General features: G+C 35.5%; 114 protein-coding genes, 3 tRNA genes and 1 riboswitch (2 of these 118 cut by a window edge). Of the genes, 46 read left to right on the forward strand and 71 right to left on the reverse strand.

Annotated elements, in window-relative coordinates; genetic code table 11:
- From M9C83_06765 to M9C83_06840, 16 genes are all read right to left on the reverse strand, one after another.
- Positions 1-300, reverse strand: the 5' end (the start) of a protein-coding gene (locus tag M9C83_06765; GenBank protein ID URQ66343.1) for a DUF3604 domain-containing protein. The gene continues 1,668 nt to the left of window position 1, outside the view; only the first 300 of its 1,968 coding nucleotides appear in the window; the start codon lies at positions 298-300; the stop codon falls past the left edge of the window.
- Positions 301-370: 70 nt separating this feature from the next.
- Positions 371-1,717, reverse strand: a complete 1,347-nt coding sequence (locus M9C83_06770) for a DsbA family protein (GenBank protein ID URQ66344.1) — start codon at positions 1,715-1,717, stop codon at positions 371-373.
- Positions 1,698-2,018: a hypothetical protein gene (locus M9C83_06775; protein URQ66345.1), complete on the reverse strand. Its 321-nt coding sequence runs from the start codon at positions 2,016-2,018 to the stop codon at positions 1,698-1,700. The genes M9C83_06770 and M9C83_06775 overlap by 20 nt, the downstream gene beginning before the upstream one ends.
- A 194-nt stretch (positions 2,019-2,212) precedes the next feature.
- The gene (locus M9C83_06780) at positions 2,213-3,817 is read right to left on the reverse strand and encodes a fibronectin type III domain-containing protein (GenBank protein URQ66346.1); all 1,605 of its coding nucleotides are present in this window, start codon (positions 3,815-3,817) and stop codon (positions 2,213-2,215) included.
- A gap of 77 nt (positions 3,818-3,894) precedes the next feature.
- Complete coding sequence (locus M9C83_06785; GenBank protein URQ66347.1) at positions 3,895-5,436, reverse strand: bifunctional metallophosphatase/5'-nucleotidase; 1,542 nt, start codon at positions 5,434-5,436, stop codon at positions 3,895-3,897.
- 76 nt (positions 5,437-5,512) lie between these two features.
- On the reverse strand, positions 5,513-6,001 hold the full coding sequence (locus M9C83_06790; protein ID URQ66348.1) for a hypothetical protein: 489 nt from the start codon (positions 5,999-6,001) through the stop codon (positions 5,513-5,515).
- 52 nt (positions 6,002-6,053) lie between these two features.
- A tRNA-Ile gene (locus tag M9C83_06795) sits at positions 6,054-6,131 on the reverse strand.
- 105 nt (positions 6,132-6,236) lie between these two features.
- Entirely contained in the window at positions 6,237-6,380 is a 144-nt protein-coding gene (locus M9C83_06800; GenBank protein ID URQ66349.1) for a hypothetical protein, read from the reverse strand.
- A gap of 339 nt (positions 6,381-6,719) precedes the next feature.
- Entirely contained in the window at positions 6,720-7,505 is a 786-nt protein-coding gene (gene pssA, locus M9C83_06805) for a CDP-diacylglycerol--serine O-phosphatidyltransferase (GenBank protein URQ66350.1), read from the reverse strand.
- A gap of 4 nt (positions 7,506-7,509) precedes the next feature.
- Positions 7,510-8,541: a ketol-acid reductoisomerase gene (gene ilvC, locus M9C83_06810; GenBank protein URQ66351.1), complete on the reverse strand. Its 1,032-nt coding sequence runs from the start codon at positions 8,539-8,541 to the stop codon at positions 7,510-7,512.
- 12 nt (positions 8,542-8,553) lie between these two features.
- Positions 8,554-9,033: an acetolactate synthase small subunit gene (ilvN, locus tag M9C83_06815; protein URQ66352.1), complete on the reverse strand. Its 480-nt coding sequence runs from the start codon at positions 9,031-9,033 to the stop codon at positions 8,554-8,556.
- Entirely contained in the window at positions 9,033-10,778 is a 1,746-nt protein-coding gene (locus M9C83_06820) for an acetolactate synthase 3 large subunit (protein ID URQ66353.1), read from the reverse strand. The genes ilvN and M9C83_06820 overlap by 1 nt, the downstream gene beginning before the upstream one ends.
- 93 nt (positions 10,779-10,871) lie before the next feature.
- A complete protein-coding gene (locus M9C83_06825; GenBank protein URQ66354.1) occupies positions 10,872-11,816 on the reverse strand; it encodes a kinase in 945 nt (314 codons plus the stop codon).
- Positions 11,809-12,678, reverse strand: a complete 870-nt coding sequence (locus M9C83_06830; GenBank protein ID URQ66355.1) for an NAD(P)-dependent oxidoreductase — start codon at positions 12,676-12,678, stop codon at positions 11,809-11,811. The genes M9C83_06825 and M9C83_06830 overlap by 8 nt, the downstream gene beginning before the upstream one ends.
- On the reverse strand, positions 12,675-13,367 hold the full coding sequence (gene pgeF / locus M9C83_06835; protein URQ66356.1) for a peptidoglycan editing factor PgeF: 693 nt from the start codon (positions 13,365-13,367) through the stop codon (positions 12,675-12,677). The genes M9C83_06830 and pgeF overlap by 4 nt, the downstream gene beginning before the upstream one ends.
- Entirely contained in the window at positions 13,357-14,313 is a 957-nt protein-coding gene (locus tag M9C83_06840; GenBank protein URQ66357.1) for an RluA family pseudouridine synthase, read from the reverse strand. The genes pgeF and M9C83_06840 overlap by 11 nt, the downstream gene beginning before the upstream one ends.
- A 135-nt stretch (positions 14,314-14,448) precedes the next feature.
- On the opposite strand from M9C83_06840, the gene M9C83_06845 reads away from it, so the two are divergent.
- Positions 14,449-15,261 carry an outer membrane protein assembly factor BamD gene (locus M9C83_06845; protein URQ66358.1) on the forward strand — a complete coding sequence of 271 codons (813 nt, stop codon included), beginning with the start codon at positions 14,449-14,451 and terminating at the stop codon, positions 15,259-15,261.
- A 195-nt stretch (positions 15,262-15,456) separates the two neighbouring features.
- Here the strand turns inward: M9C83_06845 and M9C83_06850 are convergent, their stop codons facing one another.
- The 5 genes from M9C83_06850 to M9C83_06870 all read right to left on the reverse strand — a co-directional run bounded on the left by M9C83_06850 (position 15,457) and on the right by M9C83_06870 (position 23,322).
- Positions 15,457-17,772: a DUF5916 domain-containing protein gene (locus M9C83_06850; GenBank protein URQ66359.1), complete on the reverse strand. Its 2,316-nt coding sequence runs from the start codon at positions 17,770-17,772 to the stop codon at positions 15,457-15,459.
- Positions 17,773-17,818: 46 nt separating this feature from the next.
- Positions 17,819-20,038, reverse strand: a complete 2,220-nt coding sequence (locus M9C83_06855) for a DUF5916 domain-containing protein (GenBank protein ID URQ66360.1) — start codon at positions 20,036-20,038, stop codon at positions 17,819-17,821.
- 139 nt (positions 20,039-20,177) lie between these two features.
- The gene (locus M9C83_06860) at positions 20,178-22,457 is read right to left on the reverse strand and encodes a DUF5916 domain-containing protein (protein URQ66361.1); all 2,280 of its coding nucleotides are present in this window, start codon (positions 22,455-22,457) and stop codon (positions 20,178-20,180) included.
- Positions 22,458-22,847, reverse strand: coding sequence for a DUF4399 domain-containing protein (locus M9C83_06865; protein URQ66362.1), 390 nt, complete (start codon positions 22,845-22,847; stop codon positions 22,458-22,460).
- Positions 22,848-22,851: 4 nt separating this feature from the next.
- Positions 22,852-23,322: a flavin reductase family protein gene (locus M9C83_06870; GenBank protein ID URQ66363.1), complete on the reverse strand. Its 471-nt coding sequence runs from the start codon at positions 23,320-23,322 to the stop codon at positions 22,852-22,854.
- Between the two features lie 61 nt (positions 23,323-23,383).
- Here M9C83_06870 and rsmD point away from each other — a divergent pair, with 61 nt between their 5' ends.
- Positions 23,384-23,947 carry a 16S rRNA (guanine(966)-N(2))-methyltransferase RsmD gene (gene rsmD / locus M9C83_06875; GenBank protein URQ66364.1) on the forward strand — a complete coding sequence of 188 codons (564 nt, stop codon included), beginning with the start codon at positions 23,384-23,386 and terminating at the stop codon, positions 23,945-23,947.
- Positions 23,948-24,184: 237 nt separating this feature from the next.
- On the opposite strand, the gene rho is transcribed toward rsmD, so the two are convergent.
- The 5 genes from rho to M9C83_06900 form a co-directional block, all read right to left on the reverse strand.
- Positions 24,185-25,444 (reverse strand): transcription termination factor Rho, encoded by a 1,260-nt coding sequence (gene rho / locus M9C83_06880; GenBank protein URQ66365.1) that lies wholly within the window; start codon positions 25,442-25,444, stop codon positions 24,185-24,187.
- 92 nt (positions 25,445-25,536) lie between these two features.
- Positions 25,537-25,857: a thioredoxin gene (gene trxA, locus M9C83_06885; protein URQ66366.1), complete on the reverse strand. Its 321-nt coding sequence runs from the start codon at positions 25,855-25,857 to the stop codon at positions 25,537-25,539.
- A 96-nt stretch (positions 25,858-25,953) separates the two neighbouring features.
- Positions 25,954-27,627: a dihydroxy-acid dehydratase gene (ilvD, locus tag M9C83_06890; GenBank protein ID URQ66367.1), complete on the reverse strand. Its 1,674-nt coding sequence runs from the start codon at positions 27,625-27,627 to the stop codon at positions 25,954-25,956.
- Positions 27,628-27,665: 38 nt separating this feature from the next.
- The gene (locus M9C83_06895) at positions 27,666-29,258 is read right to left on the reverse strand and encodes a dipeptide ABC transporter ATP-binding protein (GenBank protein URQ66368.1); all 1,593 of its coding nucleotides are present in this window, start codon (positions 29,256-29,258) and stop codon (positions 27,666-27,668) included.
- Positions 29,251-29,688, reverse strand: a complete 438-nt coding sequence (locus M9C83_06900) for a copper chaperone PCu(A)C (protein ID URQ66369.1) — start codon at positions 29,686-29,688, stop codon at positions 29,251-29,253. The genes M9C83_06895 and M9C83_06900 overlap by 8 nt, the downstream gene beginning before the upstream one ends.
- Here M9C83_06900 and M9C83_06905 point away from each other — a divergent pair.
- The 7 genes from M9C83_06905 to holA all read left to right on the forward strand — a co-directional run bounded on the left by M9C83_06905 (position 29,669) and on the right by holA (position 36,306).
- On the forward strand, positions 29,669-30,109 hold the full coding sequence (locus M9C83_06905; GenBank protein ID URQ66370.1) for a hypothetical protein: 441 nt from the start codon (positions 29,669-29,671) through the stop codon (positions 30,107-30,109). The genes M9C83_06900 and M9C83_06905 overlap by 20 nt on opposite strands.
- Positions 30,110-30,172: 63 nt before the next feature.
- Positions 30,173-30,610 carry a type II 3-dehydroquinate dehydratase gene (gene aroQ / locus M9C83_06910; protein URQ66371.1) on the forward strand — a complete coding sequence of 146 codons (438 nt, stop codon included), beginning with the start codon at positions 30,173-30,175 and terminating at the stop codon, positions 30,608-30,610.
- 16 nt (positions 30,611-30,626) lie between these two features.
- Positions 30,627-31,076: an acetyl-CoA carboxylase biotin carboxyl carrier protein gene (gene accB / locus M9C83_06915; GenBank protein ID URQ66372.1), complete on the forward strand. Its 450-nt coding sequence runs from the start codon at positions 30,627-30,629 to the stop codon at positions 31,074-31,076.
- Entirely contained in the window at positions 31,076-32,410 is a 1,335-nt protein-coding gene (accC, locus tag M9C83_06920) for an acetyl-CoA carboxylase biotin carboxylase subunit (protein URQ66373.1), read from the forward strand. Before accB ends, accC begins: the two co-directional genes overlap by 1 nt.
- The gene (gene leuS, locus M9C83_06925; GenBank protein URQ66374.1) at positions 32,410-34,857 is read left to right on the forward strand and encodes a leucine--tRNA ligase; all 2,448 of its coding nucleotides are present in this window, start codon (positions 32,410-32,412) and stop codon (positions 34,855-34,857) included. Before accC ends, leuS begins: the two co-directional genes overlap by 1 nt.
- The gene (locus M9C83_06930; GenBank protein URQ66375.1) at positions 34,854-35,348 is read left to right on the forward strand and encodes a hypothetical protein; all 495 of its coding nucleotides are present in this window, start codon (positions 34,854-34,856) and stop codon (positions 35,346-35,348) included. The genes leuS and M9C83_06930 overlap by 4 nt, the downstream gene beginning before the upstream one ends.
- Positions 35,335-36,306 (forward strand): DNA polymerase III subunit delta, encoded by a 972-nt coding sequence (gene holA, locus M9C83_06935; GenBank protein ID URQ66376.1) that lies wholly within the window; start codon positions 35,335-35,337, stop codon positions 36,304-36,306. The genes M9C83_06930 and holA overlap by 14 nt, the downstream gene beginning before the upstream one ends.
- On the opposite strand, the gene M9C83_06940 is transcribed toward holA, so the two are convergent.
- The 9 genes from M9C83_06940 to M9C83_06980 all read right to left on the reverse strand — a co-directional run bounded on the left by M9C83_06940 (position 36,303) and on the right by M9C83_06980 (position 44,952).
- On the reverse strand, positions 36,303-37,142 hold the full coding sequence (locus M9C83_06940; GenBank protein URQ66377.1) for an aminotransferase class IV: 840 nt from the start codon (positions 37,140-37,142) through the stop codon (positions 36,303-36,305). The two genes, holA and M9C83_06940, sit on opposite strands and share 4 nt — an antisense overlap.
- 8 nt (positions 37,143-37,150) lie before the next feature.
- Positions 37,151-38,317, reverse strand: a complete 1,167-nt coding sequence (locus tag M9C83_06945; GenBank protein URQ66378.1) for a D-alanyl-D-alanine carboxypeptidase — start codon at positions 38,315-38,317, stop codon at positions 37,151-37,153.
- A complete protein-coding gene (mltB, locus tag M9C83_06950; protein ID URQ66379.1) occupies positions 38,318-39,292 on the reverse strand; it encodes a lytic murein transglycosylase B in 975 nt (324 codons plus the stop codon).
- A complete protein-coding gene (gene rodA / locus M9C83_06955) occupies positions 39,289-40,413 on the reverse strand; it encodes a rod shape-determining protein RodA (protein ID URQ66380.1) in 1,125 nt (374 codons plus the stop codon). Before rodA ends, mltB begins: the two co-directional genes overlap by 4 nt.
- Positions 40,410-42,248 (reverse strand): penicillin-binding protein 2, encoded by a 1,839-nt coding sequence (gene mrdA, locus M9C83_06960; protein URQ66381.1) that lies wholly within the window; start codon positions 42,246-42,248, stop codon positions 40,410-40,412. The genes rodA and mrdA overlap by 4 nt, the downstream gene beginning before the upstream one ends.
- 5 nt (positions 42,249-42,253) lie before the next feature.
- Positions 42,254-42,721: a 23S rRNA (pseudouridine(1915)-N(3))-methyltransferase RlmH gene (gene rlmH, locus M9C83_06965; GenBank protein URQ66382.1), complete on the reverse strand. Its 468-nt coding sequence runs from the start codon at positions 42,719-42,721 to the stop codon at positions 42,254-42,256.
- On the reverse strand, positions 42,721-43,044 hold the full coding sequence (gene rsfS / locus M9C83_06970) for a ribosome silencing factor (protein URQ66383.1): 324 nt from the start codon (positions 43,042-43,044) through the stop codon (positions 42,721-42,723). Before rsfS ends, rlmH begins: the two co-directional genes overlap by 1 nt.
- The gene (gene nadD, locus M9C83_06975) at positions 43,041-43,610 is read right to left on the reverse strand and encodes a nicotinate (nicotinamide) nucleotide adenylyltransferase (protein ID URQ67408.1); all 570 of its coding nucleotides are present in this window, start codon (positions 43,608-43,610) and stop codon (positions 43,041-43,043) included. Before nadD ends, rsfS begins: the two co-directional genes overlap by 4 nt.
- 73 nt (positions 43,611-43,683) lie before the next feature.
- Positions 43,684-44,952 (reverse strand): glutamate-5-semialdehyde dehydrogenase, encoded by a 1,269-nt coding sequence (locus M9C83_06980; protein ID URQ66384.1) that lies wholly within the window; start codon positions 44,950-44,952, stop codon positions 43,684-43,686.
- A 44-nt stretch (positions 44,953-44,996) separates the two neighbouring features.
- Between M9C83_06980 and M9C83_06985 the strand changes: the two genes are divergently transcribed.
- Complete coding sequence (locus M9C83_06985) at positions 44,997-45,596, forward strand: DedA family protein (GenBank protein URQ66385.1); 600 nt, start codon at positions 44,997-44,999, stop codon at positions 45,594-45,596.
- Between the two features lie 2 nt (positions 45,597-45,598).
- The gene (locus M9C83_06990) at positions 45,599-46,999 is read left to right on the forward strand and encodes a carotenoid oxygenase family protein (protein ID URQ66386.1); all 1,401 of its coding nucleotides are present in this window, start codon (positions 45,599-45,601) and stop codon (positions 46,997-46,999) included.
- Here the strand turns inward: M9C83_06990 and M9C83_06995 are convergent.
- Both M9C83_06995 and mpl read right to left on the reverse strand, forming a co-directional pair.
- Complete coding sequence (locus M9C83_06995; protein ID URQ66387.1) at positions 46,996-47,592, reverse strand: LON peptidase substrate-binding domain-containing protein; 597 nt, start codon at positions 47,590-47,592, stop codon at positions 46,996-46,998. The two genes, M9C83_06990 and M9C83_06995, sit on opposite strands and share 4 nt — an antisense overlap.
- Positions 47,592-48,941, reverse strand: a complete 1,350-nt coding sequence (gene mpl, locus M9C83_07000) for a UDP-N-acetylmuramate:L-alanyl-gamma-D-glutamyl-meso-diaminopimelate ligase (GenBank protein URQ66388.1) — start codon at positions 48,939-48,941, stop codon at positions 47,592-47,594. Before mpl ends, M9C83_06995 begins: the two co-directional genes overlap by 1 nt.
- Before the next feature lie 63 nt (positions 48,942-49,004).
- On the opposite strand from mpl, the gene M9C83_07005 reads away from it, so the two are divergent.
- Positions 49,005-50,261 (forward strand): 6-phosphofructokinase, encoded by a 1,257-nt coding sequence (locus tag M9C83_07005; protein URQ66389.1) that lies wholly within the window; start codon positions 49,005-49,007, stop codon positions 50,259-50,261.
- Here M9C83_07005 and M9C83_07010 read toward each other — a convergent pair.
- Both M9C83_07010 and M9C83_07015 read right to left on the reverse strand, forming a co-directional pair.
- Entirely contained in the window at positions 50,258-51,436 is a 1,179-nt protein-coding gene (locus M9C83_07010; GenBank protein ID URQ66390.1) for a saccharopine dehydrogenase NADP-binding domain-containing protein, read from the reverse strand. The genes M9C83_07005 and M9C83_07010 overlap by 4 nt on opposite strands.
- Positions 51,429-51,842, reverse strand: a complete 414-nt coding sequence (locus M9C83_07015) for a PaaI family thioesterase (protein URQ66391.1) — start codon at positions 51,840-51,842, stop codon at positions 51,429-51,431. Before M9C83_07015 ends, M9C83_07010 begins: the two co-directional genes overlap by 8 nt.
- A gap of 66 nt (positions 51,843-51,908) precedes the next feature.
- Here M9C83_07015 and M9C83_07020 point away from each other — a divergent pair, with 66 nt between their 5' ends.
- The gene (locus M9C83_07020; protein URQ66392.1) at positions 51,909-53,093 is read left to right on the forward strand and encodes a CoA transferase; all 1,185 of its coding nucleotides are present in this window, start codon (positions 51,909-51,911) and stop codon (positions 53,091-53,093) included.
- A 9-nt stretch (positions 53,094-53,102) separates the two neighbouring features.
- On the forward strand, positions 53,103-54,266 hold the full coding sequence (locus tag M9C83_07025) for an acyl-CoA/acyl-ACP dehydrogenase (protein ID URQ66393.1): 1,164 nt from the start codon (positions 53,103-53,105) through the stop codon (positions 54,264-54,266).
- On the opposite strand, the gene M9C83_07030 is transcribed toward M9C83_07025, so the two are convergent.
- Complete coding sequence (locus M9C83_07030) at positions 54,267-54,749, reverse strand: DUF2244 domain-containing protein (GenBank protein URQ66394.1); 483 nt, start codon at positions 54,747-54,749, stop codon at positions 54,267-54,269.
- A 50-nt stretch (positions 54,750-54,799) separates the two neighbouring features.
- Between M9C83_07030 and M9C83_07035 the strand changes: the two genes are divergently transcribed.
- Both M9C83_07035 and M9C83_07040 read left to right on the forward strand, forming a co-directional pair.
- Positions 54,800-55,999: an acetylornithine/succinylornithine family transaminase gene (locus M9C83_07035; protein URQ66395.1), complete on the forward strand. Its 1,200-nt coding sequence runs from the start codon at positions 54,800-54,802 to the stop codon at positions 55,997-55,999.
- Between the two features lies 1 nt (position 56,000).
- A complete protein-coding gene (locus M9C83_07040) occupies positions 56,001-56,969 on the forward strand; it encodes an aldo/keto reductase (GenBank protein ID URQ66396.1) in 969 nt (322 codons plus the stop codon).
- On the opposite strand, the gene M9C83_07045 is transcribed toward M9C83_07040, so the two are convergent.
- The 3 genes from M9C83_07045 to parE are packed head-to-tail and all read right to left on the reverse strand — an operon-like array spanning position 56,966 to position 61,591.
- On the reverse strand, positions 56,966-57,427 hold the full coding sequence (locus M9C83_07045) for a hypothetical protein (protein ID URQ66397.1): 462 nt from the start codon (positions 57,425-57,427) through the stop codon (positions 56,966-56,968). The two genes, M9C83_07040 and M9C83_07045, sit on opposite strands and share 4 nt — an antisense overlap.
- 38 nt (positions 57,428-57,465) lie before the next feature.
- Positions 57,466-59,712 (reverse strand): DNA topoisomerase IV subunit A, encoded by a 2,247-nt coding sequence (gene parC, locus M9C83_07050; protein ID URQ66398.1) that lies wholly within the window; start codon positions 59,710-59,712, stop codon positions 57,466-57,468.
- Positions 59,705-61,591, reverse strand: a complete 1,887-nt coding sequence (gene parE / locus M9C83_07055; protein URQ66399.1) for a DNA topoisomerase IV subunit B — start codon at positions 61,589-61,591, stop codon at positions 59,705-59,707. The genes parC and parE overlap by 8 nt, the downstream gene beginning before the upstream one ends.
- Positions 61,592-61,722: 131 nt before the next feature.
- On the opposite strand from parE, the gene M9C83_07060 reads away from it, so the two are divergent.
- On the forward strand, positions 61,723-62,709 hold the full coding sequence (locus tag M9C83_07060; protein ID URQ66400.1) for a hypothetical protein: 987 nt from the start codon (positions 61,723-61,725) through the stop codon (positions 62,707-62,709).
- 190 nt (positions 62,710-62,899) lie between these two features.
- Here M9C83_07060 and M9C83_07065 read toward each other — a convergent pair whose 3' ends face one another.
- The 5 genes from M9C83_07065 to M9C83_07085 are packed head-to-tail and all read right to left on the reverse strand — an operon-like array spanning position 62,900 to position 67,162.
- Positions 62,900-63,343: a hypothetical protein gene (locus M9C83_07065; protein URQ66401.1), complete on the reverse strand. Its 444-nt coding sequence runs from the start codon at positions 63,341-63,343 to the stop codon at positions 62,900-62,902.
- Positions 63,340-64,344, reverse strand: coding sequence for a phosphotransferase family protein (locus M9C83_07070; GenBank protein URQ66402.1), 1,005 nt, complete (start codon positions 64,342-64,344; stop codon positions 63,340-63,342). The genes M9C83_07065 and M9C83_07070 overlap by 4 nt, the downstream gene beginning before the upstream one ends.
- Positions 64,345-64,348: 4 nt before the next feature.
- Entirely contained in the window at positions 64,349-65,437 is a 1,089-nt protein-coding gene (locus M9C83_07075; GenBank protein URQ66403.1) for a hypothetical protein, read from the reverse strand.
- A 2-nt stretch (positions 65,438-65,439) separates the two neighbouring features.
- On the reverse strand, positions 65,440-66,678 hold the full coding sequence (locus M9C83_07080) for a cytochrome P450 (protein URQ66404.1): 1,239 nt from the start codon (positions 66,676-66,678) through the stop codon (positions 65,440-65,442).
- A gap of 1 nt (position 66,679) precedes the next feature.
- Positions 66,680-67,162 carry a peroxiredoxin gene (locus M9C83_07085; GenBank protein URQ66405.1) on the reverse strand — a complete coding sequence of 161 codons (483 nt, stop codon included), beginning with the start codon at positions 67,160-67,162 and terminating at the stop codon, positions 66,680-66,682.
- A gap of 150 nt (positions 67,163-67,312) precedes the next feature.
- Here M9C83_07085 and M9C83_07090 point away from each other — a divergent pair, with 150 nt between their 5' ends.
- Genes M9C83_07090 through mutM form a run of 3 tightly spaced genes read left to right on the forward strand, consistent with a single transcriptional unit; the run spans position 67,313 to position 70,480 of the window.
- Positions 67,313-68,596, forward strand: a complete 1,284-nt coding sequence (locus tag M9C83_07090; protein URQ66406.1) for a TolC family outer membrane protein — start codon at positions 67,313-67,315, stop codon at positions 68,594-68,596.
- Between the two features lie 7 nt (positions 68,597-68,603).
- Positions 68,604-69,650 carry an alpha/beta fold hydrolase gene (locus tag M9C83_07095; protein URQ66407.1) on the forward strand — a complete coding sequence of 349 codons (1,047 nt, stop codon included), beginning with the start codon at positions 68,604-68,606 and terminating at the stop codon, positions 69,648-69,650.
- A gap of 11 nt (positions 69,651-69,661) precedes the next feature.
- Positions 69,662-70,480: a bifunctional DNA-formamidopyrimidine glycosylase/DNA-(apurinic or apyrimidinic site) lyase gene (gene mutM / locus M9C83_07100; protein ID URQ66408.1), complete on the forward strand. Its 819-nt coding sequence runs from the start codon at positions 69,662-69,664 to the stop codon at positions 70,478-70,480.
- On the opposite strand, the gene coaD is transcribed toward mutM, so the two are convergent.
- Together coaD and M9C83_07110 are read right to left on the reverse strand one after the other, a co-directional pair.
- Entirely contained in the window at positions 70,470-70,949 is a 480-nt protein-coding gene (coaD, locus tag M9C83_07105; protein ID URQ66409.1) for a pantetheine-phosphate adenylyltransferase, read from the reverse strand. The two genes, mutM and coaD, sit on opposite strands and share 11 nt — an antisense overlap.
- A 74-nt stretch (positions 70,950-71,023) precedes the next feature.
- Positions 71,024-71,935 carry a hydrogen peroxide-inducible genes activator gene (locus tag M9C83_07110; protein ID URQ66410.1) on the reverse strand — a complete coding sequence of 304 codons (912 nt, stop codon included), beginning with the start codon at positions 71,933-71,935 and terminating at the stop codon, positions 71,024-71,026.
- Positions 71,936-72,041: 106 nt separating this feature from the next.
- Between M9C83_07110 and katG the strand changes: the two genes are divergently transcribed.
- Positions 72,042-74,180, forward strand: a complete 2,139-nt coding sequence (katG, locus tag M9C83_07115) for a catalase/peroxidase HPI (protein URQ66411.1) — start codon at positions 72,042-72,044, stop codon at positions 74,178-74,180.
- Between the two features lie 33 nt (positions 74,181-74,213).
- Here katG and pnuC read toward each other — a convergent pair whose 3' ends face one another.
- Together pnuC and M9C83_07125 are read right to left on the reverse strand one after the other, a co-directional pair.
- Positions 74,214-74,765: a nicotinamide riboside transporter PnuC gene (gene pnuC / locus M9C83_07120; protein ID URQ66412.1), complete on the reverse strand. Its 552-nt coding sequence runs from the start codon at positions 74,763-74,765 to the stop codon at positions 74,214-74,216.
- Positions 74,766-74,774: 9 nt separating this feature from the next.
- Positions 74,775-76,868 carry a TonB-dependent receptor gene (locus tag M9C83_07125; protein ID URQ66413.1) on the reverse strand — a complete coding sequence of 698 codons (2,094 nt, stop codon included), beginning with the start codon at positions 76,866-76,868 and terminating at the stop codon, positions 74,775-74,777.
- A riboswitch (TPP riboswitch) is annotated at positions 76,856-76,949 on the reverse strand. Its footprint overlaps the gene before it by 13 nt.
- 121 nt (positions 76,950-77,070) lie before the next feature.
- Between M9C83_07125 and M9C83_07130 the strand changes: the two genes are divergently transcribed.
- The gene (locus tag M9C83_07130) at positions 77,071-77,475 is read left to right on the forward strand and encodes a DUF3501 family protein (protein ID URQ66414.1); all 405 of its coding nucleotides are present in this window, start codon (positions 77,071-77,073) and stop codon (positions 77,473-77,475) included.
- 35 nt (positions 77,476-77,510) lie between these two features.
- A complete protein-coding gene (locus tag M9C83_07135) occupies positions 77,511-77,792 on the forward strand; it encodes a hypothetical protein (protein URQ66415.1) in 282 nt (93 codons plus the stop codon).
- Positions 77,793-77,794: 2 nt separating this feature from the next.
- Here the strand turns inward: M9C83_07135 and M9C83_07140 are convergent, their stop codons facing one another.
- The gene (locus M9C83_07140) at positions 77,795-79,012 is read right to left on the reverse strand and encodes an acyl-CoA dehydrogenase family protein (GenBank protein ID URQ66416.1); all 1,218 of its coding nucleotides are present in this window, start codon (positions 79,010-79,012) and stop codon (positions 77,795-77,797) included.
- Between the two features lie 64 nt (positions 79,013-79,076).
- Between M9C83_07140 and M9C83_07145 the strand changes: the two genes are divergently transcribed.
- Entirely contained in the window at positions 79,077-80,483 is a 1,407-nt protein-coding gene (locus M9C83_07145) for an amidase (GenBank protein ID URQ66417.1), read from the forward strand.
- A 6-nt stretch (positions 80,484-80,489) separates the two neighbouring features.
- Here the strand turns inward: M9C83_07145 and M9C83_07150 are convergent, their stop codons facing one another.
- Positions 80,490-81,278, reverse strand: coding sequence for an SDR family NAD(P)-dependent oxidoreductase (locus tag M9C83_07150; protein URQ66418.1), 789 nt, complete (start codon positions 81,276-81,278; stop codon positions 80,490-80,492).
- An 18-nt stretch (positions 81,279-81,296) separates the two neighbouring features.
- Complete coding sequence (locus M9C83_07155; protein URQ66419.1) at positions 81,297-81,704, reverse strand: PaaI family thioesterase; 408 nt, start codon at positions 81,702-81,704, stop codon at positions 81,297-81,299.
- A 126-nt stretch (positions 81,705-81,830) separates the two neighbouring features.
- Here M9C83_07155 and M9C83_07160 point away from each other — a divergent pair, with 126 nt between their 5' ends.
- Genes M9C83_07160 through M9C83_07175 form a run of 4 tightly spaced genes read left to right on the forward strand, consistent with a single transcriptional unit; the run spans position 81,831 to position 85,754 of the window.
- Complete coding sequence (locus M9C83_07160; protein URQ66420.1) at positions 81,831-83,003, forward strand: acyl-CoA dehydrogenase family protein; 1,173 nt, start codon at positions 81,831-81,833, stop codon at positions 83,001-83,003.
- Positions 83,000-84,127 carry an acyl-CoA dehydrogenase gene (locus M9C83_07165; protein ID URQ66421.1) on the forward strand — a complete coding sequence of 376 codons (1,128 nt, stop codon included), beginning with the start codon at positions 83,000-83,002 and terminating at the stop codon, positions 84,125-84,127. Before M9C83_07160 ends, M9C83_07165 begins: the two co-directional genes overlap by 4 nt.
- Position 84,128: 1 nt before the next feature.
- Positions 84,129-85,286, forward strand: a complete 1,158-nt coding sequence (locus M9C83_07170) for a beta-lactamase family protein (protein URQ66422.1) — start codon at positions 84,129-84,131, stop codon at positions 85,284-85,286.
- A 6-nt stretch (positions 85,287-85,292) separates the two neighbouring features.
- Positions 85,293-85,754, forward strand: a complete 462-nt coding sequence (locus M9C83_07175) for a glycine zipper 2TM domain-containing protein (GenBank protein ID URQ66423.1) — start codon at positions 85,293-85,295, stop codon at positions 85,752-85,754.
- A gap of 48 nt (positions 85,755-85,802) precedes the next feature.
- Here M9C83_07175 and M9C83_07180 read toward each other — a convergent pair whose 3' ends face one another.
- Positions 85,803-86,528, reverse strand: coding sequence for a hypothetical protein (locus M9C83_07180; protein URQ66424.1), 726 nt, complete (start codon positions 86,526-86,528; stop codon positions 85,803-85,805).
- 118 nt (positions 86,529-86,646) lie between these two features.
- Between M9C83_07180 and M9C83_07185 the strand changes: the two genes are divergently transcribed.
- From M9C83_07185 to M9C83_07195, 3 genes are read left to right on the forward strand one after another with little or no spacing between them, the layout of a single operon-like run.
- The gene (locus M9C83_07185) at positions 86,647-88,743 is read left to right on the forward strand and encodes a penicillin acylase family protein (protein URQ66425.1); all 2,097 of its coding nucleotides are present in this window, start codon (positions 86,647-86,649) and stop codon (positions 88,741-88,743) included.
- 21 nt (positions 88,744-88,764) lie between these two features.
- Positions 88,765-89,157, forward strand: coding sequence for a DUF4149 domain-containing protein (locus tag M9C83_07190; protein ID URQ66426.1), 393 nt, complete (start codon positions 88,765-88,767; stop codon positions 89,155-89,157).
- A 2-nt stretch (positions 89,158-89,159) separates the two neighbouring features.
- The gene (locus M9C83_07195; protein ID URQ66427.1) at positions 89,160-89,588 is read left to right on the forward strand and encodes a phosphate-starvation-inducible PsiE family protein; all 429 of its coding nucleotides are present in this window, start codon (positions 89,160-89,162) and stop codon (positions 89,586-89,588) included.
- Between the two features lies 1 nt (position 89,589).
- Here M9C83_07195 and M9C83_07200 read toward each other — a convergent pair whose 3' ends face one another.
- Complete coding sequence (locus tag M9C83_07200) at positions 89,590-90,018, reverse strand: hypothetical protein (GenBank protein URQ66428.1); 429 nt, start codon at positions 90,016-90,018, stop codon at positions 89,590-89,592.
- 128 nt (positions 90,019-90,146) lie between these two features.
- Here M9C83_07200 and M9C83_07205 point away from each other — a divergent pair, with 128 nt between their 5' ends.
- Positions 90,147-90,614 carry a tetratricopeptide repeat protein gene (locus M9C83_07205; protein ID URQ66429.1) on the forward strand — a complete coding sequence of 156 codons (468 nt, stop codon included), beginning with the start codon at positions 90,147-90,149 and terminating at the stop codon, positions 90,612-90,614.
- A gap of 73 nt (positions 90,615-90,687) precedes the next feature.
- On the opposite strand, the gene M9C83_07210 is transcribed toward M9C83_07205, so the two are convergent.
- From M9C83_07210 to M9C83_07230, 5 genes are all read right to left on the reverse strand, one after another.
- Positions 90,688-91,590, reverse strand: a complete 903-nt coding sequence (locus tag M9C83_07210) for an ABC transporter substrate-binding protein (protein URQ66430.1) — start codon at positions 91,588-91,590, stop codon at positions 90,688-90,690.
- Between the two features lie 24 nt (positions 91,591-91,614).
- Positions 91,615-92,064 (reverse strand): nuclear transport factor 2 family protein, encoded by a 450-nt coding sequence (locus M9C83_07215; GenBank protein URQ66431.1) that lies wholly within the window; start codon positions 92,062-92,064, stop codon positions 91,615-91,617.
- 99 nt (positions 92,065-92,163) lie between these two features.
- A tRNA-Lys gene (locus M9C83_07220) sits at positions 92,164-92,239 on the reverse strand.
- A 13-nt stretch (positions 92,240-92,252) separates the two neighbouring features.
- Positions 92,253-92,681 (reverse strand): DUF3429 domain-containing protein, encoded by a 429-nt coding sequence (locus tag M9C83_07225; protein ID URQ66432.1) that lies wholly within the window; start codon positions 92,679-92,681, stop codon positions 92,253-92,255.
- Positions 92,682-92,683: 2 nt separating this feature from the next.
- Positions 92,684-94,081, reverse strand: coding sequence for a deoxyribodipyrimidine photo-lyase/cryptochrome family protein (locus M9C83_07230; GenBank protein URQ66433.1), 1,398 nt, complete (start codon positions 94,079-94,081; stop codon positions 92,684-92,686).
- A 120-nt stretch (positions 94,082-94,201) separates the two neighbouring features.
- On the opposite strand from M9C83_07230, the gene M9C83_07235 reads away from it, so the two are divergent.
- On the forward strand, positions 94,202-95,416 hold the full coding sequence (locus tag M9C83_07235; GenBank protein URQ66434.1) for an ecdysteroid 22-kinase family protein: 1,215 nt from the start codon (positions 94,202-94,204) through the stop codon (positions 95,414-95,416).
- 40 nt (positions 95,417-95,456) lie between these two features.
- On the forward strand, positions 95,457-96,173 hold the full coding sequence (locus tag M9C83_07240; GenBank protein ID URQ66435.1) for a histidine phosphatase family protein: 717 nt from the start codon (positions 95,457-95,459) through the stop codon (positions 96,171-96,173).
- Here the strand turns inward: M9C83_07240 and M9C83_07245 are convergent.
- Positions 96,154-96,951, reverse strand: coding sequence for an alpha/beta hydrolase (locus tag M9C83_07245; protein ID URQ66436.1), 798 nt, complete (start codon positions 96,949-96,951; stop codon positions 96,154-96,156). The genes M9C83_07240 and M9C83_07245 overlap by 20 nt on opposite strands.
- A 247-nt stretch (positions 96,952-97,198) precedes the next feature.
- On the opposite strand from M9C83_07245, the gene M9C83_07250 reads away from it, so the two are divergent.
- Positions 97,199-98,263, forward strand: coding sequence for a glycoside hydrolase family 5 protein (locus M9C83_07250; GenBank protein ID URQ66437.1), 1,065 nt, complete (start codon positions 97,199-97,201; stop codon positions 98,261-98,263).
- Positions 98,264-98,266: 3 nt separating this feature from the next.
- Here M9C83_07250 and M9C83_07255 read toward each other — a convergent pair whose 3' ends face one another.
- Positions 98,267-98,785, reverse strand: coding sequence for an HNH endonuclease (locus M9C83_07255; protein ID URQ66438.1), 519 nt, complete (start codon positions 98,783-98,785; stop codon positions 98,267-98,269).
- Positions 98,786-98,874: 89 nt separating this feature from the next.
- On the opposite strand from M9C83_07255, the gene M9C83_07260 reads away from it, so the two are divergent.
- A complete protein-coding gene (locus M9C83_07260) occupies positions 98,875-99,471 on the forward strand; it encodes a hypothetical protein (protein URQ66439.1) in 597 nt (198 codons plus the stop codon).
- Here the strand turns inward: M9C83_07260 and M9C83_07265 are convergent, their stop codons facing one another.
- Entirely contained in the window at positions 99,472-100,401 is a 930-nt protein-coding gene (locus M9C83_07265) for a putative sulfate exporter family transporter (GenBank protein ID URQ66440.1), read from the reverse strand.
- A 175-nt stretch (positions 100,402-100,576) separates the two neighbouring features.
- On the opposite strand from M9C83_07265, the gene zigA reads away from it, so the two are divergent.
- The 8 genes from zigA to M9C83_07305 all read left to right on the forward strand — a co-directional run bounded on the left by zigA (position 100,577) and on the right by M9C83_07305 (position 108,094).
- Positions 100,577-101,782 (forward strand): zinc metallochaperone GTPase ZigA, encoded by a 1,206-nt coding sequence (gene zigA / locus M9C83_07270; protein URQ67409.1) that lies wholly within the window; start codon positions 100,577-100,579, stop codon positions 101,780-101,782.
- Positions 101,783-101,801: 19 nt separating this feature from the next.
- The gene (locus M9C83_07275) at positions 101,802-102,419 is read left to right on the forward strand and encodes a DUF1826 domain-containing protein (protein URQ66441.1); all 618 of its coding nucleotides are present in this window, start codon (positions 101,802-101,804) and stop codon (positions 102,417-102,419) included.
- A 68-nt stretch (positions 102,420-102,487) separates the two neighbouring features.
- Positions 102,488-102,958: a DUF411 domain-containing protein gene (locus tag M9C83_07280; protein ID URQ66442.1), complete on the forward strand. Its 471-nt coding sequence runs from the start codon at positions 102,488-102,490 to the stop codon at positions 102,956-102,958.
- Between the two features lie 82 nt (positions 102,959-103,040).
- The gene (locus tag M9C83_07285; protein ID URQ66443.1) at positions 103,041-103,880 is read left to right on the forward strand and encodes a hypothetical protein; all 840 of its coding nucleotides are present in this window, start codon (positions 103,041-103,043) and stop codon (positions 103,878-103,880) included.
- A gap of 124 nt (positions 103,881-104,004) precedes the next feature.
- Positions 104,005-105,198, forward strand: a complete 1,194-nt coding sequence (locus M9C83_07290) for an FAD-dependent oxidoreductase (protein URQ66444.1) — start codon at positions 104,005-104,007, stop codon at positions 105,196-105,198.
- A complete protein-coding gene (locus tag M9C83_07295) occupies positions 105,191-105,931 on the forward strand; it encodes a DUF1365 domain-containing protein (GenBank protein ID URQ66445.1) in 741 nt (246 codons plus the stop codon). The genes M9C83_07290 and M9C83_07295 overlap by 8 nt, the downstream gene beginning before the upstream one ends.
- On the forward strand, positions 105,921-107,084 hold the full coding sequence (locus M9C83_07300; GenBank protein URQ66446.1) for a cyclopropane-fatty-acyl-phospholipid synthase family protein: 1,164 nt from the start codon (positions 105,921-105,923) through the stop codon (positions 107,082-107,084). The genes M9C83_07295 and M9C83_07300 overlap by 11 nt, the downstream gene beginning before the upstream one ends.
- On the forward strand, positions 107,081-108,094 hold the full coding sequence (locus M9C83_07305) for a class I SAM-dependent methyltransferase (protein ID URQ66447.1): 1,014 nt from the start codon (positions 107,081-107,083) through the stop codon (positions 108,092-108,094). Before M9C83_07300 ends, M9C83_07305 begins: the two co-directional genes overlap by 4 nt.
- 67 nt (positions 108,095-108,161) lie before the next feature.
- On the opposite strand, the gene M9C83_07310 is transcribed toward M9C83_07305, so the two are convergent.
- From M9C83_07310 to M9C83_07335, 6 genes are all read right to left on the reverse strand, one after another.
- Positions 108,162-108,238: transfer RNA gene (locus M9C83_07310), tRNA-Ile, on the reverse strand.
- Positions 108,239-110,110, reverse strand: a complete 1,872-nt coding sequence (rpoD, locus tag M9C83_07315) for an RNA polymerase sigma factor RpoD (GenBank protein URQ66448.1) — start codon at positions 110,108-110,110, stop codon at positions 108,239-108,241. It abuts the tRNA gene before it with no gap.
- A gap of 60 nt (positions 110,111-110,170) precedes the next feature.
- Positions 110,171-111,991, reverse strand: coding sequence for a DNA primase (gene dnaG / locus M9C83_07320; GenBank protein ID URQ66449.1), 1,821 nt, complete (start codon positions 111,989-111,991; stop codon positions 110,171-110,173).
- Positions 111,991-112,416 (reverse strand): Holliday junction resolvase RuvX, encoded by a 426-nt coding sequence (ruvX, locus tag M9C83_07325; protein URQ66450.1) that lies wholly within the window; start codon positions 112,414-112,416, stop codon positions 111,991-111,993. The genes dnaG and ruvX overlap by 1 nt, the downstream gene beginning before the upstream one ends.
- Positions 112,413-113,393 carry a glutathione synthase gene (gshB, locus tag M9C83_07330; protein URQ66451.1) on the reverse strand — a complete coding sequence of 327 codons (981 nt, stop codon included), beginning with the start codon at positions 113,391-113,393 and terminating at the stop codon, positions 112,413-112,415. Before gshB ends, ruvX begins: the two co-directional genes overlap by 4 nt.
- On the reverse strand, positions 113,374-114,108 hold the full coding sequence (locus M9C83_07335; GenBank protein ID URQ66452.1) for a 16S rRNA (uracil(1498)-N(3))-methyltransferase: 735 nt from the start codon (positions 114,106-114,108) through the stop codon (positions 113,374-113,376). The genes gshB and M9C83_07335 overlap by 20 nt, the downstream gene beginning before the upstream one ends.
- Positions 114,109-114,253: 145 nt before the next feature.
- On the opposite strand from M9C83_07335, the gene fis reads away from it, so the two are divergent.
- The gene (gene fis / locus M9C83_07340) at positions 114,254-114,517 is read left to right on the forward strand and encodes a DNA-binding transcriptional regulator Fis (protein URQ66453.1); all 264 of its coding nucleotides are present in this window, start codon (positions 114,254-114,256) and stop codon (positions 114,515-114,517) included.
- 7 nt (positions 114,518-114,524) lie between these two features.
- Positions 114,525-115,343, forward strand: partial view of a bifunctional phosphoribosylaminoimidazolecarboxamide formyltransferase/IMP cyclohydrolase gene (gene purH, locus M9C83_07345; GenBank protein URQ66454.1) — the 5' portion only. 750 nt of this gene lie beyond the right edge of the window; only the first 819 of its 1,569 coding nucleotides appear in the window; its start codon is at positions 114,525-114,527; its stop codon lies beyond the right edge, outside the window.

Raw genomic sequence — 115,343 nt, forward strand, 5'->3', positions numbered from 1 at the left:
TAAAGGCTTTTTTAGTTGTATTTTGTATCCTGTGGGATGCGGTATCGCTTCACCTTGAGCAAATCTATATGCATCTGCAGGTGTGCTTATAGTCCCAAATGTATATGCATCAAATGAGTTTGCTGTATGAACATGTAAATCACCAAAATAAGCATTCCTATCTGGATTAGGCTTTGGTCTAGGGTATATATCCTTTTTTATTTGATCTATAAATTGCTCAGAATATGAATTTTGCTCTGATTCTGAACAAGCATTGAGTATAAAAAAAATTATTATCCAGAAAAATTTAAATTTAGACATGCTGTTCCCCAGTTTTTATAGGCGATTTTTAAGAATTACATCCTGATTTCTTAAAATATTAGATAAGTAATTAAGCTAAACGCCTATTTATTTCTTCCTTCAGAAGCCACATCCTATCTTGGCCCCAGACATAAAATGGTTCTTTACCATCTAAATCAGTAATCTTAAAGCTTGGTACTCCCCAACAGTTACCCGCATACATATCTTTAAGATTATCATCCAAAACCTTTTTCCATTTTTTTGTATTTAAGTCTTTTTTGATTATAGACCAATCTAGTCCAAGTCTTTCGACTAAAGACTTTAAATATTCATCTTCGCCTATGTTAATCCCTTCATAAAAAGAAGCTTTTAATAGTTCGTCAATATACTCAAACCCTTTTCCAGCCTCATCGATCACAGGAAATAAAGAATAAGCTTTCCTGGCTGGTTTGCCGATTGGAGAATAAATTTGACCCATTGGATATCCATGTTTTCTTGCCTCACGGGCGGCGTCAGAAATAATGTACTTGGCTTTTAGATCAATAATTTTCATATTGCGCATTAGCATTGGTAAAACGGGCTTCGTAATCAAGTTTACAGGATAGTCATCTCTCATTTCTCCAACTCTTTTTGCACTAGCATAGGTATATGGACTGTTCAAAGAGGGATAGTAATATAAATTAACTTGTTTATCTGATTCCAAAGATGGGGGAGAATTTAAAATAGGAGCACAAATTGGTTCATTGTTTGTATCTTTCTTTAGACCAAGTTCAGATAATCTATCTTCTAAGTGATCAATCCTATCTACACCCCAATAAAGTTCCTTTTCATAATAAAAGGCAGATCCAAAATAATAACCTTTTGCATTTCTTATCGAATTACCTGCAGCTAATTTCTCTGATACTTCTGTCTCAGTGGAGCTATAAACCTTAGATAAAGAACTCAAGGTATCTTCATCCCCTTGCCATAATGCATTGCTTACTTCTTTAGCAACTTCTGAAAACTTATCTTCTTCAACCGAAGTCAAAATAGCATTAGACAAATCAACTAATTCCTTTTTTGGATAAGATGTTGGTTGAAAGTCAATACCATAGTAAGGAGCTATGCGTTTTGAATCTTCCAAACAATAAGCATTATATAAATTAGGTTCATGAATGGTTTCAGGGTTTTCATCTCCAACTAATATAGGTTTTAAAACTACACCATAAGAAGCCTTAATTTTTTCTAGATACTGAATAGTTAAATGTGAGTAAGGATCATCTACCTTATGAAAATATGTTACTTCGTGCGGTCTATTTTCCAAGTCCCTTTTAGCCTCAGCATCTATTCTAATCTTTTTAAACAGATCATAGCTGGAGAAAGTATTCATGCTGTAATTTCTAAGCTTGCTACCTATGGTGCGTTTCGCCAAGAAATTCCTAAGTGCTTTTTTTATCATTTAAATCCTTTGCGATTGGAAGGAGCCATAGCCCTAGCCATGTATTAACAATCAGTTTCACTGTAACCATTATGCTTGCTGGGAGGCTCCAGACAAAATTTAAGAAATTATTCCAGAACCAAGAATACATCCAAACTTTAATAGGTTTAAGGAATGTAAGTTCCAAGAAATCAGAAGTACTAAAAGTCATTAAGCTATACTCTGGAGAAAAAAGGAAAGAGTAAGTCCATAAGCAAAATGCAATCTGTATCGGTGTAGTGAATACCAAAAAGTAAGCAAACCATAGTAATGTTCTACTCACTAGAATTTCTCTTATAAAAGGATTCTTCATTCTTAAGAATCTCTTTGAGTGCTGACTCACTTAGCTCAGATAATTTAGGATTGTCATAACCCCTACTGACCAACAACTTTAGGTATGTTTCTTTTCTTGTCTCCACACTGTGAAATATATCTTAAGTGTTCAATATAGACCAATCGGAGATTCTTTAAGAATTATTATTTCCTATTTTCTTCCGGAAGAGCTTCGAGTAAAAGGTTAGGCAGCCCCTTTCTTTTTTGGAGTGTAAATTGATCATAAAGCTTTCCTGTTGCCTCGTAAGCTTTATAAGTTAGGTTTTTGTCGTCAATATTGATAATCTGATAAAGCTGAGTATTTTCAGCTACTCGCTTAGCATAATTACCTTTAGTAATGCCATACATCTTCGGTCCACTTACAGATACAACATATACTGTTCCAATTTCAGGATCATAGGCTTGTTGATAGCCAGAGGGTACATTTTCCAAATTTTCGGTGTCTACCTGACCGGTACGTGCATAGGTATGATCATGACCACTAAGAACTAAATCTACCTTAAATTCATCTAAGAGAGGCTTCCATAGTTCGCGAAGCTCTTTATTATCTCGATCTGATCCAGGAGAAAAGACCGGATGATGAAAAGCCACAACAGTCCATCGATTAGGATTATCTTCTAGTACTTTTCTAAACCAAGGAATCTGTATTTCTTTTGCCTTATTTGAATCCAATGAAATAAAACGTACACCTTGATAATCAATGTAATAAACAGTCTCTTTAAGAGTTTCATCAGGAACATCTTGAATAGGGAAAGCAAATTGTGGACGCCAATGATTACTTACGGCTGGGGTTCCTCGATCTCTTTGGCGATCATAAAGAGGCTTGGAGTAAAAACTTGAACCAACTAATTCGCTTTTTTTGAATCCTGTAATGGATTCAACTTGATCATCGACAAAAATGATATTACCTCCATCATTAAACTCAAAGGAGGCACTATTGCCTTCTGGTCCAGTAAATGAAACTTTATAGGTCGTTCCTTTATCAGATGGCATAGGTTCAAATGCGGTCATCATGACATCTATAGTCTTTCCATCTTTTGTCTGCCAATAACGCTCAGATTCAGGACCTTGATTAATACGATAATATTCATGGTTTCCAGGAGTTGCTATAACAGGAATCGTACCATTCACCCAGTCAGGGCCTTGATGCCAATCTCCCCACTCAGCGTCCCAATTAGGGTTATCGATTAAATCACCGGCATGTAACGTAAATGCAGCTCGTGGTGCATCTCTAAATGCCTCCCTAAAAACCCTCGACCAATGTGTGCGCACTTCATTTTGAGCGTCACCAAAATAAATGAAGCTAAAAGGTCTAGGCCTATCACTAGCTGTTTTGAAATGGTAATACTCTGTCCAATTTACTCCATCACCCACACGATAAGTATAGAGAGTATCTGGATCAAGATTTTTGAAAGTTACAGTGTGATAATTAGCCTCATTAATATCGCTCTTGAAGAAAGAAGTTTCTGCAATAAACTCCTCTATTTCTAAAGCTCTTCCATTTGCATTTGCTAGTGCCAAATGAGCCATTCCTTTTTTTGTTGAGGCGTCTGTACGCCAAGTAACAGATTGAGTGGTAGCTGGATCAGCTTCCCAAGTTAACACTACTCTATCCGGAAGTGGTGAAGGTGCATGAGCTAACTCCGAAGAATATTTAGCGACCTTACTTTCATCATGAGAGGAAACACCGTAGCTCAAAACAAATAATAAGAGAAAGGTAAATTTGGATAAATATTTTGTAAAGTTCATAAAAACATTATGTTTGAGTAAAGTTACAAATAGAATAACTTTTAGTAAATTTCTTATGTGTTAGCTAAGAGACGATATTAAATTTCTGAATCGATAACAAGGACTCTACCTTCATATTTGGGTTCATAAACCTCCATATCATGAAGAAAATACTCAGCAGCATCAACTATCAAAACCCCTGTATCAATATACTCAATTGAGTTCTGAAATTCCCAATATCCGTCTCCCCCCTGCGTAACAAAATTAGGAGCGGCTACCCAATATTCATCATCATTTTTTAATGGCTTTCCTTTGATCCAAATTTCGTGTGCCTTATTTCTAGGACTAAATGAATATTTGGCATTTTTTGAAACTTGCAATATGCCATTTGTCATACCTGCAGCATGATTAAATATTTTTACAACTTGAGAGCCTTTTAATTTTGTCATGACAACAGTATTAGGAAACGGAAATGCAGAAATTAAATCCCCTTTCGTTACTGTTCCAGGTTTTATGTCCTGTCTAAGAGCACCACTGTTTACAACGGCTAGATCTATTCTAGGATCAAAAGCTTCTATTGCATCAGCGAATAAGTTGCCCATATTGGATTCTTTTCCGTATGCTCTTACAAGTCTTTTTGTGGAGGAAACAATTGGTACTTTTGCAACTTGGTCTACTTCTTTTTGCCAAAAAGTAATTTCACGCAACATATCTGGATCATCTTCTAGCTCATCATCATAAATAGTTATGAGTTCGTTAGAATGGGAGACTATTTTCTTTTTTTCTGTATCAAACATAACTTGCAGTTTTCCGAGCTCAGTTGCAGTTGCATTGGTTGAAACAATAATTGTGCCATTCGAAACCAGAGCCTTTTCTGTTCCCTGGTGGGCATGTCCAGTAACAATAATATCCACACCGGGAACATTCCGGGCGAGGAGGATATCCTTATAAAGATTTCTCTCGACATCAGTTAATCCAATGGTAGATTGTCTCCCAGGCATTCCTTGATGCACCGCAAGAATAATGATGTCTGTTATGGGTTCTAACTCTTTTATATATTGTCTCAGATACTCTTCTTCATCTCTGGCTTCAATACCTTCTGTCATTTTAAAATTGATGGTGTCATAGAAAGCAAACTTGCCATGAAGACCAATAATTCCAATTTTTAATCCTGCTCTTTCTAGAATTAAATAAGGGTTATCCCAAACTAAATCATTAGTCCCTTCAAAAAAAAGATTACCATTAAGAATTGGAAAATTAGCTTTCTTGATTTGTTCCAGCATATTATCCCATCCATGATCAAATTCATGATTGCCTATGCAAGCTGCATCAATTCCCAAAAAGTTCATCGACTTAATCACTGCCTCACCCTTGGTTAAAGTACTTATATAGGGGCCTGAGAAGTAATCTCCAGCGTCAATAAGAATATTATTAGGGTTAGATGCCTTTTCTTGTTTTACTAAGGTAGCTAAATTGGCAAAACCCCCAATCTTTCTAGATTCACTAATCCAAGGTGCGATCCTTGGAAAGAGATGTGCATGCAAGTCATTTGTATGCAAGATAGTCAGTTCTTTGACTTCGCAGAATGCCAGATTAGTAAAAAAAATTACGTAAATAGCAGTTAAAGTTCTTTTGAACATATTAATAATATGAAAGCATAGATAGGAAAACCCGAGAGTTTATAAGAATACAGATCTAACTTTTCTGTTAGAAATTTTATGGAACTTCTGGTAGGTTATTATAATTTAAATCGCTGTATGGATTCTGTTCAGCGATTGAATCAGGATGAATAACGGATATTACAATGTCACTAGCCTGATCTCCTGCTAGAAAAGGCACAAAACCACCTGCCGGTTTCATATCTATAGTAGCTATTCGGTCATTTTTTGTATAAACCAAGAGTACTTCCTCACCAACTTTTGAAGATAGAAGAGACCAACCAGTTGATGGGGTTTCATTGCCATAAAAAATTAAATTTTCAGCAGGGCTATAGCCTGAAGATAGTACAATTCTTCCCGAAATAGCATCACCAGTTCCTAGCAGCACTGAAGGCACTTTTATGATATCAGCATCACTAGGAAGAGGTAAATCTTCGAGCAAATAAGCTATTACCTTCCTTTGATTGACTTGATACTCATCAGTGATTATTGCACAAGAGGATAAAAGGATCATGACAAATGCGAGAGTAAGATATTTTAATTTCATAGAATAATATTACTTTCTTTAGCGTTTAATTAGCAAGTCATTTAATTGAAGATGGTGGGTCTGGGAAGACTTGAACTTCCGACCTCACCCTTATCAGGGGTGCGCTCTAACCAAGCTGAGCTACAGACCCACGTTCGTGGAGCGAGCATATTACATCAAATTTAATATTCTAGTTAATAAAACATACATAAAAAAAGGGCCAGCAGGCCCTTTTTCTAACTTTACGATTTAAAAGTCATATTTCAAACCCACGCTCATATTTCTTCCTGGTTCCACTAGCTAACTGGGCTGAAAAAGTAAATGAAGACTCCGAAGTAGCTATATGGGGTCCAAGAACAACCTTCACTCCTCCGGAAGGAACTGATAACTTTCTATTCATAGCAGACGAAACTGCTCAAGCAGCAGTCCTTGCATCGATAGAAAACTTAGATAATAAATCTAATTATAAGTGTCTTTTTGAAACTCAAAACAAGTCTTCCCAATTTGAATTTCTTGATCCAAATAATTGTATCGAGAGGATCTACAGAAATAATGAACCAGCAGGTAAGAGTTCGAAATTATCAAAAAAAATTGAAGAACTAGAAATAAAAACTGACAATCTCTATGTTTTTGGAGCCGGAGAGGCTAAACAAACTTCACTAATAAGAAAAACACTCAAACAAAAGTTTGGTCTTGAAACAAATCAAATGAGTTTTACCGGTTATTGGAGAAGAACGAGCTAGTTTTTGATTCTTTTCTTAACCCATAACAAAGGGCCGGAAATGATATAAGCAAAAGCAAGGCTTGCCAGTACTATTGGTGGATCTATAGAAATAAGCACAAAAATAAATACTACAAATAACATTGAAAAGAACGGAACTCTCTTTTTAAGTTCTATCTCTTTGAAACTATAGTAAGGAATGTTTACCACCATCAAAAGAGAGACGAATCCAGTCAGAAGAGCAGTAAATATTGCTAAGATTCTTCCAACTTCTTCTCCCTGAATACCAAAAGAACTCATTGCCCATACAAAATAGACGACTGTAGCGCTAGCAACAGGACTGGGCAATCCTTTGAAGTAAGTATCCTCTGAACCTATGAAGGTATTAAATCTAGCTAGCCTTAATGCTGCAGCAGCAACATAGAAAAAAGAGAAGACCCAGCCAGTTTGGCCTAAGGAATCTAAGCCCCAAAGAAAAACAATAATAGCCGGTGCAAGACCAAAAGAAATGACATCGCAAAGACTATCATATTGCGCACCAAATAAACTCTGAGAATTTGTTAATCTCGCAACTCTTCCATCCAGACCATCAAGCATTTGAGCGGCAAATAGGGCCATACCTGAAGCAATGAAATTTCCATTTATGGCAGAAACAATTGAGAAAAATCCTGAAAAAAGTGAAGCGGTTGTTAACAGATTAGGCAGTAAATATATTCCTCTTCGAGTAACCTTCTTACCATCCTCGGATACAACCTCTTCATGATCATCAAAGAGATCTAGACTTTCATGATGGTCATCAGACATAAGCTTAATTTTTGGCTTTATCTACAATTTTGTTTTGAGCTATCCAAGGCATCATAGCTCTAAGTTCAGAGCCTACTTTTTCTATTGAGTGTTCTGAAGTTTGTTGACGATACTCCTTCATCCTTGGTCCGCCCTTTCCATCATTACTCTCTCTGCAATCGCTCATAAATTCTTGAGCAAATTCACCAGATTGAATTCTTTTCAATACTGCTCTCATTTCCTCTTTGGCATCAGAATTAACTACTTTTGGCCCACTCACGTAATCACCAAATTCTGCTGTATTAGAAATACTATATCTCATATTCTCTAATCCACCTTCGTATATAAGATCTACTATAAGTTTCACTTCATGCAAGCATTCGAAATAGGCCATTTCAGGTGGATATCCGTCTTCGACTAAGACTTCGTAACCATTTTGGATTAATTGTGTAAGCCCTCCACAAAGAACTGCTTGTTCTCCAAATAAATCAGTTTCTGTTTCGTCCTTAAAGTTAGTTTCAATAATACCAGCTCTCCCAGAACCTATAGCTGAAGCATATGAAAGACCAATTTCTTTTGCATTCCCAGATATGTCTTTGTGAATCGCAATAAGGCAAGGAACTCCTGCACCTATTTCGTATTGAGACCTAACAGTATGACCAGGCCCTTTTGGAGCAACCATTATCACATCAAGGTCTTCCCTCGGCTCTATCATGTCAAAATGTATGTTAAATCCATGCGCAAAAGCTAAAACAGCTCCTTGTTTAATGTTATTTTCTATCTCACTCTTATAAGTAGCAGATTGCAATTCGTCAGGCATTAAAATCATTACCATATCAGCATCTTTTACGGCCTCTGCAACTTCTTGAACATTCAGCCCAGCAGCTTCAGCTTTTGACCAGGAAGCAGATTCTTTTCTGAGTGCAACGGTTACATTTCCACCCGAATCTTTAAGATTATTTGCATGTGCATGACCTTGTGAACCATAACCAACTATGACTACTTTTTTATTTTTAATAATATCTAGATCAGCATCTTTATCATAATAAACTTGCATAACTCGCTCCTGTTAATTTTCTATAGTTAAGGTTTTTTCATCAGATGATATTCCTAAAGAACCGGACCTGACAATTTCAAGGGGATTATTTGCTTCAATCTCTGAAATCAAGTTATCCAATTCCAATGAAGTACCTACTACCTGTACATTTATAATTTCATTATTCTTAGATACTATATTGGTTTCATCAAAGACATTCTCTGGAAAAGAATTTTTTGTAAACTTTATTAACATCAACTCTCTTTCCACAAATTCAGATTCACTTAGATTAGTAACCATCACAACATCAATTAATTTATCCAGTTGCTTGGTTATTTGTTCTACCACTTTTTCATCGCCCTCAGTAGACATAGTTAATCTAGAAAGAGTTGCATCATTAGTTGGAGCAACAACTAGCGTCTCAATGTTGTAACCTCTTTGAGAAAAAAGGCCAACTACTCTGGAAAGAGCCCCGGGTTGGTTTTCCATTAATAAAGCAATTACTCTTTTCATTACCAAGTCTTTTCGTCTTTACTAAGACGCATGTGATCCATCGCATTGCCAGCCTCAAGCATAGGATAAACATGTTCATTCGGATCAACATCCACATCTAAAAATACCAGTTTATCTTTAAGGGATATGCACTCTTTCATGGCTGATTCTAGCTCATCGAATTTTGAAACTTTAATACCTACATGTCCATATGACTCTGTAAGTGCCACAAAATCTGGTAGTGAATTTTCATATGTACTAGATGAATGCCTACCTCCGTATTGCATGTCTTGCCATTGTTTTACCATTCCCAATGCGGCGTTATTAAGATTAATGATTTTTATAGGCAACCCATATTGAAGACATGTTGAAAGTTCTTGGATACACATCTGTATACTTCCTTCACCAGTAACACATGAGACTATAGAGTCGGGGTATGCCAGCTGAACTCCCATTGCCGAGGGAAGTCCAAAGCCCATGGTGCCAAGACCTCCAGAATTTATCCATTGTCTTGGCTTATCAAAATGATAATACTGAGCAGCAAACATCTGATGTTGACCCACATCTGATGTGACGAAAGCCTCTCCATTTGTTTCTTTATAAAGAGATTGTATGACTTGCTGAGGAAGTATCTTGCCATTCTGTGCTCCCATCTCTAATAAAGAATGATTCAAGCCGTGTGCATCTCGCCAGTTTGCAATCTGTTGATTCCACTCAGAAATATCAGATTCATTAGTCTTTAGATCTCTAGATTTAAGTTCTTCAATAAGTGCAGTTAATGATTCTTTTGCAGAACCAACAATTGGTACATCAGCATGAATAATTTTTGAGACTGACGCAGGATCTACATCGATATGAATTTTCTTAGCACTGAGAGCAAATTGATTAGGATCATTTGTAATTCGATCATCAAACCTAGCACCTACTGCAATGATTAAATCTGCATTATGCATAGCCATATTTGCCTGATAAGTTCCATGCATACCCAACATGCCCATAAATTGTGGATCTGAACCTGGGAAGGCACCTAATCCCATCAAAGTATTGGTAACTGGAAAATTTAAAAGTTTTGCCAGAGCGGTTAATTCTTCAGAAGCATTATTTTGATTTACACCGCCTCCGGAATAAATGACAGGTCTTTTAGCTGTTGCGATTAAATCAGCCGCTTCTTTTATCCTCGAAGTATCTGCACCTTCTGGAGGCTTATACGAACGCATGTTTATTTCTGATGGATAATTGAATTCAAATTTATATTCCGGATCGGTAAAATCTTTAGGGATATCAATAACAACCGGACCTTTTCTGCCTGTTGTGGCGATATGAAAGGCTTTTTTTACGATATCAGGTATATCTTCTGCTCTTTGAACAAGGAAACTATGCTTTACGATAGGTCGCGATACGCCAATCATGTCAGTTTCTTGAAAAGAATCTGTTCCAATTAAATTGGATTTAACTTGTCCTGAAATAACTACGATGGGCGTGGAATCCATGTAAGCAGTTGCTAAGCCTGTAATGGCATTAGTGGCTCCTGGTCCTGAGGTGACTAATGCAACACCTGGCTTTCCAGTTGCTCTTGCATATCCATCAGCAGCATGGACGGCTCCTTGCTCATGTCTCACAAGAATATGGTCTACATAGTTTTGATTAAATATTGCATCATAGATATGCAGTGCTGCTCCTCCTGGGTATCCAAACATAAGATCTACCCCCTCAAGATGAAGAGAATGGATTAATGCTTCAGCACCAGATTTATTACTTTTGTCCATTTAATATTTGTATAAAGTTGCTCCAAATCTAAGGAGGTTGAGCATTGTGACATTTGATATGTCTAAGTCAAGAAAACCTTATATTAACTGCATCTAGGGGGTTTTTGAAATAGAGAATTTAAAATTGCCATCTCTTGCTAAGACAATGTCAGATAATCTGGGTAGTTCTTCTAAAATATAGTGCGTTAAACGCTCATAATGCATGACAAAACGATACACCTCTTCTTTTGTCATTATCTTACCTTTTAGATCTTTATCTTTAACAGTCTTTGCTAAAGTCTGCTCTTGTATCCACCTACTTTCATAAACAAAATCCATATTAGGTACTTTTATCATTAGCAATAAATCAAACAAAGAAAACATAGTCTGATAGTCCTTAGATAGCTCCTGGTTACTCCATTTAGACCAAATTCCTTCTGGATCTTCCTCCTTTTCGAGCTGATTTAAAGGTGGCAGCCAATTCTCTTCAGGCAATGGCTTAGCCCCACCACACCATGCATCAAAAAAAATAAAATCAGGTTTTCCTTTGTATATAGGCCATTCTTCTGAAGGATAATGTCGATCTTCAGGTTTACAAAAGGCAGGAATCTTCGTCTCTGTCTCAGGACTTGCATTGGATAATTCATGAATTAGATCCAAACCCATTTTAATATCATGGGTTCCTGGCACTCCTCTTACATAACAAAGTGGATGGATTTCCTTTGCGAGAGATCTTCTTTCTTCTTGGGACTTATAAATATCGTCAATAGAAAATCCCATAGCAGGTCGTTTTACTGTTTCATTTAGTACTTCTTGTATAAAAAAAGAAAGTGTTGTCTTTCCAGAACCTTGTCCCCCCGTAAAACAAATAAAATATGGTTGGTTTCTTTTGGGAAATGTCTGATCTAGGTATAAAGAGATTGGAGTGACTATTTCAGCTAAAAATTCTTCACTCAAATTCTCTATTTTCATTTGTTCAGCCAAATTAAATAAATTATCTTTGGATCGATCCAATAAGCCTTTAACTGCTTGATCGCTAGCATTTGGGAAGTTAGTCATTATTTTGTAATCTTTTCAATAAGCTGGAAGTATCCCACCTGCTGCCACCCATTTTTTGGATGTCTTTGTAAAATTCATCTATGAGTTTCGTAATTTCAAGGCTAACACCTTGATTTTCTGCTTCTTGCATTGCTATTTTTAGATCTTTACGCATGTGGTCAACAGCGAAACCGTGATCGTAATGATCTTGAGACATAGATTCCCAGCGGTTATCCATTTGCCATGATTGTGCTGCTCCTTTTGATATAACTTCTATTACTTCTTCTGTTACTAAACCAGCTTTTTCTGAAAAATAGATACCTTCAGCAAGTCCTTGAACTAATCCAGCTATACATATTTGATTCACCATTTTGGTCAGCTGACCCGCTCCGGACGACCCCATTAATTTTGTAAATTTTGCATAACAGTTCATAGTGATGTTTGCCTTTTCGAATGCATCTTTATCTCCACCTGCCATAATCGTCAGGGAACCATTCTCGGCGCCAGCTTGCCCACCCGAAACAGGAGCATCTATGTAATGAACTCCCTTTTTTAAGCACATCTCGCTCATCTCACTTGAAAGAATAGAAGATGTTGTGGTGTGATCAACGATTATACCCCCCGGTGATATTGAACTTAAAATACCATTTTCTCCGGATATAACTTCTCTCACATCATCGTCGTTTCCAATACACATATAAATCTCTTCACAGACATTACCGAGTTCTGCTGGACTATTACCAATCTCACCTTTATAGGTTTTAATCCAATTTTCTGCCTTAGCAACAGAGCGATTGAAAACTAGAGTTGGATATTTCATTGATATATATCCAGCCATTGGAAATCCCATTACTCCTAATCCTATAAAACCTCTAGTTTTCATTCATTTCTCCAAATGATAGAAAGTATTCTATTTTCAGTTTGATCTCTTCTGTAAGAAAATAATGATTCCGATTCGAATGTGCACTCCGAAGAAAAATCTACATTAATATCATATTTGCCCAAAATTCTTTTCGCCTCCCCATGCAGACTAAATAGCCATTTATCATGGCCTTTCTCTATAAAGTTGGATTCTGATTCATCATCCTTATTTATAAAAGATTCATATAAATCATTGCCAACTTCATAGTTTTTTGAGGATATTGAGGGTCCTATCCATGCAGATACATCAGAACAGCCTTTAGTGAATGAGGTGAGTGTAGATTCAATTACTCCCGATAAAAGGCCTTTCCAGCCTGCATGCAAAATAGCAAACTCACTTCCATCATTTTTTGATAAGGCGATTGGTAGACAGTCGGCAGTCAAAACACCCAAAGCAAGATTGCTGGTCGAAGAAAATAAAGAATCTGTTCCATCTACAGGAAATGATGAATGAGAGAATATTGTTTCTAATCTGTTTCCGTGAACTTGGTTCATATATTGAATAGGGATATCTTCAAATTTAGTAAAATCCTCTAGTATTCGAGATTTTTCTGGACTTATATTATTTTTGTAAAAATAATCTTTAGTGAATGATAGGCACTGAATTTTATCTCCAAGGGGTGCTCTGGGTTTTAAGAAATCAGTACCCATTTATTTTTAATTGATTTAGCAGAGTTTGCATATCTGAAGGCATAGAAGCTTTAAATGATAACAACTCTCCACTAGAGGGATGTTTTAATTGAAGTTCCTCTGCGTGCAGGGCTTGTCTTTTAAAGTTGGAAATTATTTTTTTTTGCTCTTCACTTGATCCTCGAGAAAATTTATTTCTACTGCCATAAAGAGGGTCACCGATTATGGGGAAGCCTATATGAGATAAATGAACTCTTATCTGATGAGTACGTCCAGTATCCAGATTTACCTTTAATAAAGAATATCCATCTAGGTTTTCGAGAATGCTAAACCTTGTAATTGCTTCCTTTCCATTTTGATTAACAGCTTGCTTTGTCCTTATTTTTGGATGCCTTCCAATGGGTTCATTTATCGTTTTGTTGATAACCGGCACTCCTACGACCATTGCTAAATATGCTCTAGTTACTGATCTTTCCTTGAGTTGCTCCACTAAATTAAGATAAGAGCTTTCTGTTTTAGATATAACCATCAAACCAGATGTGTCTTTATCCAGTCTATGAACTATTCCCGCTCGAGGCAGGAAGCTGAGGTTCTCATCATAAGCTAATAAAGCATTCACCAAGGTGCCCGTTCTATTTCCTGAGCCCGGATGAACAACCAAGCCTGCAGGCTTATTAATTATTAGTATTTCTGTATCTTCAAACATTACATCAATAGCAATATCTTCAGGAAGATCGATTAATTGAGATTCTTCGAAAAAATTTACTGATACAGCATCATCTGTTTGCACAATATATTTGGATTTAACTTCCTTATTATTAACTAGTAAGTCGCCATCTTTGATCCACCTCTGAATATGTGCTCTTGAATAATTAGGGAATTGTTTTGCAGTTATTTGATCAACCCTTTGTCCTTGGTCGGCAGGAAGAGCGATGTAATTCAGTGATATCTTTTTTTTATTTTCCATTAATCACGATTGGAACCCATCAAACCTTTTTCTGTCCAAGAACTAGTCTGATCTGTAGAATTCACAAGTTATATGACAATGCTTCACAATTTTATTAATTCTAGCAAGAGAAATCTCAGTATTTTAGGGATTTTTATGCTTTTGCTTTTAGTTTCCTCATGTTCATCAAATGAGGAAATGCCTGATGAGCGATTAGTAGAAAAAGAACTTTATGATCAAGCCCAAACTCGATTAAAAAATGGAAGCTTTTCAACTGCCATCTTGAGCTTAGAAGCCCTGGAATCGAGATTCCCTTTTGGTAGATATGCTGAGCAAGCGCAAGCAGAACTCATTTACGCTTATTATATGAATTCTCAATTTGAAGCCAGTCAATCAGCTGCTGAAAGATTTATAAATCTTCATCCAAGGCATTCTCATACTGGTTATGCCTTTTATATGAAAGGCCTTGCAGCCTTCACAGATGATTCAGGCTTATTTTCAAGATATTTTCAATCTGACTTAGCGAAAAGAGAGGTCGTAATGGCTCAAACCTCCTTTGGTGAACTATCAGAATTCATTTCCAGATATCCAGAGAGTAAATATGTTCCTCATGCAAAACAAAGAATGATTTATTTAAGAAATCTTTTAGCTGAACACGAGATATATGTTGCTGACTTTTATATGAAAAGAGGCGCCTATCTAGCTGCAATAGGTAGAGCAAAATATGTAATAGAAAATTTACCAAACACCCCGCAGACTCCTTTTGCTCTCTCAATCCTAGTTGAGGCTTATGAAATACTTGAGTATGAAGATTTAAGAAAAACAAGCTTAGAAATACTTAATGCTAATTATCCAAACTTTGATTTTCAAGGAAATGAATCAGTTAAAGAAAGGTCATGGGCTAATATTCTTACCTTAGGCCTAATAGGCAAAGAAGATATAAAAAGACCTACTGCCGATACTCCCTAAAAATGTGGCAATTGATTATCCTGATTGCGGTAATCCTATTGGTTTACATAACATCAAGACTGACAAGTTATAAAAAAATTGAATCAAAACCAAACAAAATGGAGATTGTTAAGTGTTGCGTATGTGATTTAAATACTCCCTCTTCAGAATCCATCAGGAAAGGTAAAGATTGGTTTTGTTCTGAGGAGTGTGTCGTTAAAAACGATATCTCACCTTCACAGTAAAGGTATCTGCCTGAGGATCATTCCAAGGCCTTTTATAAATCTCACTCAAACTATCCTCTTCATCGAACTCAACTATCCTTCCGCCTCGAGAATAGACAACATATAAATAAGCTAAGGGTAATATTTCATATCGATATCGAATTTGAAACGCTAAATCACTTAATGTAAAAGGGTCTATCTGAGTATCTAATGAATTCAGATTACCTTCTATATCGCTTAGATAGGGTTTTGGATCCCGAGCCGTAAACCCCACCATTTGTGCCTTGAGTCTCAATTCATGCTTATCTCCCCCAAACCAATTTATAGAAGCTATAGTTGTCTTTTGCTTCTTTTGGTAAATGCCAAAGAAATTGTCCTGAATCCAATTTAACCAGTCATCCTCTTCAGCATAGTTGTACATTAGAGAGAAATTTAAGTTGTCTCTTGGAGCGAAATCTAATTTTGCTGTATAAATATCAGAAAATCCAAGAGCAGATCCTCCAAATTGCTCGCCCATCTGGCGTTTGTATTCAACATAGTAATTGAAGAAATCTTGAGAGGCACCTTTATACTGAAGTGCACCGCCATAATTCTTGGGCTTATTAACATACCAATATATTGGGTTTCCTCTGGTGATCCAAAAGTCTTTAGTTTTTGTTCTATAAAAGATCGAGCTTTCTAGATATGAAGTATCACGAAAAGTTGTCTTATTGTTAAGGTATAAAAAATCATTTGATTTTATAAGATCCCCATTAGCTTCGTGCCCTATTCCGAATTCAAAAGTATTAGAAAGAAAGATAGAAGACTCATTGAAATCATTCTTTTTATATCCATTTTGAACACCACCAAAGAAATAATCATCAATAATTTGATAACCCATATCGTTTATGTCTGTATCCTCATCAAAAAAGAATAAAAAGGCATCCGTGTATCGTTGAGAACTGGGTGAAGACGTTAGTCTAAACCGAAATGCCTCTCCTGATTTTTCAGAATTATCAATTCCTTGTTCTGTATCTGAAGTAATGTAAATTGCATCTATTCGTGTCTTATCTGAGTACCGATAAACTAAGTCCATAGAATGAACATCAGCTGTTCTGTCTAATACAGGCCGATCAGTATGAGTGCCTAAGTATCCTAATGAAAAATCTTCAAAATTCTTTCTTGCCCTTAAAGAATAAAAGTCTCTACCCTCACTGAAAGTTTCATCTGCCTCAGAAGCACCTAAAAAACCAAAATCTAAAGTCTCGCCCTGCTGAGTGTATCGGACCGCATAGTCAATATCATTTATACCTAGCTGACTCGAGTCACAATAATCTTTTAGAGAACCTTCAAAACTAGAACAATTGTAGTCGGGCGCGGCTCCTATTCTCCTAGTATTAATTAAATAGAAATAGGTAAATCCTTTAACATCAAAAAGAGAGTGATTTTCTGAAAAGAATGGCCTTTTGTCAGAGTAAAAAGTTTCCGAAGAAGAAAAGTTAACGACCAGTTCATCACTCTCAACTTGTCCAAAATCTGGATTAATTGCTACATTCAATTGTTTGCCAGAGTCTATCTTCCAGAAAATTTCAGCTCCTACCTTTTCGTTTGTTTCATTAAGAACCCTATCATCTAAAGCAGTGATGTAAGGAAAGAAGTCAATTTTTGATACGCTATAGTTCTTAAATTTGTAAGGGTGAAATAGAGAAATGAATTTTTCTTGCCTTGGATTACCCTTGATGGTTGTATTAACCCGCCATTCAGCTGCCAGTAACCTCCAGAAGGAAAGTTTTACCTCCCTAAACTCTCCATTTACAGCTTTCATTGGTGCAATAGACCAAGGTATAAACATTTCGGCATACCAATAGTCTTTATCTACAAAAACTCCGGACTTCCAGTCCGCATCCCAATCATAATTAACTTCATTTTCATTTCTGTAGATTCCATCTGCTATAGACCCACCAGCCGATACTGTAAAGGCATATGCAGCCAATCCATCGCCATCAAAATCAATTGCGAGGCCAGCTTTATCTGCATTAGCCATCTCATCATCTCTTTCGTGTCTATTGGCTCGAATGGTTTCTTTATCTTGTTTATTTATAAAACCAAGATAAATTCCTTTTTCATCCTCGAGGATTAAAACCTTTTGAAAATCTTTAGGTTCATTCAATGTGAAAGGAAGAGACTCATAATACTTTGTGTATTCATCTGCACTTGTCCAGGCAGAATCATCCAGCTTTCCGTCAATATTAATTTCATGAGATAAAACTCGTGAAGCAAAAAAACAAATATAAAAAAAGGCTAAATACGCTTTTAGCCTCCAATGCACTGATACTCCCCATTTCAAGATGCGAGTATTCTAGTTGCAGAGCGATTTAAAATCTATATCTAACTTTAACGGTAAAAGTATCTGCTTGAGGATGATTCCAAGGTCTTTTATAAATCTCCTTAATATTATTTTCTTCGTCAAATTCAACGATCCTTCCTCCTCGAGAATATACTACGTATAGATAAGCAAGCGGCAGGATCTCATAACGGTACCTTACTTGAAAAGCCAAGTCACTTAATGTGAAAGGATCGAGTGATAAATCTGTTGAGATTAGATTTCCATCAAAATCGCTCTGGTATGATTGCGGATCTCTCGCAGTGAACCCAACCATTTGTGCTTTCAGTCTAAGTTCGTGTTTATCTCCTCCAAACCAGTTTATAGAAGCAACTGTGGTTTTTTGCTTTTTCTTGTAAACTCCAAAAAAATTATCACTTAGCCAATTCAACCAGTTATTTTCATCCACTAAGTTAAACATCAAACTAAGATTTAAATTATCCCTGGGTGCGAAGTCTAGTCGAGCTGTATAAACATCTGATAAACCTAATGCTGTACCATTGAATCTTTGTCCTTTTTGTCTTTTGTATTCTAAATAATAATTAAAGAAATCACGGGATGGTCCAGAGAATTTTATCTCGGTACCATAGTTTTTAGGTTTTTTAACATACCAATATATGGGATTTCCTCTTGTTATCCAGTAATCCTTTGAGGATTGTCGAAAAAAAACTATATTTTCCAATGAACTAGAATTTTTGAAAGAGGCTTTATTTGTAATGTAGAGAAAATCACTGGCTTTATTAAAGTCTGCGTTTGCTTCACGACCTAGTCCGAATTCCATTTGATTGAATAAGAAAATCGAAGAATCACTGAATTTATTGGTCTTTAGACCTTTTTTTGCGCCCATAAAGAAATAATCATCTGTTCTCTGATAGCCCATATCATTTAGATCTGAAGCTTCATCAAAGAAATTGATGAAAATATCATAATATGTTGTTTGCGATGGAGAATTAACATATTTAAATCTAAAAATTTCTCCCTTTTTATTCAAAACATTATTCTGCGATACATCTGAAAAGGCATAAATTGTGTCTATTCGAGTTTTATCATTTGGAAGATACGTAAAATCGAATGAGTGTACATCTGCTTTTCTATCTAAAACTGGTCTATCAGTTTTAGTTCCCAAGTATCCTAGGGTTAAATCTTTAAAGTTTTTTCTCACTCTAAAAGAATAAAAATCTCGACCTTTACTGAAGTTCTCATCAGCTTCTGAAGCCCCTAGAAATCCAAAATCTAAACTTTCATTTTGTAACGTATACCTTATCGCATGATCAATATCATTGATTCCAACTACAGATTTTTTGCAAGACTCTTCTACGACAGAAGTATATTTTGAACAATCGTAGTCCGGCGCTCCACCTATCCGCCTTGTATTAACTATGTAGAAAAAGCTCATCCCTTTTACATCGAAAAGAGAATGGTTTTCCGAAAAAAAAGGCCTTTTATCTGAATAGAATGTTTCAGACGAAGAGAAATTTACCACGAGCTCATCACTCTCAACTTGTCCAAAATCTGGATTTACTGCTACATTAAGTTGTTGACCTGAATCAATTTTCCAGAAGATTTCAGCGCCAACCTTTTTAGAGTCTTCATTCAGAACTCTATCATCTGAAAGAGTTAGGTAAGGGAATAAATCTATTTTTGAAATACTGTAATTATTAAATTCGTACTCATGAAATAAAGACATGTACTTTTCTTGGCGTGCATTACCTTTGATAGACGAATGTACCTTCCATTCTGATGCTAAAAGTCTCCAAAAATTTAGTTTTACTTCTCTAGATGGACCATCTATAGATTTCATAGGAGCAATGGTCCATGGAATAAAAATTTCTGCAAACCAGTAATCATCATCTATAAATACATCTGATTTCCAGTCTGCATCCCAATCGTAATTTATTTCATTTTCATTTCTGTAAATACCATCACTAATTGATCCTCCTGCAGAAACAGAAAAACTATATGCAACAAGACCATTTCCATCAAAATCAATTGACACGCCAACTTTATCAGCATTTGACATCTCGTCATCTCGCTCATGTTTGTTGGCTCTTATCTGCTCTTTCTTTTGCTGGCTTATAAAGCCAAAGTAAATTCCATCCGAGTCTTCAAGTATCAAAACCTTCTGGAAACTTGAAGGAGGATTAAGGGTAAAAGGAAAGGTCTCGTAAAACTTTGTATATTCTTCAGCCGATTCCCAAGAGGGGTCATCCAATTTTCCATCAATGTTTATCTCATGTGAATAAGCCGTAGTTGATATGCTGCAAAAACAAAAAAAAGATATAAAGAATCTTAGCCTTACCTGGAAAATTTTAGCCCTTATCAAGATTGAGCTATTCTAGATCTGTCCAGCCTTAAAATCTATATCTAAGTTTTACAGTAAAATTTTCTTTTTCGGGGCTATCCCAAGACCTTCTGTAAAGACTAAACAAACCATCTTCATCGTCTTGCATAGAGACTCTGCCACCTTTTGAATAAACTATATAGAGGTATGAAAGAGGCATAATTTCATATCTATATCTCACTTGAAAAGCTAGCTCACTGATCGTGATCGGTGCTATATCAATAATCTTAGGATTAAGATTTCCCGACAAATCACCTAATAACGCTTGCGGATTTCTTCCAGTAAAAGCTACCATCTGAGCTTTGATTCTAAGCTCGTGAACATTATTATGAAACCATTCCATTTCAATAACGCTTGTTCTCTGTTTACGATGGAAAGTAGCAAGTAAATTATCATTCAACCAATTCAGCCACTCATTTTCATCTGCATGTTGATACATTAAGCTTAAGGATATGTTGTCAGCGGGCATGTATTTAAAATAGCCGCGTATTTTGTTACCCCAGCCCAGCTCAGGTGAATGCTCACTTCCTCTTCCCCTTTCAAACCTCAAACCATAAATATAGGTTGGTCTGCGAGGGCCGGTTAAATCAATATATCCTCCAATTCCTTTTGGCATCTTTATAAAAGGTGAATTTTGTGAGCCTCTAGTTATTCTCGTATTTTTTCCTGTACTACGGTAAAAAATTTCAGCTTTTAGCTCCGATAGATTTACAAAAGCATTTTCTAATTTTAGAGCAAAATTTGAAGACTCTCTCTGTGAATCTACGTTGAACTTTGATCCGTAACCAATTTCAAATAATCTTGACCTTAAAATGGAACCCTCATCAAAGGTTGTTCGCTTGAATTGTGTTCTACCATTAAACATAAAACGATCATTCAATATTAAATATCCCATGTCATTTAGATCTATTCGATCGTCATAATAATTAATGCCAATGCCCGAGGAAAAATCTCTGTTTGGATTGTATGCATAGCCGAGTGTCAAGCCAAAGCCATCTTGATTATCTACACTGGAATGCATGAAGTTTCCATTCATCCTATGAATCTCTGAAGGAAGGTATAAGAAGTCAAATGAATTTACCTGAGCATTTTCTCCTGTTACAGGCTTATCAACATATGTGCCTAAATATCCATATTTAAGATTATTAGACTTTGTATTGAGCCTAAATGCATAAAAATCTCTTCCTTGAGAGAATTTTTCATCCCTCTCAGAGGCAGTCATAACACCAAAATCAACATTTCCTTTTTGTGTATACTTTAAGGCGAAATCAATTTCGCTTGTGTTTGCCCTATTCTGCTGGCAATACTCTTCTAAGTCTCCATATTCACTACAATCATAATCCGGTCTTCCTCCAATTCTTCGAGTATTAATGATCCTATGCATGCGATCGCTAACATCAAACATATTATTATTTTCAGCAAAAAAAGGTCTTTTATCAGAATAGAAAGTTTCAAAAGCAGAGAAATTCACAACTACTTCATCGCTTTCAACCTGACCGAAATCAGGATTCAGGGTCAAATTAACCTGGCTACTAGAGTCTATCTTCCAAAAAATCTCCGCACCAGCCTTCGATAACAAATCAGATCCAATAATGTCTTCACTTATTGTCAAATAGGGAAAGAAATCTAATTTAGAACCTGAATAATTTTTTACTTCGTATTCATTAAAAACTGATAAGTATAGGTTCTCAAAAGGACTACCTTTAATCGTTGAGACACCCTTTCCAATGCCCATCATCATTCTATAAAAAGCCATTTTGATTTTTCTAATATCCCCTGATTGAGATTTCATAGATGCCACAGTCCAAGGTATAAAAGATTCTGTATACCACACACCATTATCTACAGTCGCAGCAGACTCCCAGTCTGCATCCCAGTCCCAGTTCCTATCTTTTTCATTTCGAACGGTACCGTCTCCTTTCGAGCCACTTGATGAAACAAAAAAGTTATATCCCTCTACTCCATCTCCATTGAAATCGATAACGATGCCATTTTTATCAGAAATAGATCTTTCTTGATCTCTCATATGATTCATAACTCTCATGGTTTCATTGGGTTGATAATTCTTAAACCCGAAATAAAGACCTTGTTCAGACTCAAGTAACAAAACTTGTGTCATGTAATCATCGACCTCTTTTAAGGAATAAGGATAGACTTCATAAAAGGTATCAATCTTTCTTGCAGTTTCCCATTCTTTCTCGTCTAACACTCCATCGATGATGATCTCTGCTTTTAAATTTATGCAAAAAACTAAACCCAGAAATAGACCTGGTAAAAGGTAACTTTTCATTTACTCAGTTACTGTTATTTCAATTTTTCTCGAGACGAGTGGCGGCTGATGGGGAACGTGATATTTATCACCTAAAATTAATTGAAGTTGGTGCTTGCCTGGAGGCAAATTGAGTTCGGTTTCTGTCTGACCTAAACCAAAATGAATGTGCTGATTTGATGAAGGTATGGGTAAATAGTAATCTATTAAATCTACATTTATTAATAAATGGTGATGACCCGTATTATCTATATCAACACCAGCTGGTGCTATGCCTTTTCCTGTGAGGCCAAATTGAACCAAAAATGGAGACTGCAACTCATCCCCATCTTCAAGATTAATGAAATATACCTTACTTTCAGAAAAAACAATTAAAGGGAAAAATAAAAAGATAGTAGCGATTAATTTCATATTATTAATTTAAGTATCTACCAGATCCATATATTAAAGGACAATCTTCATCACTATTATGAACACTGGTTACATCTCCTATAAATATTGTATGGCTTGAATGTTCAACAAGGTTAGAACATTTGCAAAAGATATTTGATAAAGATTGTTTCGCATAAATAAATTTATCATTCTCTTTCCAAAGTTGACCTTCAAATCTAGCTTCCCCTTCTTCGCTTTTACTGCAAACCTCGGCCAGTTCCTTCTGTCTACTAGATAATATATTTATGCAAAATGAGGACCCGTAATTGATAATGTTATGTATAGAAGCATCTTTGTTTACACAAACTAACATAGCAGGTGGGTCTAACGATAAAGAGGTTACCGATGTTGCAGTCATAGCATGTCTTTCACCGTCATCTTTGGCTGAGATAATACTAACAGTTGAGGTAACACCTCTCATAGCACTAATATAGCTTTTTTTTAAATCTTCCATCTTGGAAAACCACAGATCAAATTTAGTTACTAGTGGTTTGAAAAAGCATAATATTGTCCATATGGGCAAAAGACAAGCAACAACAAGAATTATTGCCGGGAAATATAAAGGAACAAAGCTAACTTTTAAGCCAAATAAAAGTTTGAGACCTACTGAAAGTAAGACAAAAGAAACACTCTTTAATTGGTTATTAAACGATCTTGATAATAAGAATTGTCTCGATATGTTTGCTGGAACAGGATCCTTAGGTTTTGAAGCACTTTCTAGAGGAGCAAATGAGGTTCTCTTTATTGAAAAACAAAAGAGTCTTTGTAACTCAATTGAAGATGTAGCAAAGCAACTTGGAATAAAAAAGAAATGTAGAATTATTAATGCAAACTCAACTTCGATTAATTTTAATACCTTAAATGATAAATTTGATTTAATTTTTTTGGATCCTCCATTTCATGAAAAGCTTATTCAAAGATCATTGGATATAATTGATAAAAATGCCTTATTAGCAAAAAATGGATTGGTTTATATTGAGTGCGAAAAGGACTTTGATATAAATTCACTCAAAACCAAATTAGGTCAAATGAAACAATCAAAAGGTGGACAAACAAAATTTTATCTCTATGAAAGCTAGATTGTTCCTAATTCTAATTTTTTTATGTATAACTTTGGTTATTACTTTCAATGATTCTCTCAATCTTTTTTCTCCTACCAAGATAGAGTATTTAAATAAGGAAATAATACTAAACTCAGAAATGATGATCTCTTTGATAGTTTTTTTTACTTTGATTTTTGTGCTTTGTATCGGGTTAGTTGAGAGGTTATTTTTTTCAAGAAGAGCTAGTAAAAAGTGGGAAAAAGAGGAGTAATATTATTTTCTTTTCATAGACTCAAAGAATTCTGCATTGGTTTTGTAATCTTTGAGTTTGTCCAGTACCCACTCCATTGCGGCTGTATCGTCCATCTCATTAAGAAGTTTTCTAAGAACTGTTATGTTTCTCAGTTCAAGATCAGAAGTAAGTAGATCCTCTCTTCTTGTTCCAGTTTTACGGACATTAATCGCAGGAAAAACTCTTTTTTCTGCAATTTTACGATCAAGATTGATTTCGGAGTTTCCTGTTCCTTTAAATTCTTCGAAGATAACCTCATCCATTCTTGATCCTGTATCAATAAGTGCAGTAGCAATTATTGACAAACTTCCGCCTCCTTCTATATTTCTTGCGGCTCCAAAAAATCTTTTCGGTTTTTGTAATGCATTTGCATCAACTCCACCTGTTAGAATCTTACCAGAAGCTGCTTGGGTAGAATTGTATGCTCTGGCTAGACGAGTTATAGAATCAAGCAAAATAACTACATCATGTTTATGTTCAACTAGCCTTCGAGCCTTATTGATTGCCATTTCTGCGACCTGAACATGTCTAGTTGGAGCTTCATCAAAAGTACTTGCAATAACTTCGCCCTTTACAGAACGTTTCATCTCAGTTACCTCCTCAGGTCTTTCATCAACAAGGAGGACCATAATTTTACATTCTGGATTATTTCTTTCTATAGAGTGAGCTATGCTCTGAAGTAATAGCGTTTTACCAGCTTTTGGTGGAGAAACTATTAGAGACCTCTGACCTTTACCAGTTGGAGCTGTAAGATCAATGACCCTGGAAGATAGATCTTCTGTACTTCCAGTCCCTAATTCAAAAAGCATCCTCTCATCTGGGAAAAGAGGTGTAAGATTCTCAAATGAGGGTTTGTTTTTTGTTTTGTCTGGTTGTTCAAAGTTTATTTCTTCAATTTTAAGAATTGCAAAATATCTTTCTCCATCTTTAGGAGATCTAATTTTACCTTTTATTGTGTCACCAGTTCTTAATCCAAATCTTCTAATTTGACTTGGAGATACATAAATATCATCTGGTCCAGCTAAGTAAGAAGAATCTGGTGATCTTAAAAAACCAAAACCATCTTGAAGGATTTCAAGAACACCTTCACCTTCTATATCCTCGCCATTCTTTGCTTTGCTCTTAAGTATTCCAAATACAATATCTTGTCTTTTAGCTCTCGAAGCATTTTCTAGACCACACTCTTCGCCCAGCTCAATTAGCTGTTCAACCGGCATTTTTTTTAATTCTGTTAATTGCATAAAATAAAGTAATTGCTTGAGAAAAGGGGTTTACCAAAGAAACTTTGATAGTTTTATAGTAACCCTCTTAGTATTGAGAGTCTAGTTTTTTTCTATAGATTTGATTCTATGAATTCTGTTAATTGGGTTTTGCTTAGTGCGCCGACCTGTTGAGCAACTAACTCACCACCTTTAAATATGGCAAGTGTAGGTATGCTCATAACATTTTGTTGAGCAGCAGAAGTTTGATTTGTATCAACATCTAATTTTCCTACTTTAATTTTGTCTGAAAACTCGATAGCTATTTCTTCAACAATTGGACCTACCATCTTGCAAGGACCACACCAGGTTGCCCAGTAATCAACTAGCACAGGTTTATCAGATGCATTAACTTCGGTTTCGAAATTGTCATCCGTCAGTGTGACAACATTCATATTTCCTCCTTAGGATATTTTTGATTGGAATTTAGAAAGAATCATTTAAAAAACATTATTGGACTAAATGGTCAATTTATCAAGATTCTAAAAGAATTATTTTTTTGTAGTCACTGCCCCTTCAGAAGCAGAAGTGACAAGCGACCTGTACTTGTCGAGCACCCCTCCTTCCTCTTCTTGCACAGGACATAGCCATGATTCTTTTCGCATAACTAATTCTTCATCAGACAAATCAACATTTATCTGATTGGTTGTTGCATCGATGGAGATGACATCGCCATCATTGATTAAAGCTATAGGGCCTCCGTCATATGCTTCAGGAGTTATATGTCCTACAACAAAACCATGTGTTCCACCTGAAAACCTACCATCAGTCAAGAAAGCTACTTTGTCACCAAGACCTTTGCCCATGATTGCCGATGTTGGACTTAACATTTCTCTCATGCCCGGAGCTCCTCTCGGTCCTTCATATCTAATAACTAGGACATCGCCTTCTGATATTTGATTAGATAAGATACCTTCCATTGCATCTTCTTCAGAATTATAGACTTTTGCTTTTCCTTGGAAACTTAAACCTTCCTTACCTGAAATTTTGGCAACTGCACCAGATGGAGCTAAATTTCCATACAAAATTCTTAAATGACTATCTGTTTTTATAGGTTTATCTGTTGATGTAATTATTTTTTGATCTTTTGGGTAATGATCATATTCACAAAGATTTTCTTCAAGTGTTTTTCCCGTAACTGTCATTTGATTTCCATCAATTAAGCCTTTTTCGAGCATACTCTTCATCAGAGGTACAATACCGCCAATTTCAATCAACTCGGACATCAGATAATTCCCGCTTGGTCTTAAATCTGCCAAGACGGGTGTTCTTTTACCAATTCTTTCAAAGTCATTTAAAGATAGATTTATTTTTGCTTCATGGGCGATCGCCAATAAATGTAATACTGCATTAGTAGATCCTCCAAGGGCTATTACGACAGCAATTGCGTTTTCAAAAGCCTGCTTAGTCATAATATCGCGTGGCTTTAAATCTAAAGAAATTAAATTCATGATAGATTCGCCCGCATCTGAAGAATCTTTTAGTTTACTTGAAGAAACTGCCTCTTGAGCTGAGCTATTGGGAAGACTCATACCTAAAGCTTCAATAGCTGAAGCCATAGTATTTGCTGTATACATTCCTCCGCAAGAACCAGGACCAGGTATTGCAGTTGACTCAATATCTAATAATTCAATATCAGATATAGCTCCTTCAGAGTGCTTTCCTACAGCCTCAAAAACTGACACAACATCGGTACGGTTAGATCCTGGTTTGATGCTACCTCCGTAAACAAAAATCGATGGTCTATTTAGCCGTGCCATAGCCATAACACATGCTGGCATATTCTTATCACATCCACCGATCGTAATTAATCCATCAAAGCCTTGACCGCCAACTACTGTTTCTATGGAATCTGCAATAACTTCTCTTGAAATAAGTGAGTACCTCATGCCCTTAGTACCCATTGATATGCCATCAGAGACAGTGATTGTATTGAATATAACTGATTTAGATCCTGCTGAGTCAGCTCCACTCGCGGCAGATTCAGCTAGTTGATTTATATGCATATTGCAAGGTGTAACCATACTCCAGGTTGAAGCAATACCAACCTGCGGTTTATTGAAATCTTCAGATTCAAAACCTACTGCTCTTAACATAGCTCTTGAAGGGGCTTGTTCTACGCCATCGACAATCTCCGATGAATATTTTCTTTTATCTTTAGACATGAGGGGAATTATAAATTAGAAACAACAGAACTTATAAATTAAGCTAGTGATGCAGCTAATAGCTCTTTTGTGTAGGCTTGTTTTGGAGATTCAAATAAATCTTCTGAAGTTCCATCCTCAATTATGATGCCGTCTTTCATCACATAAACATAATCAGATAAAAATCTAATGACCTTCAAGTCATGACTAATACAAAGGAAGGCTAATCCAAGTCTTGATTGAAGATCTTTCAAAAGATGTAATATTTGCATCTGAATGGAAACATCTAAAGCGGAAGTGGGCTCATCCAATAATATAAGTTTAGGCTCCAAAATAATTGCCCTTGCAATAGCAACTCTTTGTCTTTGTCCACCGGATAATTCATGTGGAAATCTAGAAAAAGAAAATTTGTCCAATTCGACATCCTCAAGAGCCTTAATGATTTTTTTTTCTCTCTCATCTCTGCTCAAACTAGGTTCATGAACTCTCAGCCCCTCTCCTACTATTTCTCCAATTGTCATTCTTGGAGACAAAGAGCCAAAAGGATCTTGGAATACTATTTGAAAATCTTTTTTAAATCTCCTTGTCTCACTGGAGTTCAACTGATGTATATTTTTTCCATCAAAAATGATATCACCATCTGCTTTTTCAATTCCTAACAATGCTCTTGCCAAGGATGACTTGCCAGATCCAGATTCTCCAACTAAGCCTGTAGTAGAACCGCTGTGTATTGTTATATCGACTTTTTTGACAGCATTCAAAAAATCAACTGTTTTGCCGAATATATTCTTGGCTATTGGATATTTAATGTCCACTTTTTGACCAGTGAGTAACTGCTCATTCTCAAGATTTAGTTCCACTTTCTTGCCAGGTATGGAATTAAGTAACTTGACAGTATATGAGTGCTGAGGATTATCAAAGATATCCTTAACCTTCCCTGATTCAACTATTTTTCCTTCTTTCATGACACAAACTTCATCAGAGAATCTTCTTACAATATTCAGATCATGAGTTATGAATAATATAGACATGCCAAACTCTTTCTGTAAGTCAGATAATAATTCTAATAGTGCTTTCTCAACAGTTACATCAAGAGCAGTTGTTGGTTCGTCAGCAATTAATAGTTCTGGTTCATTTGCTAGAGCCATAGCAATCATTATTCTTTGCCTTTGACCTCCTGATAGCTGATGGGGATAAGAATCAACTTTTGTTTCTGGTTCAGGAATTTTTACTTTTTTTAATAGATCAATCGTCTTTTTTCTTGCTTGTTTTGATGTTAATTTTTTATGTATTATTAGTGTTTCATCTATCTGAAAACCTACTTTCTGATAAGGATTAAGCGAAGTCATTGGTTCCTGAAATATCATAGAGATTTTATTACCTCTCAAACCAGATAAGGTTTTTTTAGGACAAGCAATAATTTCATCATTTTCAAATTTGATTGATGATTCAGAGGAATACTGAACCGTCCCTTCAGGAAGTAACTGAAGGATGGATAGTGCTGTGACAGATTTACCTGATCCAGATTCGCCTACTAAAGATAATGTTTTGCCCTTTTCAATGGTAATGGAAATATCATCTACGGCTCTAAAAATTGAGTCGTTTGATTCAAAATCAATGACTAAATTATTAATTTCTAATATTTTATCCACGCTCTTGTACCGTAAATTTAAAATTTATTGAATCTTCATTGTAGACATTAAACGAGCAGTCTAAGTATTTTTCAGTTGGGTCACTCAATCCCCAAAGCATAATATGTTTACCGCCAGGGACAAAAATGATTTTTTCAAAAGGATTTAAAACAAATGTATCCTTTTTTTCCATTGTCATAATTCCTGAAGCACTTACTTTTGTTTCATGAATCTCAGCTCTGGAAGACAAACACGATATTCCTATTATCTCGAAAGATTTATTGGCAGTATTTTCCATACTTAAGTATCCGCTAGTCATCATCGAACCTTTTAAGGGAGCATAAAGATGGGCATCCTTTATAATGACTTCTTGATGATTTTGTTTAGAGCAACTAATGAGAATAAAAGTTAAAAAACATATAAAAATAACTTTGAAAAAATATTTTGTCATTGTTTCTATCCTTGCGTTCGGTTCTTACTCTTTACCTACAGAATCTTTACTAGAAAAAATTACAAACAATAAAGTTCTTTCTGGAGATGAAGCTTTTACCTTGAACGCTCATATTCAAGATGATGAAAGCATCATACTTACATGGACTATTAAAGAAAACTGCTTTTTGTATAAAGATAAATTTAAAACTTATTTAAATACCGATCTTGTCGAAAACCAAAAAATAGAGGGTGAGGCTATAAGGATCAATGATATTTACTTTGGAAATGTCGATGTTTTCTACAACAAAGTTAAACAGACTGTAGATAGGACTGAAGATCTTGAGACTTTAAAGGTAGTTTACCAGGGGTGTAATGAGAAAGGGTTCTGTTACCCTCCAATACACAGAGAGATTCAGGTTGACAATTTAGAAAATTTCTAAAACCCTGATACCTTTTTCTTATAAATTCATTTAAAATCGTCGAAAATACCTTATAAAGCCCTAATGACAAACTACATGCTTCTAAATGGTCCCAATTTAAATTTATTGGGAACCAGAGAACCTGATTTATATGGATCTGAAACATTGGAAGATATAGAAGCACATCTTGTTGAAATCTCTAAAGATAAAGAATGTAATTTAATATGCCATCAAAGCAATGCCGAGCATGAGTTAGTAGATCTGATTCATTCCGCGAAAGATAATCAAGTGAAATGCATCATAATTAATCCAGGCGCTTTAACTCATAGCAGTATAGCCTTAAGAGATGCATTGACAGGCGTCAACATTCCTTTTATCGAAGTTCATATTTCAAATATTTACGCACGAGAAGATTTTAGACAGAAATCTTACCTATCAGACATAGCTGAGGGAGTGATTTCAGGTTTAGGTGTAGAAGGTTACGAACTAGCTTTAGTTAAAGCTATGAAAAAATTTAATTGATAATTTAGGAGACAGAATGGACATAAGAAAAGTAAAAAAATTAATCGAAATGCTGGAGAATTCAAACCTTGAAGAAATAGAAATACAAGAAGGAGAAGAGTCAGTTAGATTGGTTAAGAGTCATGGTAATCTCCGAAATATTGCACCTCAATCTATAGTGGTACCCCAAGAGAATAAACAGGAAATTATCACAGAGGAAACTCAATCTGATGAAGTGACTAAAGATGATAGTAATTCAATCAATTCACCGATGGTAGGCACATTTTATGCCTCAGCTTCGCCTGGCGCCAAACCCTTTGTATCAGTTGGAGATATCGTTGCAGAAGGAGATGTAGTTTGTATAGTCGAAGCTATGAAAATGATGAATGAAATTAAGTCTGATTTCTCTGGAAAAGTTTTATCTATAAATGTTGAGAATGCCGAGCCGGTTGAATATGGTCAATTACTTTTTGAACTTTCAAAATAATGCTTAGTAAACTTTTAATCGCCAATAGAGGCGAAATAGCACTTCGTATCCTTAGAGCAGCAAAAGAGTTAAAAATTCCAACTGTTGCAGCCTATTCAGAAGCGGATAAAGATCTGATGCATGTGAAAATGGCTGATGAATCAATCTGTATAGGACCTGCAGATTCATCTCAAAGTTATCTAAACATACCAGCAATAATAAGTGCTATGGAGCTGTCAGGATCGGATGGAGTTCATCCAGGTTATGGCTTTCTCTCAGAAAATCCTGATTTTGCAGAAAAAGTGGAAAAAAGTGGTTTTGATTTTGTAGGCCCCTCAGCTTCAGTCATCAGAATGATGGGGAATAAAGTTTCTGCAAAGGAGTTTGCCTTAAAATCTGGTCTGCCCATTGTTCCAGGTTCTTCCGGAGCAGTAGATGAGAATGTCCACGAGGAAGCAGAAAAACTTGGTTATCCAGTAATAATTAAAGCTGCTTCAGGCGGTGGCGGTAGAGGAATGAAGATAGTTTACTCACCAGAAGAATTAGATGGTGCAATTGAATTAACTCAACAGGAGTCTGAAGTAGCTTTTGGGGATTCAACAGTTTATCTGGAGAAGTTTTTAGAAAATCCCAGGCATATTGAAGTTCAAGTTTTGGCTGACAGACATGGAAATATAATTCACCTTGGAGATAGAGATTGCTCTTTGCAAAGAAGGCATCAAAAAGTGATTGAAGAAGCTCCTGCCCCTGGAATTAAAGAGAACAAAAGGCAAGAAATATATGAGCAGTGTATAGAAGCATGTCGTCAATTAGATTATGTGAGTGCGGGTACTTTTGAGTTTCTCTATGAAAATGATAATTTTTATTTTATTGAGATGAATACAAGAATCCAAGTAGAGCATCCAGTTACAGAAAGTGTCACGGGAATTGACCTAGTTAAACTTCAGCTAAGGATAGCAAGAGATGAAGAAATTAAAATCAAACAAGAAGATATTGTCTTAAAAGGTCATGCCATAGAGTGTAGAATTAACGCAGAAAACTCTGAAACATTTTTGCCCTCCCCCGGTAAAATTCTTGAATATCACGCACCTGGAGGTATCGGAGTTAGAATGGATTCTCATTTGTACAAAGATTATGTAGTGCCCCCATATTATGACTCCCTTATTGCTAAAGTAATCTGTCGTGCCAATGACCGTGAAGACGCAAGGGCCAGATTAGAAAGAGCTCTAGATGAAATGTATGTTCTAGGAATAGATACAAATTTAGAAATGCATAGAAAATTAATAAATGACCCTAATTTTATTAATGGTACTTTCAATATAAATTATCTAGAAAATCTCAATAAGGAAAAATAATGCCTGATAAAGATCTTCCTTATGAACCGGGAGACATAGAGCATCAGGTTCAAGAGTATTGGAAAGAAAATGAATCGTTTTCTGTAACCGAAGACCATAGTAAAGAGAAGTACTTTTGCCTGAGCATGTTTCCTTATCCCAGTGGATCAATTCATATGGGCCATGTCAGAAACTATACCATTGGAGATGCAATAAGTAGATTTCAAAGAATGCTTGGAAAAAATGTACTACAGCCAATGGGTTGGGATGCATTTGGTCTACCTGCTGAAAATGCTGCAATAGATAATAAGGTCCAACCGTCAGATTGGACTTCAGAAAATATAGAAAGTATGAAAAAACAGCTTACAAGGCTGGGCTTTGCATATGACTGGAAAAGAGAATTTGCAACATCAGAATCAGATTACTATAAATGGGAACAATGGTTCTTCCTGCAAATGCTTGAAAAAGGCCTAGCTTATCAAGAAGAAGCTGAAGTTAATTGGGACCCTGTAGATCAGACTGTACTCGCAAATGAACAAGTAATAGATGGAAAGGGCTGGAGATCAGGAGCAGAAGTAGAAAAAAGGATTTTGAAGCAATGGTTTCTAAAAATCACAGACTACGCAGAAGAACTCCTGCAAGGAACAGATAAATTAGACGGTTGGCCAGATCAAGTAAAAACCCAACAAAAAAATTGGATAGGGAAATCTGAAGGTATGAATTTCAGTTTTGGTATTGAAGACAGAGAAACAGTGATCGATGTGTTCACAACAAGACCTGACACAATAATGGGTGTCTCCTTCATAGCTATATCATCATCTCATTTTCTAATTTCAGATCTTGCAGAAAAAAGAGATGATATAAGGGAATTTGTCGAAAAGCAGAACAAAATAAAAGTATCAGAAGCTGAATTTGCCAAACAAGAAAAAGAAGGCATTTTTACAAATTTATTTGCAATTCATCCTTTCACAAAAGAAAAAATACCCATTTGGATTGCTAACTTTGTTCTGAGTGACTATGGCTCTGGTGCTTTGATGGCAGTTCCAGCTCACGATCAAAGGGATTTTGAATTTGCCACTAAGTACAAGTTACCCATCTTGCCAGTTATAAAAAATAATCATGATGAAGTTAAAATCCAAGAGGCAACTACTGAAAAAAATATTCTCATTAATTCAGGAGAGTTTGATGGATTGAACTTTGATGATGCATTCAAGGCGATAGAAAAAAAGGCAACAGCACTTAGCTGTGGTTACAAAGAGACTAACTTTCGTTTGAGGGATTGGGGAGTGTCAAGACAAAGGTATTGGGGCGCACCGATCCCAATTTTGAGTGATGGTGAAGAAAATTTCCATGCCAAAGATTTACCAGTTGAGTTACCTTCCAAGGTTGAATTCAAGGGTGTCAGTTCTCCTTTGAAGGATATGTCTGAATTCTTAAACGTCGATCAAGAAGGTAAATCTCTTATTAGAGAAACTGATACTTTTGATACATTCTTTGAATCATCCTGGTATTACGCAAGGTTTGCTAGTTTTGATAGTCATGATTCTATGCTTGATGATAGAGCTAACTACTGGCTTCCGGTAGACCAGTATATAGGTGGCATAGAACATGCAGTATTACATCTTCTATATTCACGTTTTTTCTTTAGATGCATGAGAGACTTGGGTCTAGTTGAAGGAGACGAACCTTTCACAAACTTACTTTGCCAAGGTATGGTTTTGAAAGATGGTGCCAAAATGTCTAAATCAAAAGGAAATACGGTTGATCCACAGGGTTTAATTGAAAAATATGGAGCAGATACTGTCAGACTTTTTGTATTATTTGCTGCTCCCCCTGAGCAATCTCTCGAATGGTCTGATCAAGGAGTACAAGGTGCTCATAGATTTATTAACAGAATATGGAAACTGGTTAATAAGCATATACATGCAGGCCTATCAGAAGATTTTGATGTAAATCATTCAAATAAAGATTTGAAATTAATGCGATCAAAGATTCATAAGACTTTATTTAAGGTAAAAGATGATTATTTAAGAAGGCATAGTTTCAATACTGCTATAGCAGCTGTAATGGAGCTCTCTAATGATATTCCTCAAGAATGGTTTGACTCAAGTGCGAGTCCAGAAATGAGAAAAGTTGCCAATGAAGCTATTGAATCAATTCTATTAATGTTAAATCCTATTACGCCTCATTTATGTCAGCATCTATGGTGGCAACTTTATCCTCAAGAGTCGATTATTGATAAGCCTTGGCCGGAAATTGAAGAATCCTTACTGATAGATGACAAATTAAAAATTGCTATTCAAGTAAATGGAAAGCTGCGATCTGAGATCGAAATAGATAAAGGAACTGATGAAGATTCTGTTAAATCTATAGCTCTAAATGACGAAAAAATAATAAAGCATTTAGATGGTGCAGAAGTTAAAAAAATAATTTATGTTCCAGGAAAAATACTGAATATAGTTATATGAAAATAACTCTGGCATTGGATATTAAACTACTGTTAACTTTAGTTTTAATAGTTAATTCTTGTGGCTATGAACTCAGAAATCACTCAAAAAGTTTGTCTAATGAAGTCCTAAATTATGATGCCAAGAAGTCTGAACTGAATCTAGAATTAGAAAATCAGCTTAGTTCAAAGAATTATGTCCTATCTAGAAATGCAGATTCTGACACACGGCTTAAAATAATTAGTCATTCAATAGAAAAATTTGTTGGGTCTGCTGGACAAGGTGCAAGAACAACACAAGTAAGATTAGATTATAAATTGAAATATCAAATAGGAAATGAAGGTGGTAATTTGATAATGCATATTTTCGAAGACTCTTCTTTTATTGATTTTAACCAGTCAAATCTTCTGGCATTTGAAGAAGAGATTCAATCAGTAACCAAAACTTTTATTGCAAGAGCGATAAGGAATATAGAATTTATTGCATCTACTCAATTCAATGAAATTAAGTAAAGCTCAGTTTATAAAAGACTTAGGAACAAAATTAGGTTCTGTTTATTCTTTCTTCGCAGAAGAATCAATTCAAATTTCTGAGTTAACTGATGAGGTTATAAAGAAAGCAAAAACAGCTGGTTTTGAGGATAAGCAGACTTATATAGTTACTAAAGACACAGATTGGAGCTTCCTCAGTTCAGAAAATGAAAATTTTGATTTATTTGGTTCAAAGAAAATAGTTGAAATTAAGCTTATTGGAACTGGTCCAGGAAACAAAGGTTCAAAAGCTATCAAGGATTATTGTCTTGATGTGGATGAAAATAAACTACTTATCATTTCAGCTGAAAGGCTTGAAAGAAAGCAACAATCCAGTGCCTGGGCTAAAGCCTTAGATGAATGTGGCATTTTTATAGTTGAACCACCTGTTAATAAAAGCTCTATGCCTAGCTGGATTAAAACTAAGGCTTCAAGCTTAAACCTTGATTTAGATGATCAGGCCATTCAACTTTTATCGGAGAAAACAGAGGGTAATCTACTGGCAGCGTCCCATGAATTAATGAAACTATCTCTTTTATTTTCTGAACAAAAAATTACATTAGCGAATATGGAAAAATCTATTTCTAATTCTTCAAAATTTGGAATATTCGATCTCTCTAATTCCTTTCTTGAAGGAAATAGAAAAAGAACAGTTAGAATCATTGAGACTTTAAGAGCAGAAGGAACACAACCTCCCCTAGTATTGTGGGCACTTTCTAAAGAAATAAATAATCTATATAAAGTCCTGGAACAAGGGACTACAAAAAATATTTGGGGTCCTAGATATTACTTAGATTTACTTTCTAAACGTTCTAGTAGTCTTTCTTATTCTAAAATAAAAGATTCACTTAAAGATATTGCAGAAATAGATGCCGCTATAAAAGGTTTATCAGATAAGAATCCTTGGCAGTCTATTAGAGATCTAGCATTGGACTTTTAATATGGATTGAAAAGCTTCAGAGCTTTATTCCAAATTAATTGATCAGTTTTTTTTGTAGGAATTTTATAGTCATCAATAAAAGCAACGGGTTGAATTTCTTTAGTTGAACTTGTCAACCAAAGTTCGTCACATTCATATATTGAATCTACAGAAATTTCCTCTTCAAAGACCTCAATATTATTTTTTTTAAGAAGATCGATTATAAAATTTCTCGTTACGCCAGGTAGAATATTCTGATTCAAAGATGGGGTGTAAACCTTATCTTGTTTTACCAAGAAGACATTAGACTTAGAACCTTCGTTTAGTATTCCATCTTTATGTAAAAGGATTTCATCTACTGTTTCCAAAGAGGGATCATGCATAGACAATATATTGCCAATGAGGGCGGTAGTTTTGATATCGCACCTTTGCCATCTAATATCGTCTTCTAAACGCACTCTCAAACCTTCTTTATTGGCATTACCTCTATAGGGATTAATATCTAAATTTTGCGAATTAATGAATAAAGTTGGGACTATATTTCCACTTGCCGTGTGTGATCTTGACTCTTGGACTCCTCGAGAGATTTGTATGTAGAAAGACTGGTTATTATATTCATTCTTTACATGTAAGTTCTTCAAAATACCCTCTAGATTATCAAGTTCAGATGGAGCAGGTATAAAGGTTTTAGCTAGGGATATCTTGAATCTTTGTAAATGTTCTTCAAACAAGAATAATTCTTGGTTATATGAAGGAATAACCTCATAAACGCCATCGCCAAAAGTGAAACTTCTGTCAAGAGGAGAAATCCTTGCTTCATCAGCAGGAATTATTTCTCCATTTAAATAAACCCACATCAATCTAGTTACTCTTCCATAAGAAATTGATATGTAAGTAACTTAATATTTGACCACGCTCTGCCAAAGAAACCTAGAGCAGGAACATCTTTCATAGCTATAAGATCAACAGATGCGAGAGAGTCTCCATCAAGAATTAGATCAACCTTACCAACCACCTGACCTCTTTGAATTGGTGCCTGAAGATAGTCATTTAACTTAATTTGAGGTTCGACTCTTGGGAAGTCCCTGGGTGAAAGGGTTAGATACAATTCTTCGGCGGAGGATAAATTTACCGAATCCGCTTCACCGCCCCACACTTGCTCATTGACAAGAGATAAATCAGCTTCAAGGATGCGTTTTGTTCTGTAATATCTGAAACCATAATCTAACAAACGTCTACTATCAGTTAATCTAGATTTTTCTGAGGAACTTTTCATCGTAACCGCAATTAACCTTGTGTCATTTCTAACACCTGAGGAAACTAAACAATATCCGGCACTTTCGGTATGACCTGTTTTTACGCCATCAATAGATTCATCCTGCCATAGAAGGCTATTTCTATTTCTTTGTTTGATTTCGTTGAAGGTAAAGTACTTCTCTTTATAAAGAGCATAGTGATCAGGAAATTTCTCTATAAGATTTTTTGTTAAAATTGCTAAGTCTTTCGCTGAAGAATAATGTTCGGGGTCTGGCCAACCACTAACATTTTTAAACTGGGTATTCTCCATGCCCATCTCTTCAATATAGAGCTGCATAAGCTCGACAAAACCTTCTTCAGATATAGCCACATGCTCTGCAATAGCACAACTAGCGTCGTTACCAGACTGTATGACCATTCCTTTGATTAAATCTGAAAAAAGAACTCTTGTTCCTTCTCTTATAAACATCTTAGAACCGCCTTTCTTCCAGCAATTCTCGCTAATAAATACTTCATCTTCTAAACTTACAAATCCTTTAGCTATTTGATCTGCAGCAACATAACCCGTCATTATTTTGGTAATACTTGCAGGCTCAATCCTTTCATCAGAATCATTTTCAGCAAGTATTCTTCCTGATACTGAATCCATCAAAATATAATTTGAGGCATTTAAGGAGGGGGGCTTTGGAATGAAACTCTCCTCAGAAAAAAGCGAAAGTGTTGAGATAGCGCTCAGTAAAACTATAAAAAAAGGTAATTTCTTTAATTTTTTCATTTATAAAAACTTGGATAGTGAGTTGCTAAATTCAAAGACCGCCATCACATATAATTTACTTCTATTGTATCTGGAAATAGATTGATAGTTATCAAAGCCAAGCCAGTATTCGTAACCATCTTCAAGATTAAGTGAGATAGGCACAAATTTGAGATTGCTAGGAATAATTTTGGTAGCTTCTAGCCCAAATTTTTCTAGCTCAATTTCTGTCATATAGGGTTTGAATGAGGATGTAATTTCTTTTACTTCGCTTATGGCTTTAGCTCTCATGGCTATAGGCACATTTGGTTTCCATTTACCTTTCTTGTTAAGGAAATTAGCGACACTGCCTATAGCATCTACAGGATTATTTAAAATATCTCTCACTCCATCATTATCGAAATCTACTGCGTAGTCCCTATAGCTATCAGGCATAAATTGACCATATCCCATAGCACCAGCTATTGAACCTTCTATTTCTTCTAGATTAAAGTTCTCTTCTCTGCTTAATAAAAGGAATTCTTCTAGCTGGACTTTAAAGAATTTAGATCTTCGAGGATAATCAAAAGCTAAGGTGGATAGCGAATCTATAACTCTTATATTTCCTTTAATTCTCCCATATCTAGTTTCGATTCCAATAATAGATGCAATAATTTCAGCTGGAACACCATATATTTTTTCAGCTCTTTTTAAATCCTGTTTATGCGAATTAATAAATTCTTTACCAGCGGAAATTCTTGATTCATTTACCATAATGCCTCTATACCTTTCCCATGTCATAGTGCCTTCAGGTTGTCTATTCATTATCCTAACAACCCTTTCTTGATATTTTGCGCGTTGAAAAATGGCTTCTAGATAAGATTTTTCATATCCGTGTTTTTGCGCCATATAGTCTATGAATTCAATAGTTTCATCGTTTTCAGAATAATCGGAATATAAGCTTTGCGAAGCAAATAAGGTAATTATTAGGATTTTGTAATATTTTTTTATATTCATAACTGAGGTCTCTTAGCAGAAAGAATAACCCCAAAAGCCAATAAATGCACAACTATTGAAGTTCCCCCTTGGCTAATCAAGGGTAAAGGCACTCCAACAACAGGAATTATACCGATAACCATTGATACATTAATTAGAATAAATAAAAGGAAGATGAATCCCAAAGAACAGCAGGCAAGTCTTTCGAAAGGAGATTGTGCTGATAAACCAATCTTAAAAATTCGCCATATGATTATTCCATAGACAATAAATAGGCAAGTTATTCCCAATAGGCCAAACTCCTCTCCGATAACAGAAAAAATAAAATCAGAATGACTTTCGGGAATAAAATTAAGCTGGCTTTGGGTGCCCTCTAAGTAGCCCTTACCAAAAAAACCTCCAGAACCTATGGCAGTTTGTGACTGAGCGATATTCCAACCATCTCCGAGAGGATCAACATTACTATCAAAGTAAGTGAGGACCCTTTGTTTTTGGTAATCTAATAAGCTAGACCAAATAAAAGGAGAAACAATTGCCAACATACCTAAATAAGCAGCTATAACCCTGTAAGGCAAACCAGCTAAATATATTGGAATAATTCCAGACGTAAAAACTATTATAGAGGTTCCTAAATCAGGCTGTTCAAAAACCAAGTATGAACACATAAGGGCAGCTAAAGTTGTATAAAGCCAATCTTCTAATCTTATTTTTGATTCCTTCCTATGTAAATAAGCAACAATTGATAGCGGCAAGATCAATCTTATGATTTCAGACGGTTGAAACTGAAAAAACCCCATATCTATCCACCTACTAGTTGTATAGCCTTCAGCTGGATTAAATAGAACATAAATAAGAAGTAAAAGACCAATCCAGTAAGAATGCATCAAAATATTTTTATAGGAGTCAGGTTTTAAATGAGAAATGAAAATCATCATTATTAAACCTGCAAAAACATAAATCGACTGACGCATGATCATCGAAAAGGATTGACCACTTGAGCTGTACAACATTGCCAAGCCAAAGATAAGGACGGCGATAAGGGCTAGCACCAATGTTATGTCCTTAAACACATATCTAAAAGGGTTAAAACTTGTAACCAATGGTTTATTTAGGGAATAATCAAGAGGATTTCTGTTGCTCATGATTCATTGATGTTTATTTGATATTGTTCAATAAGACGCTTAGCAATGGGTGCAGCTACGGCACTTCCAGATTCACCATTTTCTACTATAACAACTACAACTAAATTAGGATCAGGAATAGGGCCATAACTTGCAAAAAGAGCATGATCTCTGTTTTTTATATCTTTTCTTATTCCCTCATATTCTTCTCTTACGGTAAGATCTTGATCAGTAAGGCTTTTAATTTGAGCGGTTCCAGTTTTACCAGCTATAGTTATTCCTCCTTCTTCATATAAATTATGAGCTGTGCCATTCCAAGAATTAATTACAGAGATCATTGATTTTTCAATAATATTCCAATGTTTTGGGTTTTCAATTTGTACTTCCATCAAAAGGTCAGGCTCATAGTCATTAAGCTGATTATTTCTTATGAGTTTAGGCTGAAAAATCTTTCCTTTATTTGCTATTGCAGACAGTGAAACTGCTAATTGGAGTGGGGTAGAGCTTATGTATCCCTGCCCTATTCCAATATTTATCGTATCTCCTACGAACCAAGCTTCACCAATATTACCTAACTTCCAATTTCTAGTTGGTAGAATACTTTTAGATTCATTAATCAAATCTATACCGCTGATTTGTCCAAAACCAAATCTCAACAAAAATGCTGAAATCCTATCAATGGTAAGCTTTGAAGCAAGTTCATAAAAATAAACATCTGAAGACTCGACGATTGCCTTCTTAAGATCTACTTTTCCGTGCCCATCCTCTTTCCATCCACGATACTTTCTTCCTTCTTCTTTTAGCTGAAAAAAGCCTTTATCTTCTATAATAGTTGACTCAGTAATTAGCTCTTCTTCAAGACCAAGCAAACCAATAAAAGGTTTTATGGTTGAGGCCGGCGGGTACAAACCAGATATTGCACGATTAAAGAAAGGTGAATCTTCCAAGGAAGATTGAGAGACAGGCGAACCACTTTCTGAACCGTTTAAAATATTGGGGTTATAGTCTGGTGAACTTACTAGAGCTTTAATAAATCCAGTCGTTGGGTCCAAAGCCACTACAGCTCCTCTTCTATTGGCAAGTTCTTCCTGAGCAATTTTCTGTAACCTTAGGTCAAGAGTGAGTGTTAGGTTGAAAGGCTTGTCGGGGAAAACTCTATTAATTTCTCTAATCTTATTTCCGTATACATCCACCTCCATCAGGCTAATTCCAGCCTTGCCTCTTAGAGTTTTTTCATACGACTTCTCTAGTCCAACCTTCCCAATGAAAGAATCATCAGGATATTCTGCTCTTGATAGAGAAAGTCTTTCATTCGTATTTATGAGACCTAAATGACCGATAGCGTGAGAAAAGAGATTTTTATGAGGAAGATATCTTCTTAATTTGGCTTCAAGTTGAATATTAGGTATTGAATTTTTTTGCACTTCATACTTAGCTAATTCCTGTTCACTTAGATTTCGTGCAAGCCAAATTTTTTCTTCATCTTGATTTGAAACCTCTAACTGATCAATTTTTCTATTTTCATCCAAAACTTTGTTACGTAATTGTTCAACTTGGTCCATTGAAGACTTATATAACTTAGTTTTGATATAGAGATCTTTTGTAACTATATTTTCAGCAATAAGAGTTCCATCTTCCAACTTTATAAGACCCCTAGCTGGATATATAGGTATGTTGATTATTCTATTTTTATCTGACTCGGCCTCGTAATTAACTCTATCTAATACAGTTAATTGAAGTATTTTAAATACTCCTGAGATAATCAGGATCAGTAGAAAAAAAAATATTACACCCGATCTGCTTCTCAATGATTGAGTATCTTTTTCATCTCTTCTTAAATCCTGGATGGTTCTCATTAATTTTACTTATGATAAGGATGATTTTGTGTCATAGACCAAACTCTATAAATTTGTTCCAAGACTAAAACCGGAACAATAGAATGGGGAAAAGTTAATTGAGATAAGGACCAGCAAAAGTCGCATTGCTTTATAAGATTTTGACTTAAACCGTCAGGACCACCGATAATAATAGATAAATCTTTTGAACTGGAGATCCAATTATCAAACTGAAACCTTAATTTCTCAGTACTCATATTCAGTCCTTCTTTGTCTAGGGCAATCACAAATTCATTCTTCTTAACTTTTGATTGTAATAAATTGCTCTCTTTTTCGACAACGTCTAGAACATTATAGTTCCCAATACGGTTGACTGGTTTTAATCCCAGCCAATCAATGTTTATTGATTTATTAAATTTGGATTCATAAGTGCTAAAAGCTTTTTTAGCCCAGTCAGGGCGGCTCGATTCTATTGAAATTAACCTAATTTTCATTAAAGTTCAGGATCCCATAAACTCTCTAAATCATAAAACTCTCTGGCATCTGCTGACATAAGGTGAATGACTACATCTCCTGCGTCAACTAGGACCCAATCATCTCCATCCTGTCCTTCAATCTTGATTCCAGAAATATTTGTTTCTTTTAAGCTCTCCAAGATATGCTCACTTATCGCCGCTATATGTCTATTTGATGTCCCTGACGCAATGACCATAAAATCTGTTAAAGAACTAATCTTTGTTACATCTATTGCTATAGGATTTACTGCTTTGATATCTTCTAAAGAATTGATAATTTTATTTTTTAGTTTTTGAGTCATTGCTCTTGATATAAATTTTGATCTTTAATGAATTGATAAACATCGCTATCTAGTAACGCAGATACGTCTTCATTATTTGATATCAACTCTCGAATCTTAGTAGAAGTAACTTTAATGGGATCTATTGGCAAAATGAAAATTTTGCCTTTTGAATCTTTAAACTCCTGAAAATTTAAAATTCTTTTAGATTCTAAGAGATTTTGTACGTATGAAGTTTCATCAACTTCATATCCCGGTCTTTCCAATATTAGTAAATTAACTTCTTCTAAGAAATTCTCGTACTCATACCAAGTTTCTATCTTCAAAAAAGAGTCCATCCCCATTATCCATACTAAAGTGTCATTTGGATTCTCTTTCTGAATCTCTTTAAAAGTTAAATAAGCATATGAGGGACTTTTTTTTAAAGTCTCTCTTTCATCAATTATCAGATTATTAATGTGGCTTAGCGCAAGATTAACTAGCTTAATTTTATTGAGTTCATTAATTCTTTTCTCTTTATGAGGAGGAGTACCATTTGGCAAAATAATGAGTTCATCTAAATCGATTAAATTAAGAAAATTCTCTATTACTTGGACATGTCCTTTATGTATAGGATCAAAAGTGCCACCAAATATACCGATAAGTTTTTTGTTGGCTATTTTAAACTCCTCTTAAGTTTGAATTACCTTTCACAATAAACTTTTGTGACGTTAGTCCCTCTAAGCCCACGGGACCCCTTGCATGAATCTTATCAGTAGAAATTCCAACTTCAGCTCCTAGTCCATACTCAAACCCATCAGCCCAGCATGTGGGCAAGTTATGCATAACAGAACTTGAGTCCACGTTTTTAAAAAAGTATTCAGCTTTATTTTTGTCTTCAGTGACTATTGAATCTGTATGTTGTGATCCGTACTTTTGAATATGATCTATGGCTTCGCTCATATCTTCAACAACTTTTATGGAGAGAATGGGAGCAAGATATTCAGTTAACCAGTCATCTTCTTTAGCTTCATTTGCATCTATAAATTGAAGTGTTTTTTGACAACCTCTAACTTCCACTCCTTCCGAAGAAAATCTATCTTCTAAGCTAGGCAGAAGTAAAGATGCTACTGAAGAATGAACTAAAAGCGTTTCCATGGCACCGCATATTCCATATCTGTAGGTCTTCGCATTAAAAGCAATATTTTCAGCTTTTTTTATATCTGCTGCCTCGTCTATGTATACATGACAAATTCCATCTAAGTGTTTTATTACAGGCACCTTTGATTCATCAGAAATAAGCTGCACCAAACCTTTACCTCCTCTGGGAATGACTACGTCCAAATAATCATCTAGATGCAGTAAAGTTTTTACAGCTTCTCTATCAGTGGTCTCTACGAGCTGAATACATTCCTTGGGTAAACTGGCTTTTTTAAGACCTTCTTGTAAACAGTTCCAGATGATCTTATTAGAAAGAATGGCTTCTGATCCTCCTCTTAACAGGCAGGCATTTCCAGATTTAAGGCAGAGTGCTGCAGCATCTGCAGTAACATTTGGTCTTGATTCGTATATTATTCCAACAACTCCCAAGGGAACTCTCATTTTACTAACTTCAATCCCAGAAGGCGTAGGATCTAAATCAGTAATTTCTCCTACAGGATCAGGTAACTCAGAAACAACCTGCAATCCAGAAATCATAGAATTAATTCTGCTGTCATTTAGTTCTAATCTATCTATGAGAGCTGATCCTATAGATTTTTGTTTAGCTAAATCTAAGTCTTTTTTATTTGTACTTAATATTTCATCCCTATCAGATTCTATTTGTTCCGAAATGCAGCTCAGTGCCTCATTTTTTTGCTCTAAGGAAGCTTGGGATAAGATTAAAGAAGCTTCTTTTGCTTCAGATCCTAACCGATTCATATAAGTATTTATTTCTTTACTCTGAGTCATTGTTGAATATTCTACCTAAGTATCTATGCTTTCAAAGACTTAAGATGTTCGAATTTAATGAAATAATAATTTGGCTTGAGAATAATCCTCAATGGATTGGCCTAGGAATTATAGGAGCTTCATTTATAGAATCCTTTGCTTTAATAGGAATAATTATTCCTGGTGTTGTTTTACTTGCTTTGATATCAGGATTAGCTTCTTCTTCTATAAGTATTTATGAAGTAGTTTTATTGGCATACGTATCTAGCTTTCTTTCAGATATTGCCAGTTTCTTCTTGGGCTATAGCTTTAGAAATTCACTTAGAAAAATCTGGCCGTTTACAAAATATCCTCATTTTCTTCAAAATGGACAGGCATTCTTTAAAAGGTATGGGATGGTTGGTCTTTTTGTAGGTAAGTTTATAGGTCCAGTTAGGCCCCTACTTCCTATAACAGCAGGATCATTAAACATGAATATAAAGAAATTCTTCTTAGTTGAGATTCTTTCTTGTTTTTTATGGGCATTAGTTTACACCGTACCTGGTTACTATGCTGCGCAAGCCCTGATCTCAGAAAATATCAACCTAGTTGATTCCCTTTTGATTTTGATTGGAGTTGTTGTTTTATTTATGTTAATAAGATACTTTAGTAAAAAATATACATAACTATGACAAATTTATACCCAGATCATCCAAATTTAAGGGGTAATTACGCTCCTTTAAGAATGGAGTGTAATATTCAAGATCTCATCATTGAGGGAGAAGTTCCTAGAGATTTATTCGGTAGTTACTACAGAAATGGTCCAGATCCGCAATTTCCTCCTATGGAAGGAGACTACCACTGGTTTGCAGGCGATGGGATGATACATGCGTTCCATTTTGAAAATGGTAGGATTTCTTATTTAAACCGATGGGCCCAAACTTCTAAGTGGAAACAGGAGAGAAAAGCTGGCAGATCACTCATAAATGCTCTTAATCCAATGGATCCTGATCCAGAATTTAATTTTGAAGGTGAAGATGGAACTGCAAATACCAATATAGTTTTCCACTCTGGCAAACTATTAGCCCTTGAAGAAGGTCATAAACCTTTTGAACTTGATCCTTTAACCTTAGAGTCAAAAGGTGCCTGGAACTATAAAGGAAAACTGGACTCAGCAATGACTGCACATCCAAAGATAGACCCAAAAACTGGAGAGATGATAGGTTTTAGCTATGGTTTTGGGGTAAATAAAATGAGCTACTTTGTAGTCAACTCAGAAGGGATAATGACTACATACAAAGAGTTTAAAACGCCTTACTCAAGTATGGTGCATGACTTTGTAGTTACCACAAAACATGTTATTTTCCCTATATTTCCTTTAATTATTGATTTTAATCTAACAGCAAGCGGTAAATCACCTATTGCTTGGGATGTTAATCGCCCGAGTCAAATAGGGATAATGCCAAGAGATGGTTCAACTGAAGATATAAAGTGGATAGAAAGCGATCCATGTTTTGTCTTCCATCCAATGAATGCCTTCGAAGATGGAGATAAAATAATTGCTGATATGATGCAATTTGAAGAGGCACCTATGTTTCCTCATTTAGATGGATCAAGACCTGATCTTAAAAAAGGTGAAGCCAGATTGAATAGATGGGAAATTGATCTAAGTTCAAACTCGGGTTCAATAAAAAAGCAGTATCTCGACGAAAGCATTGGCGAATTTCCAAGGTTAGACGAAAGAAAAACAATGTCTAAGTACAGATATGGATATTATGCTTCAAATAATGGAGATTCTCCTAAAGGAGTAAGCTTCAATACAGTAACTAGTTATGACTATGATACAGGCCATAAAGATAGTTTTACTCTTTCTGAGTTTGATGCTGTAGGTGAACCAATATTTGTTCCAAAAAATCAGGAATCTAAAGAGGGAGAAGGTTATTTAATCGCACTTTCTTACTTGGGCAAAGAGAATCGTTCAGATTTGATGATCTTTGATGCAGAAAATGTTTCCAGTGGGCCGCTTGCAAAGGCTATGCTACCCCATAGAATTCCTTATGGTTTCCATGGAAACTGGAGACAAGGTTAACCGCCTAATCTTTTAATCAAAACCTTTAAATAATCTAGCTTATCTCGGTTGTTTTCAAATTCTAGAATTGTTTGTTTCTCTTGAGGTCTCAGAGGAAGCACACTCGCCAGGATATAACAAACACTTATAGAACTATGGAGATCAAGATCCAAGTTAAGCTTTTTAATTTCAGGATGATTTGTAATTTCTTTGACCATATTCCATAAATCTAGGTATTTCGGCTCATTTGATAGATTGTCATCTTCTTCGTTAATCCTTTCTATTTTTCCAAGCAATAATTCATCTTCCTTTTTCCATACATCTTTAATCCTGATCTTATATTTACCCTGAACCGTTATGCCTAGTAAGCCATTATCAAGTTTATTAAAATCAACTATCTCGACATAAGTAGCAATTTTATGATGAGGAAGATAATCATTATTTTCTTCGTTAAAATCATCTTTAAATAGGACAATACAAAAACCCTCAGAATTAGCTAGACATTCACTCACCATATCAATATATCTAGGCTCAAATATCTGTAAAGGCAAATAAGCACCCGGCAAAACATTCACAGATAAAGGAAATAAAGCTGAAGAGGTTTCTTTTTCCATTAATTATATTTTTCTAAAAGTTTTTTGGAGAGGTTATCAAAATTGCCATTAGACATAATAAGCAAAATATCACCTGCAACAAATAATGAATCTATACCATCTACAAAATTGTCAACATTACAAATATCAGAAAACTTTGATGGATTCTTATTAATAATTCCTTTGACTTGTTCAGAATCATCTCCTTTCCAAAAGATAAGGTCAGCTGCGGAAACTGAATGCAGTAATTGCTCATCATGAAAACCTGATTTCATAGTATTTGACCTCAGTTCAATCGCAGCTAGTAAGCGTTTTTTAGGAAATTTCTTCCTCAGGCCATCTAGGGTTGTTTTTATAGCTGTTGGGTGGTGAGCAAAGTCCTCTATAATCATGAGGTCTTCTGTATCCAAAATAATATCTTGTCTCTTTGAAACACCTTGAAACTTTTCTAGTGAAGACAAAGAATCTTTCAACGAAATCCCATATTGTTTTGCTGCTAAAGCTGCTGAGATCGCATTTCTTGCGTTGTGCTCACCAAACATCTCCCAATCTATTCGACCTTGTTCTTGATCAATTTTATAGGTAGTTTGCTTTGAGTCATCATTGAATATTACTGAATTTTTGTTATTAATGTTTACGTCATAACTTATTAATTTGCTCCAAGTACCCATGTCGAGAACTTTTGAGATATTTGAATCATCATTTGGAAAAATAATCTGTGCTTCCTTTTTTAAAGTCCTTAGTAAGTGATGAAATTCTCGAAAAATATAAGATATATCAGGAAATATATCTGCATGATCAAATTCTAAGTTGTTTAAGATCAAAGTATCTGGTTTGTAGTGAATGAATTTTGATCTTTTGTCAAAGAATGCTGTGTCATATTCATCCGCCTCAATGACGAATATATCTTCACTCCCAAGTCTCGCAGACTTTTCAAAGTCTTTCGGTTTTCCTGCTATCAGATAGCCGACATCAATATTATTATCTTCAAATATCCAAGCGATCATAGCTGTAGTGGTAGTTTTGCCATGAGTTCCTGATACTGCGATAACTTTCTTATCTTTTATAACATAATCATAAAGCCATTCGGGACCCGAAATAAGATTAGACTTTTTAGAGAGTAAATATTCCAATGCTGGATTGCCCCTGGAGATTGAATTACCAATTACATAGTAATCAGCGACAGGGAGATCAGAGGAGTCATAGCCTTCGATTATTTCTATGCCCATATCCTTCAGATGATCTGACATTGGAGGATATATATTTTCATCACATCCAGAAATCTCTATACCCTTCTCTTTCCCCATCAAGGCAAGACCGCCCATAAAAGTTCCGCAAATACCAAGTATATGAACTCTTTCTTTAGACATGACTTCATTATAACTATCAAGAATGATTACAAGATAGATTTGTTTTAAAGTATTATTCTTACAATGAAATCTCAGAATGCAATCTATGCTCAATCAGGAGGGGTTACTTCTGTTATCAATGCAACTGCCTCTGCGGTAATAGAGGCTTCTAGAAAATCAAAGAAAATTAATAAACTTTATGCTGGCAAGGATGGAATCATTGGGATACTCAATGAAGAACTAATTGATACCAGTCTAGAAAATTTTTCCGATATCAAAAAATTAATGCACACTCCAGGAGGCGCTTTTGGTTCCTGTAGACATAAACTCAAAGACGTCAATCAAAGTAAAAGAGAATATGAAAGACTCATTGATGTTTTTAAGGCTCATGACATTGGTTACTTTTTTTACAATGGCGGAGGTGATTCTCAAGACACCTCAAACAAAATCGCCCAATACACAAAAGATGCAGGATTTCCCGTTACCTGCATTGGCATACCAAAAACAATAGATAATGACTTGCCCTATACGGATAACTGTCCCGGTTTTGGATCCGTTGCAAAGTATATTGCCACATCAACTAAAGAAGCGGCTTTGGATGTAAAAAGTATGTCTAAGAGCTCAACCAAAGTATTTATCTTTGAGGTTATGGGCAGACATGCAGGATGGTTGGCTGCTTCTGCAGGTCTTGCTAAATCAAAAAATAACTCTGCTCCTCATATTATCTTACTCCCAGAAGTAAGCTTTAATGAAAAATTATTCCTAAAAAAAGTAAAAGAAGTTGTAAAAAAAGAGGATTATTGCGTCATTGTCGTGTCTGAAGGAGCTAAATACAAGAATGGAAAATTTCTTGCAGATGCAGGGACAGTGGACTCATTTGGTCATAAACAACTTGGTGGGGTTGCACCTCGTATTGCTGAAATGATAAGCAATAAATTAGGTTTTAAATATCATTGGGCAGTCTCTGACTACTTACAACGTTCGGCTAGACATATTGCATCCCAGGTAGATTTAGATCATGCATATGCAGTGGGAAAAGCAGCTGTTGAATACGCTTCTTCGGGAGAAAACGCGATTATGCCAATAATAGTTAGAAAAAAAACTAAGTCATATTCCTGGGAGGTTGGAAAAGTTGCATTGAGCAAAGTAGCAAATATAGAGAAAAAGATGCCTAGAAATTTCATCTCAAAAGATGGTTTTGGTATTACTCAGTCTTGTAAAAATTATCTAAGCCCATTAATTCAGGGTGAGGCTTGGGCGCCATTTGAAGATGGTGTAATTCAAACTGCTTCTTTGAAAAATAAACTTATCAGAAAAAAGCTTAGAAATTTCAAAATTTAAGACATAACTTTAAATTCAATTTCTGCATTTTTTAATCTATCAACCAATACCTCTCCTAATCCAACAGCAGAGGTTAGAACTCCTCCATACTCCGGACCACCGGGCAAGTTATCAGAACGTGCAAGAGCCATTGCGGATTCACAAACTAATTTAGCCGTAGATTTATAACCCGGATCTCCAGACCCATACATTGTACAAATCTTCTTTTCATTATCTTCAGAACGAGCTACAAAAGTAGCCCTAAACCAACCATTATCTTGTGTTTCTTGACTAGGTCCTTCTCCTGGTTTGGGAAGGAAAGGTCTTACTAAATGTTTTATTGGAGTACTTAAAACTATAAAACCGATTAGGAGTCCTATCGAAGCTAATCTTGCATTTCTTTTTGAAGAAAATAAACCATGTTCTCCAAAAGTAAAGTTGTTTCCATAGGGTCTTTGATTCTGCTCCATTAGAGCGGCAGATCGTCTTACAACTCTTGTATTGGCTACAGCCATTACGCCTACACCGGCCCATCCATCAAGGCCATCAATTTTCTCTACCTTAAATCCATCTTTAGAATTTTCCCTCTGCTCATCTGATACTGTATCTTCAGGATTCAAAACAAAAGGGTCTCTCATTTCTTTTCCAACGCCATCCATAGTAAATATTGTCTCGGTTGTTCCGCCTGAGGCCCCGCCTTGAGCTTCATGATAGACGTCCACTCTTAATACAGGTTTGTTAAATTGAGAAATAGTAAAAAAAGCTCCGATATCAGAAGGTATGGAATCATAGCCGCAAGATGGAATAATTCTTATTCCTTTAGAAGCAGCTTCATCATGATGTTTATCAATTAAACCTTTTACCCAATGATTCTCTCCAGTTATATCAGTATAGTGAGAGCCTTCTTCAACACATGCTTGAACCAGCAAAGAGCCATATCTTGCAAATGGCCCAGCAGTAGATAAGACAACTTTAGTTTGACTTGTCATTAGTTTTAAAGCATCTAAGTCTGCTCCATCAGCTACAACTACGTCACAATTGAGATTAAAGTCTGATTTAATTTGCTCAAGTTTCTCTTTATTTCTTCCTCCAATCGCCCAAGTCAAATCAGGATAATTATCTCGAATGTACTTACAACAAATCTGACCTGTAAAACCGGTAGCCCCGTAAAGAATTATTTCGTACTGTTTATCCATTATTTTTAATTATTCTTCCGACTCCTCCAAAAGTAATTATAGTCTCTCCATCCACAGTTATATCACCTTCTGAAAAACCTAATGATTTCCCGATTTTTTTCGGTTTACAGCGGATTAACAGCTTGCTGCCTATAGGTGCAGGGGCTAAAAACTCTGAATGAAAGCTGACCGTTGTAACTAAACTATTTCTGTCTTTCATCATAGAGGATGTCAGGCAAAAATCAGCTAATGCCATGAGCGCTCCACCGTGTGCTGAGTTGTAAAAATTACTATGTTCCTCTTTAGCAAAAAAGATCATAAATAATTGATCATCTTCTTTTTTATAAAACCCTGGACCTAAATTTTCTATATGAGGTTGGGGAATTTTTAACTCCTTGAAACCATCTGGTATTTCTTGATCTGTCATAGCTTGATTATAATCCTAGTATGCATTAAATAAATGGGGAAGTTTAATTTAAAGGAAACAAGTTGTATGAGTGGAATTTTAGAGGGTGTAAAAGTTCTAGATTTTGGAAGATATATTGCAGGACCTTTTTGTGGTGCACTGCTTGCAGATTATGGCGCAGAAGTTATCAGAATAGAAAGAATTAGTGGAAGTGAAGATAGATATGTAACGCCCGTAACAGAAGATGGACAGGGAGCGATGTTTCTTCAGCTCAATCGAAATAAAATGGGTTTAACCTTAAATCCAACTAAAGATAAAGGTAGGGAAATAGTAAGAAGACTTGTAGAAAATTCTGATATTGTTATTGCAAACTTACCAGAACAGACACTCAAATCAATGGGTCTTGATTATGATGATCTTAAATTAATAAATCCAGGGATAATACTGACTTCAAACACAGCTTTTGGAACAACCGGTCCTTATGCAGAAAGAGTTGGATTTGACGGCGTTGCTCAAGCTATGTCAGGTGCTATGGATATGACCGGGCAGCCGGACCAACCAACTAAAGCATATGCACCATATGTAGATTTTTGTAGTGCCTCGCTTGCGGCCTTTGGAACTCTATTAGCGTATTTGGAAAAACAAAAAACTGGTAGAGGTCAGAGGGTTCAAACATCCTTATTACAAACAGCGCTTACAACAACTAACAGTCTTTTAATCGAACAAGAAATACTAAATGTTAATAGGGTTGCATCTATGAATAGAGCCCAGACATCAGGTCCATCAGATACATTCAAAACAAAAGATGGATGGATCCTTGTTCAGACCGTAGGAGGCCCACTTTTTGAAAGATGGGTCAAACTGATGGGAGAAGAGGATTGGTTAACTGATGAGAGGTTTAAAGATGATTTAAGCAGAGGCGAAAACGGAGAACTTATAAGTGCAAGGATGTCAGATTGGTGTGCAGAAAGAACATCTCAAGAAGCTATAGCTGCTTTAGAGAGTTCAAGAATTCCAGTAGGAGAAGTACTTAAAGCAAAACAGACACTTAATGAAGAACATATTATCGAAAAGGGTTCTTTTATTAAGATGAGTTATCCAACCATGGATGAAGAATACTCGGTAGTTGGTCCTGCAATAGAATTATCAGAAAATCCAGGACAAATAAAAACTAGATCGCCTGAATTAGGTGAACATAATGTAGAAATTCTTTCTGGCCTTGGCTACACTCAAGAAGATATAGAGAAATTTAAAATAGATAGAATTATCTAGGAGAGCAATATGGACTTTAAACTATCTGACCAACAAAAAGAACTTCAAGATACTGCAAGATCATTTGCTCAAAATGAAATGGTTGAAGTGGCCGATTCAATGGAGAAGACAAGCGAGCCACTTTCTAAGGAATGGCTAAAAAAATACTCAGAAATGGGTTTTTTAGGCATCAATGTTTCTGAAGATTATGGCGGACTAGGTTTATCTAATTTAGATGCGCTACTTGTCATGGAAGAATTCGCTAAAGTTTCTTCAGCAGTTGCTTTTCCAATATTTGAAAGTTGTGTCGGTCCTGTTAAGGCAATAGAACATTTTGCTTCTGAAGAATTAAAGCAGAAGGTCATTCCTGAAGTTTGTGCAGGAAATATAGTAGTTGCTGTTTCAATGTCAGAACCAAATGCAGGTTCAGCCTTGACTGATCTGACTACAAAAGCTGAAATTAAAGACAACAAATTTATTCTAAATGGTACTAAAAGATGGTGTTCTGGTGGAGGTCATTCTGAGGGTTATGTTGTTTACTGCAGAATGTCAGATGATCCAGGTGCAAATGGTATTGGAGCAGTTTATATCGAGAAAGATGCTCCTGGAGTAAGCTTTGGTCAGCAAGAAAAGCTTATGGGTTGGAATGGTATACCCTCTGCAGACATTTATTTTGATAACGTAGAAGTTCCAGTTGAAAATATAATTGTTGAAGCTAATGGTGGTTTTAAAAAACTGATGGAAGCCTTCGATCTTGAAAGATGTGGCAATGCGATAATGTGCCTAGGACAAGCTTCTGGAGCATTAGAGAGTGCAATTGACTATGTTCAAGAGAGAGAACAATTTGGTAAGCCCATTGTTGAATTTCAAGCTGTCCAAATGAAATTAGCGGAAATGGCAATGAAAGTTGAAGCATCAAGGCTTCTTATCCACCGAGCAGCTCATAATGCCCAGGAAGGTTTCCCAAGTATCTTCGAGTCGAGTGTTGGAAAATGTTTTTCAAATGAGACTGCTCGAGAAGTAGTTGCATCTGCTATGCAGCTAATGGGTGGCTATGGATTTAATAAAGAATACTCCATGGAGAGAAAATATAGAGATGTTTGGGGCTGGGGAATAGCTGGTGGAACTATAGATATTCAAAAGATTAATATTACTTCAGCAATGGTGGGAAAAAGATTTAACCAAAGAAAGTAGTTACTTTAATTCCAGAATTATTCTTTCAAGGTTTTCTACTAATTCTTCTTTTTCATCTTCAGTAAGAAAGTCGCCTATTGGGACGCGCTCTCCTTTTGAAGAAACTACTATATGCGCTGGATACCAAGGATGCTCTGGTCGCTCTACTGAAACAAAAGACCACATCCTAAAATATTCCCAAACTTGGTCTCGTTTTCCTTGTCCTTTTTCAATTTTTAATGTTTCTTTTGTTAGGGTTATCACTTCTTGCTTATAAGTATTTTTCATAACTAAATAAACGCATACACCAACAAAAAGTATTTCTAATCCTGCAAATGGCAGAATCATAGTGGCACCGGCTAGGGCAAAACCAATACCAATTGATAAACATGTGAATGCTATTATAAGGATAAAAATCAAACTAGATTTCCAATCAGAAGATTGATTGGGACGAAGCAATATCCTGTATATTTTGTCTTCTAAGTTATTTTCAATTTTGACCATATAAAAAGGGTATCTATAATACTACTCTCTCGCCCAATAAACTTCAGTGAATGAGACAAAATAGTAAAAATAATGAATTAAGAGGGGTATATGACAACGTAATGTTGCCAAATTACTCTCCTGCAAATTTCGTACCGAAGAAGGCAGAGGGATCACTTGTTTGGGATCAAGATGATAAAGAATACATAGATTTTGGAGGAGGAATAGCCGTTAATTCCCTAGGTCATTCTCACCCCTCTCTTATCAAGGCACTGACAGATCAGTCAAAAAAAATATGGCATCTTAGTAATTACTTAACAAATGAGCCAGCGATTAAATTAGCAAATAAGCTAACTGAGTTAACTTTTGCAGAAAATATTTTTTTTAGTAATTCAGGATCAGAAGCCAATGAAGCTGCTATAAAAATAGCCAGAAAATATCACTCTTCGAGAAATGAAAATAGAAATGAAATAGTTTCTTTTCAAAACTCTTTTCATGGAAGATCTCTTTTGAATATCTCTCTAGGAAGTTCTGAAATGCACAGGAATGGATTCGGACCCCTAATGCCTGGAATCAAACACGGAGTATTTAACGACTTATCGTGTCTAGAAGAGCTCATTACTGATCAAACTGCAGCTGTGATTCTTGAACCGGTTCAAGGCGAGGCTGGGGTCTTCAAAGCGACAAATAACTTTATGTCAAAACTCAATGAGGTGACATCTAAAAAGGGTGCTCTTCTAATAATTGACGAAGTACAAAGTGGAGTTGGGAGAATGGGTAGCCTCTATGGATACATGAATTATGATATTCAACCAGACATAGTGACATCCGCCAAGGGATTAGGTGGTGGAATACCTATTGGGGCCACACTAACGACAAAAGTTATTGGTGAGAGTATGCAGCCAGGTACTCACGGCTCAACTTTTGGAGGCAATCCAATTGCCTGTGCAGTCGCTCATGAAGTATTAAACATAGTGAGTGATGAAAAATTTCTTAATGATGTCAGTGAAAAGGAAAAATTATTTTTGGATCTTTTATCTGAGTTAGAGGCTGAGGGAGTATTCTCAGACGTAAGGTCGGCGGGATTATGGATTGGTTGCGATTTAGTAGATAAAAGTGCCAATGAAGTATTAGATCAAGCATATGAACAAGGTTTAATCTTGGTTTCCGCTGGTTCAAATTGTCTTAGATTAGCTCCTGCTCTAAATATCCCGAATTCGGAAATAGAAAAAGGAGTTGAGATATTAAAACAAGTTTTATTAGGGGAATAATATGAAATATAGAAACTTAGGCAAATCGGGTCTGAAAGTTTCCGAACTATCATTTGGATCGTGGGTAACTTTCAACAAACAAGTAGATACCAAGCTTGCTGAGTCGATGTTTGGAACTTGCCTAGAAGCTGGCGTTAACTTCTTTGATAATGCTGAAGGATACGAAAGAGGACAATCTGAGATTGTAATGGGAAAGGCATTAAAAGCCCTAACAAATCCTAGAGACTCTTACTGCGTTTCTTCAAAGGTATTCTTTGGAGCGAGAGAAAATCCATTACCAACTCAAATCGGCCTTAGCAGAAAGCATATAACCGAAGCCTGTCATCAAGCATTAGAAAGACTACAAGTAGATTATCTTGATCTCTTTTTCTGTCATAGGGCCGACCCTGATACACCGATAGGTGAAACTGTATGGGCGATGCATAATCTAGTTACCCAAGGTAAAGTTTTGTATTGGGGAACTTCAGAATGGACTGCTGAAGAAATTACAGAAGCATATGAATTTGCTTTTACGAATCACTTGACTCCTCCTTCTATGGAGCAACCACAATATAACCTACTCGATAGAAATAGATTTGAAAATGAATACGGACCACTCTACGAGAAGTATGGTCTTGGAACTACTATCTGGTCTCCATTAGCTTCCGGTGCTTTAACAGGAAAATATCTTGATGGTATTCCAGAGGGCTCTAGAGCAACCTTATCTGGTTATGAGTGGCTCAAAAAAAGTATGGTAGAGTCTGATAGAGGTCAGGAGAGGATGGGAAGAGTCACAAAGTTAGCTCCTATTGCAGAAAAGTTAAATATCAGTATGTCAAAACTTGCTATAGCCTGGTGTTTGCTAAATAAAAACGTCTCGACTGTAATCTTAGGAGCCTCAAAACTTGAGCAATTAAAAGAAAATCTTGAGAGTACTAAAGTTCTTCCTTTAATTGATGAGCATATACAAAAAGAATTATTATCGATTTAAATCTTTAGTCTTAACTCAAAGTCTACTTCTCCCGTTGCAGAATGTTCATCCAACATTCCATTAAGATGCTCAATCATTTCATCTTTCATCTCACAAGATCTTCGAGTACTCATATCTACATTGACCAAAATATTTTCTGTTATTGCAGAAACTTCACCGGACTCATTAAGAATAACCCCTCCGTAATGGATTAATTTTGGTTTGATTGCAAAGTACCTAAAACAAGGCAAAGCAATTTCACCTTTTTTCATCTCTTTCAAATATCTTATATTCATTTCTAGAGTAAAAAATGAATAACCCTCCTTAAAGTAATCAGAGTTAAACCCTAAATTAGAATAAAAAGGAAACTCATCTTCAAAAATTTGAGCATAATAGATTACGTTCATGTGACCGTTTAGATCACACATTTCTTCGGTTATAGTTACCTCATTGCCTAAAGATGGAAATTTTTCTTTCATTGATTTCTCCAGTTAAAAGTATATTTATTTCTTAAAATTTAAGACTGTAAGTTTTCTGGAGTAACTACTTCAACTTTATCAACTTTTCTAAAGCCTTTTGGTAAGAAGTTTCCTCTTCGTCCTCTGTTTCCATAAAAATTTTCTAAATCCTTAAATTTAATTGTGAAATGTCGTTTTCCACTTATCAACTTCAATTCTCTACCTTCACTTATTACAGCCAACTCTTGTAAAAATTCTTCACCAGATTCAAAGTTTGCTTTTGGAATTCCAATAATTTTATTACCTTTACCCCTGGCTAATTGAGGTAATTCAGAATGAGGGAAGACAAGCATACGACCTTGATTTGATATGGCAGCCAGCACATCTTTTTCATCTTCGATTAGTTTGGGAATCAAAACTTTTGCATTTTCTTGAACCCTTATCGCTGCTTTTCCTGATTTATTTTTGGTTTGCAAGCCTCCAAGATTTGCCAGGAATCCATATCCTGACGAAGTTGCTAAGACAACCTTTTCTTCGGTTGTTCCAGAAATTACTCCCATGAAAGTTTCACCGGATTCTGCATTTAATCTTCCAGAAAGGGGTTCCCCTTGTCCTCTTGCAGATGGAAGTGAATGACAAGGTAAAGTGTATGCCTTACCTTTGGAATCTAAGAATACAGCATTCTGATTGTTTCTCGATAAGGCTGATGAAAAATAACTATCCCCTTCCCTATAATTCAAAGATTCTGGATCAATTTCATGTCCTTTTGCAGCTCTTATCCAGCCTCTTTCTGACAAAACAACCGTAACTGGATCAGACGATATCAATTCTGTTTCATCGAAAGCAGAAGCTTCCTCTCTTGTGACTATAGGACTGTTCCTTTGATCTCCGTAAATCTCTGCATCAGCTTTCAACTCTTTTTTGATTAGAGTCTTGAGGCGAGTTTTGGAACCTAATAACTTTTCTAAATCTTTCCTCTCGGAGTCAAGATTACTCTGTTCTTCTTTTATTTTTATTTCTTCAAGCTTCGCAAGTTGTCTCAGTCTTATCTCTAAAATAGCATCAACTTGGACTACGCTTAATTTAAACTTTTTCTGTAATACTTTCTTCGGTTCATCTTCATTTCTGATGATATTAATCACCTCATCAATATTGAGATAGATAACTAGAAGACCCTCAAGTATGTGAAGTCTATCTAAAACCCAATCCAACCTATACTGAAGTCTTCTCGTTACTGTTTGAGATCTAAATTTTAGCCATTCTTTTAGAACAAGCTTAATATCTCTTGTTTGAGGTTTACCATTAAGGCCAATAAGATTCATATTTACCCTATAGTTCTTTTGAAGATCTGTTGTGGCAAATAAATGTTTCATGACTGCATCTTTATCGACTCTGTTAGATTTTGGTACTAGCACTAATCTAGTAGGGTTCTCTTCATCGCTCTCATCTCTTAAATCTACGATCATGGGAAGCTTCTTTGCATCCATTTGAAGTGCTATTTGTTCCAATATCTTTGAACTTGATGTTTGATGAGGCAAGGCACTAATGACAATTTCACCATTTTCAATACTATAAGTAGACCTCATTCTTACAGACCCTCTACCTGATTGATAAATTTCTTTGAGTTCTTCTTCAGATGAAATTATTTCAGCTTGAGTCGGGAAATCAGGTCCGGGAATAATTTTATAAAGTTCTTCAACAGAAACTTTAGGTTCATCCAGGATTTTAATACATGCGTTTACAACTTCATTTAGGTTGTGAGGAGGTATGTCAGTTGCCATTCCAACAGCTATGCCTGTAGCGCCATTCAATAATAGATTTGGTAACCTCGCTGGTAATACAGTAGGTTCTAGAAGTGTTCCATCGAAATTACTGTCCCAATCTATAGTACCTTGCCCAAGCTCTTCCAAAAGACTTTTCGCATATGGCGAGAGACGGCACTCTGTATATCTCATTGCAGCAAAAGATTTTGGATCATCTATGGAGCCCCAATTACCTTGACCATCAATAAGAGGATATCTGGTCGAGAAAGATTGAGATAGAAGAACCATTGCTTCGTAAGCGGCTGTATCGCCATGAGGATGAAATTTACCTATTACATCTCCTACCGTCCTCGCACTCTTTTTATATTTAGCTGCTGAACTTAGACCTAACTCAGACATAGCATAGATAATTCTCCTTTGTACCGGTTTAAGTCCATCACCTATATGGGGTAAAGCACGATCAAGGATTACGTACATTGAGTAATCAAGGTATGCCTTCTCGCTAAACTGACTTAAAGATTGCTGTTCAAGTTTTTCAGACATTAGCTAAGTTTCCTTTATCTTCAAGCCATTCTTTTCTATCTTGAGACCTCTTTTTTGATAGCAACATATCAACCATTTGAGATGATTTATCTCCATTTTTAACTGTTAGTTGGACCAGTCTTCTTGCTCCAGGCAACATAGTAGTATCTCTTAGTTGGGAAGCATTCATTTCTCCTAGTCCTTTAAATCTTTGAACTTCTATTTTTGTTCTTTTATTTTTCTTCTGTAATTCATCCACCAATTTATCTTTTTCTGGATCATCTAAAGCGTAATACACATCTTTCCCTTGATCAATTCTGTAGAGAGGTGGCATCGAAACGAAGACTCTTCCTGCTTCTACTAAAGGTCGGAAATGCTTCAAGAAAAGAGCACATAATAAAGTGGCAATATGTAGTCCATCCGAATCTGCATCAGCTAAAATGCAAACTTTGCCATATCTGAGTCCATCTAAATTATTGCTTCCGGGTTCAACGCCAAGGGCGATTGCAATGTTATTGACCTCTTGAGAGGCTAATACTTCACTTACGTCTACTTCCCAAGTATTCATAATTTTGCCTTTGAGAGGGAGAATAGCTTGGAAGTTTCTATCTCTTGCCCTTTTGGCAGATCCGCCAGCTGACTCTCCCTCCACTAAAAATAGTTCTCCTTGCTCTGGATCATCAGTGGTACAGTCAGTTAATTTTCCTGGTAATGCAGGTCCTGATACTATTTTTTTTCTATCAACTTTCTTATTGCTCTTTTGTCTAGCTTGAGCATTAGCAATACATATTTCTGCAATAGTTTCACCTTCTTCTGTATGTTGATTGAGCCAAAGACTGAAAGAGTCTTTAATAATCTGTGAAGAAATATTTGTGAATTCTTTAGATGATAATCTCTCCTTGGTCTGACCAGTAAATTGAGGATCTTTTACTTTTGCCGAGATTATAGAACTACAGTTTAGCCAAATATCGTCTGCCGTTAATTTAACACCTCTGGGTATTAAGCTCCTAAAATCACAAAACTCTTTTAGAGCTTCAGTAAGTCCTGATCTAGTGCCATTTACATGAGTCCCACCCTGAGAAGTAGGAATTAAGTTAACATAACTCTCAGATATAGGATCAGCTATTCCTTGTACCCATTGTAGTGCCCACGTAAGACCTCCATCATCTGAAAGATACTCACCCTCAAAAGGATCTGAAGGAACTACTTCCCCTCCTTGATTTGAAGCAGCTAGATAAGAGGCGAGTCCGTCTACAAAACACCAACTTTCTGAATTTCCTGTATTTTCATCAAAAAAAGAAATCTTTAAACCCGGCGATAGAACTGCTTTGGCCTTTAAGGCTGCAGTTAGTTGAGTTACAGATATTTTCGCATTATCAAAATACTGTGGATCAGCTAAAAAAGTCACCTTAGTGCCTGTGTTCTTTTGTCCCACGCTATCGATAGTTTTGAGATCTATCTTTTTTTCACTATCTTCAAATCTTATTGAATACTTTTTTCCATCTCTTTTTATTTCTGCTTCCAGATAAAGTGACAGAGCATTAACAACAGAGACGCCAACTCCGTGAAGGCCTCCTGAGAATTTATAATCTTCATTAGAAAACTTTGCCCCAGCATGTAGCCTAGTAAATATCAATTCAACCGCAGGTATACCTTCATCAGGATGGATATCAACCGGCATACCTCTTCCATCATCCTCTACACTCAAAGATCCATCTTTGAACAAACAAACACTGATCTTAGATGCAAAGCCTCCAAGAGCTTCGTCAATACTATTGTCTATTACTTCAAGAGCTAGGTGATTTGGACGAGATGTCTCGGTGTACATGCCCGGCCTTTTTTTGACAGGATCAAGCCCAGAAAGGACTTCAATTGACTTTGCAGTATATTCTCTTGCCATTTGGTTTTGGCATATTATAACCTCTGGGTAGCAAACTGAGTGACTAGAAATTAAATATTATTTAGAGGTGAAGAATTATTTATTACTATCAATCATAGGATTATTATTAAGCTTCATTGAAAAAGAATAATGTGAAAATAAAAATTACTCGTTTTGTTGATGAACCAATAATACCTCCATTTCTTGATCAGGAGATCGGCTCTAATATAAATGGTCCTTCTTTAATAAGAGCACCTAATTGGATTGCAGGCTTAGGAAAATACTATTTGTACTTTGCAGATCATAAAGGAGATAACATTAAACTTGCCTATTCAGATAACCTTGAAGGTCCCTGGAAGATCTTAAGTGGAGGGACATTAAAACTCGAGAATTCGTATTTTTTAAATGAAAAACCATCCATTCCTGATGATTTCAATGTTAATGACTTGGGAGATAGGGATGCCCATGTTGATCTTATCGCACACATACCAACGAAAATTGATGACATGACCATTCCCCATATTGCTTCACCAGATGTCCATGTTGATCAAACTAATCAGAGAATAATCCTGTATTTTCATGGATTAGATGATTTTGGCCTCCAGAAGACAAGAGTGGCTACATCCAAAGATGGAATTAATTTTGTAGCAAATAAGAAAATAGTTGGATGGCCTTATTTTAGAAAATTTGCATATAAAGGTAAAAATTATGCGATATCTATGCCCGGCGTTATATATAAAAATACTGGAGATATAGAAGATTTCACTATTGTTAACCAAATAATGGAAACAGAAACGAGGCACTGCGCAGTGATGGTTAATGGTGATGAATTACTTGTCTTTCACACAAGAAAGGGAGACAAGCCAGAACGTATACTTCTCTCGACAATTGACCTTTCACTTCCATTAAATATGTGGAAAGCCTCTACACCGATCGAGGTTCTAAGACCTGAGAAGATTTGGGAGGGTGCTTTGTTACCAAACTATGAGTCTGTTGAAAGCGCAATAAATATTCCAGTTAATCAGCTTCGAGATCCAGCAATTTTTTTAGAAGACGGTAAAAACTATCTGCTTTATTCTCTTAGAGGGGAGAATGGTATAGGAATAGTCCAATTTTCTATTGAAAATTCTAAAAAGTAGCTATTTCACAGCTTTTTCACATTATATTCACAGAAATTATAGACTTACATCATTTAAAATGATATCATGAAAATGTGAAAAAAATCGAAAAAACAGCAAGAAAAGTGTCCGAAGTAATATTGCCTACGCTATACCTAGCACCTTTGGTTCTAGGAGCCTATGGATTTATATCTTTTGTTCAATGGACAAGCTAATCTAGGCTTTGCTGCAGTAAACCAACTAAATCACTCACTTTTCTTCTATGATGCATAGACCTTAACAGCCCGTAGGCACTTAATATCTCATTTTTTTTGTCACTACTCTCTAAAAACTCTACCTCTTTAGTCAACAGTGCCCTTAACTTTTGATTATTTTCATCTAGAAAGCTTATGGTTTCACTTCCAGAATCAGATGACTTAAAAACTTCCAACTGATCTGCATTAATTCTTGAATGTGACAATAACCAATCAATTATGTCTTGATTCTCCTTTTCTAACAAAGTACCAGCTCCGTCCACCTTCATGGCAGAGATTAAAATAAGGGCGCCCCATGAACCTAAACGAGATCTCTCATATTCATCCTCAATGAGTGGGCTAAATCTATGAAGTATTTCTTGAGCAGCATTTAAGAGAGCTATATTGATATCTGGTTTCATATCTTACTTTCCAACGTATTCAAAATTATTTCTAAATGTATGTCACCAGGTATCCAGGCAGAAAATAAATTAATAGGATCAATATTCTTTCCAGATTTAAACTCATTTCCAGCTGAAATCCATATAGCCATACCTTTGATTGCCGCAAAAAGTTCCCACCATTCAAGATCTTTTTTATCAACTTTGTGAGCACTGGAATCTTCCCAAACATCAAGGGCTTCATCTCTTGGTATCAAATATGCTGGACGGTCTCTATCTTGCCAACTCCAAATTGGAGACAGTGCCCAACCTAGGTCTTCTAAAGGATCACCTAAATGAGCCATTTCCCAGTCAAGAATACCGGTTATTTTATTCTTAAAATAAAGGAAATTACCGCTTCTATAGTCTCCATGAACCATGCAAATATTGTTAGATTCTTTAGGAGGATACTTATATAAATATCTTATTCCGGCATCTAATATTGGTTCTACTCCAATTGAATCTTCTTCTATAACTTTTACCCACTTATCCAATTCAGTTTTCCAAAAAGGTTTATCCAGATCTTTAGTAAAAGCTTTAAAGATTTCGTTATCTATTTTCTTTTTAGCTATTTCACCGAGAATTGACCAGAATTGAATGCCAATATCCTGTTCGTAAGGAGAGTAGCTATTAGGAGTAAAAGGATTTGCAGCTTCGCCATTCAACTCTCTCATCAACATGAAAGGAGCATTGAATGTGGAATCATCTTCCGACATATCAATCAAGATTGGAACTGGAACATTGGATTTTTGAAAAGCAGAATAAGCTAAATATTCTATTCTTTGTTCAGTTTCTATAAGAGAGCTTTCTTGAGAAAGTCTTAAAATTAATCGTTCTTCACTACCCAAACTATCTTTGAGTCTAATCTTATAAGTTTCTCGACTTGCTCCTCCAAAAATTCTTTCAAAACTCAGTAAAGAAAATTCTTTTTTAGATAGGTTGGAGTAATAAGAGAGGAAAGATTGAGAGAGTTTTTGAGACATATACCTAAGTATCTAAAAGGCTCTCGAATCCACTAGTTAGATGAGGACCTATAAGAAGTTGTTCTAATGCACCTATTCCCTTCTTAGATGATTTTCCTTCCAGTAACTCTACATCACAAATAGCTTGAATATGAAGGAATGGCGGATCATGTGGATCTTCGCTTAGATCATAAAAATCATAAAGTGATTGATTTTCGCCGTGGAATTGACCATGACCCCATTCGGGATGCATATAGCCTAATCCACACATGAAAATATGATATTTGGGAATTAAAGACCAAGTTAATTCAGTGCCATCATGTTTTAAAGCTGAGAATTGGGCTTGTGAGATTCTCCTTGTTCCATCTTTATATTCAACTTCCTTTTTTAATTCATATAGTTTTATATTTTCGTTCTTATTTTGAAGGACAGAATGACAATTTGTTGCACGTCCCTGCTCATCATCAACGAAATACAGATGAGAAGATTGATCTTTAAAATTTACAGGAGCCCATAACCAATAAAATTGGGGTAATTTGATTGGCGGCACAATCTGTGAATCTTGCGCTCCAACAGGTCGAATGCCCCAGGATCTATCGCGAGTACCTACATATTTTTTTTCAGATAAATCAACTTCATTGCTTTTGAACTTTATCAAGCCACTCCAATTACCATGTTGTGTCATGCGGGTTGAATCCATATAAATGCGAGGGCCATTTTTGATGGTCATTCTTGGTTCTTCCATAGGTTCAAATCTTCCTACAAAAGTCAAATTTGCTGATATTTCTTTGTCTTTATCGTCTATAAGTATTTTTAATTTCTTAAGTGGCTCTAATATTTCTATCTTGAAAGAACCAACCTCTGTTTCCATTCTCTCGTGGTTCAAAACATCCGAATATCTGAAATTATGCTGAACACCATCTAACACCAAGATAAAGCTGGCATCTTTTATATTAAGATTTGGATAGACACAAAATGCTGCTCCAAAAAATATACTTCCATCTTTGCTATAACCATTAAAAAAATATCTATCATAGAAGTTTCTTTCAGTTCCTACCTCAGCAACAGGTGCAGGCAACTGATGGATAGGAAAATCGTCCCCTTTTGAGATCATTTTTATATCCTAACTTTTAGTTCTGAAATTCCAGCTAAAAAATTAGAAGGTATTCTTACCGGATCTGATGTTGAGTGAATATTAGGAAAACGATCTAGGAGCTCCTCAAATAAAATCCTTATCTGCATATGACCTAATCTATTGCCTAAACAAAGATGTTCTCCAGCACCAAATGCAAGATGCTTTTTAGCATTCTCTCTATCTACTCTGAATAAATGTCCATCTTCAAATATATCTTCATCCCTATTCGCTGAGCCGTACCACATTACTACTTTGTCTCCAGCTTTTATGTCCTGACCTCTAATATTCGTATCTTTTGTTGCAGTTCTTCTGAAATAAATAACAGAAGTCACCCATCTCAACATTTCATCAGTAGCATTTGAAATAAGAGAAGGATCTTTCAAAAGCTTTTCTCTCTCTTCAGGATTATCACTGAGTGCCATCAAACCTCCAGTAAGTGTATTCCTTGTAGTTTCATTTCCAGCAATAACCATCAACAGAAAGAAGCCGTCTAGTAACTCTGGGGGAAGTTCTCCGCCCTCAATCTTAGTATTAGCAACCACACTCATCAGATCATCTGTTGGACTTTTCCTTCTCTCTTCAATCATGTCCCTTCCCATCTTGAAAAGTTCCATATAATTGACCCATATTTGAAAGGCATTGTTAGGATCTTGCTGTATTGAGGCATCAGTTAGATTATTTACTAGATCTCTTATTTTAGGTCTCTCAGATTCTGGGATTCCCATCATTTCACAAAGGACCCACAGAGGTAATTGTTCAGATATTTCAGTAACGAAATTAAATTCTCCTTTGCCTTCAACATTTTCAAGAAGCTCACGTATCTTGAGCCTCATATCACCTTCAAGTGTTCTAATGGCTTTTGGTGTAAAGCTTGGTGCTACCATTTTTCTGTAAATTTGATGATCTGGAGGATCCATTCCTATCATATTCCCAATTATTGCAGCTACCGCAGATGGATCTACCACCTCGGGATCACCCATTGTCATTAAATGTCCGCCTACTGCAGATGAAAAAGTCATTGGATCCTTAGAAACTCTAACTATATCTTCGTGTTTAGTGAGAGCCCAAAAGCCAGGCTCAAAATCTAGACTTTCCTCGTGCCAATATATTGGTGCTTCTTCACGAAGTCTTTTGAAGATATCAAATGGTTGACCATTGATGAAAGTCTCCCATTTATCTAATTCACAGATTTGTCCTATGTCATAAATAGGCCTAGTCATCTTAAAGTTGTTTAAGGATTGTTTCAGCTGAACTCACATCTAAACCAGGACCAGATTCCACGTTTAAAATTGAGACTACTCCATCATCTATCACCATTGCATATCTTTGGGATCTTGTTCCCAGACCAAATCCACTCCCATCCATTTCTAGGCCAATTGCAGCTGTAAATTCTCCGTTTCCATCTGATAACATTAATAAATCATCTCCAACTTTCCTATCTTCTCCCCATGCTTGCATTACAAAAGGGTCATTTACAGAAATACATGCAACAATATCGACCCCTTTATCTTTCAATTCGCTATTCTTTTCAAGAAATCCGGGCAAATGTTGTACGCTGCATGTTGGAGTGAAAGCTCCAGGAACTGCAAATAAAACAACTTTTTTTCCTGCAGAAAGTTCTGTCAAAGAAACTGGTTTAGGACCTTCAGAGGTCATGGTCGTTAAATTAATTGATGGTAATGTATCTCCAACTTGTATTGTCATTTTTTCTCCTTAGTAAAATCTCATTATAGGCTAAGAATTAATTTTGTTGCGAGTCTTAGAGGTGTTATAGTAGACTAATACACCCATAGATCATAAAAAATGCGCTCAAAAAAAATAATAGTCCCTCTCTTTTGCTTAATCTTTGCAACAATGACAAGCTCGATCAGAGGAGAAAATCTTTCTGAAGTTTATGAATTAGCACTCAAGAATGACCCTCTATTAAGAGCTGCTGAGGCTTCTTACCGTTCTGGAAAAGAGAATAAAGCTCAAGGAATAGCGGGCCTCCTTCCAACACTGAGTGTGTCCGGAAGCACTAACTGGAATGAGTATAGAGTTGAAGAGCAGCTTATAGATCAATACAACTCTAATGCTTACTTTGCGAATTTAAATCAACCAATTTTTAGATTAGATAAATGGTTTCAATTTGAGAGAGGAACAGCTTTGTCAGAAGCAGCAGCTGCAGAATTTGCCTATCAACAACAAGAAACTATGATCAGGGTAGCCTCAGCTTACTTCAATGTTCTTAACTCAATCGATAGTCTAAATGCTGCTAAAGCAGAAGAAAAAGCAATAGGTAGACAGAGAGATTTAGCTAAAAAAAGATTTGATGTTGGTCTAGCGGCAATTACAGAAGTGCAAGAAACCCAAGCAGCATTCGACTTAACAGTCGTATCGAGAATTGCACAAGAATCTCAACTGGATACTGCAAAAGAAACTCTTACTTCAATAGTCGGGAGAGAGATAAGCTTACTTTCTCCATTAATGGATGAATTTGAAATATCACTACCTGATCCATTAGATCGAGAGAGCTGGGTGTCTTTAGGCATAAAAAATAATTATCAACTCAAAGCAGCTAAACTTCAAAGAGATGCGGCGCAAGCAACAGCTAGAGCATCTGCTTCCAATCATCTTCCCCAAATAGACCTGGTTGGAAGAGTCTCAACAAGTACAACAAAACAGGGTAAATTCGGTGGTTTTATTCAAAATCCATTATTTGGAGTTGAACAAGACACCAGACAATATTCTATTCAATTTAACTTACCATTGTTTGCAGGAGGCGCCATTAGCTCAGCAAGAAGGCAAGCTTACGCTAATTATGATCGATCTAAAGAGCAAGCAATTTACTCTGAGAGATCTACTATCAGAGATATTAGATCCAATCACTTTGGCGTTCAAACTCAAGTAGCTAATGTCACCGCTAGAAAACAAGCCCTCGCATCTGCAGAATCTGCACTTGAAGCTACGCAAGTGGGCTATGAGGTTGGTACAAGAAATACTGTAGATTTGCTGGATGCTCAAAAAAGAGTCTTTCAAGCACAAAGAGATTATGCAAGCTCAAGATACAATTACATTATTTCAATGCTGAGACTGAAGGCTTCTGTCGGAATACTAAGCCCCGATGACCTGATAAAAATAAGCAATCAAATGAACTGAAAATTCTATGAAAACTTTTCTAAGAATTCTCGTTCTCATAGCTATAGCTTTGATTATCCTAAGTTTCTTTGTAACTCGTGATGGATATGTAGTTACTCCAACTGGTAACGGCCAAGTAGTTTTGGATTCAGGAACATATGAAGCTTTTCCTCTGCCAATTTATGCTTCAAATATGGTTGATTCAAACTATAAAAGTTACTTTATAGAGGTGGAACCAGGATTGAAGGTTCATATTGTAGAGACAGGGGAAGGGTTCCCTATTTTTTTAATGCATGGTAACCCTACTTCAGGGTTTTTATATAGAAAAGTAGTAGAAAAATTACCTCTGGATAAGGTAAGAGTCATTATGCCGACCAGTCTGGGTTTGGGATTTTCTTCAAAAATACCAGCAAGTGAACATACTTTAGAAAATCATATTTACTGGATAAATAAGGTCTTGAAGGAGCTTGAACTTAAAGAATTAGTATATGCAGGACAAGATTGGGGCGGACCCATCGGTATGGGTGCATTATCCCTTTCTCCTGAATTGCTAAAAGGAGCTGTTTTGCTCAATACGGGCTTTAATGCTCCTAGAGTAAATGCTGACCTGTCTCCGGCTCATGCATTAGTAAAAACTCCAGTAATTGGTGAGCTTTTGCTAGAGGTAATCTTTTCGATATTCGAGAGATTGAAAAGTGTTCAAGGAAATCCTGATTCATGGACCTTAGAAGTTGCTGAACTTTATGGAAGACCTGTTTATGAAAGTGGAAATTCCAAGGCACCTCTTGCAATGATGAGAATGGTACCCGATGGACCAAATCATCCAAGTACTCCTTCGATGCGCCGAGTAGAAGAATACGTAAATACATTAGAAATTCCTGCCGAAATAGTTTGGGGCGAAAATGATCCCATTCTAGGAAGAGGACTTCCCATAATGCAACAAAATTTTCCAAATGCGCGTCTTTCAAAAACTACAGCTGGTCATTTTCTTCAAGAAGAGGTTCCAAATGAGATAGCTGAAGCATTAATAAGAGTGATTGAAGAAATAACTGATTCACAAACTCAGAAAAACTAGCTTGAGCGAAAGTGCCTGAATTACCAGAAGTAGAAACAACCTTAAGAGGCATAGAACCCCATATAATCAATAAGACAATAAGTTCGGTGATAATTCGGCAACCCTCATTAAGATGGCCTGTACCTAAATCTTTGATCAAAAGAAAATTAGAGAAGAAAAAAATTGAAAACATAAAAAGAAGAGGAAAATATCTTTTACTCGAGAGTTCAAATGAAAATCTGATCGTACATTTAGGGATGTCTGGAAGTCTTAGGATATCCAAAAAAGAGAATCTCAAAAAACATGATCATATCGACATTTGCTTTGAAGATGGGACCATTTTGAGGTACTGCGATCCTAGAAGATTTGGTTGCTTTTTATGGTCAAAGGATATCGATACACATTTTCTTTTAAAAAACTTAGGTCCAGAGCCTCTTGGTAATAGCTTTAGTGGCGATTATCTCTTTTATAAATCTAGAAAAAGAAAAGTTGCCATTAAGAATTTTATAATGAATTCTAAAGTTGTAGTTGGAGTAGGAAACATCTACGCAAGCGAAGCTTTATTCGCAGCTGGAATTAGGCCTTCATCCATCGCAGGTAAGGTACCTAGAGAAAAATATGATTTACTTGCTAAAGAAATTGTACAAATTCTCAGAAAATCAATTGAGGAAGGAGGAACTACACTACGTGACTTTATTGGAGGAGATAATACGCCAGGGTATTTTAAACAAAGTTTAAGGGTTTATGGACGTGAAGGAAAAGAGTGCTATCAATGTAACTCAATCATTAAAGGTCAAAGAATTGGACAAAGAGCCAGTGCCTATTGTCCTAAATGCCAATCTATTTTTTAAACTTTTCTTGTAAAGCATTCATTACGATAGGGTCAACGAATGATTCAATTTTTCCACCCATAGAGGCTATCTCTCTCACAAGTGTTGAGGAAAGAAATGAAAATTTTGCTTTGGGAGTCAAGAATACACTCTCTAAATCTGGAGACATTGCCCTATTCATATTTGCCAGTTGAAATTCGTATTCGAAATCAGATACAGCCCTTAAACCTCTGATAAGAATATTAGATTCCTGTTCTTTTGCAAGATCTACCACAAGACCAGTAAATCCTATTGCCTTAACCTTTTTATTTCCTTCAAATATTTTGTCAATGTGCTCAATTCTCTCTTCTAGAGTAAAAATGGGTTTTTTTGCAGCACTAGTTGCAATAGCTACTGTAACCTCATCAAATAGATGCAATGCTCTATCAATGATATCTATATGACCAAGTGTTATTGGATCGAACGTACCGGGATATAAAGCTTTTGCCATAATTTACTCCGTTTAGATATATTCTCTCACATAAATTAGATTAACTCATAAAGCTTTTAAAGTGATAAGTGTTTTCACTCTACTTTGATTTTTTGGTTAATGTTTAATTGTTCAGTAAATAAATCTATCAGGCTTTTAATATCTCTATCACCTGCATAATTATTTCTTGATATTATTGCTATTTCTCTGTGTGGACCTTTTTCATCCAATTTGGTTTCTTTCAGTTCAGGATTAGCAACCAATAATTGGTTTACAGCCATCTCAGGCACAAATGTTGTCCCAATATCTCCTTTTACTAATTCTATGGCAGTGCTAAGAGTTGATGCATTGAAAGTAATTTTTGAAGTATTCTTTATTTTGCATGCATCCAAGATGTGATCTTTTAAACAATTTCCCTCCTCCAACATAATTAACTCATCTAAATCTATCTCTTTTGCTTTTATGGAAGTTTTTTTTGATCTTGGATCATTTTTTCTGCTAATCCAATAAAAATCTTCAGTCCAAAACTTGTGTACATTGAAGCCATTGGTATTGAAAGGTAGAGCCATTATTGCTAATTCAATTTCTCCTGATGATATCTTGTTAAGTAATACATCAGTTTGAGCCTCAATGATATTAAGATTCAAATTTGGATAATCCGACTTTAATTTAGGCAGCAAAATAGGCAATAGAAAGGGGCCAATGGTAGGGATTATGCCTAGAGATATTTTATTTGATAGAGGCTCTGCATTTAGCTGGCTAATTTTATTGATACCATCAACTTCAGTCTTGATAACTTTGGCTTTATCGATAACTAAAGAACCTAATTCGGTGAGTATTACCTTTTTGTTATCTCTTTCAAATATCTGAATTCCAAGTTGAATTTCCATTTCCGTTATTGCATTACTTAGTGTCGAGGGAGAAACGAAACACTTATCTGCAGCGCGTTTAAAATGAAGTGTATCTGCTACAGCTAATGCATAGTTAATTTGTTTAAGTGTAATCATTGTACATTCGATTTTATCGAATTATTAGGTAGAAAAATATATATTTATCAAAACTTCAAGAAATAGTAAATTGTGTGTTAATAAGTTAACTATCAAAAAAATTACTATGGATAACACTGAAACTGATATTGAAAAATGTCCAGTCATGCATGGCTCAATGACTAAAAACACTTCGAGCGGAACTTCAAACAAAGATTGGTGGCCTGATCAGCTGAATTTGAGCATACTTCATCAGCATGATAGGAAATCTAACCCAATGGGTGAAGATTTTGACTACAAATCTGAATTCGAAAAACTTGATTATTATGCCCTCAAACAGGATCTTCTAGATCTTATGACAGATTCGCAAGAGTGGTGGCCAGCTGATTATGGTCATTATGGCCCTTTCTTTATAAGATTGACTTGGCATGCTGCCGGAACATATCGTTCTACAGATGGAAGGGGTGGTGGTGGCACTGGTGCACAAAGATTTGCACCACTGAATAGTTGGCCTGACAACGGAAATCTAGATAAAGCAAGACGTTTACTATGGCCTGTTAAAGAAAAATACGGCAATAAAATAAGTTGGGCTGATTTGCTAATTCTTGCAGGTAATGTAGCTATCGAATCAATGGGAGGAAAAACCTATGGATTCAGCGGTGGAAGGCCAGATATCTGGTCACCTGAAGAAGATATATTATGGGGTGTAGAAGAGCAATGGTTAGAAAATACTCGATACAAGGGAGAAAGGGAACTCGATAATCCTCTCGCTGCAGTTCAAATGGGGTTAATCTATGTGAATCCGCAAGGACCAGATGCCAACCCAGACCCTATGGCCAGTGCTCATGATATACGCACAACTTTTGGAAGAATGGCAATGAATGATTACGAAACCGTTGCACTGATTGCTGGAGGACATACTTTTGGTAAATGTCATGGAGCTGGAGATGCGGAATTAGTTGAGTCAGAGCCCGAAGGTGCTCCTATTGAGCAAATGGGGCTTGGTTGGACTAATGGACACGGAACCGGACTTGGACAAGATGCCATAACGAGCGGCTTAGAAGGTGCTTGGACTACTAACCCTATCCAATGGGATAACGGCTACTTTGAGTTGTTATTCAAGTATGAATGGGAACTAGGTAAAAGTCCTGCTGGTGCACATCAATGGTATGCAATAGATCAGGCTGAGGAAGATATGGCTCCTGATGCCCATGATCCAAGCAAAAAAGTACCTACCATTATGGCAACTACTGATATAGCACTTAAAACTGATCCAAGTTATAAGAAAATATCTGAAGGTTTCCTGAATAATCCTGAGGAATTCGCTGACGCTTTTGCTAAGGCTTGGTTCAAACTGCTTCATAGAGACATGGGTCCGAGATCTAATTATATGGGTCCTGAGAGTCCTGAAGAAGATTTAATATGGCAGGACCCTATTCCTGAAGGTAATGCTAATTACGATGTTTCTGAGGTAAAAAGCAAGCTTGAGGCTTCAGGTTTGTCTTTACAAGAAATGATTGAGACGGCATGGGCAAGTGCTTCGACTTATAGAGGTTCAGATATGCGAGGTGGAGCAAATGGCGCTAGAATCCGTTTAGCACCTCAAAAAGATTGGGAAGCAAATAAACCTGAACAACTCTCTAAAGTACTAGCCATTTATGACACCATAGCATCAGAAACTGGTGCATCTGTTGCCGACGTCATTGTCCTTGCTGGAAATGTAGGAATTGAGAAATCAGCCGGGGTTGAAGTGCCTTTCACACCAGGTAGAGGTGACGCAACTGAAGAGCAGACAGACCCAGAATCTTTTGAATATTTTGAACCACTTTCTTGTGCTTTCAGAAATTATCATAGATCAGGCCTCTCTGTAAGTGCTGAAGAAATAATGCTTGATAAGTCACAACTTTTAGGACTCACAGCTCCTGAAATGACTGTTCTAATAGGTGGCATGAGATCATTGGGTATTAGTGGAAGTGATTATGGCTTGATATCAGAGAATATCGATGAGCTATCAAATGACTACTTCAAAACTCTCCTTGATATGAGGGTCCAGTGGAAGCCAAATGGTACCGGTAATTCTTATGAGGCATTTGACAGGGTGACTGGAGAAAAGACTAGAACTGCCTCCAGAGCAGACCTTGTTTTTGGGTCTAATTCTCAACTTAGAGCTCTTGTAGAAGTATATGCAACAGATGACAATAAAGATAAATTTGTTGCTGACTTTATTTCTGCATGGAACAAAGTTATGAATGCTGATTTGTTTTAACTAAAGCAAAATATGAAAAGGGGTTAATTTATATTAACCCCTTTTTGTTTGAAGCATAGATCTTTTCCAGGCCAGGTAACCAAATACTATTATTATTAAATAACCAGTAAAAAGAAAAGCCGTTATGTATAGCTCTCTTGAGATAAATAGAAATACTGATACAAAATCAATTACAAACCAATAAATCCAATTTTCAAGCAATTTTTTAGCTACCATATAAGTGGCTACAACAGCACCCCAAGTGGTAAATGCATCAAAATATGGAAGCGATGCTTTAGTATATTTAGCTAATAGATAACCAGAAATGATTGTCAAAACAATTATCAGCATCAATGATTTTAGATGATTACTAAAATTCCAATTTGTCACAAGTAATTCAGTTTCTTTTACTTGCCACTGCGACCATCCATATAAAGCCATCAAAATATAAAATATTTGCAAAAAGGCCTCCATGTAAAGTCCTGCTGAGTACATTATGAAGAAGTAAAGCGATGAGCTTAAGATAGCCGCAAGCCAACATAGAATATTTTGCTTAACTGCAAGTAAAAGATAAATAATTGCCAAAGAGACAGCAAGAATCTCCATTGATGTTATCTAAAATTCATATCGGAATGTTAGACCATAATTACGTGGATCCCCATGACGTTCATACAAAGTATCTTCGAAAGCAGGAGGTTCATTACCGAAATAAAACCCTCTTAAAGAATAATATTCATCAAAAATATTTCGTATCCAGAAATTTAAATTAATTTTATCTTTCTTATAAATCATATTTATATTTGTAAGGATGTAATCATCGGAAGTATTATTATGAGAATCTGAATAATAAAAGTCACTTTTGCCATTCAAGTCCAATAGTAATTCCAGATTATTTGATATGTCCCAGCTCAATCCTGCAGAAAAGCTATAGTCAGGCGCATGTGCTTGCTCCCTCCCCTCTAAATCAGGTCTTGATTGATACTGCCTTATTTCTGTTTCGAGTATTCCTAAGTTTAAAAACATACTGATAGTGTCTGAAATTTCAGAATTTAGACTTAACTCGGCTCCATAATTTCTACCTTCAGCTGCATTTTTTGTTAAAAATAAGAATGTATTAGGGTCTTGTGGGTCGACTTGAGTTGATGACAAAACTTGTTGATCTCTTCTGTCTGAATAAAAAATTACTAAATCTAAAAAAGTTTTTGAAGAAAAGAAATATTTGCTTATTCCAAACTCGTAGTTGGTTAGGTATTCGGGTGAATAAGATACTGCTTCTATTAGTGAAGAACTATTTAAACCAGTTCCTAAGTTAAAACCACCCTGTTTGTAACCCTTTGCAATGCTCAGATAGTATTTAAGATCATTATCTAAAGAGTTAATGAGAGATATTTTTCCTCCATTCATTGAATCATCAGGTGTGAATAATTCTTCATTTGAATCTAAATAATCAGCATCCCAATCCTCCCATCTAAAACCAAAAGAGAGCTTTAATGTTTCACTTATAAGGTAATCCAAATTTCCAAAAAGGGATTTGCTTTCTGAAGAATAATCACTAGAGAAAAATGATTCACTGTAGAAAGTTCCGAAACCATCGTTTGGATCTCCGTAAGCCCCATCATCTTTTCTATCATTGGATTCATCAATTTCATAAAATGAAAATCCAGCTATCCACTGTATTTGATTAGAAAAATTTGTATCCAATTTATTGGATAGTATTCTAAGTTCTATATTAGAAGTTTCTCTATGTCTAAGAGTTTCAGAAAAATAATCATAGACATAGGGAAAGTGTGACTGTGCATTACCCCAATCGGCATCGTAACTAAAAACTACATCTGTATCTGTTTTAGAATATAAAACCTTGAGAGTATTTAGCCTGTTTATAAATTCGAGATTTACACCTAGAGCTCTTGTATCTTGAGAGTCCATACCAGGTCTATCTGAAAGGGTATTTAGAGAGCCATCAATAGTCCATATATCTGCAGGATCATCAAAATTGTTATCAAAATAGACTAGATCAAAAGAGGTGGCATCATTAATCAACCAATTAGTCTTGAGTCTAAGAGACTGCTCATCTTTCCTAGAAGTGTCATCTCTGTTTAAAAATAAATTTTCCCTGAACCCATCAAAATCTTCTTTCCTTATACTTAATCTCGATTTTAAGCCTTTTGTGAAAGGAATATTAATTGACGCACTCAAGTCGTTCCTTCCGTAATTACCAATGGTTATTTCTCCGTTTGCTTCAAATAAGTCCTTAGGATCCTTAGTTTTAATGTATATCATTCCTGCAAGTGAACTAGCACCCATCCTAGAACCTTGGGGACCTCTATAAACTTCTACTTGGTCAATATCGTATACAGAAGCTATACCTGCTTGACCTGAAAAGTCTATGTCGTCAATCAAAAATCCAACTGAAGAATTTGGAGTTCCTTCATATCCAGATCGTTCTCCAATTCCTCTGATCTGAAAATATCGCGGTCTTGAATCACTAGCGGCAAAATTAAGATTTGGAATTAAGTAAGTGATATCCTCAAAATGCTTGTATTGCTTTTTTTGGATATCTTCATCATTAACAAGAATGAGACTGCTATCAACTTCACTTAAATTGGTGTCCCGCCAATCACCACTTGCGACAATCTCATCAATTGCGTCAGTATGAGCAGGAAAGAGAATAAAGAAAACTGAAAAAAATAAAAATATACGTTTTAGCATGCAATTCCTCCGCCATTATTGTATGGATCAGGTTCAAAGAGTTTCAATGATCTCAGGCCGAAGCCACCCCTTTGCAATTGACTAATTTTAGCAAAGCCTTATAGACTTAACCAGAAACTTATCTTCAAATAGTCTTCTCGTGAAAAAGAATATAAAATATATAAGCCTTTCAAATTAATTCATAAATTAGCTGCTATAAAGAATGTCGAATTCTCTTGAAAACTGTGATGTGAGGTCTATATCAATAGGCTCCAAAATTTCACTTCTTTTTAAAGAAAGTGCAATATTTGAAGAGCAAACTGCCCTCATAGGAATAGTAGAAACCGTTAAATATTCAGGTGATAAGAATTCTGACTTTCCAGAAATACTGGATTTGCTTGATAAGATATGGATTCAGATTGGTGAAAATAAAAGAATATATGGAGATAAAAAAAGGAGTAATGACTCAATCAAGGAAGAAATATTTTTTAGATTAAGCAAACAGATGATAGAAGATTTTAAGCGTACAGAAATGATGTACGCCGGCGTTAATCATCCCAAATATAATATTAAAACTAAAGAAATAGCATTATCTACCGTGAAAAGTCTCGCAGAAGATTTTAAATAAAATACCAAATTTCTGCTCTCTCCTTTAATAATTTTATGAAACTAAAAGAGCTTAAAAAATTGATTGAAGGATGTCATCCTGAAGATCTTAATAATGATGTTGAGGCTGTTGTTATATCAAAGAAAAATAAAGTGTTTAAATCGGATAGCATTCGCTTAGATACTGACTCAGGAAGGATTATTATTGCTACTCAGGACTCAGAGCAATACAAATTGAATAAAATCAATGCAGACAAAGAAATGGGATTCGCTAAGAAAATGCTATCTATAAAATCAAAGAAAAAGACAATTGCAGATATCCTAAATCAAAAGAAGTAAAACTAAGCTGAGTCCACGTACTTTTTGAGTTCCTCTTTAGCAATTGTCCTCATGTGTACCTCATCCGGCCCATCACCTATGCGCAGATATCTAATTGAACTGTAAAGACTAGCTAAAGGTGTATCTTGAGAAACTCCAGCTCCTCCATGAATTTGTATAGCTCTTTCTATTACTCTAACCGCCATTGATGGTACTTCAACTTTCGGTTGTGCTATTTCGCTTTTAGCTTCCTTGTTACCTAAAGTATCCATCATGTATGCTGCCTTAAGAGTTAACAATCTGCACATCTCAATTTCATTACGACACTTGGCTATAACATCAAAGTTACCACCTAATTCTGCAATTGCTTTACCAAAGGCTTTGCGTGTTGAGGCTCTTTTACAAAGTAGTTCTAAGGCAAGTTCAGCAGCTCCAATTATTTTCATACAATGATGAATACGGCCAGGGCCGAGACGGCCTTGAGCAATTTCAAAACCTCTTCCTTCGCCTAAAATAATATTTTCTTTTGGTATCCTCACATCATCAAATTTTAAATGGGCATGACCATTAGGTGCATGATCTGAACCGTAAACAGTTAACATTCTTTGCAAAGTTATACCCGGAGTGTCTTTTGGAATAATTATCTGAGATTGTCTTTGATGCTTAGGAGCATCAGGATTTGAAACTCCCATGAAAATCATAAATTCACAGTCAGGCCTGCCATACCCAGAAGTCCACCATTTTTCTCCATTGATCACATAATCATCACCATCTTTAGATATAGTGCTGGCAATGTTCGTTGCATCTGAAGAGGCCACATTTGGCTCAGTCATGGCAAACGCTGATCGAATCTGACCATCTAATAGAGGCTTTAGCCATTTTTCTTTCTGATAACTACTGCCGTACTTATCTAGAACTTCCATATTGCCAGCATCTGGTGCAGATGAATTAAAAACTTCAGATGTCCACCCAACTCCCATCATCTCAGCAAGAGGTGCGAATTCGAGATTGGTTAGTCCATAACCCTCATCACCCGTTAAGGAAAAATTCCACAAACCTTCTGCTTTTGCTTCTGATTTGAGTTCAGTTAATACTTCCGGAACTTGCCACGGATTACCGGACTCTCTAAAAGAATTCATAGCCTGAGTATATTCTGCCTCTTTAGGTTTTATCTTTTGATCGATAAAGTCTGAGACTTGCACTATAAGATCTTTGGTTTTTTGTGTGTGTTCGAAATTCATGGTTAATTTAAAATTTTAGTATTAAAAAAATGATAACATCATTTCAATTATTGGAGAGAATACTATGGACTTTAGAGATTATTCATTGAAAGAGTTAGTCAGCAATATTCAAGGAAAGAAAATATCTGCTAGGGAGTTAACACAATCAGCTTTAAATAATATCGAAAAGTTCGATGGAGAGATAAATGCTTTCTGTTCCATCAATCCGGAAGACGCACTTCTGCAAGCAGAGCAAATTGATTCAGCAATAATGAAAGGTGAAGAGGTTGGAATACTTGCTGGAATCCCCATCGGTGTAAAAGATCTAGAGGATGCAAAAGGATTTATAACTAGTTTTGGTTCAGAGTTGCATATCAATGATACTCCAGCAGATGAAGATTCAATTTTAGTCCAAAGAATGAGAGATCAAGGGTGTGTAATCCTTGGTAAAACCAATACACCAGAGTTTGGTCATAAAGGAAAGACTGACAATGTACCTTTTGGGAGCACAAAAAATCCATGGAATCTTCAATATTCAGCCGGTGGCTCATCTGGAGGAACTTCAGCGGCTTTAGCTTCGGGAATGATTCCTCTTGGAACAGGATCTGATGGAGGTGGATCTATCAGAATACCTGCTGCATTGGGCGGACTATCAGGCATAAAGACATCTCAAGGAAGGATTCCCATAGGAGGAAAGACACCCCCAGGATCAGGCCTGTTGACGGTAAAAGGCCCTATGGCTAATACAACTCAAGATAATGCTTTAGCTCTAGACGCAACTATTGGACCAGATCCAACAGATATTTTTTCTTTAGAATCAGATAATTTAAATTGGTCAGATGAATTAATTAATGACGTACCTAAAACTGCTATATGGTCACCAACAATGGGCTTCTCAACCGTAGATGAAGAAGTTCTATCTAAATGTGAAGAGGCTATAAATTTACTTTCCAATGCAGGGGTTGAGATAATAGAAAAAGAAACCATATGGAAAGAAAATCCTGTTGATGATTGGATGATATTTTGGGCTTGTGCATGTGCAAGAAGACAACAACACTTAATGGGTACGAAAGACTTTGAGAAAATAGATCCTTTACTTAGATTCTTTATCGAAATGGGAACTAACATGGATGGAGCTTCATATGCTTCTGCAATAGACTCATGTCATAAGTTAGGCTATCAGTTAGAAAAATTCTTCGAAGAAGCTCCTCTAATTATTACACCTGCAACTTGTGGACAGGCACCTAAACTTGAAGGAGACGGTTTTGTAAATGGAAATGAAACTCCATCTTGGGTTGATTTTACAATGGGTATCAATATGACAAGAAATCCTGCTGGGGTGATCCCAATCTCTTTGTTGGATTCAGGTTTACCTGCTTCCCTTCAAATTATAGGAGGACAAAGACAAGATTTAGATGTGCTTAGAGCTATGAACTCTTTTGAAGAAATAATAGCCTTCGACGAAAAAGCAGATTTTCCCTTAAATACTTAAGTCTTACTATTTATCATCATCGAGCATAGTGGCATGATTCCACCACGCTAGATCTGAAAAAGCTCTTAAATCCAATTCATGAGTCCAAGCAGATCGATGTTGTTGAGATAAATGATAATACGTTTTTGCTATTTCCTTGGGTAATAGCAGTCCGTCATGTTCCATACCTTTTGTTTCTCTTAGCTGCTGATACATTTCAGGTCCCAACATCTTACCTAGTGTATCTGGAGCATCTACAGCGCCATCTACAATAATGTGTGCAACATGTATTCCTTTGGATGAAAATTCAGCATTTAGGGACTGACAAAGCATTCTTCTTGCTGCCATAGCTGCTGCATGAGAATGCTGGGTTGCATTTCCTCTCATCGCAGCGGTGGCTGAAGTCACTAATATTGTACCTTTTCCCCTTTCAACCATTAACGGACAAAGCATCTTAGCAACTCTAAATAAACCAAAGCTTGCCATTTTCCATCCCCATTCAAATTCTTTATAAGTTGTTTGACTCAGCAGCTTCATGCCTGTTTGGGCTCCTAAGTTATAAATAACTACCTCTATCGGACCAACATCAGATTCGACCTTGTTTATGACTTCTTCTATTGCATCCTCTTCTATTGCATTAAGGAGTTGTCCTGAAGCAGAGCCTCCAGAGGCTTCTATATCTCCAATTAATTTATCTAAACCTTCTTTATCGGAACGTCTGCATAAAAAAGAATGATAGCCTTCTTCAGCAAATTTAGCTGCAACTGTTCCACCGATTCCCGCTCCTGCTCCAAATACCAAACATACTGGTTTCATATATCTCTCCTATACTTTCTATCCAATATCTACAGGCTGAGCTGTATGCATCAGTGTAGCAACTAACTCACCCTCCAAATTGAATATTCTACCCTCCGAAGTAGCACTTCTGGTTCCTAATTTTACTAAATTTACTTTCATTTTTGCTTTTCCTAATGCGAGTGGTCGATGAAACGAAATATTTAAATTGGTGCTCATAGGGGCCTTTTTTTCTTGATAAGCAACAATCATTGCTGCAGAGGTAGCGTCATCTAAAGCTGCAGAGATCATTCCACCCTGAACGAAACCCATTGGATTTCCTGACATTTTATTGAATTCACAAGAAAACCAGATTTGCTCATCTTCAATAGAATCATACTTTAGATTAAAAAATTCCATGGACGGTCCACGAAACTCATCGTTAAATTTTTCTAATAGTTCTTCCATAATTTGTTTATCTTAATAGGAAAATGAAAAAAATATTAAAGAATCTTTAAAAGCTCTATTTTCCTAGCTTTCGAAGTCAAAAAACATTAGTATTTACGCTCATTTTCAACTATTTCATTAATTAATATGGATATAAATCTAAGCAGTGAAGATCTTGCATTTAGGGATGAAGTTAGATCTTTTTTCGAAGAAAATAAAATTAAATCTGGAGAAGACTATTTCTCCTGGAGATTGGGCTGGTTTGAAAAAGCCAGAGAAAAAGGCGGCTGGGATGTACCTAAGTGGCCAGAAAAATTTGGCGGTCCAGGATGGACTCCAACTCAACATTATATTTGGGAACAGGAGACAGCAAAGGCGAATATCCCTTTTGATCTCCCTTTTGGACTCGGTATGTTGGCACCCATATTGATGAATTACGGAAATGAAGAACAGCAAAATAGATTCCTACCCGATATTAGAGATCGAAAGGTAAATTGGTGCCAGGGTTATTCCGAGCCCGGAGCTGGTTCAGATTTAGCAAACCTTAAAACAAAAGCTGTGTTGTCAGATGACGGAACTTATTACACAGTAAATGGTTCAAAAATATGGACAACTTTGGCTCACGTTGCGGATTGGATATTTTGTCTTACAAGAACAGATGATTCGGGAATTAAACAGCAAGGAATCACCTTTTTGTTGTTTCCCATGAAGCAAGAAGGTATAGAGGTCAAACCAATAATCACATTAGGAGGTTCACATACTGTTAATACAGTGCATTTTACAGATGTAAAAGTCCCTGTTGAAAATAGAATTGGTGAAGAGGGTAAAGGTTGGACCTATGCAAAAGGGCTGCTTGAACATGAAAGAACTGGATTGGCAGGATTATCTAAATCTTTAGTAGAGCTAGAACAACTCAAAGATAATGCTCGATCCATACAAAGAGGGAACGGAAATCTCATGGATAATTCTAGTTATAAATCTAAAGTGGGTGAGTTAGAAATAGATTTGTTAGCCACGGAGTTCACTGAGTTGAGAAGCTTAGCTTCGGCAGCAGCTGGTGGTGAGCCTGGTCCTGAATCCTCGATCTTAAAACTTAAAGGGACAGAGATTAAGCAACGAATTCAGAAACTTACCGTCGAAGCCAGCGGGATATACTCTTCTGCTTGGGGTGACAAAGGTGTTGGCCCTTCTTTCGCAAAAGGAGGAACGGCAGGATATTTAAATAGTCGATATTTCACAATCTATGGCGGAGCAAGCGAAGTCCAAAAGGATATTGTCGCAAAAAAAGTTCTGGGTCTCACAAAAAGTAGCTCAAAATGAATTTTGAACTGTCTGAAGAACAGAAAATGATTCAGCAAAGCGTCGAACGTTTTGTTCAAGAAAACTATGACCTTTCGAATAGAATAAAAATAAGCTCAGAAGATCCTGGCTTTAGTAAAGAATACTGGTCATCTATGGCCGAATTAGGCTGGCTCGGATTGGCATTTAGTGAAGAGGATGGAGGGTTTGGTGGTAACCAGATAGATACATTAGTCCTCATGGAGCAATTCGGTAAAGGATTGGTACTTGAACCTTTTTTAGCGAATATAGTTTTGGGTGGAGGATCTATAAAAAGAGGAGGTTCTAAAGAAATTAAAGACTCAATCATTCCTAAGCTCATAGATGGTAGTTTACAAATTACTCTCGCTTATGCAGAAGAACAAAGCAGATTTGATATAGAGGATGTTGCAACCTCAGCCAGGGAAGAAGGTGATGGTTTCATTATCAATGGTAAAAAATCTATGGTACTCAATGCACAATCGGCAGATAAAATCGTTGTGGTTGCCAGAACAAATGGTAGTCAGGTAGATGAAGACGGGATCAGTTTATTTCTTATAGATGCAGATGCTGAAGGAATAGACAGAGAGAATTTCCCAACTGTTGACGGTCTTAGGGCTTCTGAAATTTCATTCAAAGATGTACAAGTAACATCAGAATGCCTCATCGGAGAAAAAGATAAAGGGTTTTCCATTCTTCAAGCAGTGGTAAATGATGCTATCTTGGCTTTAGCAGCCGAGGCTGTCGGAGCCATGGAAGTGTTATATAAAGACACAGTGGAATACACTCAGCAGAGAGAACAGTTCGATCATCCACTATCAGATTTTCAAGTACTTCAACATCGAATGGTAGATATGTTTATGGAGTATGAACAGTGTAAATCTCTGTTATTTCGTGCCACCATGGAAACTGTTCAAGATCCGTCTCTTTCTCAAAGAACTATTCATGCTTTAAAACATTTGATTGGTAAATCTGGAATATTTGTAGGAGAAAGTGCCGTTCAACTTCACGGAGGTATGGGAGTCACCGAAGAGTTAAGGATAGGTCATTTCTTTAAAAGATTACTCGTTATTGACTCTCAATTTGGAAATGCTGATTTCCACTTAGATAAATTCACAAGTCTCTAAAATGCAAATAGATTCTCCAAAAATAGATAATATTTTAGAGAATGCTGCTAAGCAAAAAGTCCCCGCTATATCGGCTGCGGTTATATCTAGGGACAGTAACCTATACAAAGGTCATTTTGGTTTTAATGATCTAGAGAATAAAAATCCAGTTGATGATAATACGCTTTTTAGAATTGCTTCTATGACCAAGGCAATAACCTCAACGTGTATTTATCAATTGATAGATAGAGATATTCTTTCCCTAGATACAAATTTAAAAGATTTTTTTCCAGAAATTAGCGATAAAAAAGTCATTCAAGGATTTGATGAGAACGGTGACGCAATATTAACTGATGTATCAAATGATATAAATATCGGACATCTGTTAACACATACCTCTGGTTTTGCTTACGAAATATGGAACGAATCAATAGCTAAACTTGTTGAGAGAGGTGATTTACAAAGTGCCTTCGCAAATAATGACGAGTTTCTAAAAGCTCCACTAATCTTTGAACCCGGTACAAGCTGGGAATATGGTATTGGGATTGATTGGCTGGGTGTGTTGATAGAGAAAATCAGTGAATGCTCTCTACAAGAATACATGCATACTAATATTTTTGAGCCATTAGAAATGGCTAACACATCTTATGATCTTGATAAAAGCAAACATTCACGAGTAGCTAAAGTTTACGGACGAAATGACAATGAATACTTTGAAATGCCCTTCGAAGTTCCTGAAAAATCCTCATTTTACTCCGGTGGAGGAAACCTTATATCCAGCATTGAAGATTATTCGAAGTTTCTTAAGATTTTCCTGAATGCAGGCCAAGGACCTGACAGACAGATAATTTCTATCTCTTCCCATAAGTCTATGCTCAAAAGCCTGAATGAAGAGTTAGTTATGAAACAAATGCTTTCGCAGGCACCCATGCTTTCTGAGGATGTAGATTTTTTTCCCTCATCCACCAAATCTTGGAGTCCAGGTTTCATGATTAATCATGAAGACATAGATTCCGGGCGACCGAAGAATAGTGCAGGATGGGCTGGCTTATTTAACTCGTTTTTTTGGATTGATCCAAAAAATGAAATTGCCGCAGTCATTTTAATGCAAATGCTTCCTTTTTCTGAAGGCGGATGCCTTAATACCCTTAAAGAATTTGAAAGTTCTATTTATAGCTAAACAAGAATGAAACAATTTATTCTACTAATAACTTATATCTGTTTTCTAACAAGTTGTGCCAATTCATCTCTAAAACCTGATACGTACGATCGTGACTCTTCACAAAGAATTTCAAATGTACTTTACGGAGAAGTAGTCTCTTTAAAAAGAGTATCAATAGAAGGAGAGACAAAGTCCGGAACTATCGTAGGTGGATTAGTAGGTGCTGCAGCAGGAAGTCAAGTAAGTGACTCTAAACCTGAATCTGAAATAGGAGCTGTATTAGGAGGAGCTATAGGAGCTACCATAGGTGGCAATGTATCTAAAAATATTCAGTCTGTTGAAGGAATCCAGCTGACCATCAATATGGACGATGGGAGAACAATTTCTGTAGTACAAGAAATTAGTGATTATAAATTTGAAGTTGGTGATCTTGTTGAAGTCATAACCATAAAAGGTAGAACAAGAATATCTCCTTCGGGCGCATGATATAAGAATTAATGGCAGCCCATGATATGAACTGCCATTTGAATTAAATTATCTTGTAAGAGAGAATCCTAATTGACTTTGCGCAAGTCTTTCCTCTGAAAGATCTCCTATAGCTATAACCTTTCCTTCATCATTAAAAGCAAGTCTTGTCACAACATTTTGTTCAAATTCTAAATCAAAAGTTCTATTAAGGGATTTATGCCAGTGCCAAACATAAACAGTATTATCACTCATATTAGAAGCAACTTCGTTTATACGATGTTCAATGGTGGTCCAGTTTCCTGCATCTGCGCCGGATAAATTTTCTAGAACTTGTGACTTCGTATTGGATGAATTAACAATCCCTCGCGTCACAGCAATGTTCATTTCCTCACCATTACGTAATATCACTGCGTTTACTATCTTTCCTGGGAGCCCAGAAAAAGGTAATTTCTCATCATCAATATTTTTTTGATTCACCTCAATACCTTCTACAGAAATAAATTCATCGCCTGGCTCTAAAATTCCTTCTGCAGGACTACCTGAGATTACTCTTTGGACAATCATTTTTCCTTCATCTAAGTCTGGATTCCAATTGAATCCAAATCCAACAAACCTACCTGGATAATTCAAACCATCTTCTGCCATATTATCTCTGACTGAGGCGATCATCTCCTCTTTTCCAGTATAGGCAGCATTTATCCAAGATCTAGCGGTATCTTCATTTGAAGCAAATGAATTGCTTGCAATAAATGATAAAGAAATTATGGTAAATAATGTTCTTATGATATTCATAATTTTATCTCCTTATAATCATGAATCTAAAATATAACTTAAGTGGGGAAAAAACAAAAAAATATTTTATTCATATAAGACCTTATTCTGTAAGATTGTTATGCATTTGCCGATAATTATGATAAGAATTTCTTTAACTTTAATCATTTTAGTGATGCTTATCTCATGTAAGTCTATGGATGATTCGCAGATTAGCATCTACCTTGAAAAATCTAGCTCATATAAAGCACAAATTACAAGAGATGTTTGGGGGGTACCTCACGTCTACGGTAAGACTGATGCAGATGCTGCCTTTGGATTAGCTTATGCACATGCAGAGGATGACTTTAAAAATATTGCAGAAAATATGTATCTGTATAGAGCAGAAATGGGTCTAAAAGATGGAATTGATGGTGCCATACAAGATTATCTAATTAAGGTTCTTAAGATAAGAGAACAAATTGATGAAAACTATACAAATGATTTAAATGCAGATGTTCGTAAAGTTATTGAAGCTTATGCAGCAGGTATAAATTATTGGATGATAAAAAATCCAAGTAATGGCTATAACCACTTCTTTCCAGTTACAGAAAAAGATATTGTGGCAGGGTTCTCAATACAGAATCTTTTCTTTTCTGGTGTTGTAAGTTCTATAGAGAAACTTCAGAGAGAATCCGATCTAAAAGAGGAATATACAAGCTTGTATCGAAATCAAGAATTTGTAACCGGTTCTAATGTTTTAGCTGTCAACTCTCGTAAGACGTATGATCAATCTACAAGAATTATTATTAATTCGCATCAACCACTCGACGGACCTTTAGCTTGGTATGAAGCGCATGTGAGAAGTGATGAAGGATGGAATATGATGGGTGGCCTTTTTCCTGGCTCACCTTTTGTATTTGTAGGGTTTAATGAAAATATAGCTTGGGGATTTACAGTCAATAAACCCGATCTTTCTGATAGTTACTTGCTCGAAGTTAATCCAGAAAATGAAAATCAATACCTACTTGATGGAGAATGGGTAGATTTCAAAATTGAGATGGTAAGACTTCCAATCAAACTATTTGGACCTCTCAAATGGACGGTTAAGAGAGAGGCAAAGTATTCAGTTCATGGCCCTGTATTGGAAGTAGCTGATAAAAGCTATGCCCTTAGGTTTTCGGGAATGAGTGATATCAAACAAGTCAATCAATGGTACGCGATGAATAAATCAAATTCTCTTGAAGATTGGCTAGAAGCTATGAAAATGAGATCTATAATATCTTTCAACGGTGTTTATGCCGATAGAGAAGATAATATATATTTCCTTCATAATTCTTCCTCACCGCTTAGAAAAGAGGGAATAGATTGGAAAAATGTCATCGATGGTTCAAGGTCTGATCTTGTTTGGGATAAATATGTAAATTTTGAGTCAATTCCACAACTTCAAAACCCATCCTCAGGATGGATTGCGAGCACAAATCAAGATCCATTCAAGGTAACGGGTGAGAAAGACAACTTGTTATCAAATAATTATTCTCCTACTTTGGGTCTACAAACTAGGATGACTAATAGAGCATACAGATCAATTGAACTTTTTAGCCAAAACAACAAGCTAAACGAAAAGGATTTTGATGACATAAAGTTTGATAATAAATACTCAAGGCAATCTAGATCTTACAAGTACGTATCTGAATTATTCAACAAAGATTTCGAGTCTGATGAACTAAATTATGCGCGAGATATTTTAAAAAAGTGGGACTTGGCAACAGATTTTAAGAATACTTCTGCGGCACTCGGGGTATGTGTACTGTCGAGTGAATGGATTTCTGAACAGGGGCAAAGAATTCCTCAAGATCCTGAAATATCCTTTAGAGAATGCGTGAAAGAATTAATGCAAACTTACGGAAGAGTTGACCCGCCTTGGTCAGAAAGAAATTTTATTGTTAGGGGAAGTAAAAAAGAGTCAGTGCAAGGCGGTCCCGATGTTCTAAGGGCTATTTATGGAAGAAATGATGAAGCAGGAGATTTAAAAGCTGCGGGAGGAGATGGACTTTACATTCATGTAAGTTGGGATAAGGATGGTCAACAAAAATCTAAAAGCATTCATCAATATGGTAGTGCTACTCAAGACGAGAGCTCTACGCATTTTGCTGATCAAATGGATTTGTACATTCAAGAAGAATACAAACCTACTTTCTTCGACAAAGAAGATTTATCAAAAAATATCTCAAAAATTTATAATGTTCCTTATTAAAATATATAAAAATTAAAAGTTATGTTATTTGCTCAAATCTTAATTTCAGGTTTAGTTTGTGGTTTGATTATATTTCAGTCCGCCTTTGTTGCACCTACAGTTTTTCGAGACTTACCCGAAGAAAGCAGACCAGTAATATTAAGATCTCTATTTCCAAAACTTTTTAAGTCAATAACTCTAGCTGGGATTTTATTAACCTTATTAGCCTTTTTAGAGGGCTCTAATTTAATAATCGCATATTGCGTTGGAGTTTTTACCTTCTTAGCAGGTTTAATCTGCAATTCCATGATAGGAGCAACAAATAGGGCTAGAGATGATGGAAATGATAAACTTTTTGCTACTCTTCATCGAATTAGTGTGTTACTGACAATATCAGTTTTACTGACAAATCTCATTTGGGTATTTATAGTTTAATTATGAAAGAAAGATTTAATAAATTTCTTAACACCGGCATGAATAAAGGTTTGAGTTGGACCACCATAGCAAGTGAAAAATTACTTCTAGCACTAATTGGAATATCAACATGTATAGCTTCGGCCATGTATCTCTATGAGATGATCTTACAAAGAGAAATCTTACTAGGTGATCTATTCATGCTTTTTATTTATGCAGAAATCCTCGCCATGGTTGGGGCTTTCTATAGCACTAATAGGATACCTGTTACTCTTCCAATCATTGTTGCAATCACTGCTCTGTGTCGTTTGATTATAATGCAAACGAAAGAAATGGATGCGATTATGGTCATGTGGGAGGCAGGTGCAATTTTTATTCTTGCAGGTTCAGCCTATCTAATGAGCCTCAAAGACAAAATAAGTCTAGAGAAATTAAAACAGTCGGAAGAATAACTTATAAATAAGAACTAAACCTTTCCGATCTCCAAGAATTGATGAGGTCTTTGGAAGATTCATCTCTGGAAAACCAAACCTTGTCTGATTCATTATTTATCTGATGAACCTTGAGTTCTTCTAGTCCTGAAGGTGATGAATCATTAAAAAACTCCATCATGAATTTTGCATATAAATTTCGTTGGTTTAACTCCAACAAATAGTTTGACACTCTTTTTATCTCTTGTATTTCTCTGTAGTGATAAATATACAGAAAAGAATCCTCAGCTTGATTTTCCTCTGTAAAGATCGGATCATCTTTGAGAACAAGTTCCTTAAATTTATCGCGTACCTCAGACATATCTAATTTCTTTAAATCAAGGTTTAACTCCTCTTTAAAAAATACCTCAAAGTCTTTATGGGTTTTTTCTATTTGTTCACTTATCTTCAAAATAAACACGCTCCAACAAAATTTTTTATGTGACAAAGAGATACTTTAAAACTTTCAAAAAAACCTGAATGCTTTAAAATTATGTTCATTGCTGCTTGCCTGCCTGAATTTATATTCTTAAATATTATATGAAAAAATTCTTAAAAGTTGGTCTGATTATTTTGACACTCTCTTCGCTAGTGGCTATGCCAATAAAAGCAGCAAAATACGACAAAAAAAAGCCATCAGACCTTTATTCAAAAGCGATAGAACATCTAGACAAAAACCAATATGGTAAAGCTCAAAAGGTACTCCGAATCTATACTAGAAAAAAGAAAGATGATGCTGACGGATGGACACTCCTAGCCTTCTCGTCAAGAAAACTCGGCAGTTATGCAAATGCCGAAAAATACTATGAAAAAGCTTTAGATTTAGATCCCGAGAACAAAGCAGCCCTAGAATATCAAGGAGAGCTTTTTGTTGTACTAGATAAACTTCAGTTGGCTAATGAAAATTTGAATAAACTAAAGACTTTATGTCCAGATTCATGCGATGAATTGGAAAAACTAGAAGATTTTATCTCCAGTAAAATAGAGAAAGAAAAAATTAATATCTAATTGATATCCCTAACTCTAAATATCAGAGTTGCTATCATTGAAATGAGTTATGAATTATTTATTGAATAAATTATTAAAATTCTAAATCTATGTAGAATTGACTACTTTTGAGATTAAAGCTTTCTATCTCTTTAGATTTAATCCATTTAAAGAAATCGTCAAAGACTTTAGGATCGATTTTTCCGAAACTTTCATCATCACCGAAGTAATCTTTTGAAAACTCCAAAGAATTAACCAAATCAATATTTCTTTCCTCAAGAGGGACATTAGGTCTCAGGATGTTAGTTGACTCCTCAGTATGTTTGAAAGAATACAACAAACCTTTTTTTGTTGCCGAGAGAAATCTTCTTAGTTCATCCTTACTTCTCTCGATCAATAAGTGAGGTACAACTATCAATGGTGAATATGAATAAGGAATTCCGTAATCTTCTAATTTAAAAAACTTAAAGTTAGGTCTCTGTATACCTTCCCAATTGAGAAATATCCAAGTTGCATCTAAATTTTGATTAATCAAAGCATTCCATACCCCTAGTCTATCGGGATAATGTATGTCTAAATCACCTACTCCTCCATCTTTTTTAATTAATTCTTTTACAATTAGATCTTCGTATCTAGCTCCATAAGATGCATAAGACTTTGAATCCAGGTCCATTGGTCTATTAACATTTGAATCTTCTCGAACAGCAATAGCGCTAACATCTCTTTGGAAAAGAGTAGCTATTGCCATTAAACTAAAAGGTGAATCTTTTGTTCTAAAACTTATTATTGACTCTGTTGGACACAGGGCAATATCAGCCAAGCCCAATTCCACTTTTTTCGCAGGTGAATGTTCGTAATTATCAGCTTCAGGTGAAATTATCTCTAAATCTATTCCCTTCTCTTGATAAAACTCTTTTTTTTGAGCAACAAAAAAACCGATATGGTTAATATTTGGAGTCCAGTCTAGGGCAAGCTTAAAAGTTTTTGGTCTTTTCAATGCAGGTAAACCCTCAATAGGCTATTACATTGGAGAGTTATGTGTATGCGCTATTCCCCAATTTCCATCTTCCTCAACTAATACGAGAGTAATGTACGTAAATGTTGGTGGACTCATCTCGCCCATACTCGGAATAAAATCTGTTCGCCTCACAAAATCTGCAATAGCTACCTCGCCATAAATTCTCACTTCTGGAGAAGATATAGTAGAAATTAACTTTAAGTCAGGATCTCGTGAAAGGCTTGCAGCCCTTCTCTCCTTTTGAATCATTAAATTCTCTGCCTGATTAGGCCATCTTTTGGAGGTTATCATAACCCGATCATCCCTTATTAGTTCTGCCTGAGCATCAAGGTCACCCTCTAAGGCAGACCATTTATATATCGTATCCAGGACATCCTTTTCGGAACTGAAACTAAAAAACGATAAGCTTGATAAAAATATTACACTTATTATTTTAGAAATTAAATTTTTCATTATGTACTCCTTTACATTACAAAATTTATATTTTGGATTTAAACTGCCAGTGAATGATAAATCAAGACCTTTAGGTTAAGCCGACACTGAATATAACCATGGTGCCCCCTGTAGGACTCGAACCTACGACCAAGTGATTAAGAGTCACCTGCTCTACCAACTGAGCTAAGGAGGCAATAATAGTTTTTTTACCAAGTGTAAGTTGCTAAACAAACGATATAAGAAATAGTTACCAATATGGTCAAATTTGCTCTTAAGTTTCTATATTTCACTTGCTTCATCTTCTCTGAGACTCTCAATTCAAATAGATAGAATAAAATAAATGTAAGGAGACTTAGGCATAGACTGTAATAAAGAAACATATTGGAGAGTGCAATTATCAAAAAACCGGCTAGTGAAACTAAAATACCCACTATTAATGAAAGATTATTTTCATCCTCTCCTTCCCATCCCCAAGTCATACCTCCTAGGAAAGATAGTATTACACCTCCGTAAAATGATAAAATTAGATTGAAGACATAACCCTCAGGAAAATCTAAAAAGAGCGGATAAAAGGATAAAAAAATAAAGGGAATAACCCCCAGATATCCTAATATTCGTCTAGTTCTAATGTTCATTTTTAACTTCTTTTTCTACTGCCATGTTTATAATAAACAGATCTAGCAATCTTTTTAAACTCATCTCCTTTTCTTATTGACCAAATAGTATCTCTTGCATATTTTGCTGATTGTTTTAAGTCTACGACTGGAGAAATGTAAGCTGTCTGTAAATCTGCGGAATGTATTTTTTTTGGATCAATATCATTGAGACTTGGGATTATTTGTTTTATCCATTTTGCTTCAGGATCTTGATCTAAGCTCTGTTTATTGACTGAATAAATTCTAGGTAGATTTATTCCAGTAACTCCACTTTGCATCTGTACTTGGGGAATGTGTATACCTGGTTCATAGTCGACAAACAGTTCTCCAAGCAAAGGAGATGTGGATTGCCATGGCTGCCATAAATTATAAGATGCAAATGACATGATCATCGCTCTCATTCTAAAATTGATCCAACCCTTTTCTCTAAGATAAAGCATACATGCATCCATAAAAGGAAATCCTGTTTTACCATTAATCCATCTATCAATAAATTCTTTATTCTCAGATTCTCTGAGGTTATCACACATTCTGTGCATGGAATTAAATTCCAACTCGGGTTCTGTTTCCAATTTTTGTATGAAATGACAATGCCAATATAATCTTTTCCTGAACGAATAGAGATCTCTCTTGAATTGTGATTGAGGATAATAAGACTCAAGTTTTTGATATATTTCCCTAATCGATATTGTACCGAATGCTATGTGAGGAGAAAGTCTTGAACATGATTCTTCAGCTTCATGAGGGCTGGACATTTTTTTTGAATACCCTTCAGATCTCATCTCAAAGAAAGATTCAAGTAACACATTTGCTTCTTTTGTACCTCCTTTCTGAAAACTTTTTTGAATGATATTCTGGGAATCTAAAAAGTCATCGAGAGTCATTAAATCTGTAGGTTCATGGTTAAGATTAGATTTTGGTAGCTCAAGTCGTTCTTTTCTCATTTGTTTATTCCAATCATAAGACCACCTGTCTCTATTAAATTGCTGAGTTTGTATTCCAAAATCTTCATATACTTTTAGTCTTTGAGATTCCTTATAAATATTCTTGAATTTGCTCATTTGATCTCTGAAATAGGATGTATCAGTAGAATGATTAAGATGAATCCTTGACTCGGGATAGTTTGTCTCAATATAAGTTGTTAAATCAGAATAACTACCCTGAAAAATCTCAATACATGAATTAAGTTTAGTAAGGCCTATTTGAAGTTCTTTCAAACAATCTACAAAAAATGAAAATTGTCTTGGAGATCGCCCATCTGACGACCAGTAATGTTTGTCATAAACATAGAGAACTCGATAATTCTGCTTTTGGGAACCGTGGAAAAGAGCTGAATTGTCCTCTAATCTCAGATTTCTATGTAGTATGATAATATCCACTTTGAACAAGTGAGCGCGGACGTATTTTACTTGATTGCGTAGTAATTAATAGTCCTGAAATATTCATCGAAGTTATAGACTTTATGATGTAAATATAATCTTTAAAAAGGAGTTTTTTTAGTGAATAAAGTATCAAGAGATTTTCCTCTTCATCCTGAAGAGGTTACGAATGAGTTTCTCTCGAAGTGTTTTAACGGAAAAGTCATATCATTTGAATTAGATACGAGCATGACAGCTGGCGGAGTTTTAGCGGATGCATTTAGAGTCTTTAATATTTCTTATGATGGAATTAATGATCTTCCAAAAAGCTGTTTTCTTAAATGTACAAAAGAAATTCCGGAAGTTGTTGAAATGTGTTTATCTACTCAAGTATATGCAAAAGAAGTTTATTTTTACTCGACTCTCATTCATAAAGTAAAAGATGTCATTAGAGTTCCGGAATGTTATGGAATCTTCAAAGCAGATGATGATATTGAATGTAAGGAATTTTGCTTAGTTCTAGAAGATTTTGATGAAGATAATTGGGTTCCATTTGATCAGTTTGATAATCCCATGACTTATGACGATACAATTCAATTCATGAAGGACCTTGGGTACTTTCATGCAGCTTGCTGGGGGGAACCTGTATCGAATGATGCTGGATTGGGACCCTTTAGAGCCCACTGGCAAAATTTAAATGATGATTATTGGGAAGACGGAGAAACAACGTGGGACAGAGCTGTCCCTAAATGGGAAGACGTTTATGGGGAATCACTGCTTTCAATGGTAAGTGATGAGGTAGGTGAAACAATAAAAAAACTTGTGGATATTTATGCCTCCAAAAACGGAAAAAAAATACAAGAAGAATTACTCAAGGAACTGCAAAAGAGGCCACGAACGATTACTCATGGTGATGCACGAGGGAATAATATCTTTAAATCTAAGAATGATGGCAGCATGGGAATAATAGATTGGCAGATGTGGGTAGCTGGCCCAGCAAGTAATGAATTCGGACAAGTTTGGTTTAATTCATTTTCATTGGATAGCGGAATGATACACAGGCTCGATGAAATGACATCGATATATTATGAGGCCATGATTTCTAAGAAACCTGAAATTAAAGACGAATATCCTTATGAAGTTCTCCTTGATGATCTTAAGCTTCTTTTTATTAATATATGGCCTGAATATTTGGGCTTCACAGTTGGATCTATTGATGGATATAAGGATCCCGAACAACTCAAATCAAAAGAAAACTGGAGAGAGATGATGAAGCGAAATATGGAAACTGTTCATTATTCAGGATGTCTTGAGTCTTTTGAGAATTTTATTTCCAAACTTGGTCTCGATAATTGAGCTTTAATAAAGCTTTTCATAGGTATTAAGAGTTAACGATATGAAAGAAAATATGTCTTTAGATGGACTTACAAGAAAAAGAATTTATTTATTTAGGCATGGAGAAGTAAATTATATGCCCTCAGGTAAAGTTGTTGCAGATCCAAATTTAGTAGACTTAACTGACAAAGGTCTTTTGCAAGCGAAGTTAATTGATGAGAATACAAAGGATATATATTTTGAAAGAATTCTTAGTTCAGGCTTACCGAGAACTCTTCAGACAGGTGCTCATATGGCCAAAAGAAGGAACATAATTATAGAAGCTTATCCAGAGCTGAGAGAATACCAATGGGATCCTAAATCTTTTAGAGATAATGATGTAAAAAAATTTGGATATCTATTTGAAAGCTCTAAGTCAAAAAATGCAATAGGTGGAATTGAAGAAGCAGACGAATTTTATAATAGAGTAACAAATCAATTAGAAAAAATTTTACAAGAAGATTGGAGTCAAATTGCCATTGTTTTACATGGTGCAGTTAATGCTGCAATCATGTGTTGGTTAAATGACATTGATATAAGTCTAGCATCGAAATTTGATCAGGATCATGCCGCTTTGAACATTATTGATATCGATAAAAATAAAAGTGGTGACATCGTAAGAAAATCAATAAGACGTTATAACATTCCTCCAGACTTATCTAATATAGACTCCGACATTAGATCTTCCTGGGAATCTACAGCAAGCAAAATAATTAGCTTTAATGAGTCAGCCAGTTAATTATGTCCTGGAAGGCATTGGTATCCTGTATTAGAAATAAATGACCCCCTTCATAGAACTCTAACTTACTATTACGAATTTTTTGATGCATCTTCTCCATGTTTAACATAGGAGCTATACCATCATATTTGCCTCCCAATAAAAAAGTTGGAATGTTGATATCATCTAAATCTGAGTAAGTATTATGGTCCTTTCTTGCCAGGAGTTGTTTAAGGAGGTTTCTTGGCTTTGGTTTAAATGCGTTCCTATTTTTTGCCTGTTCTTTTATAGATCGCCATAAATCCTTATTTTGCTCTATCCATTCATCAGTAATTCTTAGATCATTTATTTTGATACTTTTCTCAAGTTTCTCCTCTTCACTCAACTCTTCTAATATGTGTAAAGGATAAGAAGAGCCACCCTCTCCACCTGAGGAAGTGCAAGCCAAGACTAGTTTACTTACTCTAGATGAATGCCTTTTTATAAATTCTTGAGCAACCATGCCACCAAAAGAAACACCCATAACCGGAATAGTATTTATTTGAAGGACATCAAGAAGATGAGCAGCATCATCAGCATATTGTTGCATTGAATAAGCTCCAGATGGGCTAGATGTCTGACCTAAGCCTCTTTGATCATAACTAATAATTTCAAAATATTCTGAAAGAGGTGAATGAAGCTGATTAGGCTTATTACGTAAGTCTCCACCTGTTCCTCCTATAAACAATAATGGCCCATTAGAGCGAGGTGCACTCCTTTCAAAATATATATCTAACTCTTTTGTGCTTATAATGGTCATGCTCAGTCAGTATGAATTATAGAATAAAAAAATTATGAAAAAGTCTTTTATACTAACCGTGTTTATCACTTTATTCGTTTATCCATCAACTTCATTTGCAAATGAGTTCAGTCTCTTTATAAAACCCTGTAAAAGTTGTGAATGGTTAACCTATTCCACTCCTTTTCGTCTTAAAGAGCAATGTGAAATAGCAAGACAAGGTATTTTTATACAAGGCATGACTAAATGTCTAAAGACTGACTAAATAATGACTAAATGGACAGAGTCGGAAGCCTTTAAATGGTATAAAGACCAAGATTGGATAGTTGGATGCAACTATCTACCCAGTAATGCAATAAATCAGCTGGAAATGTTTCAACCAGAAACATTTGATATTGAAATTAATGAGAGGGAATTATCTTGGGCAAATAATTTAGGCTTTAACTCAGTTAGAGTTTATCTGCATGACTTACTTTGGAATGATCCAGAAACTTTTAAAAATATCTTAGATCAATTTCTAGATATTTGTGCCCAAAATAAGATAAGGCCAATGTTAGTTTTATTTGATGACTGTCACAGACCTTATCCAAAACTTGGTGTCCAACCCAAACCAGTCAAAGGTGTTCATAATTCAGGTTGGAAGCAAAGCCCAGGTATGGCCCTTGTAAGTGAAATTCATGATAATGATAGTCATCCAGGAATTCCTAGACTTAAGAGTTTTGTTCAAGAAATACTCGAGCACTATGGCGATGATCAGAGAATTCTTCTTTGGGATATTTACAATGAACCTGGTCAATTTGGAATAGGTGACAAATCTTTAGCTTTATTAAAATTAGTTTGGGAATGGGCACTGGAAGTAAGGCCCTCCCAACCATTAACAGCCTGTTTAGATGGCTCCGTAGGTGAAGAGATTATTCAATTAAATCAAAAAAACTCTGATGTAATTACTTTTCACACTTACGAGGGCGAAAAACTTCAAGAGACAATCGACAGACTAAAAAATTTCAATAGACCTTTAATATGTACTGAGTATATGGCTAGAGAATTTGGGTCAACTTTTGAATTTAGCTTACCTATTTTTAAAAAAAATAATATTGGATGTTTTAACTGGGGACTCGTAGCTGGAAAAAGCCAAACACATTTTGGCTGGTCTACAATCTTAGACCTAAAAAAGAAAAAGGAAGAAGGTGATTTTTTAAATGAAGGTGATGATATACCTGAGCCTGAAGTATGGTTTCATGACATTTTAAGAGCTGATGGTAGCCCTTACTCTTCGGAAGAGGAGATTTTTATAAAAGAAATGACTTCTTCCAAGACCTTAGTTTGGGAGTAGATTTCAATCGATATCAATATACTTTGTCCATTCCTCATCTCTAAAGTTATAAGACGAATCTAAATAAGATCTCATCATATGCTTTAAGGTTGGCTTCTTAGGCGTCGTCAATGGCTTCAAATCAGAATTCCCTTTTTTGTTATTACAAACTTTACACGAAGTAGTGACATTCTCCCAAGACGTATCGCCTCCTTTAGAAATTGGAATTACATGATCTAAAGTAAGGTCATTTCTCGGAAATTTTTTTTCACAGTACTGGCATACATAATTATCCCTGAAAAAAACATTAGATCTCGAAAACTTTACCTCTTTTTTTAGATGATGATAATTTGAGAGCATGATTATGCTTGGAACATTGAAGGCCATGCTTGGAGACCTTACAACCCAATCACTATGATCTTTCACAACGAAGACTTTTCGGTTTAAAGTGAGTTTTATTGCGGAGTGCCAGTCGACTACTGAAAGTGGAAAAAAGCTCAGAGGCCTTCCGTCTCTATTCAATATCAAACAATCTGCAGACACAAAGGTAATATAATATTTTTTTTTTACTTTTTCTAGACCGATAAAGTTACTTTCTAGTTACTTTTTTTGTATGTAAAATTTATTTTAGGATGAATAAATTATTTACCTTGATAGCAGCACTTTTTATTGCTCATTCGTCATATTCTGAAGAACCTAAGAAAGTTTTATGTGAATTGGAAGGTAATTATTCCATCACTTATGATGACTTCAGAAGAAATTATTTTAATGAAGCTGTAGAGATTGCAAAAAATGTAGCTGTTACCACAACTCAATCAATATTTTTTTTAAATAGAGCAAAACAAACGCTTAATAAAGACGCATGGGATAAAAATAAAATTGATGTGATCCAATATTGGGCCTTGGATGAAAGTTCAGATGATCTCCTAAAACTAGACTATGTTGTCGAGCCTGCTCCAGTCTGGGTTACGCAAAGTGATTGGGTAAAGGAGAAAAAAGAGACCGGCATTACGGTAACTCATTTCATTGAGAATGGAGCAATGCATCCAAATTATCCTGAATATAAAGTTGATATTTATAAAATAAACAACGAGATAAATTGGTTTACTGGTAAAGCAAGAATTAAGGGAGACATTTGGCTAAAAAGAGTAGATGGTAAAAAGGGTAAAGATCCAAAAATAGAAATTCTTGCAAAAGGAAACTGCGAAAAACAAAAGAAAAAGTTTTAATTAAAGGCCTTGCACCAATAATAAAGAACTTGGAATAATTATCGACCAAATTAAGCATGCCAACGCTATCGGCTTGAATTGAAGCTTACTCAAGCTATCTCTATTTATCTGAGTTCCAATACAAAAAAGACCTATCAAAAGGCAAATTCGATTAATTTCCTTAAAGTAGTCTGTAATAATCTCATCAGGTTGGAGAAAAGAATTTAATAAAGCGGCAATCAAGAAGAATATTACAAAAAGAGGTAACCCTAGTCCTTCATTCTTACTTCTATAAAGCCAAGCTGCAAAAATTACTAAGGGGACTATCCAGATAGTCCTTGCAACTTTAAGTGTTGCAGCAACTTCAACTGATAATTCACCTACACTAGAAGCAGCGCCAACGACAGATGCCGTATCGTGTATTGCAAGTGCAACCCATGCACCAAACTGAACTTCGTTTAGTTGAATGAAGTTATTTAAGGTGGGAAATAATAAAACAGCGGCGGCATTTAATAAAAAAACTATCGTGATAGCCATTGTTAAGTCTTCTGGTCTAGCTTTAATTGAAGGTGCAACTGAAGCGATAGCAGTTCCGCCACAAACCGCTGTTCCGGAAGCCAAAAGAAAGGATAGCTTTTGAGAAACACCCAATATTTTACCGAGCAATATAACTGCACCGAATGCCAAAACCACATACAGCGAAATCCAAAAGAAATAAACTGAATTGGTCTCGTAAAGTGAATCTAAACTCAAACTGCCTCCTAAAAAAACGATGCCTGTTTGTAAAATTCTGGATCCATACTTTTGAGTAAGAAAATCTTTGGGTAATTTATAAAAGAGCGCTAGAGATATACCCAAAAATAGTGAGACTGCTGAATTACCAATCCATAAGCTTATTGCAATGATGATTATCGTAATAAAGTGAAGCATTATTGAAGTTTGGTGAGTCACATATGAAATTGATGTGTAACAACTCAATTATGAGAGTATTAATAGGATAAATCAATCTTACAACAGATCTTTCAAGCGGCAATTAACTCAAAAACTCCTTTTTTTATCAATCTTCAAGGGGGGGCTTGACAACTATGCTATGTTATTTAGATATAACTATTTTTTAAGGGCAAATATGGAAAATCTTCTGAGCAATAAACTCCCAGTTACTGTACTTTCCGGTTTCCTGGGCGCAGGTAAAACGACCGTACTAAGTCACATCTTAAATAACAGAGAAAATAAAAGAGTAGCTGTAATAGTGAATGATATGAGTGAAATTAATATAGACGCTGCTATCGTTCAAAATGAAGTTTCTTTAAACCGCAGTGAAGAGAAATTGATTGAAATGAGTAATGGTTGTATCTGCTGTACGCTTAGAGAAGATCTCCTTGAAGAGGTTAATAAACTTGCGCAAGAAGGTAGATTTGATTATCTAGTCATCGAATCCACAGGAATATCTGAACCTCTTCCTGTAGCAGAAACATTCACTTTTGAAGATGAAAACGGTGTTTCTTTGTCCGACGTAGCTAATTTGGACACAATGGTGACAATAGTTGATTCCGTAAACTTCTTAAAAGATTATGATGAAGCAAAGTATCTACAAGATACTGGTGAATCTTTAGGTGAAGAGGATGAGCGGAGTGTCGCAGACCTTCTTGTTGATCAAGTTGAATTCGCTGATATTATTTTATTGAGTAAAACCGATTTAGTTAGTCCAAAAGAAATAGAACGTTTAGAAGCCATTTTAAAAACACTTAATACTGAAGCCAAAATAGTACCTATTGCCCATGGAAAAGTTGATATAGATGAGGTTTTAGATACAGGTCTTTTCGACTTTGAGCGTGCTCAACAAGCTCCAGGTTGGTTAAAAGAAATGCGTGGTGAACACGTTCCAGAAACTGAGGAATATGGAATTGGTAGTTTCACATATGAAGCGAGAAGACCCTTTCATCCTGACAAATTTTTCAAATTTCTTCATGGTACTAAACAGTTTGGTAAGCTTATCCGCTCAAAAGGTTATTTTTGGTTAGCCACTCGTCCTGAGTTTGCAGGACAATGGAGTCAAGCTGGTGGCATTGCTCATTATGGATTTGCAGGGATGTTCTGGAAATCTGTACCGAAGAAGGATTGGCCTTTAGATGAAGAATACTTAGATGCAATTAGAAAGATGTGGGTGGAACCTTTCGGTGACATGCGTCAAGAATTGGTCTTTATTGGTCAAGGGTTAGATCAAAAAAAGATGATAGAAAGACTTGATGAGTGTCTTTTGAGCGAAGATGAAGTTCTAAAAGGTAAAGCATACTGGAAAACATTAAATGATCCGTTCCCAGCATGGCAATAAAGTTTCTTAACTCTTAATAATGATGAATTCAGTTATAGGAGATCAATTAGCCTGCTTTACAGATATACATCTTGACGACGTCGAATTAGTCAGTGTTAAAAGGCAAAAATTTGATGCCATTAAAGGTTTATCTACAAATTTTATTAAATCAAGAGAGGTCTTAAAACTTCAATGGCATCAAGATTTAAATGACTCCAGGACGATTCAAGAAATCTTCCCCGAGTCAGTAGAAACATCTTTTAGGTCAATGTTAATTGATTTGATTTTGGAAAGTGGTGAAGTGCTGGGAAGTCTTGTAGATTGTAAAAAAATTGGAGTTAAAATCGCCACTCTAAGATCACCTATGTGCCCGCTCTTTCATGTAGATAATATTAAATGCAGAATGCTCATTACTTTGTGCGGAGAGGGAACGCAATGGATCTCAAATCAAGACGTTGATTGGGAAATCTTTCTTGATAGAAAAAATAAACACATACCCATTAAGGAAAATGCAGATATTAAACAACTGGTCACAGGTCATTGGTCTTTACTTAAAGGCGGTGCTTGGAATAATAATTTTAACGGCGTCGTACACCGATCGCCTCATGATGAAAAAGATAGATTGATTTTGTCAATCGACCCCATTTTTGAACTGTGAAGCAGGATTTAACCTTTCTAGATTAGACGTTCATATTCAAAGAGGTGCAGAAAGTATAAAATAAATATATGGAAAAAATATATTCTGGTTTTTTGTTGTTTCTATTAACCTCACTCTTAGGAGCTTCTGACATCAGTAAACAAAATAGTGAATCTAATTTTGAACTACTGGTTCATAAAACTCCGACTTGTGGCTGTTGCAAAATGTGGGTTAATCACATGGAAGAGAACGGATTTATTGTAAATACAAAAGATCACCAAAGCCTTGTAAAAATTAAAGAAGAACTAAAAATAGAACCTGAGTATAGATCATGTCATACCGGAGTTTCCTTGCAAGGACACTTTTTTGAAGGGCATATTCCAAGTAAATATGTCGTACAATTTCTTTCAGAAAGTAATCCAGATGCAGTAGGCCTATCCGTTCCTGGAATGCCATTGGGCTCACCGGGCATGGAAGTTGAGGATCGTTTTACACCTTACGATGTACTTATACATTACAAAGACGGGTCAACTAAAGTTTATGCAGAAATAAGAAAATAAAATCCTTTTTCAAGCGTGTTTTCTGAATCTAGCAAATAGCTTTTAATTAAACAGGAGAGTGAATATTTATCAAAATTAGAGTATGAGTGTAAAAGTATATGGTTTTACTCACTCTCCTTGGGTACAAGCAGTCTTACTTGCCCTATATGATAAAGATTTGGAATATGATCTTCATATACGACCACCTTATGAAGTCTTCAGAAAATGGGGTGTCTACATGCCTGCAGTTTCACTAAATGAAGAACCATGGGAAATTGAGTCAACTCAAATACTTACTAAATTAGGTTATAAACCTATACTCGCTAATGAACTAAAAGCTGCCAATAATGCTTGGCAAGGAGTGCTGCATCGAACTGATAATCCATTTAAATTTTTTCAATACTTTGCTCGCGGAGGACAAATTTCTGGGTCTTTAATTAATAATATTGTAAATAACTTTCTTTTAAGCTTTGTTGCCTTCTACATGTTTGCGTTAATAAATATTGGCAAATGGACATTAAAACAAAAGGAACCTGATGACTTTGGTAACCAGTTTTTATATTGGGAAAATATACTTCACGCTTCCAAATGTCCTTTTATAGATGGCGAGAAGCCTGGAACTAGAGACTTTATTTTATTTGGGATAGTACAATGCCATTCCAGCATTCCGGTTCCAGCGCTGGAATCATTATTAAATGACGAGAGGCTAAAAAATTTACGAACATGGATATTAACAATGCAAAAAAGATTTCAGGAATACCCTTATCTTTACTCTATTAAATATTTTGAATCTAATGCATCCCAACCCAAAAGTGCTGGAATTTTCCAAATGGGAGTATTTTTCATAGGGTTATTTATAGTGTTTTTATTATTACCGATATCTATAGCTGCAGTTTTAAAATTAATGAGCAGGGTAGAGGATTATAGAATTAAACATTTTTAGTCTGAAAATCTTTTAGTCTGAAAATCCTTACGAAGGAAAATATGCTGGAAGCAATATCTTTATTCCACAGCTTGAATGCAAAGTCATCCATGATCAATTCCTATTGTCGAAAAGAGGTAATGCTATGAAAATTGCAATTATAGGATCTGGAATATCAGGCCTCTCGGCTGCTTACTATTTATCCAATGAGCATGAAGTAGACTTATTTGAAAAAGATTTGAGACTGGGTGGGCATACACATACGCACACTTTAGAGCTTGAAAAGAAAATAAGAGTTGATTCAGGCTTCATCGTGATGAATGATAGGAATTATCCACTTCTTACAGAGTTGTTTTTGAATCTGGGGGTTGAACTTCATCCAACGTCAATGTCTTTCGGAGTAGAGACAGAGAATCTTAAGTGGTGCTCAAATGATTTCCTAAAATTAAGATTTTTAAATAGTTTTAAGAAGATAAGACTTTTTGTTGAAATAATGAGATTTAATAAACTCGCATCTAATGTCGAGATAAATTCTTCTGTTGAAAATTGGCTAAGAAAAAATAATTTTTCAGATTTCTTCATCGAAAACTACATACTCCCTATGTCCTCATCGATATGGTCATCATCTCAAGAATCAATAAAAAGATTTCCTATGAAATCACTATCAAGTTTTTTTAAAAACCATGGTCTCTTAGATTTAATTAAAAGGCCACAATGGTTCACGGTCCTAGGGGGAAGCGATAACTACGTAGAAAAAATAATGAAAGTCTCTGATATAAATAATGTTATTACTGATGCTGAACTGCTTATAAAGCGAGAAGGAAAAAAAGTAACACTTCAAAATAAAGGCATAATCAGCCAATATGATTTATTAATTTTTGCCTGTCATGCAAATCAAATTGAAGAAATACTTACTGATATTTCTCCCAAGGAGACTGGAATCTTATCTATGTTTGAATATACCAGCAATAATGTGTTGCTTCATGATGATAAAAATCTTATGCCAAAGGAAGAATCTCTTTGGTCCTCTTGGAACTCTTTTAAAAGTAAAAATTATGATTACGTTACTTATTGGATGAATAATTTACAAAAATTGGATACAGAAAAAGAAATTTTTGTAACGTTAGGTAATTGCCCTGAAATAGATCAAGAGAGAGTTTTTAAAAAAATGTGTTATGAGCATCCTTTGTACAGTGAAAATACCCTTGAAGGACAAAAATACCTTAAATCTATCCAAGGGGAAAATAATACATATTTTGTTGGTGCGCATCTGGGGTACGGATTCCATGAAGATGGGATAAAATCAACGGCTGAAATGTTAAAAAATTTTAATGAATAATACAAGATTGAAATTCTTTGATGGTACTGTATTTCACAAAAGAGTGGGCTCTAACAAGCACGAGTTTAAATATACATATAAATCAGCTTTCATTGAAGAGGTCTATGATTTCAATTCAGAAAGTTTTCTATATGCGCACTCAAAAATTTTGAGTTTCGAAAAAAAATACTCTGATATGTCAGAGAAAGTTATTAAGAAAATGAGATTATTTATTAAAGAAAATAATATTAATTCTGATGCATGTCGTATTAACTTATTGAGAACTCCAAACATAGGTTTTATTAAATCTTTCAATCCCGTATGTTTTTGGTTTTTAGAAACTGATGAAGGTTGTAAATTTTTTACTGCAGAGGTTGAAAATACTTTCCATGAAAAACAAATGTATGTCATTGAGAACAAAGGAGATACGATTTCTCAAAATATCTGGATGGAAGTGAAGAAAAATATGTACGTTTCGCCATTTGCGGAAAAATCTGGATTTTATAAATTTAATCTATCTAGTGATCCTTTTGAAATAAAAATAAATCAATTTAATAAAGAAAAAAAAGCAGAAATAGTCACAAATATTAGGGGATCAATTATTCAAGCTAAAGGCCTAAGAAAATTTAGGTTTTATATAGGATTGATTTCAAGTTCTCTACTTGTGCTTCTAAGAATTCATATACAAGCATTCATTCTTTGGTTGAAAAGATTCAAAGTTTTTCCACATGGAAGTAACGGATATGCTGACTAAAGTTATTCAAAATTTTTTAAATAAAAATATCGGAAAATTAGAAAAAGAAAATCTTTCTTTAGTTCTTCCAAATGAGAAAAAAATTCAATTAGGAGATAATCTAGACTCTCTAGAAATTCGTTTTAACTCATGGCTTGGTGTATGGCTTATTCTAAGACGGGGTGCTTTAGGACTGACTGAAGGATATATGAAAAATTATTGGCAAACAGATAAATTAATGGAATTGATGGATTATCTTCCTAAAAATTTAAATGCGCTTTCAAAAATCTCAAATGGAATACTTTTTTTTAATATCTTCGCAAGAATTAATCACTTCCTTAATAAAAATACTATCAAAGGAAGTAGGAAAAATATTGAAGCACACTATGATCTAGGTAATGACTTTTTTAGTCTTTGGCTGGATAACACTATGACTTATTCTTCAGGAATATTTTATCAAGATACAAAAAGCCTTTGTGAAGCTCAAAATAATAAATATCAATCAATCTTGGATTTACTGGACTTAAAAGAGGGATCGAAAATACTCGAAATTGGATGTGGCTGGGGAGGATTCCTAGAATATGCAACCAAAAAGGGTTTTGATGTTAAGGGAATAACAATATCACCAAGCCAACTTGAGTTTGCAAAAACTAGGCTTCAAAAAATTAAAGAAAACCCTGAGATAGAGCTTATAGATTATAGAAAAGTTTCGGGAAAATATGATGCTATTGTATCGATTGAGATGTTCGAGGCTGTTGGATCGCAATATTGGGATACATTTTTCTCCAAAATTAAATCATTATTAAAAAAAGATGGTAAAGCAGCTATCCAAACTATAACTATTGGAGATCATTTATTTGAATACTATAAAAATAATCCTGATTTTATTCAGACATATATTTTTCCTGGAGGTATGCTTGCCAGTAATCAAATAATTCATAATCTTGCCGAAAAAAATGAACTCAAATCAGAAATCCAAATAGATTTTTCCCAATCTTATGCAAAAACATTAGAGACATGGTTCGACAATTTTCAAAAATACTGGCAGCAAATCGAAACTTTAAACTTCGATAAAAAATTTAAGAATACTTGGGATATGTATCTTGCTTATTGTAGAGGCGGGTTCTTAAATGAAAGAATCTCTGTTTCACAATATTTATTGGAAAATAAATGACAAAAATAATATTACATTTAACAGAAAAAGGATTTGTTCCAGATTTTATAATAAAAAAAGCCGCTCTTTATTTATCTAAGAGAAGGCTTGCGGAACCAGGTATCGGCAAGAATAAGGAAAAAGTAATCAAATTACTATCAGATGGAGACGTTGCGGAAAAAACAGTTGATGCAAACGAACAACACTATGAGGTACCTCCAGAATTTTTTAAAAAAGTTCTTGGAAAGAGATTGAAATATTCATGCTCATTATTTAATGACAGAGTAAGTTTAGATGAAGCTGAAGTAAAAATGTTGGATTTGTATATTGATCGAGCCGGTATAAAAAATGGTCAAGAAATCTTAGATCTTGGTTGTGGATGGGGTAGTTTTTCGTTATACGTTGCAGCAAAATTTCCTGAGTCAAAAATAACTTCGCTAAGTAATTCAATAGATCAAATTAATTTTATTAATAATCAGGCAGAAACAAGAAATCTAAAGAATATAAATGCTCTTAAGATGGATGTAAATGAACTGACTTTAAATAAGAAATTTGATCGTATTCTTTCTATTGAAATGTTTGAACATCTCAGGAATTATCAATCAATACTAGCCTCTTTGAGTAATCTTCTTTTGGAGGATGGAAAGTTATTTATCCATATTTTTTGTAATAAAGAAGTAGCTTATTTTTATGAAGTTAAAAATGATCTTGACTGGATGACTAAATATTTCTTTTTGGGGGGAATAATGCCAAGTAGAGATATTTTTAGTTACTTTAATGAAAATCTAACCTTGGTAAATCAGTGGGATGTTAATGGTAATCATTACTCTAGAACTTCAAAGGGGTGGCTTGAAAATCTTTACAGAAATAAAAAAGAAATAATGGATATTTTCAGAGATCATTACGATGAACCTATAATTTGGTTCAATAGATGGAGAGTATTTTTTCTTACTTGCGAAGTTTTTTTCGGAATGAATAAAGGGAATGAGTTTTTTGTTTCACATTACCTTTTTGAAAAGGCTAAATCTTAATTTGAACGAATATTAAATCAAAATATTTTAAGTAATTACTGGGATATTTCTGATAGATTCTCTTATGTGGTGGGCCCGGGAGGACTCGAACCTCCGACCAATGGATTATGAGTCCACTGCTCTAACCAACTGAGCTACAGGCCCTTATTCGTCTAGGAAACCTTTCAAGTGAGAGGATCTAGTTGGGTGTCTTAATTTTCTCAATGCTTTAGCTTCTATTTGTCTAATTCTCTCTCGAGTTACATCAAACTGCTTACCGACTTCTTCCAGAGTATGATCAGTATTCATTCCAATACCAAATCTCATCCTCAAAACCTTAGCTTCTCTTGCTGTAAGGCTGCCTAATATATCATCAGTAGCACCTTCAAGATTTTCTTCTATAGCCGCTATATCAGGTGCATCGATAGAAGTATCTTCAATAAAATCACCTAAGGTTGTATCTTCTTCATCTCCGATTGGGGTCTCGGTTGAAATCGGCTCTTTGGCTATTTTTAATACTCTTCTAACTTTATCTTCTGGAAGATCCATACGTTCACCCAGTTCTTCAGGGGTTGGTTCCCTTCCCATTTCTTGAACCATCTGACGTGAAACACGATTAAGTTTGTTGATAGTTTCTATCATATGTACCGGTATACGAATAGTTCTTGCCTGATCAGCGATCGAACGAGTAATTGCCTGACGGATCCACCAGGTGGCATAAGTAGAAAATTTATAGCCTCTTCTGTACTCAAATTTATCCACTGCTTTCATGAGGCCAATATTACCTTCTTGAATAAGATCTAAAAATTGGAGCCCTCTATTGGTGTATTTTTTGGCTATAGAAATTACCAGTCTAAGATTCGCTTCTACCATGTCTTTCTTAGCTCTACGTATTTTCGCTTCTCCTATAGACATCTTTCTATTTATATCTTTAATTTCACTGATAGGTAATTGAATAATTTTCTCGAGTTTAGAAAGCTTATTTTGTAACCTCACGATCTCAGCCAAATTTTCTTTTACTTCTTTTGCCCAAGGTTTTCTCGATTTAGCCATCTTTTCAGACCAAGAAGCGTTAGCTTCATTTCCAGCATAATCTTGGATAAATTCTTTTCTTGGCATCTTCCCCCTCTTTACATAGATGGTAAAAAGATATTTTTCAACTTCTCTAATAATTTCAAGAGCGTCTCTTGCGGGATCAGCTATAATTTCGAATTGAGTGGGAGATAATTTAAGAAATTGAAAAATTTCACCTAATTTTTCTTGTTCTTGAATAGCTGCTTTACTTGTTCTTGTTCTGGCACAAGCTTTATTCGTTTTATTGAATTGCCTTTTAAGTGAGCTAAAGCGTTTCTTGACTTCAACTGGATCAGGACCTGAGGCTTCATCTTCATCAGAATCACCCTTCTCTTCTTTCTCTTTCTTTTGAGCTAAAGCAGGTGGCGGAATACCCTCTTCTATATCCATAAATCCGACTAATACTTCCGATAACCTTCTATCTCCTGCTACAACCTCTTGATATTCATCTAAAATTCTATCGACAATACCCGGGTAGAAACAACATGCCTGCAATAGTTCTCGTGCGCCTTCTTCAATTCTTTTGGCTATTGCTATTTCACCTTCCCTCGTAAGGAGATCTACTGTTCCCATTTCTCTCATATAGAGACGAACAGGATCAGTTGTCCTTCCTACCTCTGACTCAACAGTAGTCAATGTAGTTCTGGTATCTGCAATAGTTTCTGGGGCGGCCTCAGAATTGTCATCACCAGCAGAATTATTTGATTCAAGAACTTCTATACCAATGTCCATCAACATCTGAATAGTCTCTTCAACCTGATCAGGATCGGATATATCTTCAGGTAGCATGGAGTTTATGTCCTCGTAGGTAAGAAAACCTTGATCTTTTCCTTTATCTACAAGTTCTCTAAGCCCTGAGTTTTCTAAGTCTTCTTCTCCAAAAAGGGCTTCATCAGAGGCTTCAACAGCCTCTACTTCTTTTTCTTTTGACTCAACGGGTGGATTTTTTGCTTTTCTTGCCATAACAAATTTTCAGGGTGGGCAATTATATTAGTTTTTTCCACAAAATGCCTCACTTTTAATTTAATTAGCTTTTTGACTAAGTTCTCTTAATAGATTCTTCTCTGGCTCTTCAAGTCGATGAAGATTAGTCAACAAATGTTGTTGAAGCTCAAAAGTCTCATCCTCGGATAATTTTCCTGTTTCAAATATTTCTTTTAGTTCGATTATTCTTGTTATGGAATCCGATTTCCTCAATTTCGATATACAGTCATTCAAATAATCAATAGCATTTTGCTCATCTATAGCATCGTGTGTTGAAATCAATGCACCTATGAAAGAAGCTGATTCCTTATCCAGCGTGCTTAAGAGATCAGAAATACCTACATCAGGATTTTGTTTAAAAAATGACACTACTGTTATCATCAGCCGAACTTCAGGCTCATGAAAGTCACTAAACTTTTCAAGATTATTGATCTGATTAGCCAAGTAGGGATAAGTTAGAACTAAAGATAAAATTTTAGATCCCAATAAGGTAGAGTCATAACTTATTCTATCTTCTCCAAGATCAGCTTTTGAATTTTTGATTTCACGTCTGGGATAACTTATTTTTTTGCTATGAGTTTTGATATCTTTAATTTCTAAACCTGTTAGCTTAGAAACCTCGCCTTCCAATAATTTCTTAATCGAACTTTCTTGCATGCCAGAAAGTAATTCCATAGCTTTAGAGGCCAGTGAAGCTTTCTGTTCTAGTGAAGTGACTTCAGATGCCATGGTTAATCTATCTATAAAATATTCAGATAATAATGTTGCATTATTAGATTTTGCTTTCAATTCCTCAACAGAATTTTTTTCTAACAAACTAGCAGGATCCTCTCCTTCAGGTAGAAATAAAAATTTTATCGTTTTACCATCGGTTACAGCTGGTAAGACATTTTTAAGAGCACCCCATGCAGCTCCTCTTCCGGCATCATCACCGTCAAAGCAAAAAATTATTTCGTTCACTATTTGTAATAGCTTTTGAATGTGAAATCTGTTCGTTGCAATTCCTAGTGTGGCAACTGAATTTGTCATGCCATGTTCATACATAGCTATAGAATCCATATAACCTTCGACTACAAAAATTTCTTTTATGTCTTTTCTAAATTCTAAGGCCTCATAAAATCCATAAAGTTCTCTATTTTTCTGAAAAACTGGGGTTTCTCCCGTATTTAAATATTTTGGTTGATCCTCGGGATTCATGACTCTGCCACCAAAACCAACCACTCTGCCTTTCCGATCTTTTATTGGAAACATCAACCTATCCCTAAAGAAATCAAATAACTTTTCATCTTTATTTTTTTTTGATAAACCTGCTTTGATTAGAACTTCTTCTTTTATGCCTTTATTTAGCATTTCTTTAGATAGTGCATCCCATGAATTACTAGCATATCCTAAAGAAAATTTTCTACAGACTTCACTCGAAATCTTTCTATTGTTAAGTATGTAATTTCGAACATGTTCCGAATCCTTAGAATCTGATAGATTCTTTTCAAAAATCTCCATTGCCATTTCTAATGCAGCGTATAAGGGGTCTTTTTCACTTGTAAATGACTGGTTATTTTCATAGGGAACTTCCACACCAGCTCTAGCTGCCAATGCCTCTATGGATTCGATAAAATCATATCCTTGATAGGACTGTAAAAAACCAATCACATTCCCTGTAGCTCTGCACTTAAAACAATAATAAAATTGTTTCTGGTCACTGACACTGAATGAGGGATTTTTTCCATCATCACAAAAAGGACATTGACCAAAATGGTCTTTACCTTTCTTTTTCAGGGGTAAAAAGGATTCCACTAGAGAAACAATATCAGTCATGTCTACGATTTCTCTAATGAAGTCTTTTGGTATAGAACCTGACATTAATACTTGCCCCTAAACCAATCTTCCAAAATAATTTGTGCAGAAATACTATGTTTATTTCTTGAATCTTTTATTCCCATCTGGATATTTTCTAACCTTTCTTTAGCCTCTCTACTGGATAATCTCTCATCGGTTTTTTCTATACTGATATCATATCTTTTGCTGAGAACAGTAGAAAATTTATCGGATGAATCTTGAATCTTGCTCCTAGTTCCATCCATATTTAGTGGATCGCCTACAACAAATAGATCAGGATTCCATTCTTTGACGATCATATCTAATTCTACCCAATCAGGTAAGCCGTCATTTGCATGAATAGAGTAAAATGTCGATGCTGTTTCAGTTATTTCTTGTCCTATCGCAATACCAATATTTTTAGTACCAAAATCAAAAGCCATTATCACTCTAGGAGAATCTTTGCTCATTTAGAAAATTCTTCTACCGATTCAATAAAAATTTCGGCTACGTCAATATCACAAAGCTCTTTGTATTCCTTAAAGCATGTTGGACTTGTTACATTTATCTCTGTTAAATAATCTCCAATAATATCAAGACCTACTAATAAAAGTCCTTTTTTCACTAATGATGGGCCTAGTTCTTCACATATCCACAAGTCTCTTTCTGATAGAGACTTTGCAACCGCAGAAGCGCCTGCAGCTAAATTACCTCGAAGCTCACCTTCTGCAGGCACTCTAGCAATTGAAGCATTCATGGGTTTTCCATTCACAATGAGAATACGTTTATCTCCTTCAGATATTTCAGGTATGAATTCTTGGATCATGACCTTTTCAGTGAATTGATCAGTTATTGTTTCTAAAATGACATTTAAATTTGGATCATTAGACTTCACTCTAAAAATAGAAGCTCCACCCATTCCGTCTAATGGCTTAATGACAGTATCTTTATTTTCCAGTACAAAATCGGTTAGAAAATCTTTTCGGCTTGTAACAAGGTGCCTAGTGCAACATTGAGGAAATTCGGAGGCGTAAACCTTCTCATTACAGTCTCTCAAGCTTCTAGGATTATTAAAGATATTAACTCCTTGTCTTTCAGCCATTTCTAAAACGTAAGTGTTGTAAATATATCCTGAATTAAAAGGAGGATCTTGCCTCATTAAAATTGAATCTAGTTCGCTAAGTTCAATTATTATTTCCTCTTCTTTGGTAAACCAGTCAGAGGGATTATTTCTAACCTCTAATTTATTGGAACTTGCATAGGGAATACCCGAATCAATGAATAAAGAATCAGGAGTGATATAAATGATTTCATGACCTTTTCTTTGAGCTTCTATCATCATCGCTAAAGTACTATCTTTTTTAAAATTAATAGTCTCGATGGGATCCATAACAACACCTAGCTTCATCTTTAGTCTGACTCCTGAATTAAAATTCTTTTGCAGCATATCTTAAAGCACTTATAACTGATATTGCTGCAGTTTCTGCTCTTAAAATACGTGATCCTATAGTAACAGGAATAAAACCTACCTCTTTCAAACCCCCAATCTCCTTCTGAGTGAAATCACCCTCAGGACCAATAGCGATTGAAATAGAATCTTTTATTTCTATTTCTGACAACATTATTTCTGCATCTGGATAGAGAACTATCTTAATATCTGAGTTGATTCCCAAAGACCAATCCTCGATCTTAAGAGGCTTAGTTATTTCGGGAATCCAATTCTCGCCACATTGCGCGCATGCTCCTCTAGCTATTTGATTCCATTTTTCTATTCTTTTTTCTAAATTAACATTTGTTCTATTTACTGTGACTCTTTCAGTCAACAAGGGCGAAAAGCTCCCAACACCTAATTCTGTAGCTTTTTGGACTGTTAAGTTAAAAGGATCATTCTTTATCAGAGACTGACCTAAATTAATTTGAATTCCATGTCTATTAGATAGTGGATAATTTTCTATGATTAAAATCTTAAGAATTTTCTTTTCAATATCTAGAATCTCAGCTAAAGCCGAGCTCCCCTTCCCATCGAAAACTGTAAACCTATCCCCAGCTCTTTTCCTAAGAACATTAAGTTCATGATGAAAATCTTTTTTATATAGTGATATAACTTCCCCTTCAATATAGGGAAGATCTAGAAATGTTCTTGTATATTCGTTATTACTCATTGAAGGGTATATTAAATCATCAAATCTATTTTTAAGGCATCGTAAAAAAAGTGTTCAATATTTCACTAAACTCCTTGAAAGAAAAAATATGTTGGGTATTATTCTTAATCCCTTCAGTAAATAAAGATGACGAAAATTTAGTAAAGTGACAAAGAACAAGAAAAAGAAATTCAACGGTGAAGGCAAGCAGTTAAGTCATCAAGTTTCCAAAAGTATGCACAAGTATTTCGAGCAGTTAGACGGCGAAAATCCTACTGATATTTACAATATGGTTTTAAAAGAAGTTGAACTTCCTCTGCTAGAGATAGTAATGAAGCAGTGTGGTGATAATCAATCAAAGGCCAGTAAGATATTAGGCATAAATAGAGGTACCCTTAGAACTAAACTAAAGGAACATAATCTACTCTAAACTATAGATGGCTCAAACTGCCAACCCAAAGATTAAAAGAGCTTTAGTAAGTGTGTCTGATAAAGAAGGCATCGTAGATTTTTGTTCATCTTTATCTAATGATTTTGGGATAGAAATTATTTCTACAGGAGGTACTCTAAAAACCCTATTAGATGCCGGAATCAAAGCAATAGATATTTCTAAACATACTGGATTTCCTGAAATGATGGATGGGAGAGTTAAAACCCTTCATCCCAAAGTGCACGGAGGAATACTTGCCAGAAGAGATATCGATCAGCAAGTCATGTTAGAAAATGAGATAAAAGCAATCGACTTAGTAATTGTAAATCTTTATCCATTTATTGAAACCATCGCAAAAGAAAATACTACTCTAGAGACTGCAATTGAAAATATTGATATCGGTGGACCTAGTATGGTTAGGTCAGCCGCAAAAAATAATTTATATGTGGGCGTGGTAGTGGAGCCAAATGATTATGAAAGGATACTTCAAGAGATTAAAGATAATGAGGGGTCACTTACTTTAGATACTAGAAGAAATTTAGCGGCTAAAGCATTTAGCCATACAGCAAATTATGATTCAGCTATCTCGGATTACCTCAACCACAAACAAAAAACGAAACCGGGGCATTTGTTTGGCAGATATCAACTTAAACAAGAACTAAGATATGGTGAGAATCCGCATCAATCTGCAGCCTTCTACGTCAATACAAGTCAGTCCAAGGGAAATAACGTCTCATCTGCCAAACAGATACAAGGCAAAGAACTTTCCTACAATAATATTGCGGATACAGATGCTGCCTACGAATGTGTGAAAGTTTTTTCTGAA

This window comes from SAR86 cluster bacterium (assembly GCA_023703575.1).
Taxonomy (GTDB): Bacteria; Pseudomonadota; Gammaproteobacteria; order Magnimaribacterales; family Magnimaribacteraceae; genus Magnimaribacter.

Bases quoted from the DNA above. Each gene is read 5' to 3' on its own strand.
- M9C83_06770 (URQ66344.1), bottom strand. From the start codon at position 1,717: ATGATAAAAAAAGCACTTAGGAATTTCTTGGCGAAACGCACCATAGGT.
- M9C83_06780 (URQ66346.1), bottom strand. From the start codon at position 3,817: ATGAACTTTACAAAATATTTATCCAAATTTACCTTTCTCTTATTATTT.
- M9C83_06785 (URQ66347.1), bottom strand. From the start codon at position 5,436: ATGTTCAAAAGAACTTTAACTGCTATTTACGTAATTTTTTTTACTAAT.
- M9C83_06790 (URQ66348.1), bottom strand. From the start codon at position 6,001: ATGAAATTAAAATATCTTACTCTCGCATTTGTCATGATCCTTTTATCC.
- M9C83_06800 (URQ66349.1), bottom strand. From the start codon at position 6,380: ATGAATAGAAAGTTATCAGTTCCTTCCGGAGGAGTGAAGGTTGTTCTT.
- pssA (URQ66350.1), bottom strand. From the start codon at position 7,505: ATGTCTGATGACCATCATGAAAGTCTAGATCTCTTTGATGATCATGAA.
- ilvC (URQ66351.1), bottom strand. From the start codon at position 8,541: ATGCAAGTTTATTATGATAAAGATGCTGATCTAGATATTATTAAAAAT.
- ilvN (URQ66352.1), bottom strand. From the start codon at position 9,033: ATGAAAAGAGTAATTGCTTTATTAATGGAAAACCAACCCGGGGCTCTT.
- M9C83_06820 (URQ66353.1), bottom strand. From the start codon at position 10,778: ATGGACAAAAGTAATAAATCTGGTGCTGAAGCATTAATCCATTCTCTT.
- M9C83_06825 (URQ66354.1), bottom strand. From the start codon at position 11,816: ATGACTAACTTCCCAAATGCTAGCGATCAAGCAGTTAAAGGCTTATTG.
- M9C83_06830 (URQ66355.1), bottom strand. From the start codon at position 12,678: ATGAAAACTAGAGGTTTTATAGGATTAGGAGTAATGGGATTTCCAATG.
- pgeF (URQ66356.1), bottom strand. From the start codon at position 13,367: ATGGGTACTGATTTCTTAAAACCCAGAGCACCCCTTGGAGATAAAATT.
- M9C83_06840 (URQ66357.1), bottom strand. From the start codon at position 14,313: ATGGAAAATAAAAAAAAGATATCACTGAATTACATCGCTCTTCCTGCC.
- M9C83_06845 (URQ66358.1), top strand. From the start codon at position 14,449: ATGCTTTTGCTTTTAGTTTCCTCATGTTCATCAAATGAGGAAATGCCT.
- M9C83_06860 (URQ66361.1), bottom strand. From the start codon at position 22,457: ATGAAAAGTTACCTTTTACCAGGTCTATTTCTGGGTTTAGTTTTTTGC.
- M9C83_06865 (URQ66362.1), bottom strand. From the start codon at position 22,847: ATGAAATTAATCGCTACTATCTTTTTATTTTTCCCTTTAATTGTTTTT.
- M9C83_06870 (URQ66363.1), bottom strand. From the start codon at position 23,322: ATGGAAGATTTAAAAAAAAGCTATATTAGTGCTATGAGAGGTGTTACC.
- rsmD (URQ66364.1), top strand. From the start codon at position 23,384: ATGGGCAAAAGACAAGCAACAACAAGAATTATTGCCGGGAAATATAAA.
- rho (URQ66365.1), bottom strand. From the start codon at position 25,444: ATGCAATTAACAGAATTAAAAAAAATGCCGGTTGAACAGCTAATTGAG.
- trxA (URQ66366.1), bottom strand. From the start codon at position 25,857: ATGAATGTTGTCACACTGACGGATGACAATTTCGAAACCGAAGTTAAT.
- ilvD (URQ66367.1), bottom strand. From the start codon at position 27,627: ATGTCTAAAGATAAAAGAAAATATTCATCGGAGATTGTCGATGGCGTA.
- M9C83_06900 (URQ66369.1), bottom strand. From the start codon at position 29,688: ATGACAAAATATTTTTTCAAAGTTATTTTTATATGTTTTTTAACTTTT.
- aroQ (URQ66371.1), top strand. From the start codon at position 30,173: ATGACAAACTACATGCTTCTAAATGGTCCCAATTTAAATTTATTGGGA.
- accB (URQ66372.1), top strand. From the start codon at position 30,627: ATGGACATAAGAAAAGTAAAAAAATTAATCGAAATGCTGGAGAATTCA.
- accC (URQ66373.1), top strand. From the start codon at position 31,076: ATGCTTAGTAAACTTTTAATCGCCAATAGAGGCGAAATAGCACTTCGT.
- leuS (URQ66374.1), top strand. From the start codon at position 32,410: ATGCCTGATAAAGATCTTCCTTATGAACCGGGAGACATAGAGCATCAG.
- M9C83_06930 (URQ66375.1), top strand. From the start codon at position 34,854: ATGAAAATAACTCTGGCATTGGATATTAAACTACTGTTAACTTTAGTT.
- holA (URQ66376.1), top strand. From the start codon at position 35,335: ATGAAATTAAGTAAAGCTCAGTTTATAAAAGACTTAGGAACAAAATTA.
- M9C83_06940 (URQ66377.1), bottom strand. From the start codon at position 37,142: ATGTGGGTTTATTTAAATGGAGAAATAATTCCTGCTGATGAAGCAAGG.
- M9C83_06945 (URQ66378.1), bottom strand. From the start codon at position 38,317: ATGAAAAAATTAAAGAAATTACCTTTTTTTATAGTTTTACTGAGCGCT.
- mltB (URQ66379.1), bottom strand. From the start codon at position 39,292: ATGAATATAAAAAAATATTACAAAATCCTAATAATTACCTTATTTGCT.
- rodA (URQ66380.1), bottom strand. From the start codon at position 40,413: ATGAGCAACAGAAATCCTCTTGATTATTCCCTAAATAAACCATTGGTT.
- mrdA (URQ66381.1), bottom strand. From the start codon at position 42,248: ATGAGAACCATCCAGGATTTAAGAAGAGATGAAAAAGATACTCAATCA.
- rlmH (URQ66382.1), bottom strand. From the start codon at position 42,721: ATGAAAATTAGGTTAATTTCAATAGAATCGAGCCGCCCTGACTGGGCT.
- rsfS (URQ66383.1), bottom strand. From the start codon at position 43,044: ATGACTCAAAAACTAAAAAATAAAATTATCAATTCTTTAGAAGATATC.
- M9C83_06980 (URQ66384.1), bottom strand. From the start codon at position 44,952: ATGACTCAGAGTAAAGAAATAAATACTTATATGAATCGGTTAGGATCT.
- M9C83_06985 (URQ66385.1), top strand. From the start codon at position 44,997: ATGTTCGAATTTAATGAAATAATAATTTGGCTTGAGAATAATCCTCAA.
- M9C83_06990 (URQ66386.1), top strand. From the start codon at position 45,599: ATGACAAATTTATACCCAGATCATCCAAATTTAAGGGGTAATTACGCT.
- M9C83_06995 (URQ66387.1), bottom strand. From the start codon at position 47,592: ATGGAAAAAGAAACCTCTTCAGCTTTATTTCCTTTATCTGTGAATGTT.
- mpl (URQ66388.1), bottom strand. From the start codon at position 48,941: ATGTCTAAAGAAAGAGTTCATATACTTGGTATTTGCGGAACTTTTATG.
- M9C83_07005 (URQ66389.1), top strand. From the start codon at position 49,005: ATGAAATCTCAGAATGCAATCTATGCTCAATCAGGAGGGGTTACTTCT.
- M9C83_07010 (URQ66390.1), bottom strand. From the start codon at position 51,436: ATGGATAAACAGTACGAAATAATTCTTTACGGGGCTACCGGTTTTACA.
- M9C83_07015 (URQ66391.1), bottom strand. From the start codon at position 51,842: ATGACAGATCAAGAAATACCAGATGGTTTCAAGGAGTTAAAAATTCCC.
- M9C83_07020 (URQ66392.1), top strand. From the start codon at position 51,909: ATGAGTGGAATTTTAGAGGGTGTAAAAGTTCTAGATTTTGGAAGATAT.
- M9C83_07025 (URQ66393.1), top strand. From the start codon at position 53,103: ATGGACTTTAAACTATCTGACCAACAAAAAGAACTTCAAGATACTGCA.
- M9C83_07030 (URQ66394.1), bottom strand. From the start codon at position 54,749: ATGGTCAAAATTGAAAATAACTTAGAAGACAAAATATACAGGATATTG.
- M9C83_07035 (URQ66395.1), top strand. From the start codon at position 54,800: ATGAGACAAAATAGTAAAAATAATGAATTAAGAGGGGTATATGACAAC.
- M9C83_07040 (URQ66396.1), top strand. From the start codon at position 56,001: ATGAAATATAGAAACTTAGGCAAATCGGGTCTGAAAGTTTCCGAACTA.
- M9C83_07045 (URQ66397.1), bottom strand. From the start codon at position 57,427: ATGAAAGAAAAATTTCCATCTTTAGGCAATGAGGTAACTATAACCGAA.
- parC (URQ66398.1), bottom strand. From the start codon at position 59,712: ATGTCTGAAAAACTTGAACAGCAATCTTTAAGTCAGTTTAGCGAGAAG.
- parE (URQ66399.1), bottom strand. From the start codon at position 61,591: ATGGCAAGAGAATATACTGCAAAGTCAATTGAAGTCCTTTCTGGGCTT.
- M9C83_07065 (URQ66401.1), bottom strand. From the start codon at position 63,343: ATGAAACCAGATATCAATATAGCTCTCTTAAATGCTGCTCAAGAAATA.
- M9C83_07070 (URQ66402.1), bottom strand. From the start codon at position 64,344: ATGTCTCAAAAACTCTCTCAATCTTTCCTCTCTTATTACTCCAACCTA.
- M9C83_07075 (URQ66403.1), bottom strand. From the start codon at position 65,437: ATGATCTCAAAAGGGGACGATTTTCCTATCCATCAGTTGCCTGCACCT.
- M9C83_07080 (URQ66404.1), bottom strand. From the start codon at position 66,678: ATGACTAGGCCTATTTATGACATAGGACAAATCTGTGAATTAGATAAA.
- M9C83_07085 (URQ66405.1), bottom strand. From the start codon at position 67,162: ATGACAATACAAGTTGGAGATACATTACCATCAATTAATTTAACGACC.
- M9C83_07090 (URQ66406.1), top strand. From the start codon at position 67,313: ATGACAAGCTCGATCAGAGGAGAAAATCTTTCTGAAGTTTATGAATTA.
- M9C83_07095 (URQ66407.1), top strand. From the start codon at position 68,604: ATGAAAACTTTTCTAAGAATTCTCGTTCTCATAGCTATAGCTTTGATT.
- coaD (URQ66409.1), bottom strand. From the start codon at position 70,949: ATGGCAAAAGCTTTATATCCCGGTACGTTCGATCCAATAACACTTGGT.
- M9C83_07110 (URQ66410.1), bottom strand. From the start codon at position 71,935: ATGATTACACTTAAACAAATTAACTATGCATTAGCTGTAGCAGATACA.
- katG (URQ66411.1), top strand. From the start codon at position 72,042: ATGGATAACACTGAAACTGATATTGAAAAATGTCCAGTCATGCATGGC.
- pnuC (URQ66412.1), bottom strand. From the start codon at position 74,765: ATGGAGATTCTTGCTGTCTCTTTGGCAATTATTTATCTTTTACTTGCA.
- M9C83_07125 (URQ66413.1), bottom strand. From the start codon at position 76,868: ATGCTAAAACGTATATTTTTATTTTTTTCAGTTTTCTTTATTCTCTTT.
- M9C83_07130 (URQ66414.1), top strand. From the start codon at position 77,071: ATGTCGAATTCTCTTGAAAACTGTGATGTGAGGTCTATATCAATAGGC.
- M9C83_07135 (URQ66415.1), top strand. From the start codon at position 77,511: ATGAAACTAAAAGAGCTTAAAAAATTGATTGAAGGATGTCATCCTGAA.
- M9C83_07140 (URQ66416.1), bottom strand. From the start codon at position 79,012: ATGAATTTCGAACACACACAAAAAACCAAAGATCTTATAGTGCAAGTC.
- M9C83_07145 (URQ66417.1), top strand. From the start codon at position 79,077: ATGGACTTTAGAGATTATTCATTGAAAGAGTTAGTCAGCAATATTCAA.
- M9C83_07150 (URQ66418.1), bottom strand. From the start codon at position 81,278: ATGAAACCAGTATGTTTGGTATTTGGAGCAGGAGCGGGAATCGGTGGA.
- M9C83_07155 (URQ66419.1), bottom strand. From the start codon at position 81,704: ATGGAAGAACTATTAGAAAAATTTAACGATGAGTTTCGTGGACCGTCC.
- M9C83_07160 (URQ66420.1), top strand. From the start codon at position 81,831: ATGGATATAAATCTAAGCAGTGAAGATCTTGCATTTAGGGATGAAGTT.
- M9C83_07165 (URQ66421.1), top strand. From the start codon at position 83,000: ATGAATTTTGAACTGTCTGAAGAACAGAAAATGATTCAGCAAAGCGTC.
- M9C83_07170 (URQ66422.1), top strand. From the start codon at position 84,129: ATGCAAATAGATTCTCCAAAAATAGATAATATTTTAGAGAATGCTGCT.
- M9C83_07175 (URQ66423.1), top strand. From the start codon at position 85,293: ATGAAACAATTTATTCTACTAATAACTTATATCTGTTTTCTAACAAGT.
- M9C83_07180 (URQ66424.1), bottom strand. From the start codon at position 86,528: ATGAATATCATAAGAACATTATTTACCATAATTTCTTTATCATTTATT.
- M9C83_07185 (URQ66425.1), top strand. From the start codon at position 86,647: ATGATAAGAATTTCTTTAACTTTAATCATTTTAGTGATGCTTATCTCA.
- M9C83_07190 (URQ66426.1), top strand. From the start codon at position 88,765: ATGTTATTTGCTCAAATCTTAATTTCAGGTTTAGTTTGTGGTTTGATT.
- M9C83_07195 (URQ66427.1), top strand. From the start codon at position 89,160: ATGAAAGAAAGATTTAATAAATTTCTTAACACCGGCATGAATAAAGGT.
- M9C83_07205 (URQ66429.1), top strand. From the start codon at position 90,147: ATGAAAAAATTCTTAAAAGTTGGTCTGATTATTTTGACACTCTCTTCG.
- M9C83_07215 (URQ66431.1), bottom strand. From the start codon at position 92,064: ATGAAAAATTTAATTTCTAAAATAATAAGTGTAATATTTTTATCAAGC.
- M9C83_07225 (URQ66432.1), bottom strand. From the start codon at position 92,681: ATGAACATTAGAACTAGACGAATATTAGGATATCTGGGGGTTATTCCC.
- M9C83_07240 (URQ66435.1), top strand. From the start codon at position 95,457: ATGAAAGAAAATATGTCTTTAGATGGACTTACAAGAAAAAGAATTTAT.
- M9C83_07245 (URQ66436.1), bottom strand. From the start codon at position 96,951: ATGACCATTATAAGCACAAAAGAGTTAGATATATATTTTGAAAGGAGT.
- M9C83_07250 (URQ66437.1), top strand. From the start codon at position 97,199: ATGACTAAATGGACAGAGTCGGAAGCCTTTAAATGGTATAAAGACCAA.
- M9C83_07260 (URQ66439.1), top strand. From the start codon at position 98,875: ATGAATAAATTATTTACCTTGATAGCAGCACTTTTTATTGCTCATTCG.
- zigA (URQ67409.1), top strand. From the start codon at position 100,577: ATGGAAAATCTTCTGAGCAATAAACTCCCAGTTACTGTACTTTCCGGT.
- M9C83_07275 (URQ66441.1), top strand. From the start codon at position 101,802: ATGATGAATTCAGTTATAGGAGATCAATTAGCCTGCTTTACAGATATA.
- M9C83_07280 (URQ66442.1), top strand. From the start codon at position 102,488: ATGGAAAAAATATATTCTGGTTTTTTGTTGTTTCTATTAACCTCACTC.
- M9C83_07285 (URQ66443.1), top strand. From the start codon at position 103,041: ATGAGTGTAAAAGTATATGGTTTTACTCACTCTCCTTGGGTACAAGCA.
- M9C83_07290 (URQ66444.1), top strand. From the start codon at position 104,005: ATGAAAATTGCAATTATAGGATCTGGAATATCAGGCCTCTCGGCTGCT.
- M9C83_07295 (URQ66445.1), top strand. From the start codon at position 105,191: ATGAATAATACAAGATTGAAATTCTTTGATGGTACTGTATTTCACAAA.
- M9C83_07300 (URQ66446.1), top strand. From the start codon at position 105,921: ATGCTGACTAAAGTTATTCAAAATTTTTTAAATAAAAATATCGGAAAA.
- M9C83_07305 (URQ66447.1), top strand. From the start codon at position 107,081: ATGACAAAAATAATATTACATTTAACAGAAAAAGGATTTGTTCCAGAT.
- rpoD (URQ66448.1), bottom strand. From the start codon at position 110,110: ATGGCAAGAAAAGCAAAAAATCCACCCGTTGAGTCAAAAGAAAAAGAA.
- dnaG (URQ66449.1), bottom strand. From the start codon at position 111,991: ATGTCAGGTTCTATACCAAAAGACTTCATTAGAGAAATCGTAGACATG.
- ruvX (URQ66450.1), bottom strand. From the start codon at position 112,416: ATGAGCAAAGATTCTCCTAGAGTGATAATGGCTTTTGATTTTGGTACT.
- gshB (URQ66451.1), bottom strand. From the start codon at position 113,393: ATGCTGCAAAAGAATTTTAATTCAGGAGTCAGACTAAAGATGAAGCTA.
- M9C83_07335 (URQ66452.1), bottom strand. From the start codon at position 114,108: ATGAGTAATAACGAATATACAAGAACATTTCTAGATCTTCCCTATATT.